Genomic DNA, 115,343 nt, shown 5'->3' with positions numbered 1-115,343 from the left:
CCGGCGGGTCGGCGGCCAGCGCGCGGGCCACCCCGACGCGCTGCTGCTGGCCGCCGGAGAGCTGGAACGGGTAGCGGCGGGCCAGCTTGGGGTCGAGCCCGACGCGCTCCATCAGCTCCATCGCGCGGTCGCGGGCCTTCTTCTTGTCCCAGCCGAGCAGAAGCGGCACCGTCGCGATGTTGTCGACGATGCGGCGGTGCGGAAACAGTCCGGCCTGCTGGATGACGTATCCGATGCCTCTGCGCAGGGTCGCCGGGTCGACGCCGGTGACGTCCTTCCCGTCGAGGAGGATGCGGCCCTGACTCGGGTCGATCATCCGGTTGATCATGCGGAGCGATGTGGTCTTCCCGCAGCCCGAAGGGCCGACGAAGACCGTGATCGCGCCGGTCGGCACCTCCAGGGAGAGGTCGTCGACCGCGACCGTCCCGTCGGCGTATCGTTTCGTGACGCCGTCAAATGTGATCACTGGCGACCTCTGTCCAGGGGTGTTGATCTCCGAAGGCAGCCTACGAGGGCTTTGTTACATTCCGAAAATGATCAATGCTTACTGCCCAGAAGAATATGAATCAAAAGCCCACTAATTAGTGCGCTCCAGGCCTCTGTGGCGGCATGATTGACGTACGATCCCTCCACTTCAACACCAGGGGTACCGGCCGTGACAACACCGCTCACGGGTCAGCGTTCCAGGAGCGACCTGATCGCAGAGCTCTACGAGCGTCACGCCGCCGGGCTGTTCGCCTACTGCCACGACCAGCTGGGTGAGACGGCCTCGGCCGCCGACGCCCTGGTCGCCGTGCTCACGGGCGTTCCGCCGACGGACCCGCCGCGCGCGGCGCTCTTCTCCCTCGCCCGGCGCGAGATCTACCGCCGTGACGTCAGCTACGCGATGCCCGCCGTCGACTCCATCGCCGACCCGGCGACCGCGCTCATCGAACGCGTTTTCCGCGACATCCGCCCCCACCAGCGCGAAGTTCTCATGCTGTCGGCCCACTGCGGGCTCACCACGGCCGAACTCGCCTTAGTCCTGGAAGTCGCCACCGACACCGCCGAGGAGCTGGCCGTCAGCGCGCGCCACCGCTTCGGCCAGACCATGACCACCGCCGTCACCGCGGCACGCACCGCGCCGTTCGTGGCCCGCGACGTCGAAGAGGTGTACGACGCCATCGGGGTCGCCCCCCTCGAAGACGTGCTGGCCCGGCTCCCCTGGCGCGAGCCGCCCCACGACGTGCTCCGCCGCATCCAGGCGGCGCTCCCTTACGAGGCGGCCCTGCCGGCCCCCCGGAAGACCTCGCTGCCGGTCCGCAAACTCTGGCCCACCGCCCCGTCGTGGCCGCTGCCGCTGGCGACCGAGACCGACCCGGCGACCAACACGACGGTCGTCCCGCTCGACGACCTGACCAACCCCACGAAGGTCGCCGACCGCCGCCGCAGGCACGAGGCCCTCACCCAGCCGATGCCCCGCCTGCGCGGCTCGATCCTGAAGAACATCGGCAACGGGCCGCCCAAGAAGCGCATGAGCGTGCCCACCCCGGTCGATCCGGAGGTGGCGCCCGCACCGCCGGAGACGGTGGAGGCGGTCGAGGCCGTCGTCGAAGACCAGCTCGCGGCGTTCTCGAAGATGGAGTCGTTCGACGCCTTCACCAGCGAGACGCCATCACCCGAGACGGTGTCTCCAGATGTGGTGTCACCAGACGCGGTGTCACCCGAGGCCGAGCCGGTCGAGCCCGAACCTTCGGCTGATGCGCTTCCGGCGGCCGACCTTCTCCGGGCGGAGCCGGAGTCGCCGGGCGAGACCACGATGCCCGACCTGCTCCCCTCCGACCGGCTGGTCTTCGCCAAGCCCGTCGTCGTCGACGACGAGGACATGCCGCAGGGCTCGACGACGATCGGCGGGCCGGAGAGCGCGCTGGTCCGGGCGGTGCAGACGGGCGCCCCGGCCGAGGAGCCGGTCGATCTCTACGAGCCGATGTCGGTCCGCACCCACTCGGGGCGGCGCGCGCCGCGCATGAAGGCGCAGGAGAAGCACCACGACTGGGCCTGGGAGCTGATCGGGTTCCTGATCTGCCTGGCCATCGCCCTGGCGGTCTTCTTCTCGATGCCCCTGCTGGTGTGAGGCCCCGGTGAAAACGAAATGCGCGTCCCGATCCGGGGCGCGCATTTTGGTTCCTGAGCCTGGGTTACCAGAAGAGGCGGACTCTTCCGGTGGCGTGGGTGCCCTCGGCTGATCGGGCGCGCACCTCGACGGCGATGACCTCGGGGGTGCTGCTCGTCACGGTGCCGGTGAGGGTGAGGGTGCCGCCCGCGTGGGCGGGCCGGCCGAGCTTGACGTTCATGCCGCGGAGGAAGGCGTCCGGGCCGGCCCAGTCGGTCACGTAGCTCTCGATGAGGGTCATCGTGGTGAGCAGGGTGAGCTGGACGTCGGCGGCGATCGCGGAGCCGTGGTGTGCCCGGGGAAGTTCGCGGGTGGTCAGGGCCGCCGAGAGGATCCGGCCCGAGTTGAGCGGGAGGTCCAGCCGCGGGAGCTCGGTGCCGACCCGGATGTCCGGGGTCCACCTCTCACCGCCCCACGGGTCACCGCTCCGCAGGACGGGGCGGCAGGGGACCGGGAACTGTGTGCCGCGCCTGGGGATGTTCAGGGTTCGCATTCACGGCTCCCGGTGTCGGTTGGAAGCCCCTACGCCGGTCGCCGCGGCGTGGGACCGTTGAAGGACGGCACGCCGGGCGGACCGGGTCTGGGCGGACTGTCGCAGCGCTCCGGGTCCGCCGCACCGCAGGACCCGGAAGCTCTCCGCAGGTTGAACCCTCCCAGATGCACCGGCTGTCCCGGTTGGTCGGTTGGCGCGGCGGTTGGGGTCGGGGTTCACCGGGTGGAGGTTTTCCCCCTCAAAGGCGCAACATCGGCATCCTTCGAGGCCGCAGGAGGTGCGGTATGTCTTTTTTGCTCCTGGAGGCGGTCCATCCGAGCTCAGCGGGGTGGTCTCGGGAGCTGGAGGCCGAGGAGGGCGATGAGTTCGCGCTGGACCTCGTTGACGCCGCCGCCGAAGGTCAGAACCAGGGCGCCCTTCACACCTCGGTCGACGCGTTCCATCAGGTCGCGGGTCGCCTCGTCGGCCGGGTCGCCGAAGCGGGCCAGGGTCTCGCCGACGACGCGGCCGACGTCCTGCATGCGTTCGGAGCCGTAGATCTTGGTGGCGGAGGCGTCGGGGGCGGCCAGCCAGCCGAGGTCCATGGTGGCGGCGACCTGCCAGTTGAGGAGTTCGTTGGTCCGGAAGGCGGCGTACACGGAACCCAGTGCTCTTCTGACGGCCGGCTCGGCGATCGCTCCCGACTGATGGGCCCAGGCCTTGAAGCGGTCGTAGGTGTGGGCGATGTTGCCGGCCGGGCCGAGGGTCACGCGTTCGTGGTTGAGCTGGTTGACGATCAGGTCCCAGCCCTTGCCGACCTCGCCGACGACCATGTCGGCCGGGACCCGGACGTCGGTGAAGTAGGTGCTGTTGGTGTGGTGGCGGCCGTCCATGGTGATGATGGGCGTCCACGAGAAGCCCGGGTCCTTCGCGTCGACGATCATCATGGTGATGCCGCGGTGCTTCTTCGCGTCCTGGTCGGTGCGGGCGGCGAGCCAGATGTGGTCGGCGTGATGGGCGCCAGAGGTGAAGATCTTCTGGCCGTTGACGACGTAGTGGTCGCCGTCGCGGACGGCCGTCGTCGTCAGGGAGGCCAGGTCGGTACCGGCGCCCGGTTCGCTGTAGCCGATGGCGAAATGGCACTCGCCCGCCAGGATGCGCGGGAGGAAGTGGGCCCTCTGCTCCGGGGTGCCGTACTGCATCAGCGTGGGGCCGACGGTCTGCAGCGTGATGATCGGATAGGGGACCTCGGCGCGGGCGACCTCGTTGGCGAAGATCTGCTGCTCCAGCGGGCCGTAGCCCCGGCCGCCGTACTCCTCCGGCCAGCCCAGGCCGAGCAGGCCGGCCTGGCCGAGGCGGCGGCAGTGGTCCATGTAGGCGACGCCGAACGGGTCGGCGGCGATGTCGGCGCGCTGGGCCGGCGTCAGGCAGGTGGCGAAGTAGTCGCGCAGTTCGTCGCGCAGCGCACGTTGGGCGTCGGTCAGTTCCACGAACATTCCAGCTCCCCGATCAGGTCGAGCTGCGCCTCGGCGCCGCCAAGGATGTGCGCGGCGTGCTTGCCCCAGGCGAAGTAGCGGTGCAGCGGATACGAGACGTCGACTCCCAGGCCGCCGTGCAGGTGCTGGCAGGTGTAGAGCGCCCTCAGGGCCGAGTCGGCGGTGTGCAGGGCCGCGATGGCCAGGTCGCGGTCGGCGTCGAGGCCGCGGGCGAGCCGGAACACACTCGACCAGACGGCGGCGTCGAGGATCCTGGTGGCGATGTAGACGTCGGCGATCTGCATGGTGACGGCCTGGAACTCGGCCAGGGCGCGGCCGAACTGGCGGCGGGTCCTGATGTGGTCCGTGGTGATCTTGAGCGCTTGGGCCAGGACACCCGAGGCGGTGGCCGTCAGCCCGGCGCGTACCAGGAGACCGAGCTCGTGGGCCGCTCCGGCGATCAGCTCGCCGGGCGCGTCGTCGAGGGTGATCGCGCCGGCCGGTTCGCCGGTGGCCGTCGGAGTTCTCTGTACGGCTGTCGCCTGAGGTTCGACGACATACACGTCGCCGCCGACCGCCACCAAAACCGCCGCGGCCTGTTCGGCGTAGGGAACCTGGGTCTTGCGCCCGCTGAGACGGCCGTTCGCGACGGTGACCTCGCCTTTGACCGCATACGTGAACGGCACCCCGCCCTCCGCCACGGCCGCCAGCCGGGCCCGCTGCGCCGCCGAGCCGTGACGCCCGATGATCAGCCCCGTGACCAGCGCGGGAAGCATCGGTACGGGGGCCACGTGCGCCCCCACCTCGCGCAGGACCACCGCCATCTCGATCGGCCCGCCCGACTCCTCGGGCAGGCAGGCCCCGATCAGGCCCGCGCGGGCCATCGTGGCCCACAGGCGCGCGTCGTAGGGCTCGCCGGTCCTCTCATGGGCCTGCGGGTCGGTCTCCTTGTCGAGCAACCCGGCCGCGAGGGTGCGCAACTCACGTTGCGGCTCGTCGAGATCGAAATCCACCAACCGAAGTTAGAACGGATTCTAGTAAGTGTCCACAGCCCCATGACTGGTGAGTAACCAGCCAGGGCGGGATGCGGTCAGATAACGTGTTCTGCCATGGAAGCGGTCCAGGACCTCCCGCCCGGCTCAGGTCCGGGCCTGCGCACCAAGAGCCAGCTCCAGCGACGCAGGCGCATTCTCCAGGCGGCGGCGGCCCTGGCCTCCCGCGGCGGTGTCGAGGCGATGCAGATGCGCACGGTCGCCGAGCGCGCCGGCGTGGCCCTGGGGACCTTGTATCGCTATTTCCCCTCGAAAATGGACCTCGTGGTCGCCGTGGTGGGCGAGGAACTCGACATGCTGGAGTCGAGCATCGCCCGCCGGCCACCCGCCGCCCACACCCCCGACGGCCGCGCGGTCGACGTGCTGATGCGGGCGACCCGGGGGTTGATGCGCGAGCCCGAACTGGCCGACGCCCTGATCAGGGCCCTGATCCTGGCCGACGTCGAGCTGCCGTTCGGCGACCGGATGGCGGGGCTGCTGCTGCGGGTGGCCGGGCTGCCGGAGGTCCGGGCCGATGAGGAGCAGGCCATCCTGGCGGCGTCGCTGGGGGCGGTGTGGGTGCAGGAACTGCTGGAGATGCTGCGGGGGCGGCGGACCTACGAGGACATCCAGCACCGCATCGAGATCGCGGCGTCCCGACTCCTGGCCGACTTCCCCGCCTGAGACATGGATCGCGGCCGCCTTCCCGGGCTGAGTAGAACGCGTTACAGTTTCTGGCATGGGGACGCCGGTGATTGTCGAGGCGGTCCGGTCGCCGATGGGGAAGCGGGGCGGCTGGCTGGCGGAGCTCAAGCCGCAGGCGCTCCTCGCCTCGGTGCTGACCGGGCTGATCGGAAAAGCGCAGATCGACCCTTCGGCCGTCGAGCAGGTCTTCGCCGGGTGTGTCACCCAGGCCGGTGAACAGGGCGGGCATGTCGGACGGCACGCGTGGCTCTACGCCGGGCTCCCCTTCCAGACCGGCGTGACGACCCTCGACGCGCAGTGCGGATCGTCGCAGCAGGCCGTGCACCTGGTGGCGGCGCTGATCCAGGCCGGCGTGATCGACGTCGGGATCGCGTGCGGCGTGGAGTCGATGAGCCGCCAGCCGCTCGGGTCGAACGTGCTGCCCGCGAGCCCCCGGCCGGACGACTGGTCGATCGACCTGCCCGACCAGTTCACCGCCGCCGAACGCATCGCCGCCCGCCGCGGGCTGTCCCGCGACGACCTCGACGCGTTCGGGACGCGGTCGCAGCACCTGGCGGCCGAAGCGTGGGCAGAGGGACGCTTCGACCGCGAGGTCCTCCCCGTCGCCGGGGTCACGCGCGACCAGGGGCCCCGCGAGACGACGACCGAGGGGCTGGCCCGGCTGAGGCCCGTCATGGGCGAGGGCGGTCTCCACACCGCCGGGACCTCGTCGCAGATCTCCGACGGCGCGGCGGCGGTGCTGCTGATGAGCGAGGAGGCGGCGGCTCGGCACGGCCTGCGCCCCCGCGCCCGGATCCTCGCGCAGGCGCTCGTCGGCGCCGAGCCCTACTTCCATCTGGACGGCCCCGTAGACGCCACCACGCGCGTTTTGGACCGGACCGGCATGGTCATGTCAGATCTCGACCTTTATGAGGTCAACGAGGCTTTCGCCGCCATCGTCCTGTCGTGGGCGTCCGTCCACAAACCCGACCTCTCCCGCCTGAACGTCAACGGCGGAGCCATCGCCCTGGGACATCCGGTCGGCGCGACCGGCGCCCGGCTCATCACCACGGCCCTGCACGAACTCGAACGCTCAGACGGCTTGACCGCACTGGTGACCATGTGCGCCGGCGGCGCCCTGGCCACGGCGACCGTCCTCGAACGCGCGTGACCCGACCACGCTGGGACGACGGGTCAGGTGGGGGGCGAAATGCGGTGGTCATCTGGGTTTGGCACCATGGTCGCGGTAGCAAGCGCTTGATGGGGGCCGGATGACTGAACGTGATGTGCGGACGCGGCGTGCCTACAGTGCCCAGAAGGTCACTGATCTCGGCGACGGGGTGTGGAGCGTGCCGGTGCCGATACCGGGCAATCCACTCGGGTACACGCTCGTCTACGCCGTCGAATCCCCCGCCGGGCCGGTCCTGATCGACGCGGGGTGGAACCACCCCGAGGCGTTCGAGGCGCTGGAGAGCGGGCTGGGCCAGGCGGGCATCGCGCTGTCGGATCTGCGCGGCGTCGTCGTCACCCACTACCACCCCGACCACGCCGGGCTCGCCGGGCAGGTCAAGGAGACCTCCGGCGGGTGGATCGCCATGCACGAGGCCGACGCCGAGATGGTCCGGATGTTCCACGACATGGCCGCCTCGGACGACCGGCCCCGGATCCAGACCGACATGCTGCGCCGGGCGGGCGCGTCACCGGAGGAACTGCCGGCAGCGATCATGGACGCGCCCATTCCTCCGGCGATCCCCGACATCCACCTGGCCGACCGGGAACTCGTCGACATCCCGGGGCGGCGGTTGCGCACCGTATGGACCCCCGGGCACTCCCCCGGGCACATCTGTCTCCATCTCGAAGACGGTGATCGGGTCTTCACGGGTGACCACGTCCTGCCGGGAATCACTCCGCATATCGGGATGTATCCCTACGATCGCACCGATATCGACCCGCTCAGTGAGTTTCTGACCTCGCTCGACAAGATCGCCACTTTCGGTCCGCTGGAGGCCCTGCCCGCCCACGAGTGGACGTTCACCGACGTCGCCGCCCGCGCCGGGGAGATCGTCGAGCACCACGAGGAGAAGCTGACGAAGCTGGTGGCCTCGATGGCCGAGGCCGATCGGCCGCTGACGATCTGGACCGTCGCGTCGCTGATGACCTGGAACCGGCGGTGGGAGGACCTGCCGCCGATGCTGCGCGGGATGGCCGCCGGGGAGGCCGCGGCGCACCTGCGGACACTCGAGGTGCGCGGATTGGTCCGGCGCACGGGAGGTGATCCGGTCACGTTCGTCGTACACTCCTAGACATCGGATGTCTGAGGGTGGGTGCGAGGCGTGGCGGTAACCGATACGGCGATAGACCGGATCAAGGACATGATCCTCAAAGGAGAGCTTGCGCCAGGGGCGCGGCTCCCCAAGGAGGCGGACCTCGCCGAACGGCTCGGGCTCTCCCGAAACTCCCTGCGTGAGGCGGTGCGCGCGCTCGCGTTGATCAACGTCCTGGACGTCCGCCAGGGCGACGGCACCTATGTCACCAGCCTCGAACCCCGGCTCCTCCTGGACGCCCTCTCGTTCGTGGTCGACTTCCATCGCGACGACACGGTTCTGCAGTTCTTCGAGGTCAGGCGCATCCTCGAACCCGCCGCCACGGCCAAGGCGGCCGTCAACATGACCGACACCGGCATCGACGAACTCCGCAAGATCCTCGACGCCCTCCCCGAGAACCCGACGGTCGAACAGCTCGTCGCCAACGACCTCGAGTTCCACCAGCGCATCGCCGAGGGCTCCGGCAACGCGGTCCTCTGCTCCCTCATCGAGAGCCTGTCGGGCCCGACCACGAGGGCCCGCATCTGGCGCGGCCTGACCCAGTCGAACGCCCCGAGCAAGACCCTCGACCAGCACTACGCCATCTACGGCGCGATAGCGGCCCGCCAGCCCGAGGTCGCCCAGGCGTGGGCGACCGTCCACATCGCCGACGTGGAGTCGTGGCTGCGGCAGGCGCTCTAGGTTCTGGCACGTTTCGGGAAGCGCGTCTGTCACGGTCGAACGGACGCGCTTCTCAATCTGGCCGAAGGGCTCGGCTCACGACTTCAGTGAGGGCCGGACCGCGCCCTGGAACCGTTTGGTCCAGAACGGGGCCGACAGGACTTCCACGCGTTTGACGACGTCTCCGGTGCGGGGGGCGTGGATCATGTCGCCGTCGCCGGCGTAGAGGCCGACGTGGGAGGGATCGGTCTTGGTCGCGCCGAAGAACAGCAGGTCGCCCGGGATCAGGTCTTTGGTCTGGATCGGTTTGCCCTGTCTGATCTGGGTGCCGGTGTAGTGGCCGAGGGTGACCCCGGCCTTGGCCCAGGCGGCCAGGGTCAGGCCCGAGCAGTCGAAGCCGACGCGGTTCGCGCCCTTGCCGACCCCCCGGCTCGGGCCGCCGGCGTTGCCGCCGCCCCACACGTAGGGGATGCCGAGCCAGTTGGTGGCCGCCCGCAGCGCGATCGACCCGGGGCTGGAGTCGCGCGGCGACCTGTCGCGGTCGGTCTCCTCGCGCGGTTCCCGGTCGTCCTGCTTCTTGCGGGGCTTGGTTTCGACGGCGGGCGGCTCCTCCGTCTTGGCCCGGGGGCGACGGTCGTCAGAGCCCTTGGTGGAGGCGGCGGCCTCCGAAGGGACGTTCCCGCCACGATCCGGCACGGCACCCTCCTGCAGAGGTGCACGCCCGTCGAGGGTGACGCCGCCGTCCAGGAGCGGGCGCACCGTCCCCTCCAGGAGCGGGCGCACCGTCCCGTCGAGAATCGCACCGACAGCCGGAAGCGGGCGCAGGTCCCGGTCGGCCGGGCCGGAGATCACCCCCGGTTTCGCCCAGTCCCACGCGTGTTCCGCGGGCATGTCGAGGTCGTCCCATGCCTCGGCCCACGGCCCGTCGGCGGCCCACGGGTCGAAGCCCTCCCACTCCGGGGGCGGCCACGTGTGGCCCCACTCCTCGGCGAGGTCGGCCAGGTCGATCAGCTCGTCGAGGTCATCGGGGTCATCGGACAGGACGGAGGGCGCGCGGAAGACGTACCGAAAAGAAGCGGGCGCGGGACACGGCGCGAGCTCGGGGCCGGGGACCCCCGGGGTGCAGAGGATGGCCGTGACGAGGGTGGTGAGCATCCGGAACTCCTGGGTCGCGAAAGGGCAGGGCGACCCAAGAGTCCGGGGGGTTACGCTGAGTGCGCGGCCTGGAACGGCGAGCTGTGGATAACTATGGCTTCAGGCGATAGACCTTCTGTGCCGTCGATTCGTAAATGTACGACTGTTCGTCTCCGCTCAGCCCGCTGGTGAAATCCTTAGTTGTCTCCACTACCTCGCCATACGTCGCGGCGAGGAGACAGACGGGCCAGTCCGATCCGAACATGACCCTTTCGGGGCCGAAATATTCAAGGACGTGCTCCACGTAGGGCTGGAGCTGACCGGGGGTCCAGTCGGTCCAGCTCGCCTCGGTGACGAGGCCGGAGATCTTGCACGCCACGTTCTCCAGCTCGGACAGCGCCTCGATCTGGGTCGCCCACGGCTCCATCAGCCCGCTGGCGACGGGCGGCTTGGCGGCGTGGTCGAGCACGAACCGGGCGTCGGGCAGATCGGCCACGACCTTGCGGGCCACGCCGAGCTGGTGGACGAGCACCAGCAGGTCATAGGCCAGCCCCGCGGACGCGACGGCCCGCAGGCCGCGCATGACGTCGGGGCGGGCCAGCCACGCGTCGTCGGGTTCGTCCTGGACCTGGTGGCGGATGCCGACCAGCAGGTGGCCGCCCGGCCCTTCCCGCAGTTCGGCGAGGACGTCGGCCACATCGGGCGCGGTCAGGTCGACCCAGCCCACGACGCCCTTGATGAGGCCGTCGGATTCCAAGGCGGTCCGCAGGAACTCGCGGGTCTCCTCGACCGACGAGACGGTCTGCACGAGCACGGTGCCGGTGGCGCCGGTGGCCCGCAGCTCCGGCAGGCCGAAGGTGCGCCTGATCGGCGAGAGAGCCGCGCCGGACATCCACGGGTAGTCGCGGCGGGACGGGTCCCAGAGGTGATGATGCGCGTCGATCATGGTCAGAACCCCAGCTCCTCCCACAGAGCCTCGGGAACGGGCCGGGCGGCCAGTTCCATGTTGCCCCGGACCTCCTGCACGGATCGCATGCCCAGCACGACCGTCGTCACCGCCGGGTGGCGCAGCGGGAACGCCATCGCGGCCTGCGGAAGCGTCACGCCGTGCCGTTCGCAGACGGCGGCGATCTCACGGGCGCGGGCGATCACGTCGGCGGGCGCGGGGGCGTAGTTGAAGGTGCCCCCGGACACGTCGTGGCGGGCCAGCAGGCCGCTGTTGAACACCCCGCCGGCGATGACCGAGACGCCGCGCCGCACGCACAGCGGCAGCAGTTCGGTCGCGGCCGACTGGTCGAGCAGCGTGTGGCGCCCGGCCAGCAGGATCGTGTCGACGTCGGTCTCGCGGACGAAGTCGGCCAGCATCGGCCACTGGTTCATCCCGACCCCGATGGCCTTCACGACGCCCTGGTCGCGCAGTTCCGCGAGCGCGGGGAACGCCTCGCCGACGGCCTGCGACCAGTGGGTGTCAGGATCGTGGATCAGCGCGATGTCGACGGAGTCGAGGCCCAGGCGGTCGAGCGACTCCTCCAGCGAACGCAGCACGCCGTCGCGGGAGTAGTCCCAGGCCCGCACGTGGGTCTTCGGGACGTCGAAGCCCTGGTCGTCCTTGCCGATCCCGTCCGAGGGCACGAGCAGGCGCCCCACCTTCGTGGAGAGCACGAAGTCGCGGCGGGGCTTGCCGGCCAGCACCTTGCCGAGACGGCGCTCGGACAGGCCCAGCCCGTAGTGGGGGGCGGTGTCGAAGTAGCGGATCCCGGTGTCCCACGCGGCCTCGACCGCGGCGGACGCCTCATCGTCGGTGAGGGCGGTGAACAGGTTCCCCAGCGGCGCGGCACCGAATCCATAGGTCGTCGTCACGCCGAAAACCGTAGAGAACGGAGCCCTCGGGCGTACAGCCCCCGACATCTCCCACACCTTGCCGAGAGGCCCTGCGGACGGGTCGAAGTCGCCATCAAGGTGGCGATTCATCTGTTTCTGCCAAGCCTGGTTGATCGGGTTCGCCGTGATGCGCGCCTGGAACACCGCGTAGTCGACGACCTCCACGTAGTGGAACAGGTCGAGTCCGTCACGCCAGATCCGCCACACCCGGGCCCCGGCTTCGCGCATCGCGCGATCGAGGCCCGGCAGGAGCTGGGCGTGCTCGGCGTCGTAGGCCGCCTCGCTGCCGGGCTTGACCCGGGTGCGCAGGGCGATGCGCTGCACGCCTCAGCCCTTCGGCCGCAGGCGCAGGCCCTGCATGCCGCCGTCGACCGCCAGCGAGGTGCCGGTGGTGGCCGAGGCGAGCGGGCTGGCCAGGTAGGCGACCGCGTGGGCGACCTCTTCTGCGCTGACCAGGCGGCCCATGGGCTGCCGGGAGTTCAGGGCGGCGCGCTCGGCGGCGGGGTCCGCGGCGGCGTCGAGCAGCCGGCCGACCCACGGGGTGTCGGCGGTGCCCGGGTTGACGCAGTTGACCCGGATTCCGTCGCGTACGTGGTCGGCCGCCATCGCCAGCGTGAGCGAGTAGACGGCGCCCTTCGTCGCGCTGTAGACCGCCCGCTGGGGGATGCCCGCCGTGGCCGCGATCGAGCAGGTGTTGACGATCGCCGCGTGCTCGGACTCGCGCAAGTAGGGCAGTGCGGCCCGGGTGACCCGGACCATGCCGACGACGTTGACGTCGTACACGCGGAGCCATTCGGCGTCGTCGTTGTCGGCGACCGTGCCGGCCGCGCCGATCCCGGCGTTGTTGACGACGATGTCGATGCCGCCGAGCTGCTCGGCGGCGGACGTGACGGCCGCGCGCACCGAGGCGTCGTCGGTCACGTCGGCCTTGACGCCGACGAAGGGCTCACCGGGCGGGTTGAGATCGAGGCAGGCGACCCGCGCGCCGCGCTCGGCCAGCAGTGTCGCGACGGCCAGGCCGATGCCCTGCCCACCGCCGGTGACCAGGGCTCGAAGGCCCGCGAACTCGGTCATGACTCGCTCCAGACCGGCCCGCCGGGGAACAGATGGGCCGCGATCGACTCAGGCCGCATCTCGGCGCTGAACCCGGGGGTGACCGGCGCCCGGTAGACGCCGTCGGTGACGACCACCGGGTCGACGAAGTGCTCGTGCAGATGGTCGACGTACTCGATGACCCGGTTTTCCATGGTTCCTGTCACCGACACATAATCGAACATCGAGAGGTGCTGCACCAGCTCGCAGAGACCGACACCGCCGGCGTGCGGGCAGACCGGCACGCCGAACTTGGCGGCCAGCAGCAGGATCGCGATGTTCTCGTTCACGCCGGCGACCCGCGCGGCGTCGAGCTGGAGGTAGGAGATGGCGCGCGTCTGCAGCAGCTGCTTGAAGATCACCCGGTTCTGCACGTGCTCACCGGTGGCCACCGGCACCGGCGAGATCGCGCGGGCGATGGTGGCGTGGCCGAGCACGTCGTCAGGGCTGGTCGGCTCCTCGACCCAGTGGGGCGAGTAGGGGCTGAGCGCCTTGATCCAGTCGATCGCCGTGCCGACGTCCCAGCGCTGGTTGGCGTCGATGGCGATCGGGAAGCCCTCGCCGCAGACCTCGCGTGCGATGCGCATGCGGCGGATGTCGTCGTCGAGGTCGGCGCCGACCTTCAGCTTGATCTGCTTGAAGCCGTCGTCGAGCGCCTCCTTGCAGAGGCGGCGCAGCTTCTCGTCGTCGTAGCCGAGCCAGCCGGGCGAGGTCGTGTACGCCGGGTAGCCCGTCTCCACCAGCTTCTCGATGCGCTCGGCGCGGCCGGGCTCGGCGCGGCGCAGGATCTCCAGCGCCTCGTCGGGGGTCAGCTCGTCGCCGATGTAGCGGAAGTCGATCAGGCCGACGAGTTCCTCGGGCGACATCTCGGCGAGCAGCCGCCACAGGGGCTTGCCCTCGCGCTTGGCCTTCAGGTCCCACAGCGCGTTGACGACCGCGCTGATCGCCATGTGCATGACGCCCTTCTCGGGGCCCAGCCAGCGGAGCTGGCTGTCGTACACCATCTCCTTGTAGAGGGCGCCGAGGTCGCTGACGTCACGGCCGAGCACGTACGGCTCCAGCGCGCGGATCGCCGCGGTCTGGATGTCGTTGCCGCGGCCGATGGTGAACGCGAACCCGTGACCCTCGCAGTCGCCGTCGGACAGCACGACGTAGGCGGCCGAGTAGTCGGGGTCGGGGTTCATCGCGTCGGAGCCGTCGAGCTCCAGGGACGTCGGGAACCGGATGTCGAAGGTCTGGAACGACTGGATCGGCCTGTAGAGGGACGGGGCGGTGGTCACGCCTGCCCCACCGTCTGCCGCTGCCGGCCGAGACCGTCGATCTCGAGCTCCATGACGTCGCCTTCCTTGAGGTAGGGGTGAAGGCCGCTGAGGGCCACTCCGGCGGGTGTGCCGGTGTTGATCACGTCCCCGGGTTCGAGGACCATGAACTGGCTGAGATAGCGCACGATCTCGGCCACGCCGAAGATCATGTTCTTGGTGCTGCCGTTCTGCTTGAGGTCGCCGTTCACCCAGAGGCGCAGCCCGAGCGCCTGCGGGTCCTCGACCTCGTCGGCCGTGACGAGCCACGGGCCGAGCGGCTGGAAGGTCTCGCAGGACTTGCCCTTGTCCCACTGACCGCCGCGCTCGAGCTGGAACTCGCGCTCCGAGACGTCGTTGGAGACGGTGTAGCCGGCGACGGCCGCCAGCGCCTCCTCGTGCGAGCCCAGATAACGGCACGTCGAACCGATCACGATGGCGAGTTCGACTTCCCAGTCGGTCTTCACGCTGTTGCGCGGCACCAAGACCTCGTCGAAAGGTCCGACGACTGTATTGGGGGCCTTCATGAAGACCACCGGCTCGGCCGGAACGGCGGCGCCGGACTCCGCCGCGTGGTCGCGGTAGTTCAGTCCGATGCATACGATCTTTCCGGGCCGGGCGATGGCCGGGCCGATGCGCAGGCCGTCCTGGTCGAGCTCAGGAAGGGAGTCACCGGCCAGTGCCTCACGAACCCGGTCGAGTCCCCCGGAAGCGAAGAAATCTGGGGTGAAATCGCCTCCATTGAGGAGTTCGCCCAGGTCGAGCAGCCGGTTGTCCTCCGTGAGCGCGGCCGGGCGTTCCGCGCCGTTTCCACCTACTCGAAGCAGCCTCACGACTCCCCCTATACATCCGATGTTTGCACGAAGAAGCCTGGGGCCATGCCTGCCTCCGTGTCAAGCTCAGACATCGGATGACCTGTTTGGTGCTGAAACATGCTTGGCTAGAACACGTTCCAGCTTCTCTTCGACCCCACGATGATCGGGTGATCAGATGCACATCGACCTCGTCGACATGGATCGGTACGCGGCCTCCGGCGCGCCCCACGACCAGTTCACGTGGCTGCGGTCCAACGCCCCGGTGTTTCATCACCAGGGAGGCCAGATGGAAGGCTGGCCGCCCTTCTGGGCTCTGACCAAACACTCCGATGTGGTGCACGTGTCGCGGCGCAGCGACCTGTTCTCCTCCCACCGGCGGCTGTCGCTGTTCCCCGAACCGGGCGAGGCCGAGCTCGAACTCCAGCGGCTGATGATGCTGAACCAGGACCCGCCGGAGCACACCCGCCGCCGCTCGTTGGTGAACCGGGGCTTCACCCCGCGTGCCATCTCGAACCTGGAAGACCACATCCGCGAGATCTGCCACCAGCTCATCGACGAGGCGAAGGCGCTGCCGAGCGTCGACTTCGTCCGCGACATCGCCGCGCCCCTTCCGCTGTACGTCATCTGCGAACTCCTCGGCGCCCCCGCGGAAGACCGCGACAAGCTGTTCGAGTGGTCCAACCGCATGATCGGCATGGACGACCCCGACTACTCGCCCAGCCCCGACGAGGGCATGGCGGCGCCGATGGAGGTCTACGCCTACGCCAACCAGCTCGCCGAGGCCCGCCGCGCGGACCCCCGCGACGACCTGGTGACCAAGCTCCTCCAGCCGGGCGACGACGGCGAGGAGCTGAGCGTCGAGGAGTTCGACCTGTTCGTGCTGCTCCTGGTGGTGGCCGGCAACGAGACGACCCGCAACGCGGCCTCCGGCGGCATGCTGACCCTCTTCGAGCACCCCGACGAGTGGGCCAAACTCGTCGCCGACCCGGCGGTGGCCCGCACGGCGTCCGACGAGATCGTCCGCTGGGTGGCGCCGGTCAACCTGTTCAAGCGGACCGCGACCCAGGACATGGAACTGCGCGGCCAGCAGATCAAGGAAGGCGACAAGGTCGTCATCTTCTACTCGGGCGCCAACCGCGACGAGGAGGTCTTCGCCAACCCCGATGTCTTCGACGTGACCCGCGACCCGAACCCGCAGCTCGGCTTCGGCGGCGGCGGCGCCCACTTCTGCCTCGGCAACCACCTGGCCAAGATGGAGCTCCGCGTCCTCTTCGAGGTCCTGTCGGAGCGGGTGCCGAAGATCCAGCAGGCGGGCGAGGCCCGCCGCCTGCGGTCCTACTTCATCAACGGCATCAAGGACCTGCCCGTCTCGCTCTGATCGGCGCGCGTGCGGGGCCGGACGGCCCCGCACCCCTCCGTCAGCAGGCGTCGGTCAGGGCGACGAAGGCGTCGGGGACGCGCACGGCCCCGACGACCGGGAAGGTGTAGACGGCGTCCTTGACGGCGAAGCCGTAGGCACCCGGCCCCTGGCACCGGAACGTGAAGATGTCGCTCACCTCGGTGTGGCCGTTCAGGTCGCTGGAGGCGGTGAAGGGCCCCGACACCACGAGGTTGCCGTTCTTCTGGATCTCGAAACGGCCCGCGACCGTGCAGGGAATGGAGAACCAGAAGGGCGCCGCGACCCGGCAGTCGGCCGAGAGCGACCCGTGCGGCCAGGCGCCGTCTTCCAGGCAGAGCCGCCAGACCACGCTCAAGACGCCCTTGCGGGTGTCCAGCTGCGCGCCACAGCCACTGGTCTGGGCCTGGGCCGGCGCGCCGGGAAGCGCGAAGAGAGCGGAACCGAGCAGAACCAGCGACAGTACGTATTTTCTCATGCGCAAAAAGTAGCGATCATGAGTCTCCGGTTCCCGATTCGCCGTTACGGCACGCCCAACAGCTCAGTCGTATGGGGGACTTGCTCGCCCGCGCCCGTGCCTGGACCGAGGAGCGCAGGAGAGCGAAGCGAACCGGAGCGACGAGGGAAGGCACGGGCATGAAGCGGGCGAGCCGCCGCGCCGGAGGCGCGGCGGTCAGACAGGCTCAGGGCCAGCTGGAGTCCTGGGGGTCTCCGCCGTCGGTGAGGAGGCGGAGGTCCGACTCGACCATCATCGAGACCAGTTCCTCGAACGGGACGGTCGGCTCCCAGCCCAGTTGCATGCGGGCCTTCTTCGGGTCGGCGCACAGCAGGTCGACCTCGGCCGGGCGGTGCAGCGACTGGTCGGCGATCACGTACTGCTCCCAGTCGAGCCCGGCCGCCGCGAAGGCCGCCGCGACGAGTTCGCGCACCGACTGGGTGCGGCCGGTGCCGATGACGAAGTCCTCGGGCGTCTCGGCCTGGAGCATCAGGTGCATGGCGCGCACGTAGTCGCCGGCGAACCCCCAGTCGCGGCGGGCCTCCAGGTTGCCGAGCCGCAGCTCCGAGGCGATGCCCAGCTTGATGCGGGCCACCCCGAGCGTCACCTTGCGGGTGACGAACTCGGCCCCGCGCCGGGGGGACTCGTGGTTGAACAGGATCCCGGAGACGGCGTACATGCCGTACGACTCGCGGTAGTTCTGCGTCAGGAAGTGGCCGTAGGTCTTGGCGACCCCGTACGGGGACCTGGGGTGAAAGGGGGTCACCTCGGTCTGGGGGGTCTCGCGGACCTGGCCGAACATCTCCGACGACGACGCCTGGTAGAAGCGCATCTCCCCGCCGCGCGAGGAGCAGACCCGGATCGCCTCCAGCATGCGCAGCACGCCCATGCCGGTCACCTCGGCCGTCAGCTCGGCCTGCTCCCACGACATGGGCACGAACGAGATGGCGCCCAGGTTGTAGACCTCGTCGGGGCGGACCTTCTCCACCGCCGAGATGAGCGAGCCCTGGTCGAGCAGGTCGCCCCGGACCAGCCGGACGTCCTTCGGAAGCCGGGAGACGCGCGGGTTGGCCTGACCGCGGACCAGCCCCCACACCTCGTAGCCCTCGGCGAGCAGGTGTTCGGCGAGATAGGAGCCGTCCTGGCCGGTGATGCCCGTGATCAACGCGCGTCTGGCCAACACGTCCTCCTCCGGATGGGAACTTTGTAGGCGAATGTACCCCGAAGGCCCTGACCGGGCCGCATTCGTAGAACACGTTCCACCGAACGGCATTCCACCTGCCTAGGCTAAGGTCATCTCAGGTGCCCCCACAGGGGCGGAAAGGGGTGCTTCGGGGTGGAGAGGCTGCGCGTCGCACTGCTGTCCTATCGCAGCAAACCCACCTGCGGCGGTCAGGGGGTGTATCTCCGCCACATCACCCGCGAGCTCGTCGCTCTCGGTCACCACGTCGAGGTCTTCTCAGGTCAGCCCTATCCGGAGCTCGACGAGGGCGTGATCCTGAACAAGGTGCCGAGCCTCGACCTCTACCGGGACGAAGATCCTTTTCGGACCCCGAAACTGGCCGAATATCGCGACTGGATCGACTTCCTCGAAGTCGGCACGATGTGGACGGCCGGTTTCCCCGAGCCGCTGACCTTCAGCATCCGGGCCCACCGGGAGCTCAAGAAGCGCATCGGCGATTTCGACGTCGTACAGGACAACCAGACGCTCGGATACGGCGTGCTGGGCATCCAGAAGCACTTCCCGGTGGTCGGCACGATCCACCACCCCATCAGCGTCGACCGGCGCATCGAACTCGAGGCCGCCGAGGGCTGGGCGAAGCTGTCCAAGCGCCGCTGGTACGGCTTCGTCCGCATGCAGGCCTACGTCGCCGCGCGCCTGAAGCCGATCCTGACCGTCAGCGAGTCGTCGATCGCCGACATCCACCGCGACTTCGACGTGCCCCAGTCGAACCTGCGCCTGATCCCGCTCGGCGTGGACACCAGGTTCTTCCACCCGCGCCCCGAGCTGGGCAGACGCAAGGGCTCGATCGTGGCGGTGGCCAGCGCCGACTCCCCGATGAAGGGCGTCGCGACGCTGCTGCGCGCGGTCGCCAAGCTCTCCACCGAGCGCGACGTGAACCTGACGATCGTCAGCAAGCCGACGCCGGGCGGCCCGACCGAGCAGCTCGTGGCCGAACTGTCGCTGCACGACCGGGTGAAGTTCGTCCACGGCATCACCGACGACGAGCTCGGCACGCTGATCGCCACCTCGGAGATCTCCGTCGTCCCCTCTCTGTACGAGGGCTTCTCCCTCCCCGCCGTGGAGCACATGGCCTGCGGGACCCCGCTGATCGCCTCCCGCACCGGCGCCCTGCCCGAAGTGGTGGGCGACGCCGCGGTCATGGTCACCCCGGGCGACCCCGAGGAACTCGCCGCCACCCTGCTCCGCCTTCATGATTCTCCCGCCGAGCGGGAGGAATACGGCAAGCGCGGCTTCGACCGCGTCATGGAGCGTTACGCGTGGCCCGTCGTGGCCCGCAAGACCGTTGAGGCCTACCGCGAGGCCATCGCCGCGCGCTGACCCGAAGGGTTCCCCAGCAGATGCTGACCGTCGATTTCGCCCGCCTGCCCGTCGGACCCGGTGACCGCGTGCTCGACCTGGGCGCCGGTGGCGGCCGGCACGCCTTCGAGGTGCTGCGCCGGGGCGCCGACGTGGTCGCCTTCGACCTCGACCCGGCCGAGATGGAGTCTGTGGCGGGCATGTTCGCGGCCATGGACAAAGAGGGCGAGGTCCCCTACGGCGCCTCGGGTGAGACCGTCGTCGGGACCGCCCTCGACATGCCGTTCCCGGACGGTTCGTTCGACCGGGTGATCGCCTCCGAGGTCCTGGAGCACATCCCGGAGGACATGGCGGCGATGAAGGAGATCGTCCGGGTGCTGAAGCCCGGCGGGCTGCTGGCCGTGACGGTGCCGGCCTTCCTGCCGGAGCGGGTCTGCTGGGCGCTGTCGGAGGCCTACCACACGGCTCCCGGCGGGCATATCCGGATCTACACGCTGGCCGAGCTGTCGGCCAAGCTGAAGTCCTCCGGCCTGGAGATCGGCGACCACCACCACGCCCACGGGCTGCACACGCCCTACTGGTGGATCAAGTGCGCGGTCGGGGTCGACAACAACGACCACCCGATCGCGAAGGCGTACCACGAGCTGCTGGTCTGGGACATCATGAAGCGCCCCGCGGTCACCCGCATCGCCGAGCAGATCCTCAACCCGGTCATCGGCAAGAGCGTGGTCCTCTACGCCCGGAAGCCCGCATGATCCCGGCGGTGCCCGGGGTCGTGACCGGCGAGCAGATCGCCGCCACGGCCGCCAGCATCGCCGCCGTCCAGCTCCCCGACGGGGGGATCCCCTGGCCGGAGGGCCACGTCGACGCGTGGAACCACGTCGAATGCCTGATGGCCATGACGGCTGGAGGGCTGCGCGAGTCGTCTCTACGCGGCTGGGAGTGGCTCCGGCGGCACCAGCGCGCCGACGGCTCGTGGCCCATGAAGGTCCTGAACGGCGAGCCGCTGGAAGACCGGGGCGAGTCCAACCACGCCGCCTACGTCGCGGTGGGTGTCTGGCACGACCTGCTGATCACCGGCGACGAGGGGTTCGCCCGCGAGATGTGGCCGACGGTCATCCGGGCCCTCGACTTCGTCACGGGCCTGCAGACCACCCGGGGCGAGATCCTCTGGGAGGCCGCCGCCGACTCCTACGCGCTGCTGACCGGTTGCTCCTCGGTCTACCAGGGCCTTCGCTGTGGTGTACGTCTCGCCGAAGCCCTCGGCGATCCGCAGCCCGACTGGGAGCTGGCGGCCGATCGGCTCGGTCACGTGCTGCGCGAGCACCCGGAGGCGTTCGCCGACAAGAGCCGCTTCTCGATGGACTGGTACTACCCGGTGCTCGGCGGGGCGCTGCGCGGCGAGCGGGCACTGCGCCGCCTCGACGACGACTGGGACACGTTCGCGGTGGCCGGTCTCGGCATCAGATGTGTCTCCGACCAGCCGTGGGTGACCGGCGCGGAGTCGTGCGAGCTGGTCCTGGCCCTGGACGCGGTCGACGACCCCCGCGCCCTCGCGATCTTCACTGAGATGCAGCACCTGCGGCACCCCGACGGCTCCTACTGGACCGGCTGGCAGTTCGTGAACGAGCGCCACTTCCCGAACGAGCGATCGGCGTACACGGCGGCGGCGGTGATCCTCGCGGCCGACGCGCTCTCCCGCACCACCCCGGCCAACGGCATCTTCCGCGACGCGGGCGCGATCGCCGAAGACCGCGCCACCGAAGACTGCGGCTGCCAGCGGGCAGGGTCACCGGCCTGACTAGACCCTCTCCAGGGCCCGCAGCGACCCGGTCACCCGGGTCTCCTTGAAGCCCTCTTCGAGGGCCCTCAGATAGATCCGGTACGGCGCCTGCCCGCCCTCGGCCGGGTCGGTGTGGATGTCGTGGAAGATCAGGGCGCCACCCGGCACCACGTGCGGCGCCCAGCCCTCGTAGTCCCTGGTCACCGGATCGTCGGAGTGGCCGCCGTCGATGAACAGCAGCCCGAGCGGGGTGCGCCAGTGCCCGGCCACGGTCGCCGACGCCCCCACGACCGCGATGACCTCGTCCTCCAGACCGGCGGTGGCGATGGTCGTACGGAAGAAGGGCAGTGAGTCCATCCGGCCGTAGCGGTGGTCGACCAGGGTGGGGTCGTGGTGGATCCAGCCGGGCTGGATCTCCTCGGAACCCCGGTGGTGGTCGATCGTGAACAGGACCGTGGAGGTCGCGCGGGCCGCCGCGCCCAGGTAGACGGCCGACTTGCCGCAGTAGGAGCCGATCTCGGCCATCGGCCCGCGGGAGCCGTACAGACAACCGAGCTCGTAGAGAGCCAGGCCCTCGGCGGGGGGCATGAAGCCCTTGGCCCGCTCGGCGGTCTGTCGCAGATGAACCGGCATCGGGTGGTTTGTCACCCGCCCGAGACTACCCTTGTCCACGTAGGTGCAACGTGTTCTACTTCTGGTCGTGAACCAGCGCGCGCGGATCGGGATGACCGGCGAAGAGGTGGCCGTCCTGCTGAAAGAGGGCCGCAAACTCCAGCTCGCCACGATCAACCCCGACGGCACGCCCCACCTGGTCACCATGTTCTACGGCCTGTCGGACGACGGCCGGCTGATCTTCTGGACCTACGCCAAGGCCCAGAAGTCCCGCAACATCGACCGCGACCCCCGGGTGACCTGCCTGATCGAGACGGGCGACGACTACGGCGACCTGCGCGGCGCGACGATCTACGGCACCGCGCTCCCCTACGACGACGTGATGGACGCCGGCATGCGCGTCACGGCCAGGATGACCGGCCAGGACCCCGAGCCGATGCGCCCCTTCGTCGAACTGACCGGGCGCAAGCGCGTCGCCTACATCGTCGAGCCTGGCCGCGTAGTCTCCTGGGATCACCGCAAACTGCTCGGGAGTTCTTGATGCCTAAGGTCATTGTCGACTACCTCGTCTGTGAGGCCAACGGGGTCTGCGTAGGCCTGGCACCACAGGTTTTCGACCTCGACGACGACGACAACCTGCACGTCCTCCTGGAAGAACCCCCCGCCGACATGCTCGACCGGGTCCGGCACGCGGTCCGGTCATGTCCGAAGGCGGCACTTTCGCTCGAAGAAGAGTAAAAACCACCGGAGGTTCTCATGCGCGGCGCTCTGCTGCACACCATCGGCGCGGACAAACTCGACATCCGCGATGACCTGGCCCTCATCCCGGTCGGCCCATCAGACGTCCGGGTCCGGATCAGGGCGACCGGCGTCTGCCATTCGGACCTGTCGGCCATCGCGGGCGTACTCCCCCAGCCCGCCCCGCTGGTTCCCGGTCACGAGGGAGCCGGCGAGGTCGTCGAGGTCGGCGACCACGTGCGGAGCGTCGCCCCCGGCGACCACGTGATCATCAACTGGACCCCCGCCTGCGGCACGTGCCCGAGCTGCATCCACGGGCAGTACCACCTCTGCCTGACCTCGGTCATGCGCGGTTTCACCGAGCCGGGGTTCAAGTTCGACGGCGACAAACCCGCTTTCGGCATGGCCGGCTGCGGCACCTGGGCCGAGGAGATCGTGGTGCCCGAGGGCGGCGCGATCAAGGTCGACACGGATGTGCCGTTCGAGATGGCGGCCCTGATCGGCTGCGGCATCACCACGGGCGTCGGCGCCGCCCTGAACACCGCCAAGGTCCGCCCCGGCACGACGGTCGCCGTCGTCGGCTGCGGCGGCGTGGGCCTGTCGGTGATCCAGGGCGCCCGCATCTCCGGCGCGACCACGATCCTGGCGATCGACCCCCTGGAGTCGAAACACGAACTGGCCAAGAAGGTCGGCGCCACCCACGCCTGCACCCCCGACCAGCTCATGGACGCCATCGGCACCCTCACCGACGGCCAGGGCTTCGACTACGGCTTCGAGGTCGTCGGCAAGTCCCAGGCCATCATGACCGCCTGGCAGGCGACCCGCCGCGGCGGCGACGTCATCGTGGTCGGCGCCGGCGCGATGGACGACATGGTCCCCCTCAACGCCTTCAGCCTCCTGTTCGACGGCAAGAACCTCCTCAGTTCCCTGTACGGGGGAAGCGACGTCCGCCGGGACTTCCCGTTCTACGCGGGGCTCTACAAGGCGGGCAAGCTCGACCTGGAGAGCATGATCAGCTCCCGCATCCAGATCACCGACCTCAACGACGCGGTGACGGCCCTTCGCAGCGGTGAGGTCCTTCGCCAGATCGTCCTCATGTAACTGAAACAGCCGTAAGAGGTGCCGGACATCTATCAAGGTGTCCGGCACTTCGGCATGAGGAGAGTCATCCGTGGCCCACCCCCCGGGAGCGCGAGACCGCTTCGAGGCGATCTACGACGCGCACTACCCGGCCATCCACCAGTACGCCGCCCGCCGCACGGACTCCCCCGACGACACGGCGGACGTGCTCTCCGAGACGTTCCTCACCGCATGGCGGCGCATCGCCGACGTGCCCGAGGGCGACGCGGCCCGCCTGTGGCTGTACGGCGTGGCCCGCCGCGTCCTGGCCAACCAGCGGCGCGGACACTCCCGCAGGGCCGGGCTGGCCGAACGCCTCAAGGACGCCGCCCGACCGGCCGGGCCCGACGGGCTCGACCACGTGCGGGAGGCGTTCGGCGACCTGCCCGACCGGGACCGTGAGGTCCTCGCCCTGGCCTTCTGGGAGGACCTGACCGGCCCGGAGATCGGCAAGGTGCTCGGCTGCACGGCGACCGCCGCCCGCATCAGGCTGCACCGCGCGCGCAGGCGGCTGGCCAAGGCGCTGGGGCTCGCCGAAAAGGGCCGGACGACCGCGGAACTGAGAGGAGAAAGCCTGTGAGCAAGATCGGCCGGATGGTGGCCGCCATCGACCCCGTGCCCCGCGCGCCGGAACCGGGTCAGGAGGCGCGAGAGCTGTTCGACGAGATCGTCGCGACCCCGGTGGAGCCGCCCCGCAGGCTCCGCTGGCCGGTGCTGATCCCCGTCGCGGCGGTGCTGGCGACGGCGGCCGTCCTGGGCGTGGCCTTCCTCCCCCCCGGCGCCCCGAGCGGGATCGCGCCACCCGCCGCCCTGGCGTTCCAGCGCGCGGGCGACGACTGGATCGTCACCGTCGAGGACCTCTACGCCGACGCTGAGCGTTTCGCGTCCGAGTTCAGGGCGCGGGGATTCGACATCGGGCTGGCGATCCACCCGGGCTCGCCGAGTGTGGTCGGCCGGGTCACGGCCATGGAGTCCTCCGAGGGATCCCACATCCAGGAGGAGTCGGCGGACTGCCGGTCGCTGGGCCGGTGCGTGGTCTCCTTCCGCATCCCCGCCGACTTCAAGGGCAGCGTGAAGCTCCACTTCGCCCGCCCGGCCAGGCCCGGTGAGCAGTATTTCTCGGCCGGTGACGTCGGTAACGAGGGCGAGTTGCTGCACTGCGTCCCGTTCCAGGGCATGACCGTGGACGAGGCGCGGGCGGTGCTGGCCGAGCGGGACGGCTCGATCGCGGAGTTCCGGGTCGGCACCGACCGCGGCAGGTCCGACCCCGCCGAGCAGGTGCCGGGGAACTGGTTCGTCGAGGACGCGGTGCCGTGGGCCCCAGGGCAGGTGCTCGTCTGGGCCGGGCCGTCACAGGTGACTGTGGACACACAGAAAAGGGCCGGCTGCTAGCCATCTGACTGAGTCACAAGTCAGACGCAAGCCCGCGATGGCTTGATCCTCTTGTGAGAACTCTTACCGACAACCTGACCCTCGGATTCCGCAACTCCGTGGTCAACGTGCTCGCCGCCTCCGGCGACCCGGTCGCGCGTCTGCTGCAAGGGTCGCCGGAGGCCGACCCGTACCGGCTCATGGAGGAGGTGCGGGCCCGGGGACCGGTGGTGCGTTCGCGGGTCGGGCCGAACATGGTCACCTCCCGGGCCCTCTGCGAGGAGGTGCTCCGGGACCGCCGGTTCACCACCCGCGACGCCGACGGCCGCGCGGCCTCCTACGACCCGCTGCTCGTCGGCTCCCCGCTGGAGGGGGCGTTCATCTATCTCGACCCGCCCGACCACACCCGGCTGCGCCGGATCGCCGCCCCGAGTTTCCGGCCGCAGGCGATGCGGGCCCGCGCCGACCGGATCGCCGCCGTCGCCGACCGGCTGCTCGCCCGGCTCGACGGGAAGACCGAGTTCGACCTGATGCGCGACTTCGCCGCGCCGTTCCCCATCGCCGTGATCAGCGAGCTGTTCGGGATCGAAGGGGTCGACCACGAGAAGTTCACCGAGATGGGGACGGTCGTCGGCGCGACCCTCGCGGGGGTGCGGACGGCCCGGCAGGCGGCCGGCCTCCGGCGGGCCTCCCGCGAGCTGACCGAACTGTTCGCCGGGCTCCTCGACGCCCGGCGCCGCGCGCCGAAGGACGACCTGCTGAGCGCCCTGGCGAACGCCCAGGACGAGGAGGTCATGACGGCCGAGGAGGCGGTCAAGACCTGCTGCCTGCTGCTGATCGCGGGCTTCGAGACGACCGTGAACCTCATCGGCAACGGCGTCGCCGCGCTCGCCGCAGGCGGCCAGTGGGACCGGCTGCGCGACGAACCCGCACTGGCCGGACGGGTGGTCGAGGAGACGCTGCGCTACGACTCCCCCGTGCAGGGCGCGATCCGCCACACCAGCGAGGATCTCGTTCTCGGCGGGCACCCGCTCACGAAGGGAACCATCGTCGTGACGCTCATCGCGGCCGCCAACCGGGATCCCGCCGTCTACCGCGAGCCCGGCCGGTTCGACCTCGACCGTACGGGCGAACCCGACCACCTGTCGTTCGGCGGCGGCATCCACTACTGCCTCGGGGCGCCACTGGCCCGCCTCGAAGGACGCGTCGCCTTCGAGGCGCTGGCCAAGCGGTTCGCGCGGGTCAGGCTGCTGCCCGGCGCCCGGCGGCGGGAGGGCATGGTGATCCGGGGATACCACGCCCTGCCCGTCGCCGTCTCGGCCTAGCCGCCCACGCCGGTGTTGATGCCCGAGGCGATGACCCCCCGGTCGATCCAGTGGTCGCCGGTGACGTCGGCGCGGACGTTGATCCAGCCCCGGACCGAGCCGTCGCTCCGGTCGATGGCCAGGTAGTCGGCGCGCGTGTCGCCGTTGAGGTCGCCGAAGCGGGCGACGCGGCCCGTGAGGCCGACGCCGGTGCCGGTGCCGGAGGCGATCACGCCCCGGTCCTCCCACTGGTCGCCGCCGTTCTCGGCGCCGACGTTGCGCCACGCGCGGGTGTTGCCGGTGGCCGGGTCGATCGCCAGGTAGTCGTCGCGCCCGTCGCCGTCGAGGTCGGCGAACTGGACGTAGCGGCCGGTCAGGGAGACGCCGGTGTCGATGCCGGAGGCGATGACGCCCTTGTCGAGCCAGTGGTCGCCGCTGCGGTCGGCGCCCCGGTTGAGCCAGGCGCGGGTGTTGCCGTTCGCGGGGTCGAGGGCCAGGTAGTCGTCGCGGCCGTCGCCGTCGATGTCGGCGAACTGGGTCACCCGTCCCGGCAGGCCGACGCCCGTGCCGATGCCGGAGGCGAGCACGCCGCGGTCCTCCCAGCGGTCGCCGCCGTTCTCGGCGGCGATGTTGCGCCAGCCCCGCGTGTTGCCGGTGGCCGGGTCGAGGGCCAGGTAGTCGTCGCGGCCGTCGCCGTCGAGGTCGGCGAACAGCGCCACGCGGCCGGTGCCGTGGCCGACGCCCGTGCCGGTGCCGGACGCGGTGATGCCGCAGGGCACCCAGTGGTCGCCCGAGTAGTCGGCGCCGTTGTTGAGCCAGGTCCGCACCGAACCGTTGGCGGCGTCGAGGGCCAGATAGTCGTCGCGGCCGTCGCCGTTGAAGTCGGCGAACCAGGCCTCCCGGCCGCTTCCGCCGTGCGCGTCGGGGCCGGGCGTGCACAGAACCGGGTCGGGACCGGCGGTCGGGGTGATCCACCCCTCCATGGCCGCCCGCATGACCCCGAGGTGGAAGATCTGGCCCATCTTCCGGTAGCCGTTGTCGTTGGGGTGGACGTCGTCGGCGATGTCGTTCGGCGTCACCGCGGCCATGTCGACCAGGATGATGTGCCGGCCCGCCCCCTGGCGACTCCTGATCATCTCCGGCAGTCGCTGGTTGAACTGCCTGATGCGGGCGTCGATGGCCGACGTACGCGACGGAACCAGCGTGGAGACGACCACGGCCACCGTCGGCCGGAAGGTGAAGATGCGGTCGATCAGGCCCATGAGCCGGTCGGCAGCGGTGCTCGCCTGGTAGTTCTGGATCATGTCGTTGGTGCCCAGGTGCAGGGTCACCACGTCGGGCCGGTAGGCGTTGAGCCAGCCTTCGACCTGGCCCTGGATCTGGTCGATCCGCCAGCCGGAATGGCCCTCGTGGTCGCGGTCGGGTCCGGTGCCGTGGGCGAGGGAGCCCATGAAGTCGTACTGGAAACCCATGTTCGTGAGCGAGCGCTGGAGCACCATGCGATAGCTGGAGTTCGTCGGGCTGCCGACGCCCTCGGTGATGGAGTCGCCCAGCGGCATGAGGCGCATGGCGCCGGGAACGCGCACCCTGGAGACGGCGTCCGGGATACGGCTGGCGAGTTCGGCGAGGAAGTTGGCGGCGGCGCCACAGGCGTCCCTGAAGGCGGCCCAGTTCCCGGCGAGCTGTTGGCCCAGCTTCCGCAGCCCCGCGGCGAGCTTGTCGATGTGGCCCGGCAGGACCTCCTTGGCCCAGGTGTTGATCCCGGCCTCCCAGGCAGCGCCCCCGGCGGCCATCGCGATCGCACCGATGAACGTCTTGGCCCAAGCGTTGCCGTCGCTGAGCGTACCGTCGAACGCCTGCTGGATCATGCCCCTGGCCAGGCCTCCGAAGAAGCCGCCGATGCTGACGCAGAGGACCGCCGCCGCGGGCAGGAAGCCGACGCACAGCGTTCTGAGCGCCAGCCCCAACAGCATGCCCGTCGCCGCGGCGAGGACCTCGGCCCACCAGCTGGCGTTGGTGAGCGGCGCGCCGTCGGTGATGGTGAGGCTGATCCCGGTGGACGTCAGCCCGAGCTGGCCGGTGAAGGGGGTCCAGTCGTCGAAGCCGCCGCCGGGCAGGCCGTTGGGGTTGTTCTCGAAGTCCTCCTTGATGGTGTCGCTGAGCCTGGCGTTGCGGCCCTGCGTCTCCGCGAGGATCTGCTGCATCTGCGCCGACGAGTAGCCGGACGCCTCCAAGCTGATGATCACGTCACCGTCGGCCACGGCGACCGAGATCGCGCCCTGCGAGGGCGCGGCGAGGGCCGGTTGAACCGGGGTCAGGTTGGCCAAGAGCGAGATCACCAGGGTCAGGATGATCGCCAGACGGGTTTTCACACACGCCTCCGGGCTGAGGGGACTTGATCGTCTCCGGCCAACCCGGACTCCGGATCAAACTCGGCGTGAACAATCATGAAAAGAGCCACCTCGGCGACAGTTACACGCCGCGATTTGCTCCGTATCGTCCACCTCAGTGCTGTCGATCACCTGAGGGAGAACCGATATGTCCGACGATGTGGCGCGGCGCGTCTTCGACGTGGTCGACGCGTTCGACCCCGACGCCTTCGCGAAGCTGTTCGCCGAGGACGGCACCCTGCGATTCGGAAACGCCGCCCCCAACAAGGGCCGCGAGGCCATCGCCACCGGCCTGAAGGGCTTCTTCTCCACCCTCGCCGGCCTGCGGCACCGGATCGTCCGAAGCTGGCAGGTGGACGCCGAGGTCGTCGCCGAGACCGAGGTCACCTACACCCGGCTCGACGGCACGGAGGTCGGCGTCGTGGCCGTCTCGATCTGGACGACCGGCGACGACGGCCTGATCACCGACTATCGGATCTTCGTCGACCTCGCGCCCCTCTATTCGACCCAGGGCTCGGTCGTGACGACCGAGATCTGACCTAGAACTCCTCGTGGGTGTCCGGGTCGAGCCTGACCGGCTCGCCGGTGTCGAGCGCGGTGACGGCGGCGAGGTCGGACGCGTCGAGGTGGAAACCGAAGACGTCGATGTTCTCCCGCTGCCGCCCCGGGTCCCCCGACTTGGGCACCACGGTGATCCCCCGGTCGAGCAGCCACCGCAGCACCACCTGCGACGGCGTCGCCCCGACCCGCCGGGCGATGTCCACGATCACTGGGTGCGCCAGGATCCCGGTGTTCCGCTCCAGCGGACTCCAGGCCTGGACGACGGTCGGGTCGCCCTCCGTGGCCTCCATGAGGGCGGCCTGAGCGTGGGTGGGCGACACCTGCCGCTGGTTGACCGCTGGATGGACCCCGGTCTCCTTGACCACGGCGGCCAGGTGCTCCGGCGTGAAGTTGGAGACCCCGACCGACCGGATCAGCCCCTCGCGGGCCAGGTCGAGCAGCGCGGCATAGGTCTCGACATACTTGCCGAGCCGGGGCAGCGGCCAGTGGATCAAATAGAGGTCGACGTAGTCGAGCCCCAGCCGCTCAAGCGAGGCCTCCAGAGCGGGACGCGCCTTCGCCGCCCCGTGGTCGTCCCCGCGCAGCTTGGTCGTGACGAACAGTTCCTCGCGGGGCAACCCCGACTCACGGACCCCGGCCCCGACAGCCGCTTCGTTGCCATAGGCCGCGGCCGTGTCGAGCAGGCGATATCCGGACTCGACGGCGGTCAACACGGCGTCGGTGGCCTGCCGGTTCTGCAGGGGGTAGGTTCCCAAGCCCACGACGGGCATCGAATATCCGGAGTTGAGAGTCACGTCCTTATTGCTCATGACTCCACCTTCTCAGCCCCGTCCCCCTTGGTCGTACGGGGTTCTCGGCGTGGGGTCAGATTCCGGTGACCGTGGTCAGAAGCACAACGGAGTCCTCCACTGCTCTCAAGCTGTGGCGGTGGTGCGGGATGGGGATCAGTGCGCCGCTGTGGTGCGTGGTTCCGTCGAGGACGACTGATCCGGTCAGGACATGGAGGCTGGCGGCCGGCGGCGCCTCATGCTCTGCCAGTTCGGAGTCGGCGGTCAGTGCGATCAGCGTCTGCCGCAGCGGGCCATCGTGGAGAACCAGGTGGGCGTTGCGGCCGTGGGCCGAGCTTCGTGCTTTCTCCAAGCACTCGCCTGCGCCGGCTGTCAGATCGACGTCGGAGTTCATTCCGTGGCCCTTCCCCAGCCGGGGTCGACGACACCCGTCAGTGAGCTTTGGGGCGAACAGACACGGCAAATGGAAAGGCACGGCCTGCGCTCCTGACCTAGGGAAGCGCAGGCCGTGCCTCGTTCAGAGGGTCACTCGGAGCTGAACGCCGCGTCGAACGCCGCAGCGGGCGGGGTGATCGCGTTGAGCTTCGAGATGAACGCCAGGGCCTCGGGCGCGCCCATGAGGCGGTCCATGCCGGCGTCTTCCCACTCGATGGAGATGGGGCCGTCGTAACCGATGTGGTTGAGGGCGCGGAAGCAGTCCTCCCACGGCACGTCGCCACGGCCGGTCGAGACGAAGTCCCAGCCGCGCTTGGGGTCGGCCCACGCCAGGTGGGACGACAGGATGCCGCGGCGGCCGTCGCCGATGCGGACCTTGGCGTCCTTGCAGTCGACGTGGTAGATCCGGTCGGCGAAGTCGAGGATGAAGCCAGCCGGGTCGAGCTGCTGCCACACCATGTGGGACGGGTCCCAGTTGAGGCCGAACGAGGCCCGGTGGCCGATGGCCTCCAGGGTCTTGACGGTGGTGTGGTAGTCGTAGGCGATCTCGCTCGGGTGCACCTCGTGGGCGAAGCGCACACCCTCCTGCTCGAACACGTCGAGGATGGGGTTGAAGCGCTCGGCGAAGTCCTCGTAGCCGCGGTCGATCATGGCCTGGCTGGCCGGCGGGAACATGGCAACGGTGTGCCAGATCGAGGAGCCGGTGAAGCCGACGATCGTGTTCACGCCCAGGAGGGCGGCCGCACGGGCGGTGTTCTTGGTCTCCTCGGCGGCGTTGCGCCGGACCTGCTCGGCGTCCTCGTCCCACAGGCGCGAGGGCAGGATGCCCTTGTGGCGCTCGTCGATCGGGTGGTCGCAGATGGCCTGGCTGATCAGGTGGTTGGAGATCGTCCAGACCTTGAGGTTGTACTTCTCCAGGGTCTCGAGCTTGCGCTTGACGTACCCGGGGTCGCTCAGGGCCTTGTCGACCTCGAAGTGGTCGCCCCACGTGGCGATCTCGAGGCCTTCGTAACCCCATTCGGAGGCGAGGCGGCAGACCTCCTCGAAGGGCAGGTCGGCCCACTGGCCGGTGAAGAGGGTGATCGGTCGCGTCATCGTCGTCTGTCTCCGTCAGTCTCCTGGGACAGGGTTGTGCCCCTTCCGCCCGGAACGCGAAACGGCTCGGGTGGCACTCACGCGTACGTCGCCTCGGCGCGACGGCGTACGCGCGACCGTGCCGGTCGCGTTCCGGGCGGAGGGAACCCCGGGTCCCCCCGAAAAAGGTGTGCGTGGTCTAGACAGTCGTCCAGCGGCTGTCGTCGCCGGCGCTGCGCTCGACCGCGTCGAGCACCTTCTGCACTTGGAGTCCGTCGTCGAACGAGGGCGTGGGGTCCGCCCCTGCCGCGATGGCCTCCAGGAAGTCCTTCACCTCGTGGGTGAATGTGTTCTCGTACCCGAGACCATGGCCCGGAGGCCACCACGCGCCCGCGTAGGGGTGACCCGCCTCGGTGACGAGCACCCGGCGGAATCCACCTTCCTCAGCGGCCAGCGTGTGGTCGTGGAACCACAGCTCGTTGAGCGACTCGAAGTCGAACGAGATGCTCCCGAGGGAGCCGTTGACCTCGATGCGCAGCGCGTTCTTGCGGCCGGTGGCGAAACGCGTGGCCTCGAAGGAGGCGATCGCGCCGTTGCCGAAACGGCCGGTGAAGATCGCGGCGTCGTCCACGGTGACCTGGCCCATTTCGACGCCGCCCTGGGCGGAGAGCCCGGCGGAGGCGTCGGCGAGCGGGCGCTCCTTGACGAACGTCTCGGTGATGGCCGAGACGCCGGTCAGCAGGTCGTCCAGGATGAACTGCGCGGTGTCGATGATGTGGGCGCCGATGTCACCGAGCGCGCCCGATCCGGCCTTGTCCTTCTGAAGGCGCCAGACGAGCGGGAACTCGGGGTCGACGATCCAGTCCTGCAGGTACTGGGCGCGTACGTGCCGGATGGAACCCAGACGGCCCTCGGCGACGAGCTGGCGGGCCAGCGCGACGGCGGGGACGCGGCGGTAGTTGAAAGCGACCATGCTGCGCACACCCCGGGCCGCTGCCGCGCGGGCGGCGGCGGCCATGGCCTCCGCCTCCTCGACGGTGTTGGCCAGGGGCTTCTCGCACAGGACGTGCTTTCCCGCCTCAAGTGCGGCGATGGCGATCTCGGCGTGCGAGTCACCGGGGGTGCAGATGTCGACCAAATGCACGTCGTCGCGCTTGAGGAGTTCCTTCCAGTCCGTCTCGACGGACGCCCAGCCCATCTGTTCGGCGGCAGCCTCGGTGTTCGCCTGCGACCGGCCGGACAGAACCGCCATGGACGGTTTGACCGGCAGGTCGAAGAACGCGCCGACACTGCGCCAGGCCTGGGAGTGCACGCGTCCCATGAACGCGTACCCCACCATGCCCACCCCGATGACCGGCTTCACGACTCGAAGCCCAGCGGCAGGTACTCGGCGGCGTTCTCCTTCGTGATGGTCTCGGAGGCCAAGGTGATGGACTGCGGGACCTGGTGCTCCAGAAGGTCGCCCATGCCCTTGCCCTGCGCGATCAGACGCGCGAGCTTGATGGCCGAACCGGCCATCGTGGGCGAGTAGGTGACCGTCGCCTTGAGGACGCCCGAGTCGGCCTGGATGTCGCGCATGGCGTTGGCCGAGCCGGCGCCGCCGACCATGAAGAACTCGGAGCGGTTGGCCTCCTTGATGGCGGCCAGCACGCCGATGCCCTGGTCGTCGTCGTGGTTCCAGATGGCGTCGATCTTCGGGTGCGCCTGGAGGAGCTGCGAGGCGACCTCGGTGCCCGACTCGACGGTGAACGCGGCGTCCTGCTGCGCGGTCACCTTGAAGTCGTAGGTGGCGAGGGCGTCGGCGAAACCCTTGCTGCGGTCCTGGGTCAGGGGCAGGGTCGCGATGCCCTGGATCTCCAGGATGACCGGGCTGGCGGTGCCCGCGTCCTTCAGCTTCTTGCCGATGTAGTGACCGGCGGCCACGCCCATGCCGTAGTTGTCGCCACCGACGTAGGTACGGAACGACAGCTTGTCCGGGAAGATGCGGTCGAGGTTGACGACCGGGATGCCGGCGTCGGTGGCGGTGCGGGCGATCTGGTTCAGCTGCGCGCCGTCGTTCGGCAGCATGACGATGACGTTGACCTTGGCCGCGATCAGCGACTCGATGGCCGAAATCTGCACGCTGACGTCGTTGGTCGGCTCGACGGCCTTGAACTCGACATCGGAGTACTTGGCGGCGGCGTCGGCGGCGTTCTTGGCGATGGCCGCGATCCAGCCGTGGTCGGCGGCGGGGGCGGAGAAGCCGATGACGACCTTCGTGCCCGGCTCGTCGTTACCACCCGCGGCGGGCGCGGGGGCGGCGGCGGCAGCCGAGGTGGCGGCCGGAGCCGCGGCGGGCTCGTTGCTGGTGCAGGCCGTAACGAGCGCACCGGCACCGATGACGGCACCGCCGAGGAGGAATCCGCGGCGACCCGGGGTCTGGGTCATGATGTTTCTCCCTTGGAGAGTTATTTCCGGCAGTGAGGTACTAGAGCCGCGGCGGAACAGGTGCCACGGCCCCTTTTTTTGGGGGGTGAGAACTGAGCTATGTACTCGCTTTGAGGCTGCGCCGCTGCAGAAGAACGGCGGCCACGATGATCAGACCCTTGGCGATGAGCTGGTCACTGGTGTTCAACCCGTTGAGGATGAACAGGTTGGTGATCACGGTGAAGATCAGCAGACCGAGGATGGCTCCCACGATCGTGCCGCGCCCACCGGTGAGAAGCGTGCCGCCGATGATGACCGCGGCGATCGCGTCGAGTTCGTACAGGTCGCCGTGGGTGGACGACCCGGTCGTGGTGCGCGCCATGATGAGAATCGCTGCGATGCCGCAGCAGAACCCGGACAGGGCGTAGAGCATCATCGTGTGGCGCTTCACGTTGATGCCGGCCAGCCGGGCGGCCTCGGGGTTGCCGCCGACGGCGTAGGTGCGGCGGCCGAAGGTGGTGCGGTTGAGGATCAGCCAGCCGACGATGACGACCACGGCGAAGACGTAGACGAGCAGCGGCAGGCCGAGCACGCGGGTGGTCGACAGGTCGACGATCGCCTGGTTGTCGGCCCCGACGAGCTGGGTCTTCCGGTCGGACATGCGCTGGGCCAGACCACGGGCGGCCACGAGCATCGCCAGCGTGGCGATGAAGGGCACCATCCGCCCGTACGAGATCAGGAAGCCGTTGAGCAGTCCGGCGCCGGTTCCGACGACGATGGCGCAGATCATCATCACCCATGGCCCGTAGGCCTGGGTCGCCAGCGTGGTGGCCCAGACGGAGGCCAGGGCCATCACGGCGCCGACCGACAGGTCGATGCCGCCGCCGATGATGACGAACGTCGCGCCGACGGTGATGACGCCGATGGTCGCGGCCAGGGCCAGGATCGACACCATGTTGGACGTGGTGGCGAACGCGTCGGGCACGGTGACGATACCGACGACGGCCAGGATGACCAGGGCCACCACCAGGCCGATGTGGGGGATCTCGCCGATCCTGCCTAGTCGAAGACCGCCTCCGCCTGAGGGCGTGGCGGTGGCCGCGTGGGCCTTCGCCGGGGCGGTTTCGTCCGCCTTAGGTGCGGACACCTGTTGCGGATTCACCTCTGTCATGGAACGGGCTCCTGCTCGATCAGTCGTGGGAGGGGGCGGACACCGGGTGGGCGTCCATGACGAGGTCCAGCACGGTGTGCTCGTCGAGCTCTCCGGCAATGGCCTCGCGGACGATGCGGCCTTCGCGGATCACCAGCACGCGGTCGGCGAGGCCGAGGACCTCGGGGACCTCGCTGGAGACCAGCAGCACGCCGACACCTTCGTCGGCCAGCCTGCGGACGAGGGCGTAGATCTCGGCGCGGGCGCCGACGTCGACGCCTCGGGTGGGCTCGTCGAGCAGCAGCAGCTTGCGGCCTTCTCCGACCAGCCAGCGGCCGATCACGGCCTTCTGCTGGTTGCCGCCGGAGAGGGTCTTGATGATGCGGTTCGGGTCGGGCGGGCGGATGTCGAGCGCCTTCACCAGGTGCGCGGCCTCTTCGGCTTCCTTCTTGCGGTTGATCCACCCGAAGGTGGAGTACCGGTCCAGGCTCGCCAGCGTGATGTTACGGGCGATGCTCTGCCCGAGCAGCAGACCCTGCGCCTTGCGCTCTTCGGGGGCCAGGCCCATGCCGAGGCGCACGCTGCGGGTGGTGTTGCCCGGCTTGACGACCTCGCCGTTCAGCGTGATCTTGCCGCCGTAGGTGCGGGCGCCGTACACGGCCTCGATGATCTCGGACCGGCCGGAGCCGACCAGCCCGGCGAGACCGACGATCTCGCCGGCCTTCAGCGAGAAGGAGATGTCGCGCACCATGCCTGGCACGGACACGTTCTCCAGCTTGAGGAGTTCGTCCCCGAAGCCGCCTACATGGCGCGGTGGGAAGACGTACTCGACGTTGCGGCCGGTCATCAGCGACACGACCGTGTTGGTCGGGGTGTCCTTCGCGGGCAGGCCGACCGCGACGGTGCGGCCGTCCTTCAACACGGTGACCCGGTCGCCGATCTCGCGGATCTCCTCCAGGCGGTGGGAGATGTAGATGACGGCGACGCCCTGCGAGGTGACCTCCCGGATGATCCGGAAGAGGTTGTTCACCTCGTCGTGCGCGAGTGCCGCCGAGGGTTCGTCCATGACGATGATCCGAGCGTCGTGCGACAGCGCCCGCGCCATGGAGACGACCTGCTTGCCGGCCGGGGAGAGCCGGCCCACTTCGGTCGTCGGGCGGATCTCGCCGTGCCCGAGTCGTTCAAGGATCTTCCTCGTGGCGGCCATGGTGGCGCCGCGACGGGTGAACCCCATCGTGGCGTGCTCGTGCCCGAGGAAGACGTTCTCGGCGACGCTGAGGCCGTCGACGAGGTCGAGTTCCTGATAGATCGTGGCGACGCCCAGCTTCATAGCGGCCGTCGGTGTTGCCAGTTTGACCGGCTCGCCGTTCATCAGCACCTCGCCGGAGTCCGGCTGGTGGGCGCCCGCGAGCACCTTGATGAGGGTCGACTTACCGGCCCCGTTCTGTCCCAATAGACAGTGGACTTCCCCGGCGCGGACGTCGAGGTCGACACCATCGAGTGCACGCACGCCGGGGAACTGCTTGACGATGTCCCGCATAGCAAGCAACGGCGGGGTTTCCGACTGCTCCCGGCTTATGTCCTCCATGTTTCCGGATGCTAAGGACGACTTATGCTGACGGTCAAGCAAAAGTGGGGGTCCTGATGTCATAATGAGATCTGGAAGTATCGGATGCGGAGAAGGGAGGCGATGTTGACTCAGGGGATGCTGAGCGAGTCCAACGGCTCGGTCACGGGAGCGGGAGCACTGCTCTCGATCCTTCGTGACGGCCAGGCCCGGACGCGGGCCGAGCTCGTGCAACTCACGGGTCTCGCCAGGTCCACGGTTTCGCAGCGGCTGGACGCGCTGCTCTCCCATCAATGGATCGTGCCCGCTGACGACGCGATCTCCTCAGGAGGGCGGCCCGCGACCGCCTTCACCTTCAACCGGGGCGCCCGGGTCGTCGCGGCGGCCGATCTCGGGGCGACCCACGCACGTGTGGCGGTGACCGACCTCGCCTCGACCGTTCTGGCCGAACGCAGGGTCGATCTGCCGATCGACCGGGGGCCTGAAGAGGTCCTCGGCTGGCTGGTGGTGACGCTGAAGGAACTCCTCGTCGAGACCGGCGGAGAGCTCGCCGGCGTGGGTGTCGGCCTCCCCGGGCCGGTCTCCCATTCCAGTGGCCGTCCCGTCAACCCGCCGATAATGCCCGGATGGGACGGGTTCCCAGTGCCTGACTGGCTGGGATCTCGTCTAGGGGCACCGGTTTTAGCCGACAACGATGTCAACATCATGGCTCTGGGCGAACACTGGGCGGCCAGGCGTGAGGTCGAGCATCTGGTGTTCGTCAAGATCGGCACCGGCATCGGGTGCGGCATCATCTCCGAGCGGCGGCTCCATCGCGGCGCTCAGGGAGCGGCCGGCGACATCGGCCACATAAGGGTTACCGTGAGCGACGATGTTGTGTGCCGGTGTGGCAACAGCGGCTGTCTCGAAGCGGTCGCCAGCGGTGCCGCCATCGCCAACCAGTTGCGCGCGGCCGGGGTCGACGCCCACGGCAGCCGTGACGTGGTCAACCTGGTGCGGGCGGGCAACACGATGGCCGTCCAGTTCGCTCGGCAGGCCGGTCGCGAGATCGGCGACGTCCTGGCGTCGATCGTGAATTTCTTCAATCCGTCGGTGATAGTGATCGGCGGCGACATGGCCGAGGCCGGGGAGCACATCCTGGCCGGGGTACGAGAGGTGATCTACAGCCGCTCGCTCCCGCTGGCGACGCAACACCTGAGCATCCGGGCCACTGAGCTCGGTGATCGGGCGGGCATCATCGGCGCGGCGGTCATGGTCATAGAGCACGTCCTGTCCCCGGAAGCGGTGGATCTGGTCGTCTCGTCCTGAGAGCGCTCTCTTGACCAACTCGCAACAAACTGGCAACAATACGGGCAGTACCGCTTGATCCGGTCAGCGGTGGCACGCTGACCTCCCGGTGAGAGCGCTCCCTCTTTGACGCGTTCGGCGCACGCGTTCCGGCACCCCCCTCCGAAAGGAACGCCTTGTGCGCCCCTTCATCCGTGTCGTCTTAAGCGCCTTATTGGTGCTGGCTGGCGTTGTCGCCCTCCCAGCGCCGGCCCAGGCAGCCGATTTCAGCGTCCTGGTCTTCTCCAAGACCGCAGGCTTCCGGCACGGCTCCATCGGCCCCGGCATCACCGCCATCCAGCAGCTCGGCGCCGCCAACAACTTCACCGTTGAGGCGACCGAGGACGCGGCCCAGTTCACCGACGCCAACCTGGCCCGCTTCAACGCGGTCATCTGGCTCTCCACCACGGGCGACGTGCTCAACGCCACCCAGCAGGCCGCCTTCGAGCGGTACATCGGCGCGGGCGGCGGCTACGCCGGCGTGCACGCCGCGTCCGACACCGAATACGACTGGGCCTGGTACGGCAACCTCGTCGGCGCCTACTTCCAGCAGCACCCCGCCGAGCAGACCGCGACCGTGCGGGTCTCCGACCGGGTGCACCCCTCCACGGCACACCTGCCGCAGCGCTGGAGCCGGTACGACGAGTGGTACAGCTACCGCGCCAACCCGCGCGGCAAGGTCCACGTGCTGGCCACCCTCGACGAGACCACCTACACCGGTGGCGGCATGGGCATCGACCACCCGATCGCCTGGTGCCAGAACTACGCGGGCGGCCGGTCCTGGTACACCGGGATGGGTCACACCGACGCCTCGTACAGCGACACCGCCTTCCGCAACCACCTGCTCGGCGGCATCAGGACCGCGGCCGGGTTCGCGGCGGCCGACTGCGGCGCGACGGTGACGAGCAACTTCCAGCAGATCGAGCTGGCCAAGGGCGTCGCCGAGGTCGGCGAGCCGATGAGCCTGTCGGTCACCCCCGACGGCGGCGTCTTCCACACCGCACGCACCGGCACGGTCCGCTACACCGACGGCGCCGGCAACACCAAGGTCGCCGCGACCATCCCCGTCTACACCCACGACGAGGAAGGTCTCCAGGGCGTCGCGGTCGACCCCGGGTACGCCACCAACCGGTGGATCTACCTGTTCTACGCGCCGCCGCTGTCGACCCCTGGTGGTGACGCGCCCGCCACCGGCACCGCCGCCCAATTCGCCCCCTTCAACGGGGTGAACCGCCTGTCCCGGTTCACTGTGAATGCCGACAACACGCTCAACACCGCGTCCGAGCGGACCGTCCTCGACGTGCCGACCAGCCGTGGCATGTGCTGCCACGTGGGCGGCGACATGGACTTCGACGCGGCCGGCAACCTCTACCTGTCGACCGGTGACGACACCAACCCGTTCGACTCGGCCGGCTTCTCGCCGCTCGACGAGCGGACCGACCGCAACCCGGCGTTCGACGCCCAGCGCAGCAGTGGCAACAGCAACGACCTGCGCGGCAAGGTGCTGCGCATCAAGCCGACCGCCACGGGCAGCCCGGCGTACACGATCCCGTCGGGCAACATGTTCGCCCCGGGCACCGCGAACACCAAGCCCGAGATCTACGCCATGGGCTTCCGCAACCCGTTCCGGATGAGCGTCGACAAGGGCACCGGCATCGTCTACCTGGGCGACTACGGTCCCGACGCCGGCACCGCCGACCCGAACCGGGGCCCCGGCGGCCAGGTCTCCTTCGACCGGATCACCGCGCCCGGCTTCTACGGCTGGCCCTACTGCTCGTCGTTCAACGACGCCTACAACGAGTACACCTTCCCGTCCGGCCCGTCGGGCGCGAAGTACAACTGCGCGGGCGGCCCGACGAACAACTCGCCGAACAACACCGGCATCGGGACGCTCCCGCCGTCGCAGCGCGGCTGGATCCCCTACACCGGCTCCACCCCGGCGGAGTTCACCGGCGGCGGCCTGTCGCCGATGGGCGGCCCGGTCTACCGCTACGACGCCGCCTCGACCTCGCCGATCAAGTTCCCGCGCTACTACGACGGGACCTTCTTCGCCGGTGAGTTCGGGCGTCGCTGGATCAAGAACATCACGCCCGACGCGTCGGGCCAGTGGCTGACGATCAACCCGTTCCCGTGGTCGGGCACCCAGATCATGGACATGGAGTTCGGCAAGAACGGCGCGCTCTACGTCCTGGACTACGGCACCGGCTGGTTCAACGGCGACGCGAGCTCGGCCCTCTACCGGATCGAGTACGCCGCCGACGGCCACGCGCCGAAGGCCGTGATCACGCCGAACCGGACCTCCGGACCGGCGCCGCTGACCGTGGCGTTCTCCTCGGCAGGCACCGTCGACCCCGACGGCGACCCGATCACGCTGGCCTGGGACTTCGACGGCAACGGCAGCACCGACTCGACGGCGGCCAACCCGTCGTTCACCTACACGGCCAACGGCACCTACAGCGCCACGCTGACCGTGCGGGACAGTACGAACAAGGCCTCGTCGGCGTCGACGGTGATCACCGTCGGCAACACCGCGCCGAGCGTGGTGGTCAACACACCGCTCAACGGCGGGCTGTTCTCCTTCGGCGACGCGATCCCGTTCACGGTGACCGTCACCGACCCGGAGGACGGCGCGATCGTCTGCTCGCGGGTCAAGGTCAGCTTCATCCTCGGCCACGACTCGCACGGCCACCCGATGACCAGCGCGAACGGCTGCTCGGGCACCCTGCAGACGACCACCGACGGTGAGCACGACTCGGCGGCCAACATCTACGGCGTGATCGACGCGGAGTACACCGACAACGGCGGCCTGGTCACGCACACCCAGGCCCAGCTCCAGCCGAAGCTGCGCCAGGCCGAGCACTACTCCGCGCAGAACGGCGTGCAGGTCGCCGCCTCCGCGGCGGCGCACGGCGGCAACGCGATCGGCTACATCGAGCCGAACGACTGGATCTCCTTCACGCCGTACAACCTGACGGGCGCGACCTCGTTCACGGCCAGGGTGGGCGCTCCGACGGCGGGCAACACGATCGAGGTGCGCGTCGGTTCGCCGACCGGCACCCTGCTCGGCACCGCGACCGTCCCGGCCACGGGTGGGTACGCCACCTTCCAGGACGTGACCGGAACCCTGTCGAACATCCCCACCGGCACCCAGAACCTCTTCCTGGTCTTCAAGGGCACCGGCTCCGGCCTGTACGACCTGGACGACTTCACCATCAACACCGGCACCGTGACGCAGCCGACCGGCAACCTGGCGCTGAACAAGCCGGTCGTGGTGACCAGCACCGAGTCGGCGGCCTACCCGGGCACGGCCGCGGTCGACGGCAGCGCCACCACCCGGTGGGCCAGCGCCTTCGCCGACCCGCAGTCGATCACGGTCGACCTCGGGGCCTCCTACAACCTCAGCCGGGTCAGACTGAACTGGGAAGGGGCCTACGGGTCGGCGTACACGATCGCGACCTCCCCGAACAACACCACGTGGACCACGGTCAAGACCGTGACCGGTGAGAACGGCGGCGTCGACGACCACACGGGCCTGACTGCCACCGGTCGTTACGTCCGCATCACCGGAACGACGAGGGCCACCGCGTGGGGCTACTCGCTCTGGGAGTTCGAGGTCTACGGCACCAGCGGCCCGACCAACCCGACGCCGACCAACGTCGCGCAGGGCAAGACCGCGACCGCCTCCAGCCAGGAGGCCGCCTACACCCCGGCGATGGCCGTCGACGGCAGCGGCACCACCCGCTGGTCGAGCGCGTTCTCCGACCCGCAGTGGATCCAGGTCGACCTCGGCCAGACATACAGCATCAGCAGGGTGAGACTGAGCTGGGAAGCGGCCTACGGCAGCGGCTACCAGATCCAGACCTCGCCCAACGGCACGACGTGGACCACGATCAAGACGGTGACCGGTGAGAACGGCGGCGTCGACGATCACACGGGCCTGACCAACAGCGCCCGTTACGTCCGCATCAACGGCACGGCACGCGGAACGGCCTGGGGCTACTCGCTCTGGGAGTTCGAGGTGTACGGCAGCTAGAACCACCCCTCAGAAGAACAGATGGGCCCGGCGTGTTCCCCCCCACGCCGGGCCCTTCTTTTGAAAGCACTACGGCTTGAGCATCGCCTGGAGGGAGGCGGTCGCCTGCTTGCCGATCTCGGTCGGCTGCAGGTAGGGCTGCTCGGCCAGGATCTGGTCCCAGTTCGCCGCGATCCCCTCGATGGTCAGCTCGTCGGAAGCGTGCCATCCGGGCCCCTCGGCCACGAACACGCGCGCCACCCGCCCCGCGCCGACCGAGAACACCTCGCCGCTCGTCGCGCAGCTCTCATGGGCCAGGTAGGCGACCAGCGGGCTGATCGTCTCCGGCCCGAACTTCGACTCGAACTCGGCCGGCAGCAGCGACTCGGTCATCCGCGTCCAGGCGATGGGCGCGATGGCGTTGGCGAGGATCCCGGACCTGGCGCCCTCGATCGCGGTCGACTTCGTCAGCCCGACCAGTCCCATCTTGGCCGTGGAGTAGTTCGCCTGCCCGAAGTTGCCGAACAGCCCGGCGGGTGAGGACGTGTTCACGATCCGCCCGTAGCCGTGCTCCTTCATGTACGGGTAGGCGGCCCGGGTCACCAGGAACGACCCCCGCACGTGCACCGCGAGCACCGCGTCGAAGTCGGCGACCGTGATCTTCCCGAGGGACTTGTCGCGCAGGATCCCGGCGTTGTTGATCACGATGTCGAGCTGCCCGAAGGTCTCGACGGCCTGCCGGACGATCGCCTCGGCCCCTTCGGGGGTGGCCACGTCGTCCCCGTTGGCGACGGCCTCGCCGCCGTTCTTGACGATCAGCTCCGCCACCTCGGCGGCCGGCCCGGTGGAGGCCCCGGTCCCGTCGAGAGCCCCGCCGAGGTCGTTGACGACGACCTTGGCCCCGCGTTCGGCCAGGAGCAGCGCGTGCGACCGCCCGAGCCCGTGCCCGGCGCCGGTGACGACGGCGACCCTGCCGTCATACCTGAGCAGATCCGGCATCCTCGTCCACACCCTTCCAAGGAGAACAAAATTCTGGACTAGCGCACGATACCAAACGGGACGTAACGGACAGTGATCGGACGAGTGAGTTTCTGATATGGTTTCGCCGCCGTCGCACCCCCTGCTGGAGGCCGTGTCTATGCGCACTCTCCGCGTGGTTCAGTGGGCCACCGGCGCCGTGGGGGGATACGCGCTTCGCGGTGTTGTCGAGCGTCCCGAGTTCGAGCTCGCCGGAGTCCTGGTCTACGACCCCGAAAAGATCGGCATCGACGCCGGTCAGCTCGTCGGGCTCCCGGAAACGGGAGTCACCTGCACCGATGACGTCGACGCCATCATGGCGCTCGACGCCGACTGCGTACTGCACATGCCGCTGCCCGCGAGCTTCTTCGGTGGCGACCACAGCCACGACGTCGACATGATCTGCAGGCTGCTGGCCTCGGGCAAGAACGTCATCACCACCACGGGCTTCGTCTTCCCCATGGCCTACGGCACGGGCGTCGTCGACCGCATCGAGAAGGCCTGCCAGGAGGGCGGCGCCACGCTCCACGGCACCGGCATCAACCCGGGTTTCGTCAGCGACGTGCTCCCCCTGACGCTGACGGGCCTGTCGTCGCGGCTCGACCACATCTACGTCCGCGAGACCTCCGACTACCGGGGCCACCCGTCCCACCACATCGTGACCGAGCTGATCGGCTTCGGCCGCACGGCGAAGGACTACGTGTCGGCGGTGCGCCCGTTCCGGGCCTTCCAGCGGGCTCTCTTCACCGAGAGCGTGCAGCTGGTGTCGGGGGCGCTGGGGGTGGAACTCGACGAGATCGAGGAGATGGACGAGTTCGAGCTCGCCACCGAAGACTTCGAGATCGCCTCGGGCATGGTCCGCCAGGGCGCGGTGTCCGCGTCGCGGTGGGTCTTCTCGGGCCTCGTCCGGGGGCGGCCGTTCATGACGGTCGAGTGCGTCTACAAGGCCGACGCCGACAAGGTGCCGCGCTGGGCCGAGCCGGGGTTCTCGATCCACATCGAAGGGAAGCCGACGATCGTGGTGAACCTCAACGAGGTCAACCACGGGCTGGCGGGGGCGGCGGCCCACGCGGTCAACACGATCCGCGCGGTGGTGGCCGCCGACCCGGGCATCCGCACCATCCTCGACCTGCCGATGGTGACGGGCCGGGGCACCGCCCGGCTGGCCTAGACGCCGGTGGGCAGCTGGCCCGCCAGCTGCTCTGCCCACGGCTTGAGCACCGCGTCGAGGTCCGCGATCTGGCTCTCCAGCACCGCCAGTCCCGGCGTCGGCACGATCGCGCCCAGTTCCACCAGCAGCGGCCGGAAGTGGACCTCCACCGCCAGGGCGTGCTGGGCGCCGCCCATCACCAGCACCGGAATCGCGTGCTTCCCGGCCAGCGCCCGATGGCCCAGCTTGTCGAGGAAGACCTTCAGGAGCCCGGTATAGGTCGCCTTGTACGTCGGGCTCGCCAGCACCAGCACGTCGGCGTTCTTGACCAGGCCGAGCGCGGCCTCGACGGCCTCGACGGGCTCGGCCGCGAGGAGGTGGGGCGCCAGCTCGGCGAGGTCGATCACGTCACCGGCCGAGCCGAGGGCGGCCTCGGCGGCGCGGGTGGCCACGGTGAGGGTGCGCGACCCGCCGCGCGGGTTGCCGACCAGGGTGACGATCTTGCTCACTCGACGTCCTCGTATTCTTCGGCTTCGTCATCGGGAAGGTCGTACCAGAAGACGTCGCCGGGATATTCCAGGCTCATTGGGCGAATGTAGCACTAATTCCCTATCTGTAATATAGGTTTTCCGAGGCACGCAACCGCCCATGCGACTCCAGGTAGATCAGGTGCGCGAGGGTCTCGTTGTTGGCCGCCCGGAGCTGGAACCCCTGGATCGACTCCCACGGCCGCGACCACGTCAGCCGCGTCGCGATCTCCCAGCACGTCAGACCGGGTTCGGCGGTCACCACCCGTTCGATCTCGGCCAGCCGCTCCTCGTGGTGGCCGATCACGTATTCGATGCGTCCGAGCAGGTCGGGGAACCGGTATTCGTGCGCGGGCAGCACCTCGGCGATGTCCAGGCGGCCGACCTTGCGCAGGGCGTCGAGGTAGTCGGCCAGCGGGTTGGGCGCCGACTGGGGGTGGAAGGCGACCATCGGGGTGATCTTGGCGAGCACGTGGTCACCGGAGAAGAGCATTCTGTCGCCGGCGAAGCACAGGTGGCCGGGCGAGTGGCCGGGGGTCCAGATCGCGGTCAGGTCCCAGCCGGGCAGGTCGAGCCGGGTGCCGTCCTCGATGAGCCGGTCGGGCGCCCCCGCCGAGACGAAGCGGCGGATCGCCATCGACGACCCGGCCAGCTCGCGGGCCTTCTCCGCCGGGATGCCGCAGCGCAGTAGCAGCTGGAGTTCCCGGTCGGAGAGGTCTCCGGGGTCCTCGTATCGGCCGCGCAGCAGGCGGGCGTCGGCCGGGTGCAGGCCGATCCAGGCGCCCGAGTTCTCCCTGACCCGGCCGGCCAGGCCGTAGTGGTCGGGGTGCATGTGGGTGACCAGGACCGCCTTGACGTCGGTGATCTCATAGCCCGCCGTCTTCAGTCCGGCCGTCAGGGCGGTGTACGCCTCCTCGGTGTCCCACCCCGCGTCGATCAACGCCACGCCGTCGGGCAGTTCCAGGGCGTAGACCAGCACGTACCGCAACGGCGTATTGGGCAGCGGCACGGGGATCGACCACAGGCCGGGGCGGACGCGCTCGACCTCGGGGATCTGGCCGGCCTGCCAGGCCGCGTGCTGGGTGGGGCTCGCCGGTTCGGTCGGTCTTCTCACGGGGTCGATTGTGTACGACGTACCGAACAAAATTCTAGTCTATGTAAGTTTCATCGGACATTCCGGACGCAAGCCAGGTCGGCCACGGCCCCCGACCTGGGGTTCTTGACCCTCGGTGAAACCCATTGGAAACATCAGGGGCATCTGAGCCATGGGAGCGCTCCCATACCTGACGAGGTGCACCTTGACGCGACGTCTCACCGCAGTACTCACGGCGGCGGCGCTGGTCCTCTTACCAGCGGCCACCGCTTATGCCGACGAAGGCCCGGAACAGATCCCCAACGGGACGTTCGAGACCACCACCGCCCCATGGTGGAACACCGGCAACGTCACCGTCGAACTGGAGGACGGCCGCCTGTGCGCCGACATCCCCGGGTCGACCACCAACCCGTGGGACGCGATCATCGGCCTCGACGGCGTCCCGCTGGTCGCCGGTGAGACCTACGCCTACCGCTTCTTCGCCTCGGCCACCCCGTCGAGGGTGGGCCGGGCGCTGATCCAGCTCCCGGTCGACCCGTGGACGCAGTTCTTCGTGGCCAACCCCGAGCTGAGCGTGTCGGGCAACTCCTACGACTTCACGTTCACCGCGCCGACCAGCCTGTCCAACGCCCAGATCGCCTTCCAGCTCGGCGGCAGCGCCACCCCGTGGCGCTTCTGCCTGGACGACGTGTCCCTCAAGGGCGGCGCCGAGCCGGATGTGTACGAACCCGACACCGGCCCCCGGGTCCGGGTGAACCAGGTGGCCTATCTGCCCAACGGCCCCAAGAACGCGACCGTCGTCACCGACGCGACCGCGGCGGTCGGCTGGCAGCTCAAGAACGACGGCGGCACGGTCGTCGCGGACGGCGACACCACCCCGCGCGGCGTGGACGCCAGCTCCGGCCAGAACGTCCACAGCATCGACTTCGGCTCGTTCGTCACCCCGGGCGAGGGTTACACCCTGACCGCCGACGGCGAGACCAGCCGCCCGTTCGACATCTCCGCCGGCGCCTATTCCCAGCTCAAGCTGGACGCGCTGAAGTTCTACTACACCCAGCGCAGCGGCGTCGCGATCGACGACGCGCTGCGGCCCGGCTACGGCCGCCCCGCCGGTCACGTCGGCGTCGCCCCCAACCAGGGTGACACCAGCGTCCCCTGCCAGCCGGGCGTCTGCGACTACTCCCTCGACGTCTCCGGCGGCTGGTACGACGCCGGCGACCACGGCAAGTACGTCGTCAACGGCGGCATCTCCGCCTGGCAGCTCATGAGCGAGTTCGAGCGCACCAAGAACGCCGCGACCGCCGAGACGATCGGCTCGCTGGCCATCCCGGAGAGCGGGAACGCCGTCCCGGACATCCTGGACGAGGCCCGCTGGGAGCAGGAGTTCCTGCTCAAGATGCAGCGCCCCGACGGCATGGCCCACCACAAGATCCACGACGCGGCGTGGACCGGCCTGCCGCTGATGCCCCACCTCGACCCGCAGGCCCGCGAACTCCACCCGGTCTCCACCGCCGCCACCCTGAACCTGGCCGCCACCGCCGCCCAGGCCGCCCGCCTGTTCGCGCCCTACGACGCGGCCTTCGCGGCCAGGAACCTGGCCGCCGCCCGCAAGGCCTGGACGGCCGCCAAGGCCAACCCGGCGATCTACGCCTCCCCCAACGACGGCGTGGGCGGTGGCGCCTACAACGACGACAACGTCACCGACGAGTTCTACTGGGCCGCCGCCGAGCTCTACATCACGACGGGTGAAGCGGCCTTCCGCGACGCCGTGACGACCTCCCCGCTGCACACGGCCGACGTGTGGCGCGACCGCGGCTTCGACTGGGCCTCGACCGCGCAGCTCGGCCGCCTCGACCTGGCCACGGTGCCCAACAACCTGCCCGGCCGCGCGGCGGTCCGCGCCTCGGTGCTGGAAGGCGCGGACAAGTACCTCGCCACTCTGGACGCGCATCCTTACGGCCTGCCCTACAACCCGCCCGACTTCGACTGGGGTTCCAACAACCTCGTGCTCAACAACATGGTCGTGATGGCGGCGGCGTACGACATCTCCGGCCAGGGGAAATACCTCGACGGCGTGCTGGAGGGCATCGACTACATCCTCGGCCGCAACGCCCTGAACATCTCCTACGTCACGGGCTACGGCGAGGTCAACTCCCACAACCAGCACTCCCGCTGGTACGCCAACCAGCTCAACCCCGACCTGCCCAACCCGCCCAGGGGCACCCTGTCGGGCGGCCCGAACTCGGCGATCCAGGACCCGATCGCCCAGGCCAACCTTCAGGGCTGCAAGCCGCAGTTCTGCTACATCGACCACATCGAGTCGTGGGCGACCAACGAGCTGACGATCAACTGGAACGCCCCGCTGTCGTGGATCTCCGCCTTCATCGCCGACCAGGGCGACGGCTCGGTGACCGCGCCGGGCGCGTGTGACGTGACCTACCAGATCCACGGGACCTGGCCGACCGGCTTCTCCACCCAGGTGACGATCAAGAACACCGGTACCGCCGCCGTCGACGGCTGGGATCTCCAGTGGTCGTTCCTCGGCGGCCAGAAGCTCGACCACGGCTGGAACGCCGACTATTCGCAGACGGGCGCGACCCTGAAGGCGAAGAACCTCTCCCACAACAAGAAGATCCTGCCCGGGAAGTCGATCACCTTCGGCTTCAACGGTGTGGGCGCTCCCGGTGCCAACCCCGTTCCCGATCTCTTCCTGCTGAACGGCAAGGCCTGCGCATAGGCGTCCACAGTTAAGGGTCCGCGACCCCTCGGGGGAGTCGCGGGCCCTTAGTCTGTGCCCGTGCTCAACGACATCCGCATCGACGACGCGGTCCGCGACCTGCGGCCTGACTTCGCCGCCCTCCTCATCGAGGCCAACGGCTTCGTCAACGGCCCCTCCGACGACCGGTCCAGGAAGTGGCTGTCCAAGGCGGCCGAGCGGGCCGCGCCGCTCCACCACAAGAAGATCGAGTCCTGGCGCGACGCCTACCGCGCCTTCGGCGCCAAGCCCTCCCGCACCCGCCCGTCGGTCGACGCCCTGATCCGCAGGATGCCCCTGCCCGAGATCAACCTGGTCGTCGACGCCTACAACTCCATTTCGGTGAGCCACACGCTCCCCATCGGCGGCGAGGACCTGCGCCGCTACGAGGGCCCGGCGAGGCTGGTGCGCGCCACGGGAGACGAGAAGGCCGACGAGGTGCTGGGCGACCCCGACCCGGGCGAGGTCATCTGGCGCGACGACGCGGGCGTGACGTGCCGCCGCTGGAACTGGCGTCAGGGGGCCCGCACCCGCATCACCGAAGAAACGGTTGACGCAATTTTCATCCTCGAACGTCTGGCCCCCATGACCATGGACGAACTGAACACAGCGGGCGAGGAACTGGTCACGTTGCTGCACTTGATCAGCCCTGATGTCCGAACTTCAAGTCGCACAATCAGCTAGAATTGCGACCAATATGACGAAAAGGGGACCTCACCCTGACCAGTCGGTGAGGGTGCCTCTACCATCCTGGGGGGCTACCCGTGCGTGACCAGTTCGGACAGTCCTGGGAGCATAAGCGGGAGCCACGCGCCGGACGGCTCTCGTCACCTGGCTGGACGAGTAGCCTTGGACAGGTTCCTTTACATCAACGCCGATCTGCGGAAGAGGGCGAACTCCGCCGTGTCGTCTGAGTCGTCGCGGACAAACCCGCTGGCAAGCTTTGGGCAAAACGAATGGCTTGTCGACGAGCTGTACCAAAAGTATCTTCAGGACCCCGAGTCGGTTGACAAGGCCTGGTGGCACTTCTTCGCGGATTACAACGGGCAGGGCAAGGTCGCCCCGCCGGGCGACGCGACCCAGGCCGCCGCTTCCGCACCGGCCGCTCCCCCGCAGCCGAAGCAGGCCGCTCCCGCGCCCAAGGCGCCGGAGAAGGCCCCGGAGAAGCCCGCCGCCGTGAAGCCCGCCGCCGCGCCCGCCAAGGCCGTGGCGCCGAAGGCTCCGGCCGGCGCCGTCGAGGAGAAGCTGCGCGGCGCCGCCGCGCGCACCGCCCTCAACATGGAGGCGTCGCTGACGGTCCCGACCGCGACCAGCGTGCGGGCCGTTCCGGCCAAGCTGCTGATCGACAACCGGATCGTGATCAACAACCACCTGTCCCGCGGTCGCGGTGGCAAGATCTCCTTCACCCACCTGATCGGCTACGCCATCGTGCGGGCCCTCGAGGCCATGCCCGAGATGAACCACGCCTACGGCGAGGTCGACGGCAAGCCGACCCTCATCCGGCCCGGACACGTCGGCATGGGTCTGGCGATCGACGTCCAGAAGAGCGACGGAACGCGCCAACTGCTCGTGCCGTCGATCAAGGGCGCCGAGTCGATGGACTTCCAGCGGTTCTGGACGGCCTACGAGGAGATCGTCCGCAAGGCGCGCGCCGGCAAGCTCGGCGTCGACGACTTCCAGGGCACCACGATCTCGCTGACCAACCCCGGCACCATCGGCACGGTCCACTCCGTGCCGCGGCTGATGCCCGGTCAGGGCACCATCATCGGCGTCGGCGCGATGGAATACCCGGCCGAATACCAGGGCGCCTCCGCGGAGACGCTCTCACGGCTGGCCATCAGCAAGGTCATGACGATCACCAGCACCTACGACCACCGCATCATCCAGGGTGCGCAGTCGGGTGACTTCCTGCGGCGCATCCACCAGCTGCTGCTGGGCGCCGACAACTTCTACGACGACATCTTCGAGTCGCTGCGGATCCCCTACGAGCCGGTCCGCTGGACCGTCGACGTGTCGGCCTCCCACGACAACGACGTCGCGAAGTCGGCCCGGGTCATCGAGCTGATCCACGCCTACCGCGTGCGCGGCCACCTGATGGCCGACACCGACCCGCTGGAATACCGCCAGCGCAAGCACCCCGACCTCGACATCACCAAGCACGGTCTCACCCTGTGGGACCTGGAGCGCGAGTTCCCGACCGGTGGTTTCGGCGGCCGGGCGCTGATGACGCTGCGCGAGGTCCTCGGTGTGCTGCGCGACTCCTACTGCCGCACCGTCGGCATCGAGTACATGCACATCCAGAACCCCGAAGAGCGGGCCTGGATCCAGGCGAGGGTCGAGAAACCCCACGCCAAGCCCGACCGCGACGAGCAGCTCCACGTCCTGGCGCGGCTCAACACCGCCGAGGCGTTCGAGACCTTCCTGCAGACCAAATACGTCGGCCAGAAGCGCTTCTCCCTCGAAGGCGGCGAGTCGCTGATCCCGCTGCTCGACTCGGTGATCGCGTCGGCCGCCGACGAGCGGCTCGACGAGGTCGTCATGGGCATGGCCCACCGCGGCCGTCTCAACGTGCTGGCCAACATCGTCGGCAAGTCCTACGCCCAGGTGTTCGGCGAGTTCGAGGGCAACCTCGACCCGCGCAGCGCCCACGGCTCGGGCGACGTCAAATACCACCTGGGCGCCAACGGCGACTTCGTGTCGTCGGCGGGCAACCGGATCAAGGCGTCGGTCGTCGCCAACCCGTCCCACCTCGAAGCGGTCGACCCCGTGACCGAAGGTGTGGTCCGGGCCAAGCAAGACCTGCTGGAGATGGGCCCCGAGGGCTTCACCGTCCTGCCGATCCTGATCCACGGCGACGCGGCCTTCGCGGGCCAGGGCGTGGTGGCCGAGACGCTGCACCTGTCGCAGCTGCGCGGCTACCGCACCGGCGGCACCGTCCACATCGTGGTCAACAACCAGGTCGGCTTCACCACCAGCCCGGAGGCCTCGCGTTCGTCGGTGTACGCCACCGACGTCGCCCGGATGATCCAGGCGCCGATCTTCCACGTGAACGGCGACGACCCCGAGGCCGTCGTCCGGGTCGGCCGGCTGGCCTACGAATACCGCCAGGCGTTCCGCAAGGACGTCGTGATCGACATGATCTGCTACCGGCGCCGGGGCCACAACGAGGCCGACAACCCGAGCTTCACCCAGCCGCTCATGTACGACCTGATCGACGCCAAGCGCTCCACCCGCAAGCTCTACACCGAGGCCCTGATCGGCCGCGGCGACATCACGGTCGAAGAGGCCGAGCAGGCGCTGCGCGACTACCAGGAGCAGCTGGAGCGGGCCTTCACCGAGACCCGCGAGGCCGCCAAGAAGCCGCTGGAGGAGGGCGCGGTCGTCAAGCCGCCCACCGACGAGCTGGTCGAGTGGAGCCACGACGACACCAAGACGGCCATCTCCGACGAGACCGTCAAGCGCGTCATCGACACGCAGCTCACGCTGCCCGAGGGCTTCACCGTCCACCCGAGGCTCAACCCGGTGCTCCAGAAGCGCGGCGCGATGATCGAGGAAGACGCGATCGACTGGGCGACCGGCGAGACGCTGGCGTTCGGTTCGCTCCTCCTCGACGGTCACCCCGTCCGCCTGGCGGGCCAGGACTCGCGGCGTGGCACCTTCGGTCAGCGCCACGCGGTGCTGGTCGACCGGGTCACCGGCGAAGACCACACCCCGCTGAAGACGTTCAACGAGGGCGTCACGAAGTTCTACGTCTACGACTCGCTGCTGAGCGAGTTCGCGGCGCTGGGCTTCGAATACGGCTACAGCGTGGTCCGGCCCGAGGCACTGGTCCTCTGGGAGGCCCAGTTCGGCGACTTCGTCAACGGCGCCCAGTCGATCATCGACGAGTTCATCTCGTCCGGTGAGCAGAAGTGGGGCCAGCGCTCGTCGGTCGTGCTGCTGCTGCCGCACGGCTTCGAGGGCCAGGGTCCCGACCACTCCTCGGCCCGCATCGAGCGCTTCCTGCAGATCTGCGCGCTCGACAACATGACCGTGGCCCAGCCGACGACCCCGGCGAACTACTTCCACCTGCTGCGCTGGCAGGCCCTGTCCGACCGGCGCAAGCCGCTGGTCGTGTTCACGCCCAAGTCGCTGCTGCGCCACAAGGCGGCGGCGTCGGCGACGACCGACTTCACCTCCGGCACCTTCCAGCCGATCATCGGTGACAGCACGGTCGACCCGGCGGGTGTGCGTCAGGTGGTCCTGTGCTCCGGCAAGATCTACTACGATCTGGCCGCCGCACGCGACAAGGGCGGCCACACCGACACGGCGGTCGTCCGGATGGAGCGGCTCTTCCCGTTCCCCGAGCAGCCGCTGAAGGCCGAGCTGGCCCGCTACAGCGACGACGTCAAGCTCATCTGGGCTCAGGACGAGCCCGTCAACATGGGCCCATGGCCGTTCCTCGCGCTGAAGCTGACCGAACGGCCCGAGGGCCTCAACGGCCGGCGCCTGCACCGGGTCTCGCGGGCGGCGAACTCCTCGCCGGCGGCGGGCTCCCACAGCGCCCACGACAACGAGCTCCACGCCATCATCACCGAGATCTTCGGCTAGACACAGTCACACCCAGCGGGAGGCCCTCCACTGTGGGGGGCCTCCCGTCGTTTCCGGGAGAACCATGTACTTCACCGACAGAGGCATCGAGGAACTCGTCGAGCGCAGGGGCGAGGAAGAGGTCCAGATCGTCTGGCTGGCCGAACGCCTCCGCGAGTTCGTCGACCTCAACCCCGACTTCGAGACCCCGATCGAACGCCTGGCGACCTGGCTCGCCCGGCTCGACGACGACGAAGACTGACACCGCCCTAACGCGATACATCTTGACTTTCCGCCAACGCGACATATCGTGTTTTTAGGCACCTCGCGGAAAGGGCGGCGTCATGCCGAAATGGACGATCGACAAACCCGACCAGCTCACGTTCGACCCGGTCGACCGGCTGAGCGTACGCATCGTGGCGGGGCATCTCGCGGTGCTGGCCAGTGACGGCCCGCCCAGCCTGGAGATCAGCGAGATCGGCGCCGATCCGCTGTTCGTCGACCACGAAGACGGCCACCTCACGGTGACCTACGGCGACCTGAGCTGGGAAGGTGTGCTCGGCTGGCTGCGTCCGGGCGGCGGGCGCCGCTGCACGATCACGCTGACCGTGCCGAAGACCTGCCGGGTCGAGGCGGGGGTGATCTCCGCGGGGGCGGTCGTCGCCGGTTTCGAGGCCCGCACCCGGGTCCGCAGCGTGTCGGGCGACATCGTGCTCGACGGCGTGAGCGGCGACGTCAACGCCGAGACCGTCTCGGGTTCGGTGGAGAGCCGCGCCCTGGCCGGCGACCTGTCGTTCACCAGCGTCTCGGGTGAGCTGACCGTCGCCGACGGCGCGCCCCGGCGCCTGCGCGCCAACACCGTGAACGGCACCATCACCGCCGACATCGCCCTCGACCCGACGAGCCACGTGACCCTCAACACGGTCGCGGGCCCGATCTGGCTGCGGCTCCCGCGCGTCACCGACGGCGACGTGGCCTTCCGCTCGATGTCGGGCAATCTGGAGTCCGCCTTCCCGGGCCTCACCTACAACAGCCACCCCGGCAGCCGGTCTCTCACCGGCCGCCTCGGCGGTGGCATGGCCTCGCTCAACGCGACCACGGTCTCGGGCGGCGTGACCCTGCTCAGTAAGGAAACAGAATGAGTCCCGTCTTCGGCCACGGCAGGCTCCGGCTCTACCTGCTCAAGCTGCTGGAGGAGAGCCCCCGCCACGGCTACGAGGTCATCCGCCTGCTCCAGGACCGGTTCCTGGGCGTCTACTCCCCTTCCCCCGGCACGATCTACCCGCGCCTGGCCAGGCTGGAGGAGGAGGGCCTGGTCACCCACGAGGTCGTCGACGGCAAGAAGGTCTTCACCCTGACCGACAAGGGCCGCGCCGAACTGAACGCGCGCCTCGACGAACTGGCCGACCTGGAGCGCGAGATCACCGCGTCGGTCCAGGACATCGCCCGTGAGGTCAAGGAAGACGTCCGCCAGACGGTCCGCTCCCTGCGCCACGAGCTGACCACGATGGCCCGCAACATCAACCACGACACGACGAGCTCCGCGCGCGACACGAGAGACGAGTGGAAGCGCCAGCGCGACCGCCAGAAAGAGGAGTGGTCCCGCCAGAAGCACCAGTGGAAGGCCGAGTCGGAGCGCTGGAAGGTCGAGTGGCAGCGCATCTGGACCGACACCTGGGCCATGACGGGCTTCCCGACGCCCCCCAACGGCTCGGCCGACGATGCGAAGGCGACCGCCAACGACGCCCAGCTGGGTCAGTTCCTGGCCGACTTCGTCGCCGAGATCCGCTCGGAGGCGACCGAGACCCGCCTGAGCGACGCCGACCTGGCGGCCTGCAAAGCGGTCCTGGACGAGACCGCGAGCCGCCTGAAGTCCATCCTCGACCCCGGCTGAGGTCCGGTGGAAGCGCCCTGCGTCGTCTGCGGCCTCTCGCGCCGCTCATGGTCTTTTCTCTGCTTCCGTTACGGCTCCGCCTGGCCGGCCCCGCCCGCCGCCTCCGCACCTCCCCGTAACCTGCGCCAACCGCCCGCTCCCGCACCGCCCGCCTACGGCAAGCTCTGACCGGAGACAAGCCGAGCGCCCCGGCCACAGTCATGGCGGCCGGGGCGCTCCACTCGTCCTAGAGAGTGAAGACGATCTTTCCGAACACGTCGCCCCCGGCCATGGCCGCCACGCCCTCGCGGGCCTCCGTCAGCGGCAGGACCCGGTCGACCAGCGGGCGGACCCCTGTCTGGTCGAGGAGGATGGCGAGCCGTTCGAGCTGGTCGCGGGTGCCCATCGTCGAGCCGATGATCTGCTTCTGCAGGAAGAAGACCTGAGCCAGCTTGGTGGGAGCCACCATTCCGCTGGTCGCGCCACAGATCACCACCCGCCCGCCGGGCCGCAGCGACGAGATCGAGTGGTCCCAGGTCGCCTCGCCGACGCTCTCCATCACGGCGTCGACCCGCTCGGGCAGCCGCGCCCCGGTCTCGAAAGCGCGGTCGGCGCCCAGTTCCAGCGCCTTGTCGCGCTTGTCCGCAGACCGGCTGGTCACCCAGACGCGATGTCCGGCCGCCCGGCCGAGCGCGATCAACGCCGTCGAGACGCCTCCGCCCGCGCCCTGGACGAGAATCGTCGACCCCGGCTCCAGGCCCGCCTTCTCGAAGAGCATCCGGTAGGCCGTCAGCCACGCCGTCGGCAGGCACGCCGCGTGCTCGAAGCTCAGCCCGGCCGGTTTGGGCACCAGGTTCCGCCGGGGCACCACGACCTTCTCGGCGAAGGTCCCCTGGTGGAGTTCGGACAGCAGCGTCCGCCGGGGGTCGAGGGTCTCGTCGCCGTTGACCGGCTCGCCGATCACCGCGTAGACGATGACCTCGTTGCCCGCCTCGTCGACACCCGCCGCGTCGCACCCGAGCGTCATCGGCAGCCGGTCGGGACTGATGCCGATCCCGCGGAGGGTGAACACGTCGTGGTGGTTGAGCGCGGTGGCCCGGACCGTCACCGTGGTCCAGCCGTCGGGGACTGCGGGCTCGGGCCGCTCGCCCACGGTCAGACCCTTCAGCGGGTCGTTCGGATCGGTCTGCGATGCCGTGACTGCGATCATGGCAGAACATTACCCGACCCCTGTTACGAGAGTGACGAAAGGGATCGAAACCCGCCGCGAATAATACGTAAACCGAATTGGCAAACCAGGGATCACCTGCGGAAACGTCATTCATAACAGCAGCGCATGAATAACGGTAAGGCCAATTGACCCAGTGCTCTCGTTATATCTGAGGCGTTACCCGTGATCGCGTCATTAACGTTCGGAGCTGTTTCCACGTATTTGGGACGCACCCTCAATTCGTCCCAACGGAAAGGACTTCGATGATCTCCCGAGCACGACGCCTCTCCATCCCGCTGGCCGGCGCGCTCATCGCGTTCGGCGCGGTGGGCACGGCCTCCTCGGCCACGGCCACGGCCCCCAGCGACGTCACCCAGAAGGCGGCCCCCACCACGGCCGCCGCCGCGGCGAACTTCTGGACCCCCGACCGGCTCCGCGCCGCGAAGGACCGCACCGAAGAGCTGGGCAACGCGGTGATTGGCTCGGGCCGCCCGAGCAACGCCGAGCCCGACGGCAAGGCCGGAGTGGTCCCGCCGATCGGCGGCGAGAAGAAGGCCACCCCGGCCACCAAGCAGGTCAACCTGCCCAACACCGTCGGCCGGGTCTTCTTCACCCTGCCGGGCAAGAACCCGCTGGACCCGAAGAACTGGAAGTACTGCTCCGGCACGTCCATCCAGGGCAAGTTCCGCAACGTCGTGGCCACCGCCGGGCACTGTGTGTACGACCCGGCCAGCAACCGCTTCTACGACAACTGGGTTTTCATCCCGTCGTACTGGGACGGCACGCAGGCGTGGGACGGCAAGGCCCCCTACGGCATCTACCCCGCCACCTGGTACCAGGCGCACGACGACTTCGTGGTCAAGGAGGACTTCGACTACGACTACGCGTTCGTCAACGTCGCCTCCGGCTACAAGGCCAGCTGGGAGAAGGTGGACGGCAAGTACAAGCTCGTGAAGACCGCCGTCGGCCGCCTCGGTGACAACGTCGGCGGCCAGGGCTTCACCTGGAACCGCAGCACCAAGACCAACGTCTTCTCCTTCGGCTACCCGGCCGGCCCCCACCCGGACGGCGACCGTCCGTTCACGGGCAAGACGATGAAGTGGTGCTACGGCCAGACCGCCTCCATGCCGGCCGCGCCGAAGTTCAACGTGCAGGAGCACGTCGGCATCAAGTGCGGCATGACCGCCGGCGCCAGCGGCGGCCCGCTGCTGTGGAACTACAAGAGCAAGACCCGCACCGGTTACCTCTACGGCGTCAACAGCATCGCCTGGGACACCGACGGCAACGACCGGTACGACCGGCTCTCCTCGCCCTACTTCAACAGCGAGACCTACGACGTCTACAAGGTCGCGGCGAACCGCTGGACTGCGTAAACGGCCATGAAGCACCGGTGCCCGGGAGACGATCCTCGTCTCCCGGGCACCTGCTTTTTACACGGGCCGTAGCCTGGGACCGGTGTACTCGGACGCCAAAGGGACCAGATCGGTTCCCTCGAATTGATAACGAGACAGCCAAGAACCTGTGCCTGGTCACTGGTGATCTGGAAAAATCACGCCTTACGATCGATACCTCCGTCACGCGAGACACCCGAGAGGCCCCATGTCCAGGCGGATCACCCTTGCAGCGGGCGGCGTCGCCGTCGCGCTGGGTGCCGCCGCGCTGCTCTCGGCCTGGAACCCCGCCATCGCGCCGGCCGCCACCGCGCCGCGGTCCGCGCCCCTGATGGAGGTCTCCGCGCAGGAGGCCGCGCCACCGCCGGAGAAGCACTTCGGCAAGGGCGTGATGGGCTACCCGCTCGCCGCGGTCGGCGCCGACATGCAGAAGGTGGCCGCCTACTGGACGCCCGCGCGGCTGAAGGAGGCCAGCACCTACGTCCCGGCCTCCAAGCCGTCGGCGGGCGTGAAGCAGACTCCCTCGATGGCCGAACTCTCCGAGGACACGGCCCTCCTCAGCGCCCCGGCCCAAGCCGCCGCCGCCTCCCCTCAGCCGATGGTCGGCAAGGTCTTCTTCAAGCTGGACGACAAGGAATATTGGTGCTCGGGCTCGGTCGTCCACTCCAAGAACCGCAACCTGGTCGCCACGGCCGGCCACTGCGGCTGGTCACTGGGCCAGAACAAGCCCGTGGAGAACTGGATCTTCATCCCGTCCTACGCGAACGGCTCCACCGACGCCGGCATCTACATCGGTCACACCCTCTATCTGCATGAAGACTTCTCGGGCGCCGGCGACTACGACCGCGACTACGCCTTCGTCACCGTCTACCGGGGCTTCACCTGGAAGGGCGCCCAGCGCGTGCAGGGCGGCCGCCTCGAGGACAAGGTCGGCGCCTTCCAGTTCTCCTCGACGAAGGGCCGCTCACGCCCGGTGTCGGTGTTCGGCTACCCGGCCGGCGCCCACCCCGACGGCTCCCGCCCCTTCGACGGCCAGACCGTCCGGTCCTGTTCCGGCACGACCACCGCCACCCCCGCCTCGGCCCCCACCTATCTCCTGGAGAACGGGGTGCTGCTGAACCCGTGCCCGTTCACGGCGGGCGCGAGCGGCGGCCCGTGGGTGCTGGGCTGGAACCCGGTGAAGAAGACCGGGTTCCTCAACGGCGTGACCAGCCTCACGTGGAACATCGACGCCGACGGCAAGCTCGACGCGGCGTCCTCCCCCTACTTCAACGTGATCACCGCGCGGGTCTACCAGCAGGCCGCCAAGCAGGCGACCAGCTAGATAGCGCCCTGCAAGCGCGAATAAAGCAGAGATAAAGCGCAGGAATCTACCTTCATCACAGCACACCCTCTGTAATGAAGGAGCATCTCTGATGCGATCCCGAGCGAAGCACCTCGCCCTCCTCGGCGCGACCGCCGGTCTCCTCGGCGCGGGCCTGGCCGTCCCGTCCGCGGCCAGCGCCGCCCCCGACGAAGCGTCCGACCCCCTGGCGGGCAGCGGCATCGCCGCGTGGAACGTCGTCGCCTTCTGGTACGGCCAGGCCAAGGCCAACCTGAACGCCGCCACCCCCTACGACGTCGAGACGAAGGTCGTCGCCAAGCACCTGTCGAAGGGCGGCCCGTCCGCCGACGGCAAGCCCGGCCTGGTCGCCCCGATCGGCGGCGCCGGCGCCACCACGTCCAAGAACGTCAACCTGCCCCGCACCACCGGCAAGGTCTTCTTCCTGGACGACGACAAGAACCCCCGCTGGTGCACGGCCACCTCGCTCCAGTCGAAGTACAAGAACCTGGTCGCCACCGCCGGTCACTGCGTCTACGACGTGGAGTCCAACGCCGCGACCCTGAAGTACTGGGTGTTCGTCCCGGCCTTCTACCAGGGCAAGACCCCCTACGGCGTCTACGTCGGCAAGCAGGCCTTCACCCACTACGACTTCGACGTCTACGAGGACTTCGACCGCGACTACGCCTTCGTCACCGTCTACAACGGCCTCAAGGCGCCCCATGACGGCGGCCCGCTCGACGGTGACTGGAAGAAGGTCTCCAAGAGCGAGTGGGACAAGTACCGCTCCTACGGCACCTACCCGTGGATCGTCAGCAAGTACACGAAGAAGATCGGCTCCAAGTACTACATCTGGAAGTTCGTCGACGCCGGTCGCCTGGGCGACAACGTGGGCGGCCAGGGCTTCGCGTACAACCAGAAGAAGAACGTCAAGGACTACGTCTTCGGCTACCCGAGCGGCTCGCACCCCGACGGCAACCACGCCTACACCGGCCAGACCCAGAAGTGGTGCTACGGCACCACGTTCCCGGCCTCCGCGCCGGAGATCAAGGCGGAGGAACTGCTCGGCGTGAAGTGCAGCTTCACCGGTGAGGGTTCCTCGGGTTCGGCCTGGATGTTCAAGTACAGCAACACCAGCCGCAAGGGCTACCTGAACGGCGTCACCGCCGCGGTGTCCGACACCGACGGCAACGACCGCATCGACGTCAGCCTCTCGCCCTACTTCGACGGCGAGACCTACGGCATCTACAAGCACGCGGCGAACCTCTGGTCGGGTTCGATCGCCTGACGCCTCCACGAGCACCCGGGCCTGGCCGTTCACGGCTGGGCCCGTTTTCATGCCAAGAGGAATTAGACGCAGATAGCCGGATTTCGGTGCCATCATTTTTTGTGATCTGCGTCACACCATGATCACGATTCGACCACCTCCAGTAAAGTCCCCACCTGCGGCAACATGTGCACAAGAGCCCCAATAGCCCGGTGAAGGCGCTTTGGACATGCGTGACATCCCACGTACTGTCCTGACGAATCCTTTACCAACGCATGGAGCACCCTTGAAGCGCACCCTCGCCCTCACCGGCGTCGCAGCCGGCCTGCTGGCCTCCGCCCTCGTCACCCAGCCCGCTTCGGCGGCGGGCGACGTGGCGAGCGACCCGCTGGCCAAGACCTCCCTCGCGGCGAAGAACGTCGTCGCCTACTGGTTCGCCAACAAGTACGCGAACCTGGTCGGCTCGACGCCCTACGACGCCGAGACGACCCTCAAGGTCAGCAAGCACGTCTCGACCGGTGGCCCCGCCGCCGACGGGAAGGCTGGAACGGTCCCCGCCATCGGCGACGAGTCCAAGCCCGCCGGGTCGTCCAAGAACGTGAACCTCCCCCGCACCACCGGCAAGGTCTTCTTCCGCGGCGGCGACGGCAAGCCGCACTGGTGCACCGCCACCTCGCTGCAGTCGAAGTACAAGAACCTGGTCGCCACCGCCGGCAGCTGTGTCTACGACACCGAGACCAACAAGGCCACCCTCGACTACTGGGCCTTCGTCCCCGGCTACTACCAGGGCAAGACCCCCTGGGGCATCTACGTCGGCAAGACCGCCTACACCCACTACGACTTCGACGTCTACGAGGACGGCGACCGCAACTACGCGTTCGTCACCGTCTACAACGGCCTCAAGGCCCCTTCCTCGGGCCTGCCCGCCAAGGGCAGCGAGTTCGCGAAGTGGATGCGGACCGAGAACACCAAGGAAGTCTCCAAGTCCGAGTGGGAGACCTACAGCAAGGAAATCCGCTCGCCGGGCGCGGTCAAGGGCAAGTACTACGTGGTCCGCTTCACCGACGCCGGTCGCCTCGGCGACAACGTCGGCGGCCAGGGCCTGGCCTACAACCAGAAGATCGGCTCCTCGGTCTACGTGTTCGGTTACCCGAGTGGCTCGCACCCGGACGGCAACCACGCCTACACCGGCCACACGCTCAAGTGGAGCTACGGCAAGACCTTCAAGGCGAAGGCGTCTGCCGTGAAGGCCGAAGAGCTGATCGGCGTCAAGTCGTCGTTCACCGGTGAGGGCTCGCTCGGTTCGGCGTGGCTCTCGCAGTACAAGAGCACCCGCCGTCTCGGCTACCTCAACGGCCTGACGAGCGGCGTTTCTGACACCGACGGTAACAAGCGCATCGACACGTCGGTCTCGCCCTACTTCGACGGTGAGACCTACAGCGTCTACAAGGCCGCCGCGAACCTGTGGAGCGGCTCGATCGCGTAGTCCCCTAGCGATGCGAAGGCCCGGCCGTCACGGCCGGGCCTTTTGCTGTTCGCGCCCGGTTCCATTGATCTCATGTGATTTACATCACATTCACAGGGTCTTCCCAGGAACCTGTGGTTTCCTACGCGCTTTTGCCCTCACGCGCCGGGGGGCCAGAGCTGCGCTTCTACCCCTTCAGGCTCATTGACAAGCCCATCAACAGAAGGTCATTCGCATCACAGTGACATCTCCATGACTCAGCGCCATAAGCGGAGCTCAGGCATCCCTTCAGCCACAAAGATCACGGCTGTATGGTCCCCTCATCCCTTTCCTGACGCATGGGACGCAAGATGCGGCCCACGTACAGACCAAGGAGTTCCCCCATGAAGCGCACCCTCGCCCTCGGTGGCGTGGCGGCCGGCCTGCTGGCCTCCGCCCTCGTCACCCAGCCGGCTTCCGCCGCCGGTGACGTCGCCAGCACCCCGCTGGCCTCCACCGGCATCGCGGCCCAGAACATCGTCGCCTACTGGACGGCCTACAACCAGGCCAACCTCGTCGGCGCGACCCCTTACGACGTGGAGACCCAGGTCGTCGGGAAGCACGTCTCGACCGGTGGGCCGACGGCCGACACCAAGCCGGGCATCGTCCCCGCCATCGGTGACGAGAAGAAGGTCGCCAGCACCTCGAAGAACGTCAACCTGCCCAAGACCACGGGCAAGGTGTTCTTCCTCGGTTCTGACGACAAGCCGCACTGGTGCACCGCCACCTCCGTCCAGGCCGCGTACAAGAACCTTGTCGCGACCGCCGGTCACTGCGTCTACGACGTGGAGACCAACTCGGCGACCCTGGACAACTGGGTCTTCATCCCCGGTTACTACCAGGGCAAGACCCCGTGGGGCATCTACGTGGGTAAGCAGGCCTTCACCCACTACGACTTCGACGTGTACGAGGACGGCGACCGCAACTACGCGTTCGTCACCGTGTACAACGGCCTGAAGGCCCCGCACGACGGTCCCGCCTACACCGACCGCGACCACCCCAAGCAGCCGAAGTGGGTCAAGTTCCCCGGCGACGGCGGCGAGGGCTGGGAGGACCTGGGCGGCTGGGCCGAGGTCACCGAGTCCGTCTACAACGACTACTACGGCAAGGACACCTTCAAGGGTGACGCTGCCAAGGTTTGGTCGAACAAGACGAAGAAGTACCACTACTTCGTGTGGAAGTTCATCGACGCCGGTCGCCTCGGTGACAACGTCGGTGGCCAGGGTCTGGCGTACAACCAGAAGGTCGGCCAGAGCGTCTACGTCTTCGGCTACCCGAGCGGCAAGCACCCGGACGGCAACCACGCCTACTCCGGCCACACGCTCAAGTGGAGCTACGGCAAGACCTTCGCGGCGAAGGCCTCGGACATCAAGGCCGAAGAGATCATCGGCGTGAAGTCCTCCTTCACCGGTGAGGGCTCGCTGGGCTCCGCCTGGATCGCGCAGTACAAGAGCGCTCGTCGTCTGGGCTACCTGAACGGCGTGACCATCGGCGTCTCCGACACCGACGGCAACAAGCGCTACGACACCTCTGTTTCGTCGTACTTCGACGGCGAGACCTACGGCGTCTACAAGGCTGCTGCGAACCTGTGGAGCGGCTCGATCGCGTAAGTGATCACCAGCTGAACGAAAGGCCCGATCGTCACGATCGGGCCTTTTGTCGTTTCTGTCGTTCCAGCGAAGGTCCGGTTAAGTCCTCAATCGGTTCCATTGATCACCTGTGATTTACATCACATTCACAGGGTCTTCCCAGATCTATGTGGTTTCCTACCGCGCCCGCAGGCATCGGATCTGACGGCATCCGAACTGCACTTCTGCCCCAGAGAACAATCTGACAAGCACATCAACATCAAGTCAGTCAGATCACGGAAAGATCTCCGAACTCATAGGCAATCGGGAACCTCAGGTATCGCTTCGGACACACGCAAGATCGGCTGTAAGGTCCACTCATCCCTTTCCTGACGCATGGGACGCAAGATGCGTCTCACGACAGACCAAGGAGTTCCCCCATGAAGCGCACTCTCGCCCTCGGTGGCATTGCGGCCGGCCTGCTGGCCTCCGCTCTCGTCACCCAGCCGGCCTCCGCCGCCGGTGACGTCGTCAGCACCCCGCTGGCCAACACCGGCATCGCGGCCAAGAACATCGCTGCCTTCTGGCTGGCCGAGTACTCCGCCAAGCTGAAGGGCGCAACCCCCTACGACGTGGAGACCCAGGTCGTCGGGAAGCACGTCTCGACCGGCGGCCCCACCGCCGACACCAAGCCGGGCATCGTCCCCGCCATTGGTGACGAGAAGAAGGTCGCCAGCACCTCGAAGAACGTCAACCTGCCCAAGACCACGGGCAAGGTGTTCTTCATCGGCGCTGACAAGAAGGCGCACTGGTGCACCGCCACCTCCGTCCAGGCCGCGTACAAGAACCTTGTCGCGACCGCCGGTCACTGCGTCTACGACGTCGTGAACAACAAGGCGACCCTGGACAAGTGGATCTTCGTCCCCGGTTACTACCAGGGCAAGACCCCGTGGGGCATCTACGTCGGCAAGCAGGCCTTCACGCACTACGACTTCGACGTGTACGAGGACGGCGACCGCAACTACGCGTTCGTCACCGTGTACAACGGCCTGAAGCTGCCCCACGGCGGCCTCAAGGACGTCAAGAGCCTGAAGGACCTCGGCGCTATCACCGAGGTGTCGTACGAGCTCGCGAAGCAGTACGACATCAAGTTCTACGACGAAGTCGCGAAGAAGTGGTACATCTGGAAGTGGAACGACGCTGGTCGCCTCGGTGACAACGTCGGGGGCCAGGGCCTCGCCTACAACCAGAAGGTCGGCCAGAGCGTTTACGTCTTCGGCTACCCGAGCGGCTCGCACCCGGACGGCAACCACGCCTACTCCGGTCACACCCTCAAGTGGACCTACGGCAAGACGTTCGCCGCCAAGGCGTCGGACATCAAGGCCGAAGAGATCATCGGTGTGAAGTCCTCCTTCACCGGTGAGGGCGCCCTCGGTTCCGCGTGGATCTCGCAGTACAAGAGCGCTCGTCGTCTGGGCTACCTGAACGGCGTGACCATCGGCGTCTCCGACACCGATGGCAACAAGCGTTACGACACCTCGGTTTCCCCGTACTTCGACGGTGAGACCTTCGGCGTCTACAAGGCTGCTGCGAACCTGTGGAGCGGCTCGATCGCGTAAGTGATCACCAGCTGAACGGAAGGCCCGGTCATTAATGACCGGGCCTTCTGTCGTTCCCGGGCTCGTTCCTTGAACGTCCGATTCGGTTCCATTGATCACATGTGATTTACATCACATTTCTAGATTGATGTCCGACTTCTTCACCATCGGTTAACACTTTCCGTCAACAACGAAACCCCGGCGGGCGTGGGCTTTCGGCGTCCGAGAGCCGTCGACTCACGACTCGACTGTGAGTCACTGGAATAACGAAGACATCACGGGCCCCTGAGGTGCGCAAACGTCTCTTCAGCCCCGCAAGATCGCGGGGGTAACCTCCGGAACATCCCTTTCCTGACGCATGGGACGCAAGAGCGGCCCACGTACAGACCAAGGAGTTCCCTCATGAAGCGCACCCTCGCCCTCGGCGGCGTGGCGGCCGGCCTGCTGGCCTCCGCCCTCGTCACCCAGCCGGCCAACGCGGCCGGCGACGTCGCCAGCGACCCGCTGGCGACCACCGGCATCGCGGCCAAGAACGTCGCGGCCCTCTGGCTGACGGAAGGCGCCGCCAACCTGATCGCCGCCACCCCGTACGACGTGGAGACCCAGGTCGCCTCCAAGCACGTCTCGACCGGCGGCCCGACGGCCGACACCAAGCCCGGTGTCGTCCCCGCCATCGGTGACGAGAAGGCCACCACCAGCACCTCGAAGAACGTCAACCTGCCCAAGACCACCGGCAAGGTGTTCTTCTCGGACGGGTTCGAGAACAAGGGCTCGAAGTGGTGGCCGAAGTGGGTCGCCAAGAACCCGCACTGGTGCACCGCGACCTCGGTGCAGTCGAACTACCGCAACCTGGTCGCCACCGCCGGTAGCTGTGTCTACAACACGGAGACCAACAGCGCGACCATGGAGAACTGGGTCTTCGTCCCGGGTTACTACCAGGGCAAGACCCCGTGGGGCGTGTACGTCGGCAAGCAGGCCTTCACGCACTACGACTACGACGTGTACGAGGACGGCGACCGCAACTACGCGTTCGTCACCGTGTACAACGGCCTCCAGCTCGGTACGGGCGCGCCCGTCGAGATCACCCAGGCCGAGTACGACACGTACCAGAAGAACGGCGGCGGCTTCACCACTCGCCGGAAGACCGAGAAGGTCGACGGCAAGTGGGTCACGAAGTACTACGCCTGGAAGTTCAAGGACGCCGGTCGCCTCGGTGACAACGTCGGCGGCCAGGGCTTCGCGTACAACCAGAAGGTCGGCCAGAACGTCTACGTCTTCGGCTACCCGAGTGGCTCCCACCCGGACGGCAACGCCGCCTACACCGGCAAGACGCTCAAGTGGACCTACGGCAAGACCTTCGCCGCCAAGGCCTCGGCCATCAAGGCCGAGGAGCTCATCGGCGTCAAGTCCTCGTTCACCGGCGAGGGCTCGCTCGGTTCGGCGTGGATCGCGCAGTACAAGAACGCCCGTCGTCTGGGCTACCTGAACGGCGTGACCATCGGCGTTTCTGACACCGACGGCAACAAGCGTTACGACACCTCGGTTTCGTCGTACTTCGACGGTGAGACCTACGGCGTCTACAAGGCCGCCGCGAACCTGTGGACCGGTTCGATCGCGTAGTGGTTCCCCAACGGAAGGCCCGGCCCTCGGCCGGGCCTTTTCGTTTGCCCGTTCCAACGCGGCCGCTTTGACGCACGAGCCCTCGAATCGGTGCCATCTTGCCGATGTGATTTACATCACATCATCACCTGTTGATAACAACCCGACCACGCCTCTGACCTCGGGTCTGACAGGTCACGGAAAGATCACGACCCCTGGAGGGTTTCGGGCACACCGAGATTAGCTACCTGGTGTGACGAACAGCCATGTAAGTTCCGGACTGCCCCTTTACTGACGCATGGGACGCAAGAGGCGCCCCACGACAGAGCAAGAGGAGTTCCCCCTTATGAAGCGCACTCTCGCCCTCGGTGGTGTGGCAGCCGGTCTGCTGGCTTCCGCTCTCGTAACCCAGCCGGCCAACGCCGCCGGTGACGTCGCCTCGGACGCCCTGGCGACCACGGGCATCGCGGCCAAGAACATCGCCGCCCTCTGGCTGACGGAAGGCGCCGCGAACCTGATCGCCGCGACCCCGTACAACGTCGAGACCACGGTCCCGTCGAAGCACGTCTCGAGCGGTGGCCCCTCGGCCGACACCAAGCCCGGTGTCGTCCCCGCCATCGGCGACGAGAAGAAGACGACCAGCACGTCCAAGAACGTCAACCTGCCCAAGACCACGGGCAAGGTGTTCTTCGCCGACGACGTCGTGAAGGACCCCCGCACCGGCAAGCTCACCGCGGTCAAGCCCCGCTGGTGCTCGGCCACCTCGGTGCAGTCGACCTACCGCAACCTGGTCGCCACCGCTGGTAACTGTGTCTACGACACCGAGACCAACAGCGCGACCATGAACTACTGGGTGTTCGTCCCGGGTTACTACCAGGGCAAGACCCCGTGGGGCGTGTACGTCGGCAAGCAGGCCTTCACGCACTACGACTACGACGTGTACGAGGACTCCGACCGCAACTACGCGTTCGTCAACGTGTACAACGGCATCGCTCTCGGCCAGGGTGCGCCCGCCGAGATCACGAAGGCCGAGTACGACACGTACGTCAAGAACGGCGGCGGCTTCCTCACCCGCACGAAGACCGAGAAGGTCGACGGCAAGGACGTCACGAAGTACTTCGTCTGGAAGTTCAAGGACGCCGGTCGCCTCGGTGACAACGTCGGCGGCCAGGGCTTCGCGTACAACCAGAAGGTCGGCCAGAGCGTCTACGTCTTCGGCTACCCGAGTGGCTCGCACCCGGACGGCAACGCCGCTTACTCCGGCAAGACCCTCAAGTGGAGCTACGGGAAGACCTTCGCCGCCAAGGCCTCGGCCATCAAGGCCGAGGAGATCCTGGGCGTCAAGTCGTCGTTCACCGGCCAGGGCTCGCTGGGCTCGGCGTGGCTGACGCAGTACAAGAACACCCGCCGTCTCGGTTACCTGAACGGCGTGACCATCGGTGTCTCCGACTCCGACGGCAACAAGCGCATCGACACCTCGCTGTCGTCCTACTTCGACGGCGAGACCTACGGCGTTTACAAGGCCGCCGCGAACCTGTGGACCGGCTCGATCGCCTAGTCGATCCGCGTAGCGTCAAAGAAAGCCCGGCATCCAGCTGGGCTTTTTCTCTTTTTATGCACGCTTTAGAGGAACTGCCGGAGTGATGTAAGTTTCTGGCTATCCCCTTTCTGGCGCATGGGACGCAAGAGGCGTCTCACGTCAAATGCAAGGAGCGAACCCCCTGTGAAGCGCATCCTCCTTCCCGTCGGCGTGGCCGGCCTCATGGCCGCCTCGTTAGCGGTCCCCGCGCACGCGGCCCCCAAGGCCGGCACGTCGGCCAAGCTGGCCACGCCCGCCGCCGCCGCCGACGCCCTGGAGTTCTGGACCGCCGACGGCGGCAAGAACCTCAAGGCCGCCGCCCCCTACGGCCTGGAGCACGCCAAGGTCCCCAAGCACGTCTCCACCGGGGGTCCCGCCGCCGACGGCAAGCCCGGTGTGGTGCCCGCCATCGGTGACGAGGCCAAGCCGACGACGACGTCCAAGAACGTCAACCTGCCCAAGAGCGCCGGCCGCGTGTTCTTCGTGCTGGGCGACGCCCTCTACTCCTGCTCGGCGTCGTCGATCCAGTCGGCGTACAAGAACCTGGTGGCGACCGCCGGGCACTGCGCGTACGACCTCGAGAGCAACGCCAGCGTGGTCGGCAAGTGGGTCTTCATCCCCGGCTACTACCAGGGCAAGGCCCCGTGGGGTGTGTACGTCGGCAAGACCGCCTACACCCACTACGACTTCAGCGTGTACGAGGACGTCGACCGCGACTACGCGTTCGTGACCGTCTACAACGGCATCACGCGGGCCGACGGCAAGTGGAAGGACGTCGGCCGCCTGGGCGACAACGTCGGCGGCCTCGGCTTCGCCTACAACCAGAAGGTGGGCCAGAACGTCTTCGTGTTCGGCTACCCGACGGCGGCCCACCCCGACGGCGACTACGCCTACACCGGCGGAACCCTGAAGTGGTGCTACGGCAAGCCGGTCTACCCCGTGGTCGAGAAGAGCGTGAAGGCCGAGGAGCACCTGGCCCTCAAGTGCTCGCTGACCGGCGGCGCCTCCGGCGGCCCGTGGATCATCAAGTACAGCAGCGCCGCCCGCAAGGGTTACCTCAACGGCGTGACCAGCCTCGGCGGCGACACCGACGCCAACAACCGCAGCGACCTGATCACCTCGCCCTACTTCGACGGCGAGACCTACTCGGTCTACAAGGCCGCGGCCCCGCTGTGGTCGGGCTCGATCGTCAAGAAGGACGGCTCGCTCGGGCTCACCGAAGTGAAGTAATGACACTGTGACTTAGGTCACATTCCCTCTCCTCCCGTTTGTTTCCGGCCTGACGGTTAGTCACCTGGAAGATCCAATCCGCAACGGGAGGAAAGGGAGGGTCAACGTGGACACTCGAGCACGCCTGAGTCTCGTGACCGCCGGCATCGCCGGATCCGCCGTACTGGTGGCATTACCTGCGAACGCCGCCTCACCCGCCGACGGACCCACGGTCTCCGTGGCGGACGCCGACAACATCGCGGGCTTCTGGTTCCGCAGCAACAACAAGGCGCTGAAGGCGGCCACCCAGTGGGGCCCCGACGCCGAGACGGTCGCCAAGGTGGCCAAGCTGTCCTCGAAGGGCGGCCCTTCGGCCGACGGCAAGGCCGGCACGGTCTCCCCGACCGGGCCTGGCGGTCAGGCCGGCACCTCGAAGAACATCAACATCCCCAAGACGCTGGGCAAGGTCTTCTTCCGTAAGAACGGCAAGACCCACTGGTGCTCGGCGAGCTCCATCCAGGCGAAGTACAAGAACCTGGTGGCCACCGCCGGACACTGCGTCTTCGACACCGACGACAACGACCACATGCTCGACCAGTGGATCTTCGTGCCCGGCTATTACCAGGGCAAATCCCCTTGGGGCGTGTACGTCGCCAAGCAGGGCTTCACTCACTACGACTTCGACGTCTACGAGGACTACGACCGCGACTACGCCTTCGTCACGGTCTACAACGGCGTCAAGTTCAACGCGACCAAGGCGGTCTCGGAGAAGCAGTACAAGGCCCACGACGGCCTGAGGTGGCGCGACAAGGGCAAGTGGTGGATCCTCACGATCACCGACGCCGGTCGCCTCGGCGACAACGTCGGCGGCCAGGGCCTGGCCTACAACCAGAAGGTCGGCGCCGGCGCCGTCTACGCCTTCGGCTACCCGGCGGCCCGCCACCCCGACGGCAACAAGGCCTTCACCGGAGTCACCCCCAAGTGGTGCTACGGCAAGCCCAACCGTGAGGTCACGGACGCGTCGCTCAAGATCGAGGAGCAGATCGCGATCACCTGCTCGATGACGCCGGGCGCCGACGGCGGCCCGTGGCTGCTGAAGTACAGCAACGCCCGCCGCCTCGGCTACGTCAACGGCGTGACCAGCGCCTTCGCCGACAGCAACGGCAACGAGCGCATCGACAAGATCACCTCGCCTTACTTCGACGGCGAGACGTACGACGTCTACAAGGCCGCGGCCAGTAATTGGTCCGGCAGCATCGTCAAGAAGTAACACCTTCTTATAAGGGTCCGGCCTCTGGGGGAGGCCGGACCCTTTCGCGTTATCTGCGGGCCACGCCGTCCTTGCGGGCCTGGTCGGCGACCGCGCGGGTGACGTCGGGGGCGACCCGGGCGTCGAACGGCGAGGGGATGATGTAGTCGGCCCGCACGTCGTCGCCCACGACCCCGGCCAGGGCCTCGGCCGCGGCGATCTTCATGTTCTCGGTGATCGTGGTGGCCCGCACGTCCAGAGCCCCCCGGAACACCCCGGGGAAGGCCAGCACGTTGTTGATCTGGTTGGGGAAGTCGGACCGCCCGGTCGCCACCACGGCGGCGTGCTTGGCCGCGACCTCCGGGTGGACCTCGGGCGTCGGGTTCGAGAGGGCGAACACGATGGCGTCCTGCGCCATCGAGGCGATGGCCCGCTCGGAGATCGTCGCGCCCGACAGCCCGATGAACACGTCGGCCCCGGCCAGCGCCGTCTCGGTCGAGCCGGTCAGCCCGGCCTTGTTGGTCTCCCGGGCCAGCGCGTCCTTGTACGGGTTCATCCCCGCCCGGCCCTCGAAGATCAGGCCCTTGCTGTCGGAGACCGCGATGTCACCGATGCCGGCGTTCACCAGCATGCGGGTGACCGCGACCCCGGACGCTCCGGCCCCGGCCACCACGACCCGGAGCTCGCCCAGCGGGCGGCCGATCAGCCGGGCGGCGTTGGTCAGCGCGGCGGTGGCGACGATCGCGGTGCCGTGCTGGTCGTCGTGGAAGACGGGGATGCTCAGCCGCTTCCGCAGCTGCGCCTCGATCTCGAAGCAGCGGGGAGCGCTGATGTCCTCGAGGTTGATGCCGCCGAAGGACGGCGCCATCCGCACCACGGTCTCGACGATCTCGTCGACGCCGGTGCAGTCGAGACAGATCGGCACGGAGTCGACCCCGCCGAACTCCTTGAAGAGCAGCGACTTGCCCTCCATGACGGGCATCGCCCCGGCCGGGCCGATGTCGCCCAGGCCCAGGACGGCGGTGCCGTCGGTGACCACGGCCACCACGTTGGAGACCCAGGTGTATTCGTTGACGAGTTCGGGGGCGTCGGCGATGGCCGAGCAGACGCGGGCCACCCCCGGCGTGTAGGCGAGAGCGAGATCATCGGCGTTACGGACCGGAATGGTGGCTCGAACCTCAAGCTTTCCGCCGCGGTGCAGCGCGAAGGCCGGATCGAGGTCGAGGGCTTCGAGGGAAGCAGTCATGACGAAGACCCCTGAGTCTGGTGACGGACACAACACAGACCGTTACAGCACGAGGCCCGGGCGTTGGTGAACGCCGGGAACCGTCGTCGTTGACGGTCGTCTCGGGAGCGGGGGTCACCCGTCGCCCTAGTGTGCCACACGCGGAAACGGCCTCTCACGATCAGTTACGCCACAGCCGTTTCGCCTTTATCGCACCGTCAATCTCTTTGGAACTTTCCGTGCCTGTGTAATACTCAATGTCCAGAGTCACCTATTACAGGGTTCCCCGTGGACTTGACCTCATATGCCGAACTGGCCGTCCTTCTCGTCAACCGCCGGGACGACCTGAAGACCCTCGACGGGCTCCGCGGCCTCCTGGTCGAGACGGGCCGCACCGAGGCGGCGGGCCGGGTGACCCGGCGCGACCTCGACCACGTGATCGAACTGCGCGACGAACTCACCGAGGTGTTCGAGTCGGCCGCGGAAGGCAACCAGGACGACGTGGTCCAGCGTCTGAACGGGCTGCTGGTGCGCCATCCCGTACACCCCCAGATCGCCGGGCACGACGGCCAGCCCTGGCACATGCACCTGACCGAGGGCGGCCGGGTCGGCGACACCGTGGCGGTCGGCTCGGTGATGGGCCTGGCCGGTGTGGTCACCGGCCTCGGGGCCGACCGGCTGGGCATCTGCCAGGCGGCGCCCTGCCGCAACGCCTATCTCGACACCTCGTCGAACAAGTCGCGGCGTTACTGCTCCGAGCGCTGCGCCAGCCGCGCCAACGTGGCCGCCTACCGGGCCAGGAAACGCGTCCCGAAGGCGAGCCAGGGCCAGTAACGGCCGACCACCTTCCCGATGATCCGCTCGGGCGGGATAGCGCCGAAATCCCACGAGTCCTTACGGCCGGGCGCGCGCTGATTGTCGCTCTCCAGCCACCAGCCCTCGTCGGTCCACCGGAACACCCTTTTGACGATGATGTTTCCGGGTATGCGAGCGATCACGACGTCTCCAGGACGGATCTCGGCCCCACGGCGGACCACTAGGCAGTCGCCGGGCCGCAGGACCGGAAGCATGGAATCCCCGGACACCCGGACGCTGGTGAACATGATCCACCTCGGAGCAGTAATGTCGGAACCGCAGCCACTCTGACGAAAGGAAACCCGATGCTTGCCAAGCTCGTGGCATCGGCCCATTGTGACCTGCCGTGCGGCGTCTATGACCCCGCCCAGGCGCGTATCGAGGCCGAATCGGTCAAGGCGATCATGCAGAAGTACGCCGACAACGACGACCCGGTGTTCCGCTCGCGAGCCGTCTCGATCAAGGAGGAGCGGGCCGAGCTCGTCAAGCACCACCTCTGGGTTCTCTGGACCGACTACTTCAAGCCCCCGCACCTGGAGGCCCACCCGCAGCTCCACCAGCTCTTCTGGGACGCCACCAAGCTGGCCGGCGCCGCCGGAGCCAAGGGCACCGTCGACGTCGCCAAGGCCGACGACCTCCTGAGCAAGATCGACGAGATCGCCAAGATCTTCTGGGAGACGAAGGCCGCGTAGCCTTCCGCACCCGGACCCCGCACGCATATCTGAGACAGGTTCGCGAACACGAGCCACGGCCGGCCTTCGGTCGTCCACGTCTCACTTTCCGTGCGGGGTCCGCGCATTTCCGGCATCGGCGCGTCCAAGCCGAGCAATCATGGTCGAGTGGCGGTAGGTTGCAAACATGCGGCCCCGCTAGATGTGGCCGGCTGGGCAAGGAGGATCGTGACCGACGCAACTGATGTCACAGGGGATCTGGCTGGGATCCGAGACGCCGTGAGCGTCCGGCTGCCCGCGGCCAGCGCCTATCTGTCCGTGCTGCGGACCGCGACAGCAGGTCTGGCGGCACGGCTCGACTTCACCATCGACGAGATGGAAGATCTGCGGATCGCCGTCGACGAGGCGTGCGCGATGTTGCTGCGCCACGCCGTCCCCGGCACCGACCTGATCGCGGAGTTCGAGCTGACCGGGCACGAGATGTCGATCCGGGTCGAGGTCACCACCGTCGGGATCGCCGAGCCCAAACGCGATGACTTCGCCTGGATGGTGCTCACCGCGCTCGCCGACGACGTCGACGCCGTGTCCTCCCCTGATCACATGGCGATCGTGCTGCGCAAGCAGCGAGGCGCGGCGAGGCCGGCGTGACGGAAAGGACCCGTTCCATGGCCACCAGCGACTCCGGAGTACCGGATCGGGTGAGAGCCCGCGCCCTCTTCGGAGAGCTCGCTGAGATGCCGGCCGACGACCCGCGCCGCCCGCGCATCCGCGACGAACTCGTGGAACTGCACCTGCCGCTGGTCGAATACCTCGCCCGCCGGTTCCGCAACCGCGGCGAGTGGCTCGACGACCTGACCCAGGTGGCGACGATCGGCCTGATCAAGTCGATCGACCGGTTCGACCTGGGCCGCGGCGTGGAGTTCTCGACCTACGCGACCCCGACCATCGTCGGGGAGATCAAGCGCCACTTCCGCGACAAGGGCTGGGCGGTCCGGGTGCCGCGCCGCCTGCAGGAGCTGAAGCTGTCGCTGACCAAGGCGATCAGCGAACTCTCCCAGCGTGAGGGCCGCGCGCCCACGGTGGCCGAACTGGCCACCCACCTCCAGATGACCGAGGAAGAGGTGCTGGAGGGCCTCGAGTCGGCCAACGCCTACTCGACGGTCTCGCTCGACGCGCCCGACTCGGGTGACGACGACGCGCCGGCGGTCTCCGACTCGCTCGGCATCGTCGACGAGTCGCTGGAGGGCGTCGAATACCGCGAGTCGCTGAAGCCGCTGCTGGAGCGGCTGCCCCCGCGGGAGAAGCGCATCCTGCTCCTGCGGTTCTTCGGCAACATGACCCAGTCGCAGATCGCCACCGAACTGGGCATCTCGCAGATGCACGTGTCCCGCCTGCTGGCCCGCACTCTCGCGCAACTGCGCGAGGGCCTCACCGCGGAAGACTGAAGCGTCAATCGGCCGGTGTCTGACGACACCGGCCGATCGCGTTCAGACGTCGCTCATGAGCGCCTGCGTCGAGGGCGGCGCGAGCAGAGTGACGAGAATCACTCCGGCGCCGACGATCAGCGGCAACCCCCACCCGAGCTGCCCGGCCTGCATCAGGGTGATCGCCACGGGCACGGCGAAGATCTGGGTGACCACGGCGGGTCCCCGGCTCCAGCGCATCAGCTGCACGATGCCCCAGGCCACCCAGAGCAGCCCCGCGCCCACTGCCAGGCCGAATACGGCCAGCACGAGGGAGCTCATCACATCGCCGGCCGCGCCGAGCAGGGTTTCGTAGACGACCCAGCCACCGAGCGCGAGGGCGGTCAGTCCTTCGAGCGCGACGACGGCCGCCGCGACGACGATGGTGAACGGACGGTTCGACACAGTTGGTGAGACTACCCGTCGCATAACCTTCAAGCATGCGGGCACTTCTGCTGGTCAACCCCAAGGCGACCTCGACCAACCTGCGCACGCGCGACGTCCTGATCCGGGCGCTCGGAGCGGCGGTCGAGCTGGAGGTCGCCGAGACCGGATATCGGGGGCACGCGTCGGTGCTGGCCGCCCACGCGAAGGAGAAGGGCTTCGACGCGGTGGCGGTCCTCGGCGGTGACGGGACGGTCAACGAGGTCGCCAACGGCCTGATGGCGGCCGAAGACCGAGCCAAGATGATCATCATACCGGGTGGCAGCGCCAACGTGCTGGCGCGGGCGCTGGGGCTGCCCAACGACCCGATCGAGGCCACCGGCGCGGTGCTGGAGGCGCTGCGTGAGGGCCGTTCCCGGACGATCAGCCTGGGGCTGGCCGAATGGGATGTTATGGATTCCGGCACCGGGGCAGGGGTCGAGTCTCGCTACTTCACATTCTGTGCCGACCTGGGCTGGGACGCCGAGGTCATCAGAGCCGTCGAAGGTCTGCGCAGCGCCGGATACCGTGCTTCGCCGACGCTGTACATGCAGACGGCCCTGCGGCACTACCTCATGACCGACCGGCGGCACCCGTCGATGACGCTCAGCAGGCCCGGACAGGCCGACGAGGCGGGGATCTTCTTCGCGATCGTCTCCAACACGGCGCCGTGGACCTTCGTCGGGACCCGTCCCGTCAACCCCACACCGTGGGCCGGGTTCGACACCGGCCTCGATGTGCTGGCGATGACGAAACTGCGACTTCCCGCGGTGGTGAGCCTGCTCCAGCAGATCGTCGGGGAGCCGCAGGGGTTGCCACGAGGTAAACACCTGGTTCAAGCACATGACGAGAGTGTTTTCACCCTCGAGTCGATCCGCCCCATCGCGCTTCAGCTTGACGGCGACTACCTGGGAGAACGGGAAAGGGTCACATTTCGCTCTATCCCGGACGCGTTACAAGTTCTGGTCTAGCCAGTTACAAGCGGTCATAGTGTGACGCATCCGACAGCTAGGACCCGCAAAACCTTCCCCCAAACCTCTTGTGTGCTGTAGGAGTGGCTGAAAAGCTGAACGCGACGTCGGAACGTAGGACCTTTACGAGAGCCACAGCTCACACCGGCGATCAATCGCGAATCCCGCCCCGACATTTTTCGGGTGGCTGTTCGCATCAGTTAGTGAATCTGTTCACAAAGGTGCAGGAGCCGCCCAGGCTCCACTTACGAAGGAGTGGAACGCATGGACTGGCGCCACCGCGCTGCCTGCCGTGACGTGGACCCCGAGCTGTTCTTCCCGATCGGCAACTCCGGGCCCGCGCTGATGCAGATCGAAGAGGCCAAGCAGGTCTGCCGTCAGTGCACGGTCAGCGAACTGTGCCTGAAGTGGGCACTGGAGTCGGCTCAGGACGCCGGCGTCTGGGGCGGCCTCGATGAGGACGAACGCCGCGCTGTCAAGCGCCGCACCGCCCGGGCCCGCGCCCGTGCCAACGTCTGAATTCATACAACCGAATTACAGCGCGCCCGCATTGCGCATTTGTTGCGCGTGCGTCAAATCCGGTGAATGTCGTTGGTGGGAACGTTCACCGGAATGCTGAGGACGACTTCCGTCCCGCCGCCTTCTCGCGGCGCGATGTTGAGACGCCCGGAAAGCTCCCCCACAACGAGGGTCCGCACGATCTGCAGACCCAGATTGCTGTTCGTCTCGAGGTCGAACCCGGGCGGCAGCCCCTGCCCCTGGTCGGCGACCACCAGTTCGAGCATGTCCGGCAGACGTTCGACCCGGACCTCCACGCTCCCCGGCAGGTCTTCCAGCCCGTGCTGCACGGCGTTCTGCAGCAATTCGGTCAGCACCATCGCGATCGGCGTCGCCACGGCGGCGGGCAGCACCCCGAACGTCCCCTCCCGGTGCACCGCGACCTGAGCCACCGACACCTCGGCCGTCATCTGGATCACCCGGTCGGCGATCTCGTCGAAGGTGACCAGCTCCTCGGGCATCTGCGCCAGCGTCTCGTGCACGATCGCGATCGAGCCGACCCTTCTGACCGCCTCGTCGAGCGCCGCCCGCCCTTCGGGCACCCGCAGCCGACGCGACTGGAGCCGTAGCAGCGCCGCGACGGTCTGCAGATTGTTCTTGACCCGGTGGTGGATCTCCCGGATCGTGGCGTCCTTCGTCAGCAGCTCGCGCTCCCGCCGCCGCAGCTCGGTCACGTCACGGACCAGCACCAGCGCCCCGATCCGCCCCCCGGAGATGATGAGCGGGATCGCCCGGAGCTGCACGACCGTGCCGCCGCGCTCGACCTCGGTCTCGCGGGGCACCTTGCCGCTGGCGACCAGCATCAGGTCTTCGTTGATGGGCTCGTCGCGGTAGCAGAGGTCGGCCGTGGTCTTGCCGAGTTCGGAGCCGACCAGATCGGCGTGCAGCCCGAGGCGGCGATAGGCGCTCAGGGCGTTCGGCGACGCGTAGGTCACCCGACCGGCCCGGTCGAGCCGCAACAGCCCGTCACCGACCCTCGGGGACCTGACCAGCATCGGCTCGGCGTCGGGGAAGGGGAACCGCCCCTCGGCGACCATCTGCGCCAGGTCGGAGGCGCTCTGGAGGTAGGTCAGTTCCAGCCGCGAGGGGGTGCGGGCGGAGGAGAGGTTCGTCGAGCGCTGGATGACCCCGATCAGCGGACCGTCGAGGGCGCGCCGGACCGGGATCGTCTCCTCGCGGACCGGCACCCCGGTCGACCAGTCGGGATCGCCCTCCCGGCAGATGCGCCGCTCCTGCCAGGCCGTCTCGATCAGCGGCCGCTCGCCCCGCCCGACGAACGACCCGACGACGTCGTCGTGGTAGACCGTCGGACCGGTCGTCGGCCGCATCTGGGCGACCGCGATCCAGCCTTCTTCGGCGGGAATCCACAGGATGAGGTCGGCGAAGGACAGGTCGGCGAGCAACTGCCAGTCGGAGACCAGCGAATGCACCCATTCGAGGTCAGCCGAGGACAGATCGGTGTGCTTGGCCACCAGGTCGCTGAGAGTTGGCACCTAGGCATCATGCGTGGTGAGCCGGGCCGAACGCCAATCGGAGCACCGGACCGAGCGGGCCGCAGTGTTCGACTCGGTGTCCACGCCCTGAGCCCGAACACCCTTCACGACTCAGTACCTGGCATCATCTCTCCATGCATGGGCCGATCGACCGACTTCGCCAGGCCGCCGACCTGCGTGCCGCCGCCGGGCTGACCCGGGTGCTGCGGCCGCGCGGGCCCGACTTCGACGGGCACCTCGACCTGGCTTCCAACGACTACCTGGGGCTCTGCCGTGATCCACGGCTGACCGAGGCCGCCGTGGCCGCGACCCGCGAGTGGGGCACCGGCTCGACCGGGTCCCGGCTGGTCACCGGCAGCACCCGGCTCCACGCCGAACTGGAGGAACGCCTCGCCGCCTTCACCCAGGCACCCAGGGCGCTGGTGTTCTCCTCCGGCTATCTCGCCAACCTGGCCGCCGTCGCCACGCTCGGCAGGGGTGGGCTCATCGTCTCGGACGCGGGCAACCACGCCTCGATCGTCGACGCGTGCCGGCTCGCGCGGGCGCGGGTGGTGGTGACGCCTCACGGCGACGTCGCCGCCGTCGAGGAGGCGCTGGCGACGCGCGAGGAGGAGAACGCTCTGGTGGTCACCGACGCCGTGTTCTCCGTCGACGGCGACCTCGCGCCGCTCGGGGCGCTCTCCGAGGTGGCCGTACGGAATGGAGCGCTCCTGGTCGTAGACGAGGCCCACGCGCTCGGTGTCGTCGGGGAATACGGCCGTGGGGCGGTTCACAATGCCGGACTTGCGGGGAATGCTCACATTGTGAGAACTGTCACGTTGTCGAAGTCACTCGGTTCCCAGGGCGGGGCCGTGCTGGGCGTGCCGGAGGTGATCGACACCCTCGTCGACACCGGCCGGGCGTTCATCTTCGACACCGGTCTCGCCCCCGCGAGCGCCGGAGCGGCCCTGGCCGCGCTGAACATCCTGGAAAAGGAGCCCGACCTGCCGGAACGTGCCCGTGAGATCGCGTTGCGACTGGCCGCCACCGCTCGTGGGCTCGGGCTCGAGACCTCCGAGCCGGCCGCCGCGGTGGTGCCGGTGGTGCTCGGCGACCCTCACCGGGCGCTGGCCGCCGCCGCGACCTGCGCGGACCACGGTGTGAAGGTCGGCTGTTTCAGACCCCCTTCGGTTCCCGACGGGCGGTCTTGCCTAAGGTTGACCGCTCGGGCCAATCTGGGGTCCGCAGATCTCGCGGTGATCGGGCGCGCGCTCGCAGCCGTGGCCGGAACGAAGGTGACCGCGTGACCGAAGACACTCCCCGGGTACCGAAATACTACGACGTCAAACGTAGCCTGCTCGAGCTCACCAAGAGCCTGCCCGCCGGGAGTGCACTGCCCCCCGAGCGTACCCTCGCGGTGCGCTTCGAGACCTCGCGCACGACGGTACGCCAGGCGCTGACCGAACTCGTCGTCGAAGGCCGCCTGATCCGCATCCAGGGCAAGGGCACCTTCGTCGCCCAGCCCAAGGTCGCCCAGGTGCTCCAGCTCACCTCTTATGTGCAGGACCTGCGTACCGTCGGCCTCGAACCCGACACCAAGATCCTCGACATCTCCTACATCACCGCCGACGAGGCGCTCGGGCGGCGGCTGGCCATCAACCCCGGCGGCCGGGTGCTGCGCATCCACCGCCTGCGGCTGGCCAACGGCGAGCCGATGTCGATCGACACCACCCATCTCTCGGCGCGGCGGTTCCCACGGCTGCGGCGGGAGATGGAGGGCCACTCCTCCCTGTACGAGACGCTCCACAACGCCTACAGCGTCCGGCTCACCGATGCCGAGGAGATCATCGAGACGATCCTGGCCACGCCCTACGACTCGCAGGTCCTCGGCGTGGACATCGGGCTGCCGATGCTGATGCTGACCCGGCACGCCTTCGACGCCGACGGCAACCCGGTCGAGTGGGCCCAGTCCCTCTACCGGGGCGACCGCTACAAGTTCGTCACCCGTCTGCGCCGTCCGACTCCGTAATCTTGGCCGGATGAGCGTTCTCGTGGTGACCGGCACCGACACCGGTGTCGGAAAGACCGTGGTCACGGCCGCCGTGACGGCATTGGCGATCGAGCGGGGCGGCCCGGTCGCAGTGGTCAAACCAGCCCAGACCGGGGTGCGGAAGGACGAGCCGGGTGACCTCGACGAGGTGATCCGGCTCTCCGGCGCGACGAACACCTTCGAGTTCGCCCGCTACCCCGACCCGCTGAGCCCCGCCGCCGCGGCCCGGGTGTCCGGCCTTGACACGCTCGACCTCACGGAGGCGGCGGCGAGGATCACCGAACTCGCCGAATCCCACCGGCTGGTCGTGGTCGAGGGCGCGGGTGGTCTTCTCGTACGTTTCGACGAAGAAGGCGGCACCCTCGCCGACCTGGCCCACGCGGTGAAGGCCCAGGTGCTGGTCGTGGCACGGGCCGGCCTGGGCACCCTGAACCACACGGCGCTGACGCTGGAGGCCATGGCCAACCACGGGCTCGACCTGGCCGGGGTAGTCATCGGGTCGTGGCCGGCGGAGCCCGACCTGGCCGAACGCTGCAACGTCGGCGACCTGGAGATGCTGGCGGCCAGACCGCTGGCGGGAGCCGTACCGGAAAATGCGGGGTCTTTGCCGCGAGAGGCGTTCGCCAAGATCGCGCGGGCTTCTCTAGGGGCCCCTTTGGGCGGCGCGTTCGACCCGTCGGCTTTTCGATCGGCCCTTAGGATTTCACAATGACCATCCTGGAGATCGCCAGAACGCAGGTGCTCGACGAGGGCAGGGGTTTGACCCGGGAGCAGGCGCTCGAATGCCTGAACCTTCCCGACGAGAGCCTTCCCGACCTCCTCGCCCTCGCCCACGAGGTGCGGATGAAATGGTGCGGCCCTGAGGTCGAGGTCGAGGGGATCATCTCCCTCAAGACCGGCGGCTGCCCGGAGGACTGCCACTTCTGCTCGCAGTCGGGACAGTTCACCTCCCCGGTCCGCTCGATCTGGCTGGACATCGACGAGCTGGTGAAGGCCGCCGTCGAGACCGCCCAGACCGGCGCGACCGAGTTCTGCATCGTGGCGGCCGTGCGCGGGCCCGACAAGCGCCTGATGGACCAGGTGCGCGAAGGCGTCAAGGCCATCAAGGAGGCCGTCGACATCAACGTGGCCTGCTCACTCGGCATGCTCACCCAGGCCCAGGTCGACGAGCTGGCCGAGATGGGGGTGCACCGCTACAACCACAACCTGGAGACCTGTCAGTCCCACTTCCAGCACGTGGTCACCACCCACACGTGGGAGGAGCGCTGGGACACCTGCCTGATGGTCCGCGAAGCCGGCATGGAGCTGTGCTGCGGCGGCATCATCGGCATGGGCGAGACGGTCGAGCAGCGCGCCGAGTTCGCCGCGCAGCTCGGTGAGCTCCAGCCCGACGAGGTCCCGCTCAACTTCCTCAATCCCCGTCCCGGCACCCCCTTCGCCGAATACCCGATCATCGAGGGCTCCGAGGCCCTGAAGACAATCGCGACCTTCCGCCTCGCACTACCGCGAACCATCCTCCGGTACGCCGGCGGACGTGAATTGACCCTTGGCGACCTGGGCACCCGTGAGGGCATGATGGGTGGCATCAACGCGATCATCGTGGGCAACTACCTGACCACCCTGGGCCGCTCCCCCGCCGACGATCTGGCTCTGCTGACCGACCTGAAGATGCCGATCAAGGCCCTGTCCCAGACGCTTTAGACGAGGAAGGTTCGTTCGCCCGCGGCCAGGGCAGCTCGTAGTTCCCACTAGTTAACCGACTGGTAGGTTTTCACGAATGAGCAAGCACGCGGGCGACGTCGCTGTCGGCGTCTCCAAGGCATACGGCGTCGAGACGATGTTCACCCTGTCCGGTGGCCACGTCTTCCCCCTCTACGACGGCGCGGTCCACGAAGACATGCGCATCCTCGACGTACGCCATGAGCAGAGCGCCGTCTTCGCCGCGGAGGCGACGGCGCGGCTCACCCGCAAACCGGGCCTGGCGGTGCTCACGGCCGGGCCCGGCATCACCAACGGGGTGTCGGGCGTGGCGACCGCCCACTTCAACGGCAGTCCGGTCGTGATCCTCGGCGGCCGGGCCCCGCAGTCACGCTGGGGTTCTGGCGCGCTCCAGGAGATGGACCACCCGCCGCTGTTCGACTCGATCACCAAGCTCGCGTTCACCGGTTCTGGCGCCGACTCGATCGGCCAGGACGTCGAGATGGCCTTCCGCACCGCGCTCGCCCCCCACCGGGGCCCGGTGTTCCTCGACTTCTACATGGACCACCTGTTCGCGCCCTCCCCCTCGGCCGAGACCGAGACGCTCGCGCCGTCCCCGCTGGAGCCCGACACCGACCATCTGGCCGCCATCGCCGCGTTGATCGCCGAGGCGGAGCGTCCGATGCTGGTGATCGGCTCCGACGTGTGGATGGACCGCGCGGAAGAGGCCGCCCGCGACTTCGCCGAGGAGTTCCGCCTGCCGGTGGTGCCCAACGGCCAGGGCCGGGGCATCCTGCCGTCGGGCCACGAACTGCTGGTCACCCGGGCGCGCGGCCTGGCGTTCTCACAGGCCGACCTGGTCATCGTGGCCGGCACCCCGCTCGACTTCCGGCTCAACTACGGCTGGTTCGGCGGCAAGGACGGAGCGCCGCTGGCCCGGGTCGTCCACCTGGCCGACGCCGCCTCCCAGCTCGCCACCCACACCGGCCTCGCCGGTTCGGCCGCCGGTGACCTGTCGCTGCTGTTCTGGGGTCTGGCCGCCGCGTGCCGCACCGCGAGCGTCAAGCCGCGCGCCGACTGGACGACCAAGCTGGCCGAAGCCACGGCGGCGGCCATCATCGGAGACGCCGAGCTGCTGTCCGCCGACAGCGACCCGATCCACCCGATGCGCATCTACGGCGAGCTCAACCGGCAGCTGGCCGACGACGCCGTAGTCATCGGCGACGGCGGCGACTTCGTCTCCTACGCCGGCAAATACGTCGAACCCAGGCGCCCCGGCAACTGGCTCGACCCCGGCCCCTACGGCTGCCTGGGCACCGGTCTCGGCTACTCGATCGCCGCGCGGCTGGCCCGCCCGTCGTCCCAGGTCGTGCTGCTGCTCGGCGACGGCGCCGCCGGCTTCTCGCTGATGGACGTCGACACGCTCGTCCGCCACAACCTGCCCGTCGTCATGATCTGCGGCAACAACGGCATGTGGGGCCTGGAGAAACACCCCATGCAGATGTTGTACGGCTATGACGTCGCCGCCGACCTCCAGCCCCAGTGCCGCTACGACCAGGTCGTCACCGCGCTCGGCGGAGGCGGCGAACTCGTCACCAAGCCCAGCGAGATCGGCCCGGCGCTGAAGCGGGCGTTCGACTCGGGCGTGCCCTACATGGTGAACATCGCCACCGACCCCGAGATCGCCTACCCGCGCAACACGACGGGCGTCTGAAGCCGGCAGACGAAGGGGGCGACGGCACTGATAAGCCGTCGCCGCCATCTCGCCTAGCCCGTGGTCCCGCCCGACGACGCCGCGGAGGGCGACGGAGAGGGCGACGGAGAAGCCGCCGGACAGGGCACCCGCTTCACATACACGGTCACCGTCGACCCGACCGGCGCCTGCACCGAAGCCTTCGGGTCCTGCCGGAAGACCTCCGAACAGCCCAGGCCGGTGTCACCGGTGATCTGGAAGTTCCCCGCGAACCCGGCCTGGAGCAGCGACGCCTCGGCCGCCTGGGCGGACTTCTTCCAGAGCTGCGGCACCGCCTTCGTCTCCTTGGTCGGAGAGGGCGACGGCTTCACCGGCGGCTTCGACGGCTTCGGGGTGGGGGTCGGCGTCGGCGACGGCTCCTCCGAGGGCTCCTCGGACGGCTCCTCGCTCACCTCCGGCTTGGAGATGGTCGGCGTCGGCCTAGGCTTCCTCGTCGTTTTGGTCGGGCTCGGAGTGGGGGTCGTCACTTCCGCGACGTTCGACGTGTGTCCTCTGGGCGGCGTCTGGGCTTCGCCGCTGTCGTTCAGCATGTTCACGCCCGCCCAGCCGACGCCGACCGATGCGAACACTCCCGCCACGATGGCGACGATCGTCAGACCGCGCTTGCTGTTGTTCCGCTTGCGCCGTCCACCCGGGCCGGCGGCCGCGGTCTCGGGCGTGGCCGCGGTCGTGCGGTAGCTGCCGGTGGCCGGAAAGTTGCCCGTCGCCGGGTAGGCGCCGGTGGCCGCGTAGGCCCCCGTAGCTGGGGGCTCATACCAGTCGCCCGTCTTCGGGAACACGCCGGAAGCGGGCTGGGCCGGGTTGGGCTGGGTCAGGGAGGCGTTCGGGTTGGCGGCCTGGCGGGCCGCCTGGCTCATCGCCATCGCGGACGGCCATCGGTCGGCCGCCGACTTGGACAGCGCGCGTTCCACCACGTGGCGGATGTGCGGCGGGATGTCGGCCGGCAGCGGCGGCGGCTGCTCGCGGATGTGCTTGAGCGCGATCGTGACCGGGGTGTCGCCGTCGAACGGGCGGCGGCCGGCCAGGCACTCGTAGGCGACCACGCCGAGCGCGTAGATGTCGACCGCCGGGGTCACCGGCTCGCCCTCGGCCTGTTCGGGCGCGCAGTAGGCGGCGGTGCCGAGCACCATGCCCGCGTCGGTCAGCCGGCTCGCCGCGTCGGAGCGCGCGATGCCGAAGTCGGTGAGCACGAGCGTGCCGTCGACCTGCACCAGCAGGTTGCCCGGCTTCACGTCACGGTGGACGATGCCCCGGTCGTGGACGGCCTGGATCGCCGCCGCGGCCTGCCCGATGAGCTCCATCACGGCTTCGGGCCGGATCCGGCCTATCCGCTGGAGCAACCCGTCGAGCGGCTCACCGTCGACGAACTTCATCACCAGGTAGGCGGTCGGCCCGTCGCCGGGGACGTCGGTGACGCCGTAGTCGTAGACGTCGACCACACCAGGGTGGTTGATGAGGGCCATGGCCCGCGCCTCACCCTGGAAGCGCGCCCCGAACCCGGGGTCGTCGAGGCGGCCCGGAAGCAGCACCTTGACAGCGACCGTACGCGCGAGGACGGTGTCTTCCCCGCGCCACACCTCGCCCATACCGCCAGCGCCGATGCGCTGGTCCAATCGGTAGCGCCCGGCCAGCGTCGTCCCTTGGGCAACCATGCCCCCGGATACCCCCTATGTCACTGACCACTGTCGTGCCGGAAGTCTAGCGGTCACCGGCACAATCGGCCGGTAAGCCCAGATCTCCCAGGAATCACTCACCATAACGGTCAGAACAGAGGTTTGGTTCAGCCGACGTTCAGGCTGCGGTGAGCCCGTGCTGTGAGCAGCGGGCCGACCAGCCGGTGGGGGTCACCTGGACCGTCATGCGGCGGCGGCACTTGGCGCAGTAGCGCGGCGGCTCCATCGCGCGAGCGCCCTGACAGGACCCGTGGTCGCCGTCATCCGAAAGGCCCCCGCAGTGGTCGCAGTAAAGGTCCACGTCTTGCCTTCCGATTGATTGCGATGGTCGAACTACTAGCATCCCACCATGGCGCTGACACCCGGACTGCGGGCCAACCGATCGATCATGGTGGAGAAGAGTGACACCGCTGAGGTGCTCGGCAGCGGCGACCTGCCCGTGCTGGGCACGCCGAGGCTACTGGCGTTCGCCGAAGGGCTCACCTGCGAGGCGATCGGCGGTCAGCTGACGCCGGAGCAGACCTCGGTCGGGGTGCGGGTCGAGCTGCGGCATCTGGCCGCCAGCGGGCTGGGCGCCCACGTCGAGGTCTCGGCCGAACTGGTCGAGGTCGAGGGGCGCCGCCTGGTCTTCTCCTTCACCGCGGCCCACCTCGACGGCTCGGTCGTCGCCACCGGCGTGATCGAGCGGGTCGTGGTCGACCGCGAGAAGTTCCTGTCGCGCGCTACTCGCTGAACTATCCGATGACGGCGATCAGGTCGCCCTCCTGGACGACGTCGCCCTCGGCGACCTTGAGCTGAACCACGCCGTCGTCTTCCGCGATGACCGGGATCTCCATCTTCATGGACTCCAAGATGACCAGGGTGTCTCCCTCGGACACCGTCTCACCTTCGGCGACGACGACCTTCCAGACGTTCGCCACCATCTCCGCGCGTATCTCAGCCACCACTGTCTCCCATCAAGCCTCAGTCGTTCCCGATCACGATCTCATGCGGGACACCAGGCCGGTGTCATAGTCGCCGCTGACGAACTCGGGGTGGTCGAGGAGTTCGGCGCAGAACGGCAGGTTGTGCTTCGGCCCGGTGATCGCGAATCCCGCCACCGCGGCCCTGGCGCGCTCGACCGCTTCGGCGCGGGTGGCGCCGTAGACGCAGAGCTTGGCCATCAGCGGGTCGTAGAAGGGGGTGACCGTGTTGCCGGCCTCGTAGCCCGAGTCGACGCGGACACCCTCGCCGGACGGCTCCACCCACACGGTGATGTGGCCGGGGCCGGGCAGGAAGCGCTTGGGGTCTTCGGCGTACACCCGGAACTCGATGGCGTGGCCGCGCGGGACGGCGTCGATCTCGACGTCTTCCCCGGCGGCGATGCGGAGCTGGGCGGCGACCAGGTCGACGCCGGTGACGAGCTCGGTGACCGGGTGTTCGACCTGGAGGCGGGTGTTCATCTCCAGGAACACGAAGTCCTGGGCGTCGGCGTCGACGAGGCACTCGACGGTGCCGGCGCCCCGGTAGTTGACCGCCGCGCCCGCGCGGGCCGCCGCCGCGAGCATGCGGTCGCGCAGCTCGGGGGTGATGCCCGGGGACGGCGACTCCTCGACGACCTTCTGGTGGCGGCGCTGCACCGAGCAGTCGCGCTCGCCGAGGGCCAGCACCCGGCCGTCGTTGAGGCCGAGGATCTGCACCTCGACGTGGCGGGCGCGCTCGATGTAGCGCTCGAGGAGGATCGCGGCCGTGCCGCCGAAACGGGCGGCCGCGCGGGTGGCCTGGTCGAAGGCCTTGGCGAGGCCGTCTTCCGCATGGGCGACGCCCATGCCGATGCCACCGCCGCCACCGGCGGTCTTCACCATGACCGGGTAGCCGATCTTCGCGGCGGCCTTGGTGGCCTCCTCGATCGTGGTGACGGGTTCCCGGGTGCCTGCGGCGACCGGCACACCGGCGGCCTCCATCAGGTTCCGGGCGTTGATCTTGTCGCCCATCTGGACGATGGCCTCGGGCGAGGGCCCGATCCACGTCAGCCCGGCGGCCACGACGGCGCGGGCGAACTCGGCGTTCTCGGAGAAGAAGCCGTAGCCGGGGTGGATCGCCTCGGCGCCGGTGGCGCGGGCGGCCGCCAGGACCTGGGCCTGGTCGAGGTAACTGTGCGCCGGGTTGGCCGGGCCGATGTTCACCGACTCACTGGCTTCACGGACGAAGGGCAGGTCGGCATCGGCCTCGGAGTGGACGGCGATCGATCTGATCCCCATCTCATTGAGGGTCCGGATGATCCTGCGGGCGATTTCGCCGCGATTGGCGACCAAGACTGACTCGAACACGCAGCCAACCCTACGACCCGGATCGTCCCTGGCCGTGCACCCATGAGCACTGATCGTCACGGCTCAAACTGTAGGAAGCCCACAATTGTCAGAGCCGATTGACCGGAACGAGACGGTCGATGACGGTCGCCATCGCCTCGACCACATCGGGGTCGTATTGGGCCCCTCCGTCCAGCCGCAGCCGTTCGAGTGCGGCGGCCGCGCGGTCGCGGTTGGTGGAACCGCTGACCAGGTCGTCGTAGGCGTTGGCGGCCCGGATGATGCGGCTGGCCAGCGGCGGGCGCTCGTCGAGGGGGTCGCACTGGCGGCGCACGATGTCGGCGACCTGGTTCAGCACCCCGGTCTTGCGGATGACCTCGGCGCCGAGTTCGGCGATCCGGCGGGCCTGCCCGGGGTCGGTCAGCACGGTCGCACCGCCGGGGATCGGGTCGGTGAGGCTGAGTTGTCCGATGTCGTGCATGAGGGCGGCGTACTCGAGTTCGAGGAGCTCGGGCTCGGCCATGCCGAGGTCGCGGCCGATGGCCACGGCCAGGCGGCTGACCCGGCGCGAGTGGCCGGGTTCGACGTAGCCGCCGACCTCGGTGACCCGGGCGAGCGCGCGGATCGTCTGCAGGTACGTCGCCCGGATGCCGGCGTATTTGCGGAAGGCCACCTGGGTGACGAGCAGCGGCGCGGCGAAGGCCAGCAGGGCGGTCAGCTCCATGCTGTGCAGGGCGAGCGCGAGCAGGATGCCGCTGGCCGACACGGCGGCGCTGAGCGGCGCGGCCATCCGCGCCTCGTCGCGTACGGCGACGGAGAAGGCGGTGCGGACCTGCTCGGCCCGCAGCAGGCCGGCCACCACGACGTCGACGGCAAGGGCCAACCCGATGAGCACCACCATCACCAGCAGCGCGACCCACCAGGCGCCACCCGGCGACGGGCGCAAAACGTCGGCGAACGGCCGGAAGGCGAACGCCAGCAGCGACGCGCAGATGAGCCTCCGGGCCAGCGCGTCGAGCCGGGGCGCCCGGCCGACGGCCAGGTGCGGCAGCCCGCCGGCGATCATGCCGACGGCCGTGACCGCGACGACCTGCAGCGCGGAGTGGGTCGCGGGCACCCCGCCCACGTAGAGCAGCAGCGCGTAGCCGAACGCGGCGGCGGTGCTGATCGGGGCGACCTCGCGGTTGCCCGGCATGGTCAGCCGGGCCAGCTCGCCGCACGCGATCAGCGCGCCGAACCCGATCGCCACGTGGGGGGCGACCAGTTCGACGGCGGCGGTGTGGGAGATGCCGGCCACCGCGAGCATGCCCCCGGCGCAGATCAGCAGGAGTTGCCCCGAATCGAGGCCCTGCATGCCCCGGGACTCGCTCGTCATCGGTCGGACACCACCTGGATCGGCGTGGTCGGGTCGTCGTGGTCTTTGGCGGCCTTCACGACCGGCATGCCGCTGGGCGCGGGCACGCTCGCGGGCGGGTTCCATCCGTCGCGGTCAAGCGCCCGGATGAACGCCCCCACCATGATCGGGTCGAACTGGGTGCCCGACCATTTGCGCAGCTCGGCCACCGCCTCTTCCTGCGGCTTGGCCTTGCGGTAGGACCGGTCGGAGGTCATCGAGTCGAACGCGTCGGCGACGCAGATGATGCGGGCGAACTCGGGGATCTCGGACCCGGCCAGGCCCATCGGATAGCCCCGGCCGTCGTATCGCTCGTGGTGGTGCATGATCCCGGCGAACGCCTCGTCGAGGAAGCCGATGCCGCGCACGATCTCCAGGCCCCGCATCGGGTGGAGCTGGATCGCGGCGTACTCCTCTTCGGTGAGGTCGCCGTCCTTCTGCAGCACCTTCGTCGGCACACCCAGCTTGCCCACGTCGTGGAGCATCCCGGCGTAGCGGATGGCGTGGAGACGCTCGGTGCCCATGCCGATCTCCTCGGCGATCATCGACGAGGCGGCCGAGACGCGGGTGCAGTGGCCCCGGGTGTACCAGTCCTTGGTCTCCACGGCCTGGCACAGGGCGGCGATGGTGGCCTCGTAGGAGCGCTGCTGCGCGTGGTACTGCCCCAGCGCCCAGCGGGCGACGAACAGCGGCAGCAGCACCAAAACGGCCGAGATCGACTGGATCGTGGCCCACAGCCCGGCGATGAGGAGGCCGAAGGTGGCGTAGCCGAAGTAGGAGAGCAGGAACTGCGCCACGTCGGGTACCGGGACCTGCCGTTTGCCCACGCCCTCGGCCAGCGCCAGGATCAGCGCGGTGAACACGAAGTTGAGCACCACGAACACGAAGGTCGCGGCGCCGTAGGGCAGGATGATCTCCGGGAAGTCGGTGCGCCGGGGCAGCCCGGGAATCCCGTTGGCCAGGGTGAAGACCCACCCGGCGGTGTAGCCGCAGATGACGAACTGGGCCCCGTTGAACAGGCGTTTGACGGTGGGGAGCCCAGGTCGTACGGAAAAGACGGCTGTCGCCGTGACGACGGCGGCGCCTTCGGGGCCGACCAGCACCACCGCGGCGAGCGCGGCGGAGAACGAGACCGACATCGCCGCCTGGCGCACGCTCAGCTGGGTCGGGACCGACTCGCAGACGAGGAAGAGCAGGGCGAGGACAAGCGTCGAGCTCCAGTCGAGCGTCTCATATGCCTGCCCGCTGTGGACGAGCAGGACTCCGGCCGCCCCTATGCACAGGGCGAAGTAGATCTTCGCCGGCCACGGCAGTTCGCGCAAAGCGGCCATCCCTCAAAGAAGGCGCGTCTGTCAACATGCGCCGCCTCCACATTGATGTGCGCCATCAGGCTACCCAGCGGACAGGCGGCCCACCGGGTTGTCGCCAAACCGTAATCAACTCATCACTGAGCGTTGCGCACCCAATCCACGGTGAGTTTGATCGCGGCCGCGAGGTCGTGTTCCGGCCGCCAGCCGAGCCCCTCGAACGCGGGCGCGGGGTCGACCGCCATCGCGGGCAGGTCGCCCAGCCGGGCGGGCGCGAGTTCGGGGTCGTCGGGCACCCCGGCGGCGGCGGCGATGAGGCCGTGCAGCGCGCGGTCGGAGGTCTGCGCGCCGGTGCCGATGTTGAAGATCCCGCCGTTGCCCCGGGGGCCGCAGGCGCGGGTGAAGGCGTCGACCACGTCGTCGACGTAGACGTAGTCACGCGTCTGGGAGCCGTCGCCGTAGAGGACGGTCGACCGGCCGCCGAGCAGGGCGTCGGTGAAGATGGCCACCACTCCGGCCTCACCGCCGGGCGACTGGCGCGGCCCGAAGACGTTCGACAGCACCAGCGTGGTGTATTCGATGCCGTAGAGCCCCTGATATGCCGACAGATAGGCCTCGGCGCTCACCTTCGAGGCGGCGTAGGGCGACATCGGCCGCGCCGGAGTGCCGGCGGGCACCGGGATGGCGTGGGGGCGGCCGTAACGGGCCACCGAGGACGCGAAGACGACCTTGCGGACCTTCGCGCTCCGGGCGGCTTCCAGGACGTTGAGCGTGCCCTCGATGTTGACCCGCGCGTCGTTCAGCGGATCGGCCACGCTGCTCCGCACCGAGATCTGCGCGGCCAGGTGGCAGATCACCTCGGCGCCGTCGGCGGCCTGGGCCAAAGCGGGGTCGCGTACGTCGAGTTGGTGAAACTCGGCCCGCGCCGCCCGGTTGGCCCCCGACGACAGGTCGTCGACCACGATCACCTCGTGGCCGTCGGCGAGCAGCCGATCGACGAGGTTGGAACCGATGAAACCCGCACCGCCGGTGACCAGAATCCGCATGGCCAGCAGGCTATTCCACGAGTTCGGCTCGCACCTGATCTATCCGAAGGCGGATCTTGGCCCGCAGGTCTTCGGGTACCGGATCTTCACCGCAGTGTTTGGCCACGAGTTGCTTCACGACTTTGTCGAGCCCGTATTCCCGCAGGCAGGGATCGCACTCGTCAAGGTGCTGCCGTATGTCGCCACACCAGTTCTCGTCGAGTTCGCCGTCGAGAAAGGTGTAGACCCGGTCGAGCACCTCGCTACAGTCGGTGTCGTGGTGATCACCACAGCTCATGCGCCCTCCTCCGATCGCACAAGCCCGCGCTCGCGCGCGTAGTCTTCGAGCTGCGAGCGCAGTTGCCTGCGGCCGCGGTGGAGGCGCGACATCACGGTCCCGATGGGGGTCCCCATGATGTCGGCGATCTCCTTGTAGGGGAACCCCTCGACGTCGGCCAGGTAGACCGCGATCCGGAAGTCCTCAGGGAGCGCCGCGAGGGCGTCTTTGACGTCGCTGTCGGGAAGATGTTCGAGCGCCTCGAGCTCAGCCGACTTCAGCCCGCTGGAGGTGTGGGACTCGGCACGGGCGAGCTGCCAGTCTTCGATCTCCTCGGTGCCGGCCTGCTTCGGCTCGCGCTGCTTCTTCCGGTAGCTGTTGATGAAGGTGTTCGTGAGAATGCGGTAGAGCCAGGCCTTCAGGTTGGTGCCCACCTGGAACTGGTGGAACGACGCGAAGGCCTTCGCGAAGGTCTCCTGAAGGAGATCTTCCGCGTCGGCGGGGTTGCGGGTCATCCGGAGCGCGGCGGAGTAGAGCTGGTCGAGATAGGGCATGACATCCCGTTCGAACCGCTCACTGCGCTGCTCCAGAGTCTCCTCGGCTGTCTTGGAGACCGGACCCACCCCCTCATAGATGCCTATCGCATCAGAGGATACCGGGACGGCATAGGCCGGGGGTTCCGGCCTCACCAGCAACGCGTTCATGCCCATCGTCAACCCCGGCGGCGTAGAGTCTGTTCCCGGACAAGGTACGCAATGCCTTATCCGGGGAAAAAGCTACGTACCGGCTGGCAGCGACGACGTCGCCGCCTGCCCTTCTTCTGAGAACGTCAACGTCCAGGAGCCGCTCGTGCTGCCCATTCCGGCCAATGAACTCAACGGCACTGGAAACCTCGGGCCTTACTGGACCTTTTACCACGCGGTCGTCGCCGAGCAGTTGCGCAGGTGGCTGCCCGAAAAGCCGAGTTTGCTGCTGGACCTTTCCGGCGGCCGGGGCCGCTGGCCCGCGCAGGCCGCCCGAGCCGGCCACCGGGTGGTCGAGGTGCTCGACTTCCGCCGTCCCGCCGCCGAGCCGTGGCTCCGCGAGGCCTCCGACCGCATCCACAAGGTCCGCAGCGACGACCTGGCCTTCCTGGCCGACGAGAGCGTCGACGCCGTGGTCGCCGAGGAGCGCGCCCTGTCGGTCGAGATCATGGCCGAGTCGGCGCTCGCCGACGTGACCCGGGTGCTCAAGCCCGGCGGGCGGGTGCTGGTCTGCGTCGACTCGCTCGTGCTCGGCATGGCGATCCTGGCCGAGCAGAACTACTGGGCCCACCTGCGTCAGACCGGCGAGGTCATGCTGGTGCCCTGGCCCGACGGCAGCATCACCCGCTGCTTCTCCTCGGCCCAGCTCCGCGACCTGCTGGCCGGCGCGGGCCTCGAGATCGAGTGGGTACGCCCCCGCACCGTCCTGTCGCCCTCGACGGTCGACCACGTGCTGGGCAGCGACGGACGATCATTGTCGTGGCTGGTCACGACGGAACTCGACGCCCACCCCGACGACGACGACACAGTCGGCATCCATCTTGTCGCGAGCGGGCGCAAGCCCCTCTGATCATCGGCGTCTCTCACACCTCGACTGGCAGCCGATGCAGCGGGCCGCCTCCGGCCGGGCCTCCAGCCTGCCGTCGGGCACCGCGACGCCGCAGTCGACGCAGCGACCGTAGGTCCCGGAGTCGAGCCGGGACAGCGCGGCGACCACCGCCTGGCGCTGCCGGGTCGCCGCCTCGATCATGGCGTGGTTACGGTCGGCGTCGGTGAGGGTGTTTTCGGCTGAGGGGTCGGTTGTCAGGACTCCGATGGACCGGTCCACGTCGTCGAGCATCATCTCCAGGCGCATGCGCGCAGCGGCAGATTCCACGGATCCGCACCTCCGGGAAGTGGGGGGAAGGCCGACAGCGAAGTTGTGACACTTCTGCGATCGCAGCAAGATGATCAACGAGAGTCGGGTGTTCCTCCCGGTCCCACCTGCCATAAGAGGTATTCCGCACTTGCGGTGAGTGAACACCTGGCGGAAGACAGGCGAGGCGGGCCGGGGCGAACCCTGGCCCGCCTCACCAACGTCAGCACGGGATATGGCGCTCCGCAGGGGTCAGGTCCGGGTCCACTTCTGGTTGGCGCGGCCGTGGCAGCTCCATAGGATGACTCGGGTTCCGTTGGAGGTGCCGGCGGCGTTGGCGTCCAGGCATTTGCCGGACTGCACGCCGGCGATGCTGCCGTCGGCGTTGAGGGTCCACTTCTGGTTGATCCCGCTGTTGCAGTCCCAGATGACGACCGGGGTGCCGTCGGCGGTGCCCTGTCCGCTGGCGTCCAGGCACTTGTTGCCGTAGACCCGTAGTTCCTGGGCGGAGGTCGCCGTCCACTGCTGGTTGGCGGCACCGGTGATGCAGTCCCACAGGTGCACCACCGCGCCGTTGGCCTGGGAGACGTTGGAGACGTCCAGGCACCTGCCGGCGTTGGTGTTGCGCCAGGGGCCGCTCGTGACGGCGGGGGTCTTCATCGGTCCGTTGAACGTGAGCTTCACGACGTAGGCCAGCGCCGAGTAGGGCTGGCTCGGCAGGCTGATGCGCAGACCGGAGGAGTCCTGGGTGCGGGTGGGCAGGTTGATGTAGGTGCCGGCGGTGTTGCCGATGAGCTCGGCCTTGCTCAGGTTCGACAGGTCCATCCGCCCGGAGGCCAGTGAGGCCAGGTTGACGGTGGAGCCCGGCCAGCCCAGCACGGTGGCGTACAGAACCGTGTTGTCCTTGCTGCGGGTGTAGCGGATGTCCTGCGCCGTGCCGGCTCGCGGCTCCACGAAGCTGCCGCCGCCCATCTTGGTCGGCCCTTCGCCGTAGGTCGTCCAGGCCCTGGTGGCGTAGATCGACTCGCCGTTGCGCCGGAGGTAGGCGCCGATGGCGGTCAGCAGGTCCTTCTGCGTCTGCGGGATCGAGCCCTCGGCCCTGGGCGAGATGTTCAGCAGCATGTTGCCGTTCTTGCTCACCCGGTCGACCAGCGCGTGGACGAGCGCCGCCGCGCTGTAGTAGGAGATCCCGTTGGTGTAGGACCACGACGGGTTGCTGACGGCGTCGTCGGTCAGCCAGTAGGGACTGCGCAGGTCGGCGGGGCCGCCGCGTTCATAGTCGAATACCGCGCCGTCGAGGTGGAAGCCGTCCTTGGAGGCGACGACGACCTCTTTGCCCCACGCGTTGGCCTGGTTGTAGTAGTAGGCCAGGAAGTCGAGCCGCTTGGACTCCTCGACAAGGTAGAGACCGCCGTCCTGCCAGATCATGTCCGGCTGGTACTTGTCGACGACCTCTTTCAGTTTGTCGAGCCAGAGCTGCTGTTCGGCGGAGTTGCCGAGCTGCCCGTACAGCTTCTTCAGGGTGGTGGTCGGCTGGGTGGGCACCCCCTGGTAGTAGCCGGTGAAGTTGTACAGGTGGTGCAGCGTGACCAGGAACTTCAGGTTCTTGGCGCGGATCGCGTCGGCGAACAGCCGCACCAGGTCGAGGCGGGGCCCCCGGTCGACCGAGTTCCATTCGTTGACCTGGCTGTCCCACATGGAGAAGCCGTCGTGGTGTTCGCCGACCGGCCCGGCGAACCGGGCTCCGGAATCGGCCACCAGCTGCGCCCACTCGGCGGGGTCGAACGCGCCGCCCTGGGACCTGAGCTTCGGCGTGAACTGCACCCAGTTGCCGGCCTTGTCGCGGGCGCCGTCGATGAAGTTGTGGTACGGCCACGCCGACGGGTCGCCGTAGACGCTCTTGTGGTGGTTGTTCTCGTTCGACCCGTTGAGGTACATGGTGCGCGGATACCACTCGGTGCCGTATTCGGGCGTCGCGAAGGCGCCCCAGTGCCAGTAGATGCCGAATTTGGCGTCCTGGAACCATTCGGGAGCGGCCGGATGCTGATCGACCGACGCCCAGGTGGGCTCGTAGACGGCGGGGGCGGCCTCGGCCGTTTCCGCCGCCGGGGACAGAGTGAGGAGGGTTGCGGCGAGCAGTGCGGTCGCGGCCGGAGCGACCCGACGGCGGAGCCGCGACAGAGGAGCGGGGAGCACGCTGTCTCCTGTCGTTTGGGCATCGTATCGATTCGATCCCGAATGAGGACCTCAGGGTAGAAGTCGCTCTTTTGCTGTCAAGAGAAGGTTGTCACGCTGCCCGTCACGCCCCCTGTCGGGCGGTGACGAGGATCGCGGCGTTTCGACAGGCAGAGAGGGAGGGCCGACTCCATCGGCGGCGGCGAAGCCTCCACACGGGGGATGAAAGTTTCATACTCATCTGATGCTGCGGACCTGATGGGTCCGACTGAATCAGCCCTACACGCTGCCGTAGGGAGGTTCCGGCCCTGTGACGACGAGGACCGCAGGAGGAGCGGAAGATGGCGCTCCAGAGATAAGCCTACTTATCTTGGGGAACGGCTCGCTGAAATCCCAAAGAAAGGAAGCCGCTGACACCCGGATTCCGGCGGCCATGACGGGAGGGAACGGCGCACCAAACGGGGGCGTTCACCTCCTGACACATGTTGTTGACGGCGCTGGAGGCGAGATCTAGTCTGCGGTCGAATCGATTCGATCGTGCTGTTCCGGGTGTCGTGCATCCCGTACAGCCCTTCCTCGCCCGTGCTGGCCGGCGCCGGGATGTCCCGCACCGGTACGAACAGCCAGAAACGAACCAGGAGCTGATTCGATGAACGTGAAGAAGAGGCTGAGCCGCCTCATGGCCGCCGCCGGCATCTCATTACTCGTCGCCGCGAGCGGTTACGTGGCCGTGGCCGCGCCGTCCGCACAGGCCGCCACCACCGGCCCGTGCGACATCTACGCCGCCGGCGGCACCCCGTGCGTGGCGGCGCACAGCACGACCCGCGCTCTGTACGGCGCCTTCAACGGCCCGCTCTACCAGGTCAGGCGTTCCTCCGACAACACCACCCGCGACATCGGCGTGCTGAGCGCGGGCGGGGTGGTCAACGCCGCCACCCAGGACTCCTTCTGCGCCGGCACCAACTGCGTGATCACGATCCTGTACGACCAGTCGGGCCGCAACAACCGCCTCACCCAGGCGCCGCCCGGCTACTGGCCCGGTCCCCTCCCCGGCGGCTGGGACAACCTGGCCGACGCGAAGGCGGCCCCGATCACCGTCGGCGGCCAGAAGGCCTACGGCGTCCGCATCGAACCCGGCACCGGCTACCGCAACAACAACACCAACGGCGTCGCCACCGGCGACCAGCCCGAGGGCATCTACGCCGTCCTGGACGGCACCCACTACAACCAGTGGTGCTGCTTCGACTACGGCAACGCGCAGACCGACGGCCAGGCCGACGCCCCCGCCATCATGGAGACCGTCTACTTCGGCGCCAACAAGCAGTGGGGCTACGGGGCCGGAGCCGGGCCCTGGATCATGGCCGACCTGGAGTGGGGCCTGTTCTCCGGGGTGAACGCGGGCTACAACAACCTCGCGCCGATCAACCACCGTTTCGTCACCGCCATCGTGAAGGGCGAGTCCAACCACTGGGCGATCCGGGGCGGGAACGCGCAGTCGGGTGGCCTGACCACCTACTTCGACGGGCGGCGGCCCAACGGCTACCACCCGATGAAGAAGGAGGGCGCCATCCTGCTCGGCATCGGCGGCGACAACAGCGTCTCCGGCCGGGGCACCTTCTTCGAGGGCGTGCTGACCTCCGGTTATCCGACGGAGGCCACCGAGAACGCCGTCCAGGCCAACATCGCCGCCGCCGGTTACGCTCCTGCCGGCGGCACCCCCCAGCAGGGCGTCCAGATCGTCGGCGGCCAGTCGAACCGGTGCGTCGACGTGCCGAGCGCCAGCACCGCCAACGGCACCCAGCTGCACCTGTGGGACTGCGGGAGCGGCACCAATCAGCGCTTCACCCACACCTCTAGCAGGCAGTTGCAGGTGTACGGCAACAAGTGCCTGGACGTGTCCGGCGCCGGCACCGCGGACGGCACCGCGGTGATCATCTGGGACTGCAACGGCCAGGCCAACCAGCAGTGGAACGTCAACTCCGACGGCACCATCACCGCCGTCGGCGCGAACAAGTGCCTGGACGCGGCCGCCTACGGCACCGCCAACGGCACCAAGCTGCACATCTGGACCTGTCACGGCGGCGCCAACCAGAAGTGGACCCTGCGATGAACATGAAGAACAAGTTCAGACGCCTCATGGCCGCCGCCGGGGTCTCGTGCCTCGTCGCCACGAGTTACGTGGCCGTGGGCGCGCCCTCGGCCCAGGCCGCCACCACCGGCCCGTGTGACATCTACGCCGCCGGCGGCACTCCCTGCGTCGCCGCGCACAGCACGACCCGCGCTCTGTACGGCGCCTTCAACGGCTCGCTCTACCAGGTCAGGCGTTCCTCCGACAACACCACCCGCGACATCGGCGTCCTGAGCGCGGGAGGTGTCGCCAACGCCGCCACCCAGGACTCCTTCTGCTCCGGCACCAACTGCGTCATCACCGTCATCTACGACCAGTCCGGCCGCAACAACCGCCTCACCCAGGGTCCCGGCGGCGCCGTACCCGGCCCCGGTCCCGGCGGATCGGACAACCTCGCCGACGCCAAGGCCGCCCCGGTCACCATCAGCGGCCAGAAGGCCTACGGCGTCTACATCGCACCCGGCTCCGGCTACCGCAACAACAGCACCAACGGCATCGCGACCGGCGACCAGCCCGAGGGAATGTACGCCGTCCTGGACGGCACGCACTACAACGGGGGGTGCTGCTTCGACTACGGCAACGCCCAGACGAACGGCCAGGCCGACGACATCGGCATCATGGAGACCATCTACTTCGGGAACAACAACTGGTGGGGCTACGGCGACGGAGCCGGCCCGTGGATCATGGCCGACATGGAGTGGGGCCTGTTCACCGGAGTGAACCCGCGCTACAACCCCATGCCGTCCATCAACCACCGCTTCGTCACCGCCATCGTCAAGGGCGAGCCGAACCACTGGGCGATCCGGGGCGGCAACGCGCAGTCGGGTGGCCTGACGACCTACTTCGACGGGCGGCGGCCCAACGGCTACCACCCGATGAAGAAGGAGGGCGCGATCCTGCTCGGCATCGGCGGCGACAACAGCAACGGCGCCCGCGGCACCTTCTACGAGGGCGTCATGACCTCCGGCTATCCGACGGCCGACACCGAGAACGCCGTCCAGGCCAACATCGCCGCCGCCGTCTACGCGCCGTCCGGCACCAACCCCCAGCAGGGCGTCCAGATCGTCGGCGGCCAATCCAGCCGGTGCGTCGACGTGATCAACAACAGCAGCGCCAACGGCTCAGCCGTCCACCTGTGGGACTGCTCCACCACGACGACCACCCAGAGATGGACGCGCACCTCGTCCGGGCAGCTGCAGGTGTCCGGCAACAAGTGCCTGGACGCCTCCGGTCAGGGCACCGCCAACGGCACCCCGGTGGTCATCTGGGACTGCAACGGCGGAACCAACCAGCAGTGGACCGTCAACTCCAACGGCAGCATCACCGGCGTGCAGTCCGGTAAGTGTCTCGACGCCAACGCGGCCGGCACGGCCAACGGCACCAGACTCATCCTCTGGACCTGCAACGGACAGCAGAACCAGCGGTGGACCCTGCGCAGCTAACCCCTGGCCCGAGGTCCGCGAGCCGATTCGCCCTGGCGACTCAGGGACGGTCGGCTCGCGGCCGGGCTCCGCGGTACGCCGCTCAGACCACGGTGACACTCTCCACGCGGTCGATGAAGTTCTCCAGGCTCGCCCACGAAGCGTCCTCATCCGGGAGCGACGGCTCCGGCGTCCCGGCTCGGCGGCGCAGTGCTGGCGCGGACCGTCAACGTGGTGGCGAGTTCGATGCCGACCCGGGTGGGCGCCTCGCCGCGTCCCAGGGCGAGCGCCAGCTCCGTGGCGGCGACGGCCATTTCGGCGAGCGGCTGATGGACCGTCGTCAGGGGTGGATCGACCAGGGCGGCGACGGGCAGATCGTCGAACCCGACCACGCTCAGATCCTGCGGGATGCGCGATCCCACCTCGCGTGCGGCCTGGTAGACGCCGAGTGCCTGCAGGTCGTTGCACGCGAAGATCGCCGTCGGGGGGTTCCGCGCCGTCAGCAGGGTGAGGGCGGCCACGCGTCCGTGGTCTCTGGTCAGCTCCGTGCGCACGACCAGGTCGGGGTCCAGAGCCAGACCGGCCCCCTCCAGGGCGGCGCGGTAACCGTCCAGACGGGCCCGGCAGCACAGCACGTGATCAGGGCCGGCGACCATGCCGATCCGGCGGTGTCCCAGCTCGATCAGGTGGCGCGCGGCCGAGCGGCCACCCGCCCAGTTGGTGGCGCCCACGAACGGCACGCCGTCGGGCAGTTCGACCGTGGGGTCGAAGACCACGAACGGAATCTCCTTGGCGCGCAACTGGTCACGCTGCTCCTGGGAGAGCTGCGCGACCGTCACCACGCAGGCCGGCCGGCGCGCGACCGTGGCGTCGATCGGATGGGCCACGGCATCCGGGCGCGGGCCGAACTCGGTCAGGACGACCGCGACGCGCTGCTCGCGGGCCACCTGCTCCACCCCACGGATGATCTCCATGCCCCAGAGGTCCTCCAGACGGCTGAAGACGAGTTCCACGAGATTGCGGCGGTTGGCCCGGCGATAGCCGAACTCGCTGATGAGCGCCTCGACACGGGCGCGGGTCTCGGCCGCGACCCCCGCTCGCCCGTTGATCACTTTGGAGACGGTGGGGACCGACACCCCGGCCGTCTCGGCGATGTAGGAAATCGTCACGGGACGGGACGGGTCACCTCTGCCCGCATCCACGTCGTCGATCGCTTCGTCTGGCTCGGTGTACGACAATCCGGCCCCTTCCGTCGAAACCGAACCGGTCGGCACGACGGCCGCTCCCGGCGTCAGAATAGTCCGTCGTGTGCGATATCACCTGGCCCGCCTGAAACTTTCAGAACGATTGCCGGGATGCTTTCGCGGCGGATGCGGTTCCCACAGGTAGTCATGCCTTGTCTGGCACGTGGCTTTGATACCGATCCCTCCGTTTTTGATGGCAAGTGGACGAATTCCGAGTCTTCTCCTTAAGTTATGTTTCTCGCCATTTGAGGAGAAACTTTCTTGGCGAGGCGGCTTGGTGGTCAGGCCCAGACCGCAGTTCGTCGGCGTGCGCGGTGCGCGCGCCGACGCGCCACGCCACATCCAGGAGGTCGGCGAAGGTCCAGGCGACCTCCGCCCGTGTCCGACCGAGACCACTTCGACACGCCCAGTGCCGATCGGACGCCGCCGGCCTGACGCGCCCAAGGGAGTAACCAATGCAGAGTTCACCAAGAGTGCGCCGGTGGGTCAGCGCACTCGTCGGCGCGGCCATCGCGTTGACAACGGTCACGGCCGTGGCCACGACCGCCGCCCCCGCCCAGGCGGCGACCGGCTGCAACGTCGCCTACACCGTCTCCGCGCAATGGCCGGGCGGGTTCACCGCGAATGTGGACGTCACCAACCTCGGCGATCCGATCAACGGCTGGAAACTTGCCTGGACCTTCCCGTCCGGCCAGGGAGTCAGCCATGCCTGGAGCGCCACCGTCACCACCTCCGGGGCGCAGGTCTCCGCGGCGAACCTGAACTGGAACGCCGCCATCGCGACCCGGGCGACGGTCTCCTTCGGCTTCAACGGCACCTGGACGAACGCCAACACCGCGCCGACGTCCTTCACCCTGAACGGCGTCACCTGCAACGGCCCGACGGCCAGCCCATCCCCCAGCCCGTCACCGTCGCCCAGTCCATCGCCGTCACCCAGCCCGTCACCCTCACTAAGCCCCTCACCAAGCCCCTCGCCCAGCCCGTCGCCGACGCCCGGCAACGCGATGGCCGTCGTGGCCGCGATGCAGCCCGGCTGGAACCTGGGCAACACGCTCGACGCGATCCCCGACGAGACGGCCTGGGGCAACCCACTGACCACGCAGGCGATGCTGCGCCAAGTGAGGGCGCAGGGATACAAGAGCATCCGTATCCCGATCACCTGGAGCAACCACCACGGACCGGCCCCCGACTACACCATCGACACCGCGTGGCTGAACCGCGTGCGCCAGATCGTCGACTGGTCCCTGGCCGAAGACCTGCACGTGCTGATCAACCTGCACCACGACTCCTGGCAGTGGATCAACACCTACCCCTCCGACCCCACGACGGTGATGAACCGCTACACCGCCCTGTGGCGTCAGCTCGCCGGCGCCTTCCGCGACCACTCGTCCAGAGTGCTGTTCGAGAGCATCAACGAACCGCAGTTCGCCGGCACCTCCAGTGACGAGCAGGGCGACCAGCTGGTGAACACCCTCAACACCGAGTTCGTCCGGCTGGTCCGCCAGACCGGCGGCGGCAACACCACCCGCGTTCTCGTGCTGCCCACCCTGCACACCAGCGGGGAGCAGGTCCGGCTGGACGCGCTGAGCTCCACCATCGCCGCCCTGCGCGATCCCAACATCGCCGCCACCGTCCACTTCTACGGCTACTGGCCGTTCAGCGTGAACATCGCCGGCGGCACGAGGTACGACAGCGCCGTCGAGCAGGACCTGGTCGGCGCCTTCGACCGGGTGCGCAACACGTTCGTCTCACGCGGCATCCCGGTGATCATCGGAGAATGGGCGCTGCTCAGCTACGACTACACACGGCCGGGCATCATCGAGCGAGGCGAGCTCCTGAAGTACCTGGAGGCCGTGGGATACCACGCCCGCATCCGCAACCTGACCACCATGTTGTGGGACGCCGGCTCGTTCCTGAACCGCAACACCCTCACCTGGCGCGACCAGGGCGTGCTCGACATGCAGAAGGCCAGCTGGACCACCCGCTCGGGCACCGCCTCCTCCGATCAGGTCTACGTCCCCCGCACCGGCACGATCCCCGGCAGGACGCTCACCCTCAACCTGAACGGCACCACCTTCCAGGGACTGTCGCAGGGCGGCACCGCGCTGAGCCAGGGCGCCGACTACACGGTGTCCGGGACCACCCTGACGCTCACCTCGTCCGCCCTGACGCGGCTGGCCGGCAACCGGGCCTACGGAGTGAACGCCACCATCAACGCCCGCTTCTCCCAGGGGACGCCGTGGCAGATCAGCATCATCACCTCCGACCCGCCGACCCAGAGCGCCGCCGGCGGGACGACGAGCTCCTTCGCGATCCCCACGCAGTTCCGCGGTGACCAACTGGCCACCATGGAGGCCAAGTACGCCAACGGAAGCCCGGCCGGCCCGGCCAACTGGACCACCTACAAAGAGTTCTGGTCGAACTTCCAGCCCGACTACAACGCCGGCACGATCATCATGAAGCCCGAGTTCTTCGCCGAGACCAACGACGGACGCATCACGCTCACCTTCCACTTCTGGAGTGGAAGACAGCTCACGTACTACGTCACCAAGACCGGCACGACGGTGAGCGGCTCCACCAGCTGACGATCACCACCGAGCATGACAGGGTGCCGCATCAACGGACGCGGCACCCTGTTGCTCCTCGCGCTCCTTACCCCCGGCGCCACTCAGAACGGCGAATTGGTGTCACCACTGTCCTGAAGTGGGGAGATGAGCCGCTCACCGTTGTTGCGGACGTTCCCGACCGCCGGGTCGACCGGGTAGGCGACCAGGCCCGCCGAAGTGGCCGGAACGAGGAGTTCGGAGGCATCCGAAACCCCCGGGTCGAGCCATTCGGTCCACTTGTCCCGGGCGATCAGCATGGGCATGCGGTCGTGGATGTGGCCCAGGCGGTCTTCGGCGTCCTGGGTGATCACCGTGCAGGTGCAGATCCACTCGCCTTCCGGGTCCTTCCAGAACTCGTACAGGCCCGCCATGGCCAGCACGCCGCCGTCTTCCGGGTGGATGAAGTAGGGCTGCTTGCGCTTGTCGTCGGTCGGCATCCACTCGTAGTAGCCGTCGGCGGGCAGCAGGCAGCGGCGGGTCGCGAAGGCCTTGCGGAAGGCGGGCTTCTCGGCGACCGTCTCGATCCTGGCGTTGATCATGCGAGAGCCGATCGAGGGGTCCTTGGCCCAGCTCGGGACCAGGCCCCAGCGGACCACCCGCAGCTGGCGGATCGGCCGGGTGGCGCCCTCGTCCTTGGGGACGCGGCTCATGACCGCGTACACGTTCTTGGTGGGGGCGACGTTGTAGTCGGGTTCGAGCTCCTCTTCCGAGTCGAGCTCGACCTCGAACTCCTCGAGCAGTTCGTGGCGCTTACGCGCCGACGCGTATCTTCCGCACATCACTCCAGACTGCCACCCGCCGATAGGCTTATGCCTATGTCCGCTCCCTTGTGGCCCGCGCCCGTCGCGTCCGGCCCGGTGACCGCCACCGTGGCGCTGCCGGGTTCCAAATCCGTGACCAACCGCGCCCTGCCGCTGGCCGCGCTGGCCGAGGGTCGCGGGCGGGTCCGCCTGGCGCTGCGCAGCCGCGACGCCGACCTGATGACCGACGGCCTGCGCAAGCTCGGCGCGGCGATGACGCCCTCCAACGCGACCACCTCCGCCGTCGACTGGGAGATGACGCCCGGCCCGCTCATCGGCGGCGGCCACATCGACACCGGCCTGGCCGGCACCGTCATGCGCTTCCTGCCGCCGATCGCGGCGCTGGCCGACAGTGATGTCTCCTTCGACGGCGACGCCCACGCCCGCAAGCGGCCGATGGGCACCATCCTCGACGCGCTCCGCGGTCTGGGCGCCCATGTCGCGGGCGACCGGCTGCCGTTCACGATCCGCGGCCCGATCACGGGTGGCGAGGTGACGGTCGACGCGTCCGGTTCTTCGCAGTTCGTCTCCGGGCTGATGCTGGCGGCGGCCCGGTTCCCGAAGGGGGTGACGGTCCGTCACGTCGGCCGGCCGGTGCCCTCGATGCCGCACATCGCGATGACCGTGCAGATGCTCCGGGCCCGTGGGGTCGAGGTCGACGACCTCGAGCCCTACGTGTGGCGGGTGCTGCCCGGCCCGATCGCGGCCATCGACTTCACCGTCGAGCCCGACCTGTCGAACGCGGCGCCGTTCTTCGCCGCCGCGATGGTCACCGGCGGTTCGGTGACGATCCCCCACTGGCCGGCCGAGACCACCCAGCCGGGCGACCGGCTGCGTGAGCTGCTCACCGACATGGGCGCCCGGGTCGAGCTGACTTCCGAGGGCCTGACCGTCAGCGGCGGCTCCATCAAGGGTGTCGACGTCAACCTGCGCGACGAGGCCGAGCTGACCCCGACGATCGTGGCCATCGCCGCCCTGGCCGACTCGCCGACCCGCATCCGGGGCGTGGCCCACATCCGGGGTCACGAGACCGACCGCATCGCCGCGCTGGCCACCGAGATCAACCGCCTCGGCGGCGACGCCCGGGAGACCGACGACGGTCTGGAGATCTTCCCCAAGCCGCTGCACGACGGCGTCTTCCACTCTTACGACGACCACCGCATGGCCACCGCGGGCGCGGTCATCGGGCTGGCCGTACCCGGCGTCGAGGTGGAGAACATCGCCACGACCGCCAAGACCTTGCCCGAGTTCGCCACGATGTGGACCACGATGCTGCAGGGAGACGCGTCCTGAAAAGGCGCGAGTACGACGAAGACGACGTCAGGGTCCGGCCGGGCAAGGGCTCCCGGCCGCGCACCCGGCTGCGGCCCGCCCACGAAGAGGCGGTGCCGGGGTTCGTCATCGCCGTCGACCGGGGCCGCTACACGGTGCTGACCGGCCGCGACGTCCTGGCCACCGGCCCCTCGACGGTGATCACCGCGATGAAGGCCCGTGAGCTGGGCCGCAAGGGCATCGTGGTCGGCGACCAGGTCGCCGTCGTCGGTGACGTGTCCGGCAAGCCCGACTCGCTGGCCCGGATCGTCCGCCGCGAGGAACGCCGCTCGATGCTGCGGCGCAGCGCGGAAGACTACGACGAGGTCGAGCGCCCGGTCGTGGCCAACGCCGACCAGCTCGTCATCGTGACCGCGCTGGCCGATCCGCCGCCGCGTCCGCGCATGATCGACCGGCTGCTGGTGGCGGCGTTCGACGCCGACATCGACCCGCTGCTCTGCCTCACCAAGGCCGACCTGGCCGCGCCCGACGAGCTCATCTCGCTCTACGAACCGCTCGGCGTCGACCACATCGTGGTGCAGCGGGGCGGCGAACTCGCCGAGGTGCGCAACCGCCTCACCGGCCGGGTGAGCGTGCTGGTCGGCCACTCAGGCGTCGGCAAATCGACACTGGTCAACGAGCTGGTGCCGACGGCGGGCCGGGCGGTCTCCCACGTCAACGCGGTCACCGGCCGGGGCCGGCACACCTCTACTTCCGCCGTCGCGCTGGAGCTGCCCGAGGGCGGCTGGATCATCGACACGCCGGGGGTGCGCAGCTTCGGGCTCGGCCACGTCGAGATCGACAACGTGCTGGTCGCCTTCCCCGACTTCAACGAGGCCGCGGTCAACTGCCCGAAGGGCTGCACCCACCTGGGCGCCGACTGCGCCCTCGACCGCTTCGTGGCCGAGGGCCACGGCGACCAGGCCCGTCTCACGTCGCTTCGCCGGTTGCTCAACAGTCGTGAGGGCACTCCAGAAGAGGATTAGCGGTTGGGCCGCAGGGTCCAGTCGACAGTGACCTCCGCGACGGTCACGCCTTCCGCGTTCCGCACCGCCACCTCGACCACGAACTCGGGGCGCCTGCCCGCGTCCAGTTCCGCCAGCACCGCCGTGCGCTCGGCCCGCACGACCGCCTCGGCGGTCAGGTCGCCGAGAGCCAGTTTCCTGTACGCCACCCGCCCCACCGTCGCCAGCGGCGTCGCCCGGTCGAGGGTGTCCCCGAACAGCGAGAGCATGGCCGCCCCCGAAGCCGACTCGGCCAGCGAGAACACCACTCCCGCATGAGGTCCGCCGACGTGGTTGTGCAGGTCGGGACGGTCGGCGAGGCGGGCGACAGCCGTACCGGAGTCGACGGAGTCGAAAGACACGCCGAGGGTGCGCGCGAAGGGAACGCTCTGCAGGAACAGGTCCCCCGTGTCGAAAGTGGTCATGGACGGCATGTTACTCACTGGTAGGGTCTGCCGCGGTTCCGGGTCTGCGGAAAATACGGCGAATACCGCTAGCGTGTGATCTGTGACGGCTTACAGCGATGATCTGCGACTCGCGCACGTGATGGCCGATGCGGCCGACGACATCACGATGCGCCGCTTCAAGGCCGTGGACCTGAAGGTCGAGACCAAACCCGACCTGACCCCGGTCAGCGACGCCGACCGGGCGGTCGAAGAGGCGATCAGGGGCACCCTGCGCCGGGCTCGCCCCCGTGATGCCGTCATTGGCGAGGAGTTCGGCAAAACGGGCTACGGGATGCGCTCGTGGGTCATCGACCCGATCGACGGGACGAAGAACTTCGTGCGCGGCGTGCCCGTGTGGGCGACCCTGATCGCCCTCATGGACGAAGGCCAGGTGGTCGTCGGATGCGTCTCCGCACCCGCCCTCCAGCGGCGCTGGTGGGCGGCCCGTGACGGCGGCGCGTTCACCGGCCGCAGTCTGACCAAGGCCACCCGCTGCCAGGTGTCGTCGGTCGCGAAACTGGATGACGCGTCCTTCTCCTACTCCAGCCTGAGCGGCTGGGAGAAGCAGGAGAAACTCGACAACATCCTCGATCTGACGCGCAGTGTGTGGCGGACGCGGGCCTACGGCGACTTCTGGTCCCACATGATGGTGGCCGAGGGTGCGGTGGACGTCTCGGCCGAACCGGAACTGTCGCCATGGGACATGGCCGCGCTCACCGTGATCGTGGAAGAGGCCGGCGGTGCGTGCACCGGCGTCGACGGCAGACCGCCGCTCGACAGCGGGAGCATGGTGTGCTCGAACGGACTTCTGCACACCAACGTGCTAAAAAAGCTCGCCTAATAGACTTTTCCGGAGAAAAGGTCAGCCCACATCTGTTCGGCGCGCGAGGAGACCATCCGTTCGGTCTCCTCGATCAGGTGGGATTGCAATGTCGTACGGCGAATGAAGTACTGACCCGCCGCCCCGACGAATTCGAAGACCACTCCCCGGCACGAGCACGAATGGGCCCGGATCCGCTCGCGATCGGTCCACCGCGCGCCTGGACGCCAGGTCAGCGGCCTGGCGTCCGGATCGGGATGGCTCGGCACGTGCGGGCCGTGATAGGTGGTCATGACCTTTCCACGTGAGACTGTCTTGGTGGGGGCATCCATGCCGCGATCCTCACCACCTGGGCCGATCCCGTGGAATACGCGACCACCATCAGAAATCGCGATATTCGTCCGGCGAATTCCAGCGTGACGTCGTGAATGGGCGTAACTTACCGTCATGGGTCATGACGGAAACGGTCTGCCGCCGGACTTCTGGGCCCGGCCGCCGGTCGCCAACGCGCTCGCCGAGTGCGACATGGCGACGATTCTCGATCAGGTCCGATCCGTTCGCGGATGGACGCAGGGCCAGCTCGCCGACCATCTCGGCTACTCCCAGAGCTGGGTCTCCAAGGTGCTCAGAGGGCGCCAGTCGCTCACCGTCGACCAGATCCGCGACCTCGCGCGTCAGGTCGGCATCCCGCAATACCTGCTCCGCATTGGCGACGCGGGGGGTGAAGACCCCACGAAACGCCGCGACTTCAGCAAGATAGCCTTCCTCGCCGTGATGCCCGTGGCGCCGTCCATCACCTACCGCTCGGCCGACGAGACGACCGCGAGCTCCCTCGCCGCGATCACCGGCGCGCAGCGCCGGCTGGAGGCCGAGACCCCCGCCCGCGAACTCGCGCGCGGCGCGGTCGCCCACGTCGAACTCACCAAGCGGGCCCTGGCCCGGTCGGCGGAGACACCGTTCGCGGTGGAGGTCTGCCCGACCGTCAGCGAGGCCGCCGGGTTCGCCGCCTGGTTACACGCCGACATGCAGGACATCGGCACCGCCCGCATGTTCTACCGGTTCGCGGTCGACTCGGCCCGCCGGGCCGAACACACACTGCTCGAGGCCTACATGCTGGGCAGCCTGGCCGCCTTCGAGATCGACCACGACGATCCGGTGCTCGGGCTGTCGATGGTCGCCCAGGCCAGGGCGCAGGCCGGGAGCAACCCGCCGGCCACCGCGCGGGCCTGGCTGTCCTGCATCGAGGCGCTCGGCCACGCGGGCAAACGCGACGTCATGGCCGCGCTCAACTGCCTGCGCGACGCGGAGATCGCCGTCGCGCAGAGCGAACGCCAGAAGGCCCCGCCCTGGCCGTGGGTCTTCCCCTTCGATCCCGGCAAGCTGGCCGGATATCGCGCGCTGGTGATGGTCCGGCTGGGCCGTCCCCACGACGCGGTGTCGGCCTTCGCCGAATCCCTCATCTCCGTCCGCCCCGCCGCCAAGCAGCAGGCGCTGCTGATGCTCGAGGTCGCCACCGCCCGCCGGATGGCAGGCGAGGTCGACGAGGCCTTCTCCCTGGCCGGAGAGGCGCTCAAGGCGGGGGTCGTCTATTCGTCCGAGAGGGTCCTTCACCGGGTGCGGCGATTCCGCCGCGACTACGAGGGCCCGCCATCGTTGCTGGTCCGCGACTTCGACGACCGGCTGCGCGCGACCAGCAGTTACTAGATCGGTCCAGAGAACCCCGCTCCGGAGTGGGGCGGGGTTTTCATTAACGCCGCAACAAGCCTGTGACCTGCCTGTTATCTGCCGAGACCTACGCAAAGGGGACCTGACCCGTTCATTCTTCGTTCACCTTCGTCCAGTCATCAGGCCACTTTCGGACCCTAGCCTCCCGGTTGTTGAAGAAACAATCCAGGAGGATTCAGCCGTGAAGTATGCAGGCCGGCTCGCTGTAGCCGCCATCGCCGGCGTGCTGTCGCTCGCCGCGTGTGGGACCGACGACAACACTGGCGCCACCGAGACCGCTCCGGCGGGGGGCACGACCGCCGCCGCTTCCGCGCCGTCGGGTGACGCCGCGCTGAGCGGCACCATCAACGCCGCCGGCTCCTCGGCTCAGGCCAACGCCATCGACGAGTGGAAGAAGGCGTTCCAGGGCGCCAACTCCGGTGTGAGCATCAACTACCAGCCGAGCGGTTCTGGCGCCGGCGTGCAGGCGTTCATCGCCGGCACCGTCGCGTTCGCCGGTTCCGACTCCGCGCTCAAGGAAGACGAGCCCGCTCAGGCCGACGCCCGCTGCGCCACCGGCAAGGCCATCAACCTTCCGATGGTCGTCGGCCCGGTCGCCGTGGTCTACAACCTCCCCGGTGTCGAGGGCCTCCAGCTCTCGCCGAAGACCATCGGTGGAATCTTCAACAGCCAGATCACCAAGTGGGACGACGCCGCGATCAAGGCCGACAACCCCGACGCCACGCTGCCCTCGACCGACATCCAGGCGTTCCACCGCTCGGACGAGTCGGGCACCAGCGACAACTTCACCAAGTTCCTGGCCGCCACCGCCGAGTGGCCGCACGAGCCCGGCAAGGCGTGGCCGGCCGAGGCCAAGGGCCAGGGCGCCAAGGGCTCCGACCAGATCGCCGCCTCGGTCAAGTCGACCGAGGGCGCCATCTCCTACGTCGAGCTCTCCTACGCCGAGAACTCCGGCCTGCAGAAGTCCAAGGTCGCCAACGGCTCCGGCGAGTTCGTCGAGCTGACCCCGCAGAGCGCCGGTCTGACCGTCGAGGCCGCCACCGTCGAGGGCACCGGCAACGACCTCAAGCTGAAGATCGACTACGCCACCTCGGCCGCCGGCGCCTACCCGATCGTCCTGGTGACCTACGAGATCACCTGCGAGAAGGGCCTCTCCGCCACGGACCTGCCCCTCGTCAAGGGCTTCCTCACCTACACCGCCTCGGACGAGGGCCAGCAGGTTCTGACCGACCTCGGCTACGCGCCGCTGCCGGCCAGCCTGGTCGCCAAGGTCCGTACCGCGGTTGAGGCCATCGCCTAGCCAATGGCGACCTCCACGCAAACGCGCGAAGGCGGGTCGGCTCCCCAGAGCCGGTCCGCCTTCCGGCGCAGCCGGGGCGACGGCCCCTTCCGTTACGCATCGACCGGCGCGGGCGTTCTCCTGCTGGGCATCATGGCGGCCATCGCGGTCTTCCTGATCGTCCGGGCCATCCCCGCGCTCCAGGCGAACACCGCGTCGTTCCTCAGCGAGCTGACGTGGAACGCCAACGCCTCAGAGCCGAAGTTCGGCATCGCCGCGCTCGCGTTCGGTACGGTCGTCAGCTCCTTCCTGGCGCTGATCATCGCCACGCCCATCGCGATCGGGGTCGCCCTCTTCATCTCCCACTACGCGCCGCGACGGCTGGCCTCGGCCCTGGGCTACGTCATCGACCTGCTCGCGGCGGTCCCCTCGGTCGTGTACGGCCTGTGGGGCATCATCTTCCTGGTCCCGTTCATGCGCGGGCCCTCCCAGTTCCTGAACGACTACCTCGGCTGGATCCCGATCTTCGGCGGCGACCAGGTCGTCGGCCGGTCGATGCTCGTCGGGTCGCTCGTCCTGGCGATCATGATCCTGCCGATCATCGCGGCCATCTCCCGGGAAGTCTTCCTCCAGGCCCCCAAGCTCCAGGAGGAGGCGGCTCTCGCCCTCGGCGCGACCCGGTGGGAAATGATCCGGATGAGCGTGCTGCCGTTCGGGCGCCCCGGCGTCATCAGCGCCGCCATGCTCGGCCTCGGCCGCGCGATGGGTGAGACCATCGCGGTGGCCCTGATCTTCCCCGCCACCTTCACGATCAGCTTCGAGATCCTCAGCGCCAACGGCAACAGCATCGCGGCCAACATCGCCAACGGCTTCGGTGAGGCCAACGACATCGGCCGTGGCGCCCTGATCGCATCCGGTCTGGTGCTGTTCATCATCACCCTGCTGGTGAACATGGCCGCCCGCTGGGTCATCTCCCGCCGCAAGGAATACGCGAGGGTCGCCGCGTGAGTGCCGTCACCCCTGAAATCCAACGCGTCTCCGGCATGCGCCGGTTCAAGGACAAGGGCGTTCAGTTCCTTGTCTATTTGGCGTTCGCCATCGCGGTCGTCCCGCTCATCTCGGTCCTGTGGCTGGTCGTCTCCAACGGCATGGCCCGCTTCGACATGGAGTTCCTGACCCACTCGATGCGCAACATCGGGGCCAGGGACGCCGGCGGCGGCGCCTACCACGCCATCATCGGCACCCTGGAGCAGGTCGCGCTGGCCTCGATCATCTCGGTGCCGATCGGCCTGCTGACCGCCATCTACCTGGTCGAATACGGCGCCAACGGCCGCCTCAAGCGCTACATCAGCTTCTTCGTCGACATCATGACCGGTGTCCCCTCGGTCGTCGCCGGTCTGTTCGTACTGGCCTTCTGGATCCTCATCCTGGGCATGCCGTTCTCCGGCTGGGCCGGCGCGCTGGCCCTGGCGATCCTGATGCTGCCGACGGTCGTCCGGGCCGCCGAGGAGATGCTGCTGCTGGTCCCCAACGACCTGCGCGAGGCCTCCTACGCCCTGGGCGTGCCCAAGTGGCGCACCATCGTCAAGGTCGTGCTGCCCACCGCCTTCACCGGCATCGTGACCGGCGTCATGCTGGCCGTCGCCCGTGTCGCCGGTGAGACGGCGCCGCTGCTGCTGACGGTCTTCTTCACCGACTCCATCAACGAGGACCCGTTCAACGGGCCGCAGATGGGTCTTCCGCTGTACGTGTTCGACCAGGCCGCCCGGCCCAACGACACCGCGATCGACCGCGCCTGGGCCGGCGCGCTCACCCTGATCGTGATCATCATGCTGCTCAACCTGGCCGCGCGCCTCATCACGTACTGGCGCTCGCCCGCGAGGAAGAGGTAATCGCCATGGCCAAACAGATCGAGGTCACCGACGTCGACGCCTACTACGGCGGCCACAAGGCCATCGAGGGCATCAACATGACCATCGACGCCCGAGCGGTGACGGCCTTCATCGGCCCGTCCGGCTGTGGCAAGTCGACCTTCCTGCGCACCCTGAACCGCATGCACGAGGTCATCCCCGGCGCCCGCGTCACCGGGAAGATCCGCATGGAGGAGCAGGACCTCTACGGCTCCGACGTCGACCCGGTGTCGGTCCGCCGCACCATCGGCATGGTGTTCCAGCGCCCCAACCCGTTCCCCACGATGTCGATCTACGACAACGTGGCCGCGGGCCTGCGCCTGAACCACCGCTACTCCAAGAGCGAGCTCGACGGCATCGTCGAGGACTCCCTCAAGGGCGCCAACCTGTGGAACGAGGTCAAGGACCGCCTCCCCAGGCCCGGCGCGGGCCTGTCGGGCGGACAGCAGCAGCGTCTGTGCATCGCCCGCGCGATCGCGGTCAAGCCCCAGGTCCTGCTGATGGACGAGCCCTGCTCGGCGCTCGACCCCATCTCGACCCTGGCGATCGAAGACCTGATCTCCAAGCTCAAGCAGGAGTTCACGATCGTCATCGTCACCCACAACATGCAGCAGGCCGCCCGCGTCAGCGACCGGACGGCCTTCTTCAACCTGGCCGCCCAGGGCCAGCCGGGCAAGCTGGTCGAGATGGACGAAACCACCAAGATCTTCACCAGCCCGTCCGTGAAAGCGACCGAAGACTACATCACCGGGCGTTTCGGCTGATCCGACACATTGGGGAGGACCGGGTGGACGGGGATACTCGTTCCGCACCGATGCTGTTGGTCGCCGACCCCGACAGCGCCCTGATCGAGAACCTGACGCACGAACTCGGGTCTGAGGGAATCGACGTCACCGGTGTGTTCGACGGCGCCCAGGCGCTGCTCCAAGCTGGAGCACTGCGCCCGGACGCCGTCCTCATCAGCGCGTCGCTGCCCATCATCGGGCCGGTCGACTTCGTGCGGGCGGTACGCCTGGCACGGGCCGTCCCGGTCCTGCTGGGCGTGGGTGAGGGATACGCGGAGCAGGCCATGGAGGCACTCGCGGCCGGCGCGACGGCGTGTGTCGCCCGGCCGTACCGCGTGCCCGAGCTGCTTCCGCTCGTCCACGCGGCGTTCCGCCGCCAGGGCATCCAGCGGACCGTTCTGACCATCGGCGACGTCGCCCTCGACGTCACGGCCTATCAGGTGAAGGTGGGCGGCCGCATCGTCCACCTGCCACTGCGCGAGTTCGAGTTGCTGCACTACCTCATGCGCAACGCCGACCGCACCGTGACCCGCGAACAGATAATGCGGCACGTCTGGCACTCCTCGGACGCGATGTCCACCAACACCATCGCCGTCCACGTGAAACGCCTGCGCGCCCGCCTCGGCGACGAAGACGACAAACTCATCCAGACCGTGAGGGGGGTCGGCTACCGCCTGGTCACCCCCTAGCCCTTACCCAGGAGCCCTTACTCAGGGCACGACCGGAACCCGGCGAGGGCCCTCTTCACCAGGCCCTCGACCTTGGCGATCCCGGCCTCGCTGGTGGCGTTGTCCTCCGTGAGGACGGCCACCGCGTAGCGATCCGCGATGAGACCCACACTCGTGATCGCCCACAGGTCGTTGGCCACATGCTTCAGCCAGCCGTTCTTGAGCGCGACCCGCTCCCCGGCACAGGCCCCCGCGCTCACTCCCCATTTCTGTTCCTGTACGACCTGGCGCATCAGCCGCCGGACCACGGCCCCGTCCTTCAGCTTCGGCAGATACCTCAGCAGCCGGACCTGGTCATCGGTGGTGGTCCGGGTGATCCCCCAGCAGTAGAGGTCGACGCACGTCCCCGGGACCGCGGTGGTCCTCTTGAGCTTGAACGTCCTGTTGGCCGAGGTCAGGCCACCTTCGCGGCCGATCCGCTCCCAGAGCCGGTCGGCCGCCTTGTTGTCGCTGTAGCGAATCATGATCGTGGCGTCCCGCCGGACGCTCCTGGGCAGCTCGGCCCAGCGCTCCTTCAGCAGCAGCGCCATGAGAATGTCGACCTTCGCCACACTGGCCGTCGGCAGGATCTGCGTGGACTCGAACCGGAAGACCCGCTTGCTGTGCAGGTCCTCCACGGTGATCGAGGTGCGCCCCGGCCTCTTGGCGAGATAGCGCTTCACCGCTTTGGTGAGCTTTCTCTTGTCGACGGGAGGATGCGTCGGTTCAGGTCTCGGTACGGGCCGCGGCTCCGGCCGCACCGGCGCCACAGCTGCCACCTTGATCGGAACGGGAGCCGGCTCGGCAGTCCGAAGAGCACCATGCGACAAGGCGCCGGGAACCAGGGCCAGCGCTACGAGGAGAGGGAGAATCACACGACGGGGGGACATCGTGGGCATCAATGTAGCCGTCGAAACGAACGACAGGCCATTGCCCCGCTGAACTCACAGCCTCAGAACAGCCACAGCCCACTGCTCTGCCGCACCAACAGAGAATGCCGGCCCCGGCAACCCGCCTTGGTGCAGGGCTTCGAGTGACAACGGAAAGCCCGACAGTGATTGCGACTGGGCCCAGATGCGTTCGAAGCTCGTGAGATCGACCGCTGCGGTTCCCGCGTCACTGTTGCTCCACAGGTGGATGACTGACGCATCCCGCCGTGAAGCCGGGTTCCAGAGCACCCCGCCACAGCGCGACAGGCCCGACCGGCACACCGCGTCTACCGAGATACCCCCCGAAACGCCGAAAGCCCGGCCGCAATGGCCGGGCTACCCGTTCAACCCCGCGAAACGCCGAAAGCCCCGACCACAAATGGTCGGGGCTTTCGTATAAAAATTGTCCGGCGGTGTCCTACTCTCCCACACCGTCCCCGGTGCAGTACCATCGGCGCTGGAGGGCTTAACTTCCGGGTTCGGAATGTAACCGGGTGTTTCCCCTC

Annotated in this window: 105 protein-coding genes and 1 rRNA gene (1 of these 106 running past the window's edge); 60 read left to right on the top strand and 46 right to left on the bottom strand. The window is 68.5% G+C overall.

Annotated features, from left to right (window positions below):
* A protein-coding gene (locus tag AW272_RS09365) for an ABC transporter ATP-binding protein (RefSeq protein ID WP_066362767.1) crosses the window boundary here: on the bottom strand, nt 1–466 show its start. It extends 488 nt beyond the left edge of the window; 466 of the gene's 954 nt are visible here — the first part of the coding sequence; the start codon lies at nt 464–466; its stop codon lies beyond the left edge, outside the window.
* A 189-nt stretch (nt 467–655) separates the two neighbouring features.
* Between AW272_RS09365 and AW272_RS09360 the strand changes: the two genes are divergently transcribed.
* Nucleotides 656–2,113 carry an RNA polymerase sigma factor gene (locus AW272_RS09360; protein WP_066362766.1) on the top strand — a complete coding sequence of 486 codons (1,458 nt, stop codon included), beginning with the start codon at nt 656–658 and terminating at the stop codon, nt 2,111–2,113.
* Nucleotides 2,114–2,177: 64 nt separating this feature from the next.
* Here AW272_RS09360 and AW272_RS09355 read toward each other — a convergent pair whose 3' ends face one another.
* From AW272_RS09355 to AW272_RS09345, 3 genes are all read right to left on the bottom strand, one after another.
* Nucleotides 2,178–2,645: a hotdog family protein gene (locus AW272_RS09355; RefSeq protein ID WP_083958154.1), complete on the bottom strand. Its 468-nt coding sequence runs from the start codon at nt 2,643–2,645 to the stop codon at nt 2,178–2,180.
* Nucleotides 2,646–2,965: 320 nt separating this feature from the next.
* On the bottom strand, nt 2,966–4,120 hold the full coding sequence (locus tag AW272_RS09350; RefSeq protein WP_066362764.1) for an acyl-CoA dehydrogenase family protein: 1,155 nt from the start codon (nt 4,118–4,120) through the stop codon (nt 2,966–2,968).
* Complete coding sequence (locus tag AW272_RS09345) at nt 4,105–5,112, bottom strand: acyl-CoA dehydrogenase family protein (protein ID WP_066363689.1); 1,008 nt, start codon at nt 5,110–5,112, stop codon at nt 4,105–4,107. Before AW272_RS09345 ends, AW272_RS09350 begins: the two co-directional genes overlap by 16 nt.
* A 96-nt stretch (nt 5,113–5,208) precedes the next feature.
* On the opposite strand from AW272_RS09345, the gene AW272_RS09340 reads away from it, so the two are divergent.
* From AW272_RS09340 to AW272_RS09325, 4 genes are all read left to right on the top strand, one after another.
* Nucleotides 5,209–5,814, top strand: coding sequence for a TetR family transcriptional regulator (locus AW272_RS09340; RefSeq protein WP_066362762.1), 606 nt, complete (start codon nt 5,209–5,211; stop codon nt 5,812–5,814).
* A gap of 55 nt (nt 5,815–5,869) precedes the next feature.
* Nucleotides 5,870–6,985, top strand: a complete 1,116-nt coding sequence (locus AW272_RS09335; protein WP_066362760.1) for a steroid 3-ketoacyl-CoA thiolase — start codon at nt 5,870–5,872, stop codon at nt 6,983–6,985.
* Nucleotides 6,986–7,085: 100 nt separating this feature from the next.
* Nucleotides 7,086–8,117, top strand: a complete 1,032-nt coding sequence (locus tag AW272_RS09330; RefSeq protein WP_066362759.1) for an MBL fold metallo-hydrolase — start codon at nt 7,086–7,088, stop codon at nt 8,115–8,117.
* Nucleotides 8,118–8,147: 30 nt separating this feature from the next.
* Nucleotides 8,148–8,819, top strand: a complete 672-nt coding sequence (locus AW272_RS09325; protein ID WP_066362752.1) for a FadR/GntR family transcriptional regulator — start codon at nt 8,148–8,150, stop codon at nt 8,817–8,819.
* Between the two features lie 75 nt (nt 8,820–8,894).
* Here AW272_RS09325 and AW272_RS09320 read toward each other — a convergent pair whose 3' ends face one another.
* The 6 genes from AW272_RS09320 to AW272_RS09295 form a co-directional block, all read right to left on the bottom strand.
* Nucleotides 8,895–9,953 (bottom strand): C40 family peptidase, encoded by a 1,059-nt coding sequence (locus AW272_RS09320; protein WP_066362751.1) that lies wholly within the window; start codon nt 9,951–9,953, stop codon nt 8,895–8,897.
* Between the two features lie 91 nt (nt 9,954–10,044).
* The gene (locus tag AW272_RS09315) at nt 10,045–10,878 is read right to left on the bottom strand and encodes an amidohydrolase family protein (RefSeq protein ID WP_066362749.1); all 834 of its coding nucleotides are present in this window, start codon (nt 10,876–10,878) and stop codon (nt 10,045–10,047) included.
* A gap of 2 nt (nt 10,879–10,880) precedes the next feature.
* A complete protein-coding gene (locus AW272_RS09310) occupies nt 10,881–12,137 on the bottom strand; it encodes an aldo/keto reductase (RefSeq protein ID WP_083958153.1) in 1,257 nt (418 codons plus the stop codon).
* A gap of 3 nt (nt 12,138–12,140) precedes the next feature.
* On the bottom strand, nt 12,141–12,887 hold the full coding sequence (locus tag AW272_RS09305; protein WP_066362747.1) for an SDR family NAD(P)-dependent oxidoreductase: 747 nt from the start codon (nt 12,885–12,887) through the stop codon (nt 12,141–12,143).
* Nucleotides 12,884–14,185: an L-fuconate dehydratase gene (locus tag AW272_RS09300; protein WP_218010833.1), complete on the bottom strand. Its 1,302-nt coding sequence runs from the start codon at nt 14,183–14,185 to the stop codon at nt 12,884–12,886. The genes AW272_RS09305 and AW272_RS09300 overlap by 4 nt, the downstream gene beginning before the upstream one ends.
* Nucleotides 14,182–15,036, bottom strand: coding sequence for a fumarylacetoacetate hydrolase family protein (locus AW272_RS09295; protein WP_066362745.1), 855 nt, complete (start codon nt 15,034–15,036; stop codon nt 14,182–14,184). Before AW272_RS09295 ends, AW272_RS09300 begins: the two co-directional genes overlap by 4 nt.
* A 157-nt stretch (nt 15,037–15,193) precedes the next feature.
* Between AW272_RS09295 and AW272_RS09290 the strand changes: the two genes are divergently transcribed.
* Nucleotides 15,194–16,396: a cytochrome P450 gene (locus AW272_RS09290; RefSeq protein ID WP_066362744.1), complete on the top strand. Its 1,203-nt coding sequence runs from the start codon at nt 15,194–15,196 to the stop codon at nt 16,394–16,396.
* Nucleotides 16,397–16,436: 40 nt separating this feature from the next.
* Here the strand turns inward: AW272_RS09290 and AW272_RS09285 are convergent, their stop codons facing one another.
* Both AW272_RS09285 and AW272_RS09280 read right to left on the bottom strand, forming a co-directional pair.
* Nucleotides 16,437–16,892, bottom strand: a complete 456-nt coding sequence (locus AW272_RS09285) for a hypothetical protein (RefSeq protein ID WP_066362742.1) — start codon at nt 16,890–16,892, stop codon at nt 16,437–16,439.
* Nucleotides 16,893–17,097: 205 nt separating this feature from the next.
* Entirely contained in the window at nt 17,098–18,090 is a 993-nt protein-coding gene (locus AW272_RS09280; RefSeq protein WP_066362740.1) for a GDP-mannose 4,6-dehydratase, read from the bottom strand.
* A gap of 165 nt (nt 18,091–18,255) precedes the next feature.
* Between AW272_RS09280 and AW272_RS09275 the strand changes: the two genes are divergently transcribed.
* Genes AW272_RS09275 through AW272_RS09265 form a run of 3 tightly spaced genes read left to right on the top strand, consistent with a single transcriptional unit; the run spans nt 18,256 to nt 21,253 of the window.
* A complete protein-coding gene (locus AW272_RS09275) occupies nt 18,256–19,473 on the top strand; it encodes a glycosyltransferase family 4 protein (RefSeq protein ID WP_083958202.1) in 1,218 nt (405 codons plus the stop codon).
* A 20-nt stretch (nt 19,474–19,493) separates the two neighbouring features.
* On the top strand, nt 19,494–20,207 hold the full coding sequence (locus AW272_RS09270) for a class I SAM-dependent methyltransferase (protein ID WP_066362737.1): 714 nt from the start codon (nt 19,494–19,496) through the stop codon (nt 20,205–20,207).
* Complete coding sequence (locus AW272_RS09265) at nt 20,204–21,253, top strand: glycoside hydrolase family 15 protein (RefSeq protein ID WP_066362736.1); 1,050 nt, start codon at nt 20,204–20,206, stop codon at nt 21,251–21,253. Before AW272_RS09270 ends, AW272_RS09265 begins: the two co-directional genes overlap by 4 nt.
* Here AW272_RS09265 and AW272_RS09260 read toward each other — a convergent pair whose 3' ends face one another.
* Complete coding sequence (locus AW272_RS09260) at nt 21,254–21,868, bottom strand: class I SAM-dependent methyltransferase (RefSeq protein ID WP_066362735.1); 615 nt, start codon at nt 21,866–21,868, stop codon at nt 21,254–21,256. It abuts the gene before it with no gap.
* A 67-nt stretch (nt 21,869–21,935) separates the two neighbouring features.
* Between AW272_RS09260 and AW272_RS09255 the strand changes: the two genes are divergently transcribed.
* From AW272_RS09255 to AW272_RS09230, 6 genes are all read left to right on the top strand, one after another.
* Complete coding sequence (locus AW272_RS09255) at nt 21,936–22,388, top strand: pyridoxamine 5'-phosphate oxidase family protein (RefSeq protein WP_066362734.1); 453 nt, start codon at nt 21,936–21,938, stop codon at nt 22,386–22,388.
* Nucleotides 22,388–22,585 carry a ferredoxin gene (locus AW272_RS09250; RefSeq protein ID WP_066362733.1) on the top strand — a complete coding sequence of 66 codons (198 nt, stop codon included), beginning with the start codon at nt 22,388–22,390 and terminating at the stop codon, nt 22,583–22,585. Before AW272_RS09255 ends, AW272_RS09250 begins: the two co-directional genes overlap by 1 nt.
* A gap of 18 nt (nt 22,586–22,603) precedes the next feature.
* Entirely contained in the window at nt 22,604–23,686 is a 1,083-nt protein-coding gene (locus tag AW272_RS09245; RefSeq protein WP_066362731.1) for a Zn-dependent alcohol dehydrogenase, read from the top strand.
* 70 nt (nt 23,687–23,756) lie between these two features.
* Nucleotides 23,757–24,284 (top strand): RNA polymerase sigma factor, encoded by a 528-nt coding sequence (locus AW272_RS09240; protein WP_066362730.1) that lies wholly within the window; start codon nt 23,757–23,759, stop codon nt 24,282–24,284.
* Entirely contained in the window at nt 24,281–25,096 is an 816-nt protein-coding gene (locus AW272_RS09235; protein ID WP_066362728.1) for a hypothetical protein, read from the top strand. Before AW272_RS09240 ends, AW272_RS09235 begins: the two co-directional genes overlap by 4 nt.
* A gap of 53 nt (nt 25,097–25,149) precedes the next feature.
* The gene (locus AW272_RS09230) at nt 25,150–26,400 is read left to right on the top strand and encodes a cytochrome P450 (RefSeq protein WP_066362727.1); all 1,251 of its coding nucleotides are present in this window, start codon (nt 25,150–25,152) and stop codon (nt 26,398–26,400) included.
* Here the strand turns inward: AW272_RS09230 and AW272_RS09225 are convergent.
* A complete protein-coding gene (locus tag AW272_RS09225) occupies nt 26,397–28,751 on the bottom strand; it encodes a GDSL-type esterase/lipase family protein (protein WP_066362726.1) in 2,355 nt (784 codons plus the stop codon). The genes AW272_RS09230 and AW272_RS09225 overlap by 4 nt on opposite strands.
* A gap of 166 nt (nt 28,752–28,917) precedes the next feature.
* Between AW272_RS09225 and AW272_RS09220 the strand changes: the two genes are divergently transcribed.
* Entirely contained in the window at nt 28,918–29,307 is a 390-nt protein-coding gene (locus tag AW272_RS09220; protein ID WP_066362725.1) for a nuclear transport factor 2 family protein, read from the top strand.
* Nucleotide 29,308: 1 nt separating this feature from the next.
* Here AW272_RS09220 and AW272_RS09215 read toward each other — a convergent pair whose 3' ends face one another.
* From AW272_RS09215 to AW272_RS09185, 7 genes are all read right to left on the bottom strand, one after another.
* The gene (locus AW272_RS09215) at nt 29,309–30,139 is read right to left on the bottom strand and encodes an aldo/keto reductase (protein WP_066362723.1); all 831 of its coding nucleotides are present in this window, start codon (nt 30,137–30,139) and stop codon (nt 29,309–29,311) included.
* Nucleotides 30,140–30,194: 55 nt separating this feature from the next.
* Nucleotides 30,195–30,512 (bottom strand): cupin domain-containing protein, encoded by a 318-nt coding sequence (locus tag AW272_RS09210; RefSeq protein WP_066362721.1) that lies wholly within the window; start codon nt 30,510–30,512, stop codon nt 30,195–30,197.
* Between the two features lie 131 nt (nt 30,513–30,643).
* Nucleotides 30,644–31,648, bottom strand: a complete 1,005-nt coding sequence (locus AW272_RS09205) for a sugar phosphate isomerase/epimerase family protein (RefSeq protein WP_066362719.1) — start codon at nt 31,646–31,648, stop codon at nt 30,644–30,646.
* 178 nt (nt 31,649–31,826) lie between these two features.
* The gene (locus AW272_RS09200) at nt 31,827–32,990 is read right to left on the bottom strand and encodes a Gfo/Idh/MocA family protein (protein WP_245657342.1); all 1,164 of its coding nucleotides are present in this window, start codon (nt 32,988–32,990) and stop codon (nt 31,827–31,829) included.
* Entirely contained in the window at nt 32,987–34,054 is a 1,068-nt protein-coding gene (locus AW272_RS09195) for a substrate-binding domain-containing protein (RefSeq protein ID WP_066362718.1), read from the bottom strand. The genes AW272_RS09200 and AW272_RS09195 overlap by 4 nt, the downstream gene beginning before the upstream one ends.
* Nucleotides 34,055–34,151: 97 nt before the next feature.
* Nucleotides 34,152–35,180, bottom strand: coding sequence for an ABC transporter permease (locus AW272_RS09190; protein ID WP_245657340.1), 1,029 nt, complete (start codon nt 35,178–35,180; stop codon nt 34,152–34,154).
* 43 nt (nt 35,181–35,223) lie between these two features.
* Nucleotides 35,224–36,771, bottom strand: coding sequence for a sugar ABC transporter ATP-binding protein (locus AW272_RS09185; RefSeq protein ID WP_066362715.1), 1,548 nt, complete (start codon nt 36,769–36,771; stop codon nt 35,224–35,226).
* Between the two features lie 102 nt (nt 36,772–36,873).
* Between AW272_RS09185 and AW272_RS09180 the strand changes: the two genes are divergently transcribed.
* Together AW272_RS09180 and AW272_RS09175 are read left to right on the top strand one after the other, a co-directional pair.
* Nucleotides 36,874–38,058 carry an ROK family protein gene (locus AW272_RS09180; RefSeq protein WP_245657339.1) on the top strand — a complete coding sequence of 395 codons (1,185 nt, stop codon included), beginning with the start codon at nt 36,874–36,876 and terminating at the stop codon, nt 38,056–38,058.
* Between the two features lie 196 nt (nt 38,059–38,254).
* Entirely contained in the window at nt 38,255–42,109 is a 3,855-nt protein-coding gene (locus AW272_RS09175) for a ThuA domain-containing protein (protein ID WP_218010832.1), read from the top strand.
* A 69-nt stretch (nt 42,110–42,178) separates the two neighbouring features.
* Here the strand turns inward: AW272_RS09175 and AW272_RS09170 are convergent, their stop codons facing one another.
* Nucleotides 42,179–43,087: an SDR family oxidoreductase gene (locus AW272_RS09170; RefSeq protein WP_066362712.1), complete on the bottom strand. Its 909-nt coding sequence runs from the start codon at nt 43,085–43,087 to the stop codon at nt 42,179–42,181.
* 139 nt (nt 43,088–43,226) lie between these two features.
* Here AW272_RS09170 and AW272_RS09165 point away from each other — a divergent pair, with 139 nt between their 5' ends.
* Nucleotides 43,227–44,276, top strand: a complete 1,050-nt coding sequence (locus AW272_RS09165) for an NAD(P)H-dependent amine dehydrogenase family protein (protein ID WP_066362711.1) — start codon at nt 43,227–43,229, stop codon at nt 44,274–44,276.
* On the opposite strand, the gene AW272_RS09160 is transcribed toward AW272_RS09165, so the two are convergent.
* Both AW272_RS09160 and AW272_RS09155 read right to left on the bottom strand, forming a co-directional pair.
* Nucleotides 44,273–44,764 carry an NADPH-dependent FMN reductase gene (locus AW272_RS09160; protein WP_066362710.1) on the bottom strand — a complete coding sequence of 164 codons (492 nt, stop codon included), beginning with the start codon at nt 44,762–44,764 and terminating at the stop codon, nt 44,273–44,275. The two genes, AW272_RS09165 and AW272_RS09160, sit on opposite strands and share 4 nt — an antisense overlap.
* A 100-nt stretch (nt 44,765–44,864) precedes the next feature.
* Complete coding sequence (locus AW272_RS09155) at nt 44,865–45,896, bottom strand: MBL fold metallo-hydrolase (protein ID WP_066363681.1); 1,032 nt, start codon at nt 45,894–45,896, stop codon at nt 44,865–44,867.
* Nucleotides 45,897–46,080: 184 nt separating this feature from the next.
* Here AW272_RS09155 and AW272_RS09150 point away from each other — a divergent pair, with 184 nt between their 5' ends.
* The 6 genes from AW272_RS09150 (at nt 46,081) to AW272_RS09130 (ending at nt 55,093) form a co-directional block, all read left to right on the top strand.
* Nucleotides 46,081–48,612, top strand: coding sequence for a glycoside hydrolase family 9 protein (locus tag AW272_RS09150; protein ID WP_245657337.1), 2,532 nt, complete (start codon nt 46,081–46,083; stop codon nt 48,610–48,612).
* Nucleotides 48,613–48,672: 60 nt separating this feature from the next.
* Nucleotides 48,673–49,314: a B3/B4 domain-containing protein gene (locus AW272_RS09145; RefSeq protein ID WP_066363680.1), complete on the top strand. Its 642-nt coding sequence runs from the start codon at nt 48,673–48,675 to the stop codon at nt 49,312–49,314.
* A 219-nt stretch (nt 49,315–49,533) separates the two neighbouring features.
* Nucleotides 49,534–53,220: a multifunctional oxoglutarate decarboxylase/oxoglutarate dehydrogenase thiamine pyrophosphate-binding subunit/dihydrolipoyllysine-residue succinyltransferase subunit gene (locus tag AW272_RS09140; RefSeq protein ID WP_066363679.1), complete on the top strand. Its 3,687-nt coding sequence runs from the start codon at nt 49,534–49,536 to the stop codon at nt 53,218–53,220.
* A gap of 64 nt (nt 53,221–53,284) precedes the next feature.
* The gene (locus AW272_RS43125; RefSeq protein ID WP_169807516.1) at nt 53,285–53,461 is read left to right on the top strand and encodes a DUF6104 family protein; all 177 of its coding nucleotides are present in this window, start codon (nt 53,285–53,287) and stop codon (nt 53,459–53,461) included.
* Between the two features lie 82 nt (nt 53,462–53,543).
* Nucleotides 53,544–54,341: a DUF4097 family beta strand repeat-containing protein gene (locus AW272_RS09135; protein ID WP_066362706.1), complete on the top strand. Its 798-nt coding sequence runs from the start codon at nt 53,544–53,546 to the stop codon at nt 54,339–54,341.
* Nucleotides 54,338–55,093, top strand: a complete 756-nt coding sequence (locus AW272_RS09130) for a PadR family transcriptional regulator (protein ID WP_066362705.1) — start codon at nt 54,338–54,340, stop codon at nt 55,091–55,093. The genes AW272_RS09135 and AW272_RS09130 overlap by 4 nt, the downstream gene beginning before the upstream one ends.
* Before the next feature lie 226 nt (nt 55,094–55,319).
* Here the strand turns inward: AW272_RS09130 and AW272_RS09125 are convergent, their stop codons facing one another.
* Nucleotides 55,320–56,282, bottom strand: a complete 963-nt coding sequence (locus AW272_RS09125; RefSeq protein WP_066362704.1) for a zinc-binding dehydrogenase — start codon at nt 56,280–56,282, stop codon at nt 55,320–55,322.
* Nucleotides 56,283–56,545: 263 nt separating this feature from the next.
* On the opposite strand from AW272_RS09125, the gene AW272_RS09120 reads away from it, so the two are divergent.
* The 10 genes from AW272_RS09120 to AW272_RS09075 all read left to right on the top strand — a co-directional run bounded on the left by AW272_RS09120 (nt 56,546) and on the right by AW272_RS09075 (nt 70,588).
* The gene (locus AW272_RS09120) at nt 56,546–57,655 is read left to right on the top strand and encodes a trypsin-like serine peptidase (protein ID WP_066362702.1); all 1,110 of its coding nucleotides are present in this window, start codon (nt 56,546–56,548) and stop codon (nt 57,653–57,655) included.
* 226 nt (nt 57,656–57,881) lie between these two features.
* Nucleotides 57,882–58,997 carry a trypsin-like serine peptidase gene (locus tag AW272_RS09115; RefSeq protein WP_066362701.1) on the top strand — a complete coding sequence of 372 codons (1,116 nt, stop codon included), beginning with the start codon at nt 57,882–57,884 and terminating at the stop codon, nt 58,995–58,997.
* Nucleotides 58,998–59,088: 91 nt separating this feature from the next.
* A complete protein-coding gene (locus AW272_RS09110; protein ID WP_066362700.1) occupies nt 59,089–60,282 on the top strand; it encodes a trypsin-like serine peptidase in 1,194 nt (397 codons plus the stop codon).
* A gap of 265 nt (nt 60,283–60,547) precedes the next feature.
* Nucleotides 60,548–61,747, top strand: a complete 1,200-nt coding sequence (locus AW272_RS09105) for a trypsin-like serine peptidase (RefSeq protein ID WP_066362699.1) — start codon at nt 60,548–60,550, stop codon at nt 61,745–61,747.
* Between the two features lie 362 nt (nt 61,748–62,109).
* Nucleotides 62,110–63,375, top strand: coding sequence for a trypsin-like serine peptidase (locus tag AW272_RS09100; RefSeq protein ID WP_066362698.1), 1,266 nt, complete (start codon nt 62,110–62,112; stop codon nt 63,373–63,375).
* 398 nt (nt 63,376–63,773) lie between these two features.
* Nucleotides 63,774–64,952: a trypsin-like serine peptidase gene (locus AW272_RS09095; protein ID WP_066362696.1), complete on the top strand. Its 1,179-nt coding sequence runs from the start codon at nt 63,774–63,776 to the stop codon at nt 64,950–64,952.
* Nucleotides 64,953–65,333: 381 nt separating this feature from the next.
* Nucleotides 65,334–66,551: a trypsin-like serine peptidase gene (locus AW272_RS09090; RefSeq protein WP_066362694.1), complete on the top strand. Its 1,218-nt coding sequence runs from the start codon at nt 65,334–65,336 to the stop codon at nt 66,549–66,551.
* Between the two features lie 325 nt (nt 66,552–66,876).
* Nucleotides 66,877–68,088, top strand: a complete 1,212-nt coding sequence (locus AW272_RS09085) for a trypsin-like serine peptidase (protein ID WP_066362693.1) — start codon at nt 66,877–66,879, stop codon at nt 68,086–68,088.
* A gap of 165 nt (nt 68,089–68,253) precedes the next feature.
* Nucleotides 68,254–69,339 (top strand): trypsin-like serine peptidase, encoded by a 1,086-nt coding sequence (locus AW272_RS09080; protein ID WP_066362691.1) that lies wholly within the window; start codon nt 68,254–68,256, stop codon nt 69,337–69,339.
* Nucleotides 69,340–69,445: 106 nt separating this feature from the next.
* Nucleotides 69,446–70,588 (top strand): trypsin-like serine peptidase, encoded by a 1,143-nt coding sequence (locus AW272_RS09075; RefSeq protein ID WP_157518455.1) that lies wholly within the window; start codon nt 69,446–69,448, stop codon nt 70,586–70,588.
* A 49-nt stretch (nt 70,589–70,637) separates the two neighbouring features.
* On the opposite strand, the gene AW272_RS09070 is transcribed toward AW272_RS09075, so the two are convergent.
* Nucleotides 70,638–71,813 (bottom strand): NAD(P)-dependent malic enzyme, encoded by a 1,176-nt coding sequence (locus AW272_RS09070; RefSeq protein WP_066362690.1) that lies wholly within the window; start codon nt 71,811–71,813, stop codon nt 70,638–70,640.
* Nucleotides 71,814–72,080: 267 nt separating this feature from the next.
* Between AW272_RS09070 and AW272_RS09065 the strand changes: the two genes are divergently transcribed.
* Complete coding sequence (locus tag AW272_RS09065) at nt 72,081–72,626, top strand: CGNR zinc finger domain-containing protein (protein WP_066362687.1); 546 nt, start codon at nt 72,081–72,083, stop codon at nt 72,624–72,626.
* Here the strand turns inward: AW272_RS09065 and AW272_RS09060 are convergent.
* Nucleotides 72,581–72,895 (bottom strand): S24 family peptidase, encoded by a 315-nt coding sequence (locus tag AW272_RS09060; protein WP_066362686.1) that lies wholly within the window; start codon nt 72,893–72,895, stop codon nt 72,581–72,583. The genes AW272_RS09065 and AW272_RS09060 overlap by 46 nt on opposite strands.
* 57 nt (nt 72,896–72,952) lie before the next feature.
* Here AW272_RS09060 and sodN point away from each other — a divergent pair, with 57 nt between their 5' ends.
* From sodN to AW272_RS09045, 3 genes are all read left to right on the top strand, one after another.
* Entirely contained in the window at nt 72,953–73,339 is a 387-nt protein-coding gene (sodN, locus tag AW272_RS09055) for a superoxide dismutase, Ni (protein ID WP_066362684.1), read from the top strand.
* 207 nt (nt 73,340–73,546) lie between these two features.
* The gene (locus AW272_RS09050; RefSeq protein ID WP_066362683.1) at nt 73,547–73,966 is read left to right on the top strand and encodes an ATP-binding protein; all 420 of its coding nucleotides are present in this window, start codon (nt 73,547–73,549) and stop codon (nt 73,964–73,966) included.
* Nucleotides 73,967–73,983: 17 nt separating this feature from the next.
* Entirely contained in the window at nt 73,984–74,763 is a 780-nt protein-coding gene (locus tag AW272_RS09045; RefSeq protein ID WP_083958152.1) for an RNA polymerase sigma factor SigF, read from the top strand.
* Nucleotides 74,764–74,805: 42 nt separating this feature from the next.
* Here the strand turns inward: AW272_RS09045 and AW272_RS09040 are convergent, their stop codons facing one another.
* Nucleotides 74,806–75,186 carry a hypothetical protein gene (locus tag AW272_RS09040; RefSeq protein WP_169807515.1) on the bottom strand — a complete coding sequence of 127 codons (381 nt, stop codon included), beginning with the start codon at nt 75,184–75,186 and terminating at the stop codon, nt 74,806–74,808.
* 35 nt (nt 75,187–75,221) lie between these two features.
* On the opposite strand from AW272_RS09040, the gene AW272_RS09035 reads away from it, so the two are divergent.
* Both AW272_RS09035 and AW272_RS09030 read left to right on the top strand, forming a co-directional pair.
* Nucleotides 75,222–76,175, top strand: coding sequence for a diacylglycerol/lipid kinase family protein (locus tag AW272_RS09035; protein WP_066362677.1), 954 nt, complete (start codon nt 75,222–75,224; stop codon nt 76,173–76,175).
* A gap of 264 nt (nt 76,176–76,439) precedes the next feature.
* Nucleotides 76,440–76,694, top strand: coding sequence for a WhiB family transcriptional regulator (locus AW272_RS09030; RefSeq protein ID WP_066362676.1), 255 nt, complete (start codon nt 76,440–76,442; stop codon nt 76,692–76,694).
* A 53-nt stretch (nt 76,695–76,747) separates the two neighbouring features.
* On the opposite strand, the gene AW272_RS09025 is transcribed toward AW272_RS09030, so the two are convergent.
* Entirely contained in the window at nt 76,748–78,226 is a 1,479-nt protein-coding gene (locus tag AW272_RS09025) for a PAS domain-containing sensor histidine kinase (RefSeq protein WP_066362674.1), read from the bottom strand.
* Between the two features lie 134 nt (nt 78,227–78,360).
* Between AW272_RS09025 and AW272_RS09020 the strand changes: the two genes are divergently transcribed.
* From AW272_RS09020 to AW272_RS09000, 5 genes are all read left to right on the top strand, one after another.
* Nucleotides 78,361–79,512 (top strand): 8-amino-7-oxononanoate synthase, encoded by a 1,152-nt coding sequence (locus tag AW272_RS09020; RefSeq protein ID WP_066362668.1) that lies wholly within the window; start codon nt 78,361–78,363, stop codon nt 79,510–79,512.
* Nucleotides 79,509–80,234 (top strand): GntR family transcriptional regulator, encoded by a 726-nt coding sequence (locus AW272_RS09015; RefSeq protein WP_066362667.1) that lies wholly within the window; start codon nt 79,509–79,511, stop codon nt 80,232–80,234. The genes AW272_RS09020 and AW272_RS09015 overlap by 4 nt, the downstream gene beginning before the upstream one ends.
* A 10-nt stretch (nt 80,235–80,244) precedes the next feature.
* A complete protein-coding gene (gene bioD, locus AW272_RS09010; RefSeq protein WP_066362666.1) occupies nt 80,245–80,967 on the top strand; it encodes a dethiobiotin synthase in 723 nt (240 codons plus the stop codon).
* Nucleotides 80,964–81,956 carry a biotin synthase BioB gene (bioB, locus tag AW272_RS09005; RefSeq protein ID WP_066362665.1) on the top strand — a complete coding sequence of 331 codons (993 nt, stop codon included), beginning with the start codon at nt 80,964–80,966 and terminating at the stop codon, nt 81,954–81,956. Before bioD ends, bioB begins: the two co-directional genes overlap by 4 nt.
* 76 nt (nt 81,957–82,032) lie before the next feature.
* On the top strand, nt 82,033–83,667 hold the full coding sequence (locus AW272_RS09000; protein WP_066362662.1) for an acetolactate synthase: 1,635 nt from the start codon (nt 82,033–82,035) through the stop codon (nt 83,665–83,667).
* Nucleotides 83,668–83,720: 53 nt separating this feature from the next.
* Here AW272_RS09000 and AW272_RS43725 read toward each other — a convergent pair whose 3' ends face one another.
* Nucleotides 83,721–85,358, bottom strand: a complete 1,638-nt coding sequence (locus AW272_RS43725) for a serine/threonine protein kinase (protein WP_066362660.1) — start codon at nt 85,356–85,358, stop codon at nt 83,721–83,723.
* A gap of 139 nt (nt 85,359–85,497) precedes the next feature.
* The gene (gene bsaP / locus AW272_RS46295; protein ID WP_066362659.1) at nt 85,498–85,722 is read right to left on the bottom strand and encodes a biotin synthase auxiliary protein BsaP; all 225 of its coding nucleotides are present in this window, start codon (nt 85,720–85,722) and stop codon (nt 85,498–85,500) included.
* Nucleotides 85,723–85,728: 6 nt separating this feature from the next.
* Between bsaP and AW272_RS08985 the strand changes: the two genes are divergently transcribed.
* Complete coding sequence (locus tag AW272_RS08985) at nt 85,729–86,112, top strand: thioesterase family protein (protein ID WP_066362657.1); 384 nt, start codon at nt 85,729–85,731, stop codon at nt 86,110–86,112.
* A gap of 1 nt (nt 86,113) precedes the next feature.
* On the opposite strand, the gene AW272_RS08980 is transcribed toward AW272_RS08985, so the two are convergent.
* The 7 genes from AW272_RS08980 to AW272_RS08950 all read right to left on the bottom strand — a co-directional run bounded on the left by AW272_RS08980 (nt 86,114) and on the right by AW272_RS08950 (nt 92,292).
* On the bottom strand, nt 86,114–86,323 hold the full coding sequence (locus AW272_RS08980; RefSeq protein WP_218010831.1) for a biotin/lipoyl-binding carrier protein: 210 nt from the start codon (nt 86,321–86,323) through the stop codon (nt 86,114–86,116).
* A gap of 33 nt (nt 86,324–86,356) precedes the next feature.
* Nucleotides 86,357–87,688 carry an acetyl-CoA carboxylase biotin carboxylase subunit gene (locus tag AW272_RS08975; RefSeq protein WP_066362653.1) on the bottom strand — a complete coding sequence of 444 codons (1,332 nt, stop codon included), beginning with the start codon at nt 87,686–87,688 and terminating at the stop codon, nt 86,357–86,359.
* A gap of 88 nt (nt 87,689–87,776) precedes the next feature.
* The gene (locus tag AW272_RS08970) at nt 87,777–89,042 is read right to left on the bottom strand and encodes an HD-GYP domain-containing protein (protein WP_066362651.1); all 1,266 of its coding nucleotides are present in this window, start codon (nt 89,040–89,042) and stop codon (nt 87,777–87,779) included.
* Nucleotides 89,039–90,391 (bottom strand): HD-GYP domain-containing protein, encoded by a 1,353-nt coding sequence (locus AW272_RS08965; protein WP_066362648.1) that lies wholly within the window; start codon nt 90,389–90,391, stop codon nt 89,039–89,041. The genes AW272_RS08970 and AW272_RS08965 overlap by 4 nt, the downstream gene beginning before the upstream one ends.
* A gap of 113 nt (nt 90,392–90,504) precedes the next feature.
* On the bottom strand, nt 90,505–91,413 hold the full coding sequence (locus tag AW272_RS08960; RefSeq protein ID WP_066362646.1) for an NAD-dependent epimerase/dehydratase family protein: 909 nt from the start codon (nt 91,411–91,413) through the stop codon (nt 90,505–90,507).
* A 10-nt stretch (nt 91,414–91,423) separates the two neighbouring features.
* Nucleotides 91,424–91,690 carry a mycothiol system anti-sigma-R factor gene (gene rsrA, locus AW272_RS08955; protein ID WP_066362644.1) on the bottom strand — a complete coding sequence of 89 codons (267 nt, stop codon included), beginning with the start codon at nt 91,688–91,690 and terminating at the stop codon, nt 91,424–91,426.
* Nucleotides 91,687–92,292, bottom strand: coding sequence for a sigma-70 family RNA polymerase sigma factor (locus AW272_RS08950; RefSeq protein WP_066362642.1), 606 nt, complete (start codon nt 92,290–92,292; stop codon nt 91,687–91,689). The genes rsrA and AW272_RS08950 overlap by 4 nt, the downstream gene beginning before the upstream one ends.
* Before the next feature lie 226 nt (nt 92,293–92,518).
* Here AW272_RS08950 and AW272_RS08945 point away from each other — a divergent pair, with 226 nt between their 5' ends.
* Nucleotides 92,519–93,262: a class I SAM-dependent methyltransferase gene (locus tag AW272_RS08945; protein WP_066362641.1), complete on the top strand. Its 744-nt coding sequence runs from the start codon at nt 92,519–92,521 to the stop codon at nt 93,260–93,262.
* Here the strand turns inward: AW272_RS08945 and AW272_RS08940 are convergent, their stop codons facing one another.
* Both AW272_RS08940 and AW272_RS44890 read right to left on the bottom strand, forming a co-directional pair.
* A complete protein-coding gene (locus tag AW272_RS08940; protein WP_066362640.1) occupies nt 93,263–93,568 on the bottom strand; it encodes a TraR/DksA family transcriptional regulator in 306 nt (101 codons plus the stop codon).
* Nucleotides 93,569–93,799: 231 nt separating this feature from the next.
* Nucleotides 93,800–95,743, bottom strand: coding sequence for an alpha-L-fucosidase (locus tag AW272_RS44890; RefSeq protein ID WP_157518451.1), 1,944 nt, complete (start codon nt 95,741–95,743; stop codon nt 93,800–93,802).
* Between the two features lie 628 nt (nt 95,744–96,371).
* On the opposite strand from AW272_RS44890, the gene AW272_RS44885 reads away from it, so the two are divergent.
* A complete protein-coding gene (locus tag AW272_RS44885; protein WP_083958150.1) occupies nt 96,372–97,832 on the top strand; it encodes an arabinofuranosidase catalytic domain-containing protein in 1,461 nt (486 codons plus the stop codon).
* Nucleotides 97,829–99,292 (top strand): arabinofuranosidase catalytic domain-containing protein, encoded by a 1,464-nt coding sequence (locus AW272_RS44880; protein WP_083958149.1) that lies wholly within the window; start codon nt 97,829–97,831, stop codon nt 99,290–99,292. Before AW272_RS44885 ends, AW272_RS44880 begins: the two co-directional genes overlap by 4 nt.
* Nucleotides 99,293–99,438: 146 nt before the next feature.
* On the opposite strand, the gene AW272_RS08920 is transcribed toward AW272_RS44880, so the two are convergent.
* On the bottom strand, nt 99,439–100,440 hold the full coding sequence (locus tag AW272_RS08920; RefSeq protein ID WP_083958199.1) for a LacI family DNA-binding transcriptional regulator: 1,002 nt from the start codon (nt 100,438–100,440) through the stop codon (nt 99,439–99,441).
* A gap of 530 nt (nt 100,441–100,970) precedes the next feature.
* On the opposite strand from AW272_RS08920, the gene AW272_RS08915 reads away from it, so the two are divergent.
* On the top strand, nt 100,971–103,100 hold the full coding sequence (locus tag AW272_RS08915) for a cellulase family glycosylhydrolase (RefSeq protein ID WP_066362639.1): 2,130 nt from the start codon (nt 100,971–100,973) through the stop codon (nt 103,098–103,100).
* 83 nt (nt 103,101–103,183) lie between these two features.
* Here AW272_RS08915 and AW272_RS08910 read toward each other — a convergent pair whose 3' ends face one another.
* Nucleotides 103,184–103,900, bottom strand: a complete 717-nt coding sequence (locus AW272_RS08910; protein WP_066363669.1) for an SOS response-associated peptidase — start codon at nt 103,898–103,900, stop codon at nt 103,184–103,186.
* A gap of 36 nt (nt 103,901–103,936) precedes the next feature.
* On the opposite strand from AW272_RS08910, the gene aroA reads away from it, so the two are divergent.
* Both aroA and rsgA read left to right on the top strand, forming a co-directional pair.
* Nucleotides 103,937–105,214 (top strand): 3-phosphoshikimate 1-carboxyvinyltransferase, encoded by a 1,278-nt coding sequence (gene aroA / locus AW272_RS08905; protein ID WP_174551804.1) that lies wholly within the window; start codon nt 103,937–103,939, stop codon nt 105,212–105,214.
* Nucleotides 105,181–106,218: a ribosome small subunit-dependent GTPase A gene (gene rsgA, locus AW272_RS08900; RefSeq protein ID WP_245657335.1), complete on the top strand. Its 1,038-nt coding sequence runs from the start codon at nt 105,181–105,183 to the stop codon at nt 106,216–106,218. Before aroA ends, rsgA begins: the two co-directional genes overlap by 34 nt.
* Here rsgA and AW272_RS08895 read toward each other — a convergent pair.
* Nucleotides 106,215–106,661 (bottom strand): DUF4442 domain-containing protein, encoded by a 447-nt coding sequence (locus tag AW272_RS08895; RefSeq protein ID WP_245657333.1) that lies wholly within the window; start codon nt 106,659–106,661, stop codon nt 106,215–106,217. The genes rsgA and AW272_RS08895 overlap by 4 nt on opposite strands.
* A gap of 82 nt (nt 106,662–106,743) precedes the next feature.
* Between AW272_RS08895 and hisN the strand changes: the two genes are divergently transcribed.
* Complete coding sequence (hisN, locus tag AW272_RS08890; protein ID WP_083958148.1) at nt 106,744–107,523, top strand: histidinol-phosphatase; 780 nt, start codon at nt 106,744–106,746, stop codon at nt 107,521–107,523.
* Here the strand turns inward: hisN and AW272_RS08885 are convergent.
* Entirely contained in the window at nt 107,520–107,795 is a 276-nt protein-coding gene (locus tag AW272_RS08885; RefSeq protein WP_066362632.1) for a hypothetical protein, read from the bottom strand. The two genes, hisN and AW272_RS08885, sit on opposite strands and share 4 nt — an antisense overlap.
* A 154-nt stretch (nt 107,796–107,949) precedes the next feature.
* Here AW272_RS08885 and AW272_RS08880 point away from each other — a divergent pair, with 154 nt between their 5' ends.
* From AW272_RS08880 to AW272_RS08855, 6 genes are all read left to right on the top strand, one after another.
* Complete coding sequence (locus AW272_RS08880; RefSeq protein ID WP_066362631.1) at nt 107,950–109,206, top strand: helix-turn-helix domain-containing protein; 1,257 nt, start codon at nt 107,950–107,952, stop codon at nt 109,204–109,206.
* Between the two features lie 202 nt (nt 109,207–109,408).
* Entirely contained in the window at nt 109,409–110,527 is a 1,119-nt protein-coding gene (gene pstS, locus AW272_RS08875) for a phosphate ABC transporter substrate-binding protein PstS (protein ID WP_066362630.1), read from the top strand.
* Between the two features lie 3 nt (nt 110,528–110,530).
* Nucleotides 110,531–111,514 carry a phosphate ABC transporter permease subunit PstC gene (gene pstC / locus AW272_RS08870; protein ID WP_066362629.1) on the top strand — a complete coding sequence of 328 codons (984 nt, stop codon included), beginning with the start codon at nt 110,531–110,533 and terminating at the stop codon, nt 111,512–111,514.
* Nucleotides 111,511–112,398: a phosphate ABC transporter permease PstA gene (gene pstA, locus AW272_RS08865; protein WP_245657331.1), complete on the top strand. Its 888-nt coding sequence runs from the start codon at nt 111,511–111,513 to the stop codon at nt 112,396–112,398. Before pstC ends, pstA begins: the two co-directional genes overlap by 4 nt.
* A 5-nt stretch (nt 112,399–112,403) precedes the next feature.
* Nucleotides 112,404–113,180, top strand: coding sequence for a phosphate ABC transporter ATP-binding protein PstB (gene pstB / locus AW272_RS08860; protein ID WP_066362624.1), 777 nt, complete (start codon nt 112,404–112,406; stop codon nt 113,178–113,180).
* Nucleotides 113,181–113,203: 23 nt separating this feature from the next.
* Nucleotides 113,204–113,890, top strand: coding sequence for a response regulator transcription factor (locus AW272_RS08855; RefSeq protein ID WP_245657329.1), 687 nt, complete (start codon nt 113,204–113,206; stop codon nt 113,888–113,890).
* A gap of 17 nt (nt 113,891–113,907) precedes the next feature.
* Here AW272_RS08855 and AW272_RS08850 read toward each other — a convergent pair whose 3' ends face one another.
* The gene (locus AW272_RS08850; RefSeq protein ID WP_169807514.1) at nt 113,908–114,591 is read right to left on the bottom strand and encodes a serine hydrolase; all 684 of its coding nucleotides are present in this window, start codon (nt 114,589–114,591) and stop codon (nt 113,908–113,910) included.
* A gap of 651 nt (nt 114,592–115,242) precedes the next feature.
* Nucleotides 115,243–115,343, bottom strand: a 5S ribosomal RNA gene (rrf, locus tag AW272_RS08845); the annotation flags it as partial.

The organism is Herbidospora mongoliensis, assembly GCF_001570545.1.
GTDB classification, from domain to species: Bacteria; Actinomycetota; Actinomycetes; order Streptosporangiales; family Streptosporangiaceae; genus Herbidospora; species Herbidospora mongoliensis.
The sequence above is the reverse complement of the archived record's forward strand: the minus strand, read 5'-3'. Positions and strand labels throughout refer to the sequence as shown.

Coding starts and splice junctions, on each gene's coding strand:
- AW272_RS44885 (WP_083958150.1), top strand. CDS start 96,372: ATGAACGTGAAGAAGAGGCTGAGCCGCCTCATGGCCGCCGCCGGCATC.
- AW272_RS44880 (WP_083958149.1), top strand. CDS start 97,829: ATGAACATGAAGAACAAGTTCAGACGCCTCATGGCCGCCGCCGGGGTC.
- AW272_RS09135 (WP_066362706.1), top strand. CDS start 53,544: ATGCCGAAATGGACGATCGACAAACCCGACCAGCTCACGTTCGACCCG.
- AW272_RS09100 (WP_066362698.1), top strand. CDS start 62,110: ATGAAGCGCACCCTCGCCCTCGGTGGCGTGGCGGCCGGCCTGCTGGCC.
- AW272_RS09115 (WP_066362701.1), top strand. CDS start 57,882: ATGTCCAGGCGGATCACCCTTGCAGCGGGCGGCGTCGCCGTCGCGCTG.
- AW272_RS09000 (WP_066362662.1), top strand. CDS start 82,033: ATGAGCAAGCACGCGGGCGACGTCGCTGTCGGCGTCTCCAAGGCATAC.
- AW272_RS09110 (WP_066362700.1), top strand. CDS start 59,089: ATGCGATCCCGAGCGAAGCACCTCGCCCTCCTCGGCGCGACCGCCGGT.
- AW272_RS09020 (WP_066362668.1), top strand. CDS start 78,361: ATGCATGGGCCGATCGACCGACTTCGCCAGGCCGCCGACCTGCGTGCC.
- AW272_RS09245 (WP_066362731.1), top strand. CDS start 22,604: ATGCGCGGCGCTCTGCTGCACACCATCGGCGCGGACAAACTCGACATC.
- AW272_RS08915 (WP_066362639.1), top strand. CDS start 100,971: ATGCAGAGTTCACCAAGAGTGCGCCGGTGGGTCAGCGCACTCGTCGGC.
- AW272_RS09085 (WP_066362693.1), top strand. CDS start 66,877: ATGAAGCGCACTCTCGCCCTCGGTGGTGTGGCAGCCGGTCTGCTGGCT.
- AW272_RS09030 (WP_066362676.1), top strand. CDS start 76,440: ATGGACTGGCGCCACCGCGCTGCCTGCCGTGACGTGGACCCCGAGCTG.
- AW272_RS09290 (WP_066362744.1), top strand. CDS start 15,194: ATGCACATCGACCTCGTCGACATGGATCGGTACGCGGCCTCCGGCGCG.
- AW272_RS09270 (WP_066362737.1), top strand. CDS start 19,494: ATGCTGACCGTCGATTTCGCCCGCCTGCCCGTCGGACCCGGTGACCGC.
- sodN (WP_066362684.1), top strand. CDS start 72,953: ATGCTTGCCAAGCTCGTGGCATCGGCCCATTGTGACCTGCCGTGCGGC.
- AW272_RS09095 (WP_066362696.1), top strand. CDS start 63,774: ATGAAGCGCACTCTCGCCCTCGGTGGCATTGCGGCCGGCCTGCTGGCC.
- rsrA (WP_066362644.1), bottom strand. CDS start 91,690: ATGAGCTGTGGTGATCACCACGACACCGACTGTAGCGAGGTGCTCGAC.
- bioD (WP_066362666.1), top strand. CDS start 80,245: ATGAGCGTTCTCGTGGTGACCGGCACCGACACCGGTGTCGGAAAGACC.
- AW272_RS09060 (WP_066362686.1), bottom strand. CDS start 72,895: ATGTTCACCAGCGTCCGGGTGTCCGGGGATTCCATGCTTCCGGTCCTG.
- AW272_RS09350 (WP_066362764.1), bottom strand. CDS start 4,120: ATGTTCGTGGAACTGACCGACGCCCAACGTGCGCTGCGCGACGAACTG.
- AW272_RS43725 (WP_066362660.1), bottom strand. CDS start 85,358: ATGGTTGCCCAAGGGACGACGCTGGCCGGGCGCTACCGATTGGACCAG.
- AW272_RS09205 (WP_066362719.1), bottom strand. CDS start 31,648: ATGACGCGACCGATCACCCTCTTCACCGGCCAGTGGGCCGACCTGCCC.
- AW272_RS09330 (WP_066362759.1), top strand. CDS start 7,086: ATGACTGAACGTGATGTGCGGACGCGGCGTGCCTACAGTGCCCAGAAG.
- AW272_RS09090 (WP_066362694.1), top strand. CDS start 65,334: ATGAAGCGCACCCTCGCCCTCGGCGGCGTGGCGGCCGGCCTGCTGGCC.
- bsaP (WP_066362659.1), bottom strand. CDS start 85,722: ATGCTAGTAGTTCGACCATCGCAATCAATCGGAAGGCAAGACGTGGAC.
- AW272_RS09320 (WP_066362751.1), bottom strand. CDS start 9,953: ATGCTCACCACCCTCGTCACGGCCATCCTCTGCACCCCGGGGGTCCCC.
- AW272_RS08895 (WP_245657333.1), bottom strand. CDS start 106,661: ATGACCACTTTCGACACGGGGGACCTGTTCCTGCAGAGCGTTCCCTTC.
- AW272_RS09335 (WP_066362760.1), top strand. CDS start 5,870: ATGGGGACGCCGGTGATTGTCGAGGCGGTCCGGTCGCCGATGGGGAAG.
- AW272_RS08880 (WP_066362631.1), top strand. CDS start 107,950: ATGGGTCATGACGGAAACGGTCTGCCGCCGGACTTCTGGGCCCGGCCG.
- AW272_RS09120 (WP_066362702.1), top strand. CDS start 56,546: ATGATCTCCCGAGCACGACGCCTCTCCATCCCGCTGGCCGGCGCGCTC.
- AW272_RS09260 (WP_066362735.1), bottom strand. CDS start 21,868: ATGCCGGTTCATCTGCGACAGACCGCCGAGCGGGCCAAGGGCTTCATG.
- AW272_RS09125 (WP_066362704.1), bottom strand. CDS start 56,282: ATGATCGCAGTCACGGCATCGCAGACCGATCCGAACGACCCGCTGAAG.
- AW272_RS09340 (WP_066362762.1), top strand. CDS start 5,209: ATGGAAGCGGTCCAGGACCTCCCGCCCGGCTCAGGTCCGGGCCTGCGC.
- AW272_RS09285 (WP_066362742.1), bottom strand. CDS start 16,892: ATGAGAAAATACGTACTGTCGCTGGTTCTGCTCGGTTCCGCTCTCTTC.
- AW272_RS08970 (WP_066362651.1), bottom strand. CDS start 89,042: ATGACGAGCGAGTCCCGGGGCATGCAGGGCCTCGATTCGGGGCAACTC.
- AW272_RS09165 (WP_066362711.1), top strand. CDS start 43,227: ATGCGCACTCTCCGCGTGGTTCAGTGGGCCACCGGCGCCGTGGGGGGA.
- AW272_RS09130 (WP_066362705.1), top strand. CDS start 54,338: ATGAGTCCCGTCTTCGGCCACGGCAGGCTCCGGCTCTACCTGCTCAAG.
- aroA (WP_174551804.1), top strand. CDS start 103,937: ATGTCCGCTCCCTTGTGGCCCGCGCCCGTCGCGTCCGGCCCGGTGACC.
- AW272_RS09070 (WP_066362690.1), bottom strand. CDS start 71,813: ATGACTGCTTCCCTCGAAGCCCTCGACCTCGATCCGGCCTTCGCGCTG.
- AW272_RS09180 (WP_245657339.1), top strand. CDS start 36,874: ATGTTGACTCAGGGGATGCTGAGCGAGTCCAACGGCTCGGTCACGGGA.
- AW272_RS08885 (WP_066362632.1), bottom strand. CDS start 107,795: ATGACCACCTATCACGGCCCGCACGTGCCGAGCCATCCCGATCCGGAC.
- AW272_RS09220 (WP_066362725.1), top strand. CDS start 28,918: ATGTCCGACGATGTGGCGCGGCGCGTCTTCGACGTGGTCGACGCGTTC.
- pstB (WP_066362624.1), top strand. CDS start 112,404: ATGGCCAAACAGATCGAGGTCACCGACGTCGACGCCTACTACGGCGGC.
- AW272_RS09185 (WP_066362715.1), bottom strand. CDS start 36,771: ATGGAGGACATAAGCCGGGAGCAGTCGGAAACCCCGCCGTTGCTTGCT.
- AW272_RS08965 (WP_066362648.1), bottom strand. CDS start 90,391: ATGGCCGCTTTGCGCGAACTGCCGTGGCCGGCGAAGATCTACTTCGCC.
- AW272_RS09210 (WP_066362721.1), bottom strand. CDS start 30,512: ATGAACTCCGACGTCGATCTGACAGCCGGCGCAGGCGAGTGCTTGGAG.
- AW272_RS09045 (WP_083958152.1), top strand. CDS start 73,984: ATGGCCACCAGCGACTCCGGAGTACCGGATCGGGTGAGAGCCCGCGCC.
- AW272_RS09265 (WP_066362736.1), top strand. CDS start 20,204: ATGATCCCGGCGGTGCCCGGGGTCGTGACCGGCGAGCAGATCGCCGCC.
- AW272_RS09170 (WP_066362712.1), bottom strand. CDS start 43,087: ATGCCGGATCTGCTCAGGTATGACGGCAGGGTCGCCGTCGTCACCGGC.
- pstC (WP_066362629.1), top strand. CDS start 110,531: ATGGCGACCTCCACGCAAACGCGCGAAGGCGGGTCGGCTCCCCAGAGC.
- AW272_RS09215 (WP_066362723.1), bottom strand. CDS start 30,139: ATGAGCAATAAGGACGTGACTCTCAACTCCGGATATTCGATGCCCGTC.
- AW272_RS09195 (WP_066362718.1), bottom strand. CDS start 34,054: ATGACCCAGACCCCGGGTCGCCGCGGATTCCTCCTCGGCGGTGCCGTC.
- AW272_RS09355 (WP_083958154.1), bottom strand. CDS start 2,645: ATGCGAACCCTGAACATCCCCAGGCGCGGCACACAGTTCCCGGTCCCC.
- AW272_RS09250 (WP_066362733.1), top strand. CDS start 22,388: ATGCCTAAGGTCATTGTCGACTACCTCGTCTGTGAGGCCAACGGGGTC.
- AW272_RS43125 (WP_169807516.1), top strand. CDS start 53,285: ATGTACTTCACCGACAGAGGCATCGAGGAACTCGTCGAGCGCAGGGGC.
- AW272_RS08985 (WP_066362657.1), top strand. CDS start 85,729: ATGGCGCTGACACCCGGACTGCGGGCCAACCGATCGATCATGGTGGAG.
- AW272_RS09315 (WP_066362749.1), bottom strand. CDS start 10,878: ATGATCGACGCGCATCATCACCTCTGGGACCCGTCCCGCCGCGACTAC.
- AW272_RS09035 (WP_066362677.1), top strand. CDS start 75,222: ATGCGGGCACTTCTGCTGGTCAACCCCAAGGCGACCTCGACCAACCTG.
- AW272_RS08960 (WP_066362646.1), bottom strand. CDS start 91,413: ATGCGGATTCTGGTCACCGGCGGTGCGGGTTTCATCGGTTCCAACCTC.
- AW272_RS08910 (WP_066363669.1), bottom strand. CDS start 103,900: ATGTGCGGAAGATACGCGTCGGCGCGTAAGCGCCACGAACTGCTCGAG.
- bioB (WP_066362665.1), top strand. CDS start 80,964: ATGACCATCCTGGAGATCGCCAGAACGCAGGTGCTCGACGAGGGCAGG.
- AW272_RS09305 (WP_066362747.1), bottom strand. CDS start 12,887: ATGACCGAGTTCGCGGGCCTTCGAGCCCTGGTCACCGGCGGTGGGCAG.